75 protein-coding genes and 1 tRNA gene (1 of these 76 only partly in view) are annotated in these 96,860 nt (G+C 36.1%); 39 read left to right on the top strand and 37 right to left on the bottom strand.

Features of this window, described 5'->3' with window-relative positions:
• The first annotated feature begins 183 nt into the window (after positions 1–183).
• A complete protein-coding gene (locus tag Q0505_RS20655) occupies positions 184–1,869 on the top strand; it encodes an ABC transporter ATP-binding protein (protein WP_299217362.1) in 1,686 nt (561 codons plus the stop codon).
• Positions 1,870–2,329: 460 nt separating this feature from the next.
• On the opposite strand, the gene Q0505_RS20650 is transcribed toward Q0505_RS20655, so the two are convergent.
• The 7 genes from Q0505_RS20650 to ricT all read right to left on the bottom strand — a co-directional run bounded on the left by Q0505_RS20650 (position 2,330) and on the right by ricT (position 8,635).
• Entirely contained in the window at positions 2,330–2,470 is a 141-nt protein-coding gene (locus Q0505_RS20650) for a hypothetical protein (RefSeq protein WP_299217359.1), read from the bottom strand.
• Positions 2,471–2,654: 184 nt separating this feature from the next.
• Positions 2,655–2,822: a hypothetical protein gene (locus tag Q0505_RS20645; protein WP_299217356.1), complete on the bottom strand. Its 168-nt coding sequence runs from the start codon at positions 2,820–2,822 to the stop codon at positions 2,655–2,657.
• 166 nt (positions 2,823–2,988) lie between these two features.
• On the bottom strand, positions 2,989–3,645 hold the full coding sequence (locus Q0505_RS20640) for a CoA transferase subunit B (RefSeq protein ID WP_299217353.1): 657 nt from the start codon (positions 3,643–3,645) through the stop codon (positions 2,989–2,991).
• A 55-nt stretch (positions 3,646–3,700) separates the two neighbouring features.
• Entirely contained in the window at positions 3,701–4,402 is a 702-nt protein-coding gene (locus tag Q0505_RS20635) for a CoA transferase subunit A (protein WP_299217350.1), read from the bottom strand.
• A gap of 114 nt (positions 4,403–4,516) precedes the next feature.
• On the bottom strand, positions 4,517–6,850 hold the full coding sequence (locus Q0505_RS20630) for a transglycosylase domain-containing protein (protein WP_299217347.1): 2,334 nt from the start codon (positions 6,848–6,850) through the stop codon (positions 4,517–4,519).
• On the bottom strand, positions 6,850–7,338 hold the full coding sequence (locus Q0505_RS20625; RefSeq protein ID WP_299217343.1) for a gliding motility lipoprotein GldH: 489 nt from the start codon (positions 7,336–7,338) through the stop codon (positions 6,850–6,852). Before Q0505_RS20625 ends, Q0505_RS20630 begins: the two co-directional genes overlap by 1 nt.
• A complete protein-coding gene (ricT, locus tag Q0505_RS20620) occupies positions 7,331–8,635 on the bottom strand; it encodes a regulatory iron-sulfur-containing complex subunit RicT (RefSeq protein ID WP_299217340.1) in 1,305 nt (434 codons plus the stop codon). Before ricT ends, Q0505_RS20625 begins: the two co-directional genes overlap by 8 nt.
• Before the next feature lie 194 nt (positions 8,636–8,829).
• Here ricT and Q0505_RS20615 point away from each other — a divergent pair, with 194 nt between their 5' ends.
• Positions 8,830–10,227, top strand: a complete 1,398-nt coding sequence (locus tag Q0505_RS20615; protein ID WP_299217337.1) for a peptidoglycan DD-metalloendopeptidase family protein — start codon at positions 8,830–8,832, stop codon at positions 10,225–10,227.
• Between the two features lie 185 nt (positions 10,228–10,412).
• Here Q0505_RS20615 and Q0505_RS20610 read toward each other — a convergent pair whose 3' ends face one another.
• Positions 10,413–11,450, bottom strand: coding sequence for a rhodanese-related sulfurtransferase (locus tag Q0505_RS20610; protein WP_299217334.1), 1,038 nt, complete (start codon positions 11,448–11,450; stop codon positions 10,413–10,415).
• 449 nt (positions 11,451–11,899) lie between these two features.
• Between Q0505_RS20610 and recA the strand changes: the two genes are divergently transcribed.
• The 4 genes from recA (at position 11,900) to Q0505_RS20590 (ending at position 15,509) form a co-directional block, all read left to right on the top strand.
• Positions 11,900–12,907: a recombinase RecA gene (recA, locus tag Q0505_RS20605; RefSeq protein ID WP_299217331.1), complete on the top strand. Its 1,008-nt coding sequence runs from the start codon at positions 11,900–11,902 to the stop codon at positions 12,905–12,907.
• A gap of 98 nt (positions 12,908–13,005) precedes the next feature.
• On the top strand, positions 13,006–13,419 hold the full coding sequence (locus tag Q0505_RS20600; RefSeq protein ID WP_299217329.1) for a hypothetical protein: 414 nt from the start codon (positions 13,006–13,008) through the stop codon (positions 13,417–13,419).
• A 27-nt stretch (positions 13,420–13,446) separates the two neighbouring features.
• Positions 13,447–13,995 (top strand): RNA polymerase sigma factor, encoded by a 549-nt coding sequence (locus Q0505_RS20595; RefSeq protein ID WP_299217326.1) that lies wholly within the window; start codon positions 13,447–13,449, stop codon positions 13,993–13,995.
• On the top strand, positions 13,992–15,509 hold the full coding sequence (locus Q0505_RS20590; protein ID WP_299217323.1) for a hypothetical protein: 1,518 nt from the start codon (positions 13,992–13,994) through the stop codon (positions 15,507–15,509). The genes Q0505_RS20595 and Q0505_RS20590 overlap by 4 nt, the downstream gene beginning before the upstream one ends.
• Positions 15,510–15,622: 113 nt before the next feature.
• Here Q0505_RS20590 and Q0505_RS20585 read toward each other — a convergent pair whose 3' ends face one another.
• Positions 15,623–16,342 (bottom strand): lysophospholipid acyltransferase family protein, encoded by a 720-nt coding sequence (locus tag Q0505_RS20585; RefSeq protein ID WP_299217320.1) that lies wholly within the window; start codon positions 16,340–16,342, stop codon positions 15,623–15,625.
• A gap of 164 nt (positions 16,343–16,506) precedes the next feature.
• Between Q0505_RS20585 and trpS the strand changes: the two genes are divergently transcribed.
• The 4 genes from trpS (at position 16,507) to Q0505_RS20565 (ending at position 19,856) form a co-directional block, all read left to right on the top strand.
• Positions 16,507–17,478, top strand: coding sequence for a tryptophan--tRNA ligase (gene trpS / locus Q0505_RS20580; protein ID WP_299217317.1), 972 nt, complete (start codon positions 16,507–16,509; stop codon positions 17,476–17,478).
• 196 nt (positions 17,479–17,674) lie between these two features.
• A complete protein-coding gene (locus tag Q0505_RS20575) occupies positions 17,675–18,124 on the top strand; it encodes a 6-carboxytetrahydropterin synthase (RefSeq protein WP_299217313.1) in 450 nt (149 codons plus the stop codon).
• Between the two features lie 3 nt (positions 18,125–18,127).
• On the top strand, positions 18,128–18,895 hold the full coding sequence (locus Q0505_RS20570; protein WP_299217311.1) for a UDP-2,3-diacylglucosamine diphosphatase: 768 nt from the start codon (positions 18,128–18,130) through the stop codon (positions 18,893–18,895).
• 97 nt (positions 18,896–18,992) lie between these two features.
• A complete protein-coding gene (locus tag Q0505_RS20565; RefSeq protein ID WP_299217309.1) occupies positions 18,993–19,856 on the top strand; it encodes an alpha/beta hydrolase in 864 nt (287 codons plus the stop codon).
• Positions 19,857–20,065: 209 nt separating this feature from the next.
• Here the strand turns inward: Q0505_RS20565 and recJ are convergent, their stop codons facing one another.
• The 3 genes from recJ to Q0505_RS20550 are packed head-to-tail and all read right to left on the bottom strand — an operon-like array spanning position 20,066 to position 23,794.
• Positions 20,066–21,757 carry a single-stranded-DNA-specific exonuclease RecJ gene (gene recJ, locus Q0505_RS20560; protein ID WP_299217306.1) on the bottom strand — a complete coding sequence of 564 codons (1,692 nt, stop codon included), beginning with the start codon at positions 21,755–21,757 and terminating at the stop codon, positions 20,066–20,068.
• Between the two features lie 3 nt (positions 21,758–21,760).
• Positions 21,761–23,341 carry an SPOR domain-containing protein gene (locus Q0505_RS20555; protein ID WP_299217304.1) on the bottom strand — a complete coding sequence of 527 codons (1,581 nt, stop codon included), beginning with the start codon at positions 23,339–23,341 and terminating at the stop codon, positions 21,761–21,763.
• Between the two features lie 21 nt (positions 23,342–23,362).
• Positions 23,363–23,794 carry an OsmC family protein gene (locus Q0505_RS20550; RefSeq protein ID WP_299217301.1) on the bottom strand — a complete coding sequence of 144 codons (432 nt, stop codon included), beginning with the start codon at positions 23,792–23,794 and terminating at the stop codon, positions 23,363–23,365.
• 242 nt (positions 23,795–24,036) lie between these two features.
• On the opposite strand from Q0505_RS20550, the gene Q0505_RS20545 reads away from it, so the two are divergent.
• From Q0505_RS20545 to Q0505_RS20515, 7 genes are all read left to right on the top strand, one after another.
• Complete coding sequence (locus Q0505_RS20545; protein WP_299217299.1) at positions 24,037–24,627, top strand: carboxymuconolactone decarboxylase family protein; 591 nt, start codon at positions 24,037–24,039, stop codon at positions 24,625–24,627.
• Positions 24,628–25,004: 377 nt separating this feature from the next.
• Entirely contained in the window at positions 25,005–26,051 is a 1,047-nt protein-coding gene (locus tag Q0505_RS20540) for a hypothetical protein (protein ID WP_299217295.1), read from the top strand.
• Positions 26,052–26,248: 197 nt separating this feature from the next.
• Positions 26,249–29,695 carry an isoleucine--tRNA ligase gene (ileS, locus tag Q0505_RS20535; protein ID WP_299217292.1) on the top strand — a complete coding sequence of 1,149 codons (3,447 nt, stop codon included), beginning with the start codon at positions 26,249–26,251 and terminating at the stop codon, positions 29,693–29,695.
• Positions 29,696–29,697: 2 nt separating this feature from the next.
• Positions 29,698–30,081 (top strand): TraR/DksA C4-type zinc finger protein, encoded by a 384-nt coding sequence (locus tag Q0505_RS20530; protein ID WP_299217289.1) that lies wholly within the window; start codon positions 29,698–29,700, stop codon positions 30,079–30,081.
• A 33-nt stretch (positions 30,082–30,114) separates the two neighbouring features.
• Complete coding sequence (locus Q0505_RS20525; protein WP_299217285.1) at positions 30,115–30,744, top strand: hypothetical protein; 630 nt, start codon at positions 30,115–30,117, stop codon at positions 30,742–30,744.
• Between the two features lie 33 nt (positions 30,745–30,777).
• Positions 30,778–31,395, top strand: coding sequence for a lipoprotein signal peptidase (locus Q0505_RS20520; protein ID WP_299217281.1), 618 nt, complete (start codon positions 30,778–30,780; stop codon positions 31,393–31,395).
• 77 nt (positions 31,396–31,472) lie between these two features.
• Positions 31,473–34,205, top strand: coding sequence for a T9SS type A sorting domain-containing protein (locus Q0505_RS20515; protein ID WP_299217278.1), 2,733 nt, complete (start codon positions 31,473–31,475; stop codon positions 34,203–34,205).
• A 72-nt stretch (positions 34,206–34,277) separates the two neighbouring features.
• On the opposite strand, the gene Q0505_RS20510 is transcribed toward Q0505_RS20515, so the two are convergent.
• From Q0505_RS20510 to Q0505_RS20500, 3 genes are read right to left on the bottom strand one after another with little or no spacing between them, the layout of a single operon-like run.
• Positions 34,278–36,119 carry a M1 family metallopeptidase gene (locus tag Q0505_RS20510; RefSeq protein ID WP_299217276.1) on the bottom strand — a complete coding sequence of 614 codons (1,842 nt, stop codon included), beginning with the start codon at positions 36,117–36,119 and terminating at the stop codon, positions 34,278–34,280.
• Positions 36,119–37,786 carry a S8 family peptidase gene (locus Q0505_RS20505; protein WP_299217275.1) on the bottom strand — a complete coding sequence of 556 codons (1,668 nt, stop codon included), beginning with the start codon at positions 37,784–37,786 and terminating at the stop codon, positions 36,119–36,121. The genes Q0505_RS20510 and Q0505_RS20505 overlap by 1 nt, the downstream gene beginning before the upstream one ends.
• A gap of 17 nt (positions 37,787–37,803) precedes the next feature.
• Positions 37,804–38,661 carry an MBL fold metallo-hydrolase gene (locus tag Q0505_RS20500; protein ID WP_299217272.1) on the bottom strand — a complete coding sequence of 286 codons (858 nt, stop codon included), beginning with the start codon at positions 38,659–38,661 and terminating at the stop codon, positions 37,804–37,806.
• A 215-nt stretch (positions 38,662–38,876) separates the two neighbouring features.
• Here Q0505_RS20500 and Q0505_RS20495 point away from each other — a divergent pair, with 215 nt between their 5' ends.
• Positions 38,877–40,724: a sodium:proton antiporter gene (locus Q0505_RS20495; RefSeq protein WP_299217269.1), complete on the top strand. Its 1,848-nt coding sequence runs from the start codon at positions 38,877–38,879 to the stop codon at positions 40,722–40,724.
• Positions 40,725–40,732: 8 nt separating this feature from the next.
• On the opposite strand, the gene Q0505_RS20490 is transcribed toward Q0505_RS20495, so the two are convergent.
• A complete protein-coding gene (locus tag Q0505_RS20490; protein ID WP_299217368.1) occupies positions 40,733–42,079 on the bottom strand; it encodes an MATE family efflux transporter in 1,347 nt (448 codons plus the stop codon).
• A gap of 12 nt (positions 42,080–42,091) precedes the next feature.
• Positions 42,092–42,619 carry a GNAT family N-acetyltransferase gene (locus tag Q0505_RS20485; protein ID WP_299217266.1) on the bottom strand — a complete coding sequence of 176 codons (528 nt, stop codon included), beginning with the start codon at positions 42,617–42,619 and terminating at the stop codon, positions 42,092–42,094.
• Positions 42,620–42,668: 49 nt separating this feature from the next.
• Here Q0505_RS20485 and Q0505_RS20480 point away from each other — a divergent pair, with 49 nt between their 5' ends.
• The 3 genes from Q0505_RS20480 (at position 42,669) to Q0505_RS20470 (ending at position 44,326) form a co-directional block, all read left to right on the top strand.
• On the top strand, positions 42,669–43,463 hold the full coding sequence (locus tag Q0505_RS20480) for a universal stress protein (RefSeq protein WP_299217263.1): 795 nt from the start codon (positions 42,669–42,671) through the stop codon (positions 43,461–43,463).
• Between the two features lie 54 nt (positions 43,464–43,517).
• Positions 43,518–43,591, top strand: a tRNA-Ala gene (locus Q0505_RS20475).
• Positions 43,592–43,705: 114 nt separating this feature from the next.
• Positions 43,706–44,326, top strand: coding sequence for a JAB domain-containing protein (locus Q0505_RS20470; RefSeq protein WP_299217260.1), 621 nt, complete (start codon positions 43,706–43,708; stop codon positions 44,324–44,326).
• 117 nt (positions 44,327–44,443) lie between these two features.
• Here the strand turns inward: Q0505_RS20470 and Q0505_RS20465 are convergent, their stop codons facing one another.
• Positions 44,444–44,815, bottom strand: coding sequence for a hypothetical protein (locus Q0505_RS20465; protein WP_299217257.1), 372 nt, complete (start codon positions 44,813–44,815; stop codon positions 44,444–44,446).
• Between the two features lie 266 nt (positions 44,816–45,081).
• Between Q0505_RS20465 and Q0505_RS20460 the strand changes: the two genes are divergently transcribed.
• Complete coding sequence (locus tag Q0505_RS20460) at positions 45,082–46,620, top strand: IS1182 family transposase (RefSeq protein WP_299217254.1); 1,539 nt, start codon at positions 45,082–45,084, stop codon at positions 46,618–46,620.
• 84 nt (positions 46,621–46,704) lie between these two features.
• Here the strand turns inward: Q0505_RS20460 and Q0505_RS20455 are convergent, their stop codons facing one another.
• From Q0505_RS20455 to Q0505_RS20435, 5 genes are all read right to left on the bottom strand, one after another.
• Complete coding sequence (locus Q0505_RS20455) at positions 46,705–47,337, bottom strand: hypothetical protein (RefSeq protein WP_299217251.1); 633 nt, start codon at positions 47,335–47,337, stop codon at positions 46,705–46,707.
• A 103-nt stretch (positions 47,338–47,440) separates the two neighbouring features.
• Entirely contained in the window at positions 47,441–48,448 is a 1,008-nt protein-coding gene (locus Q0505_RS20450) for an SMEK domain-containing protein (RefSeq protein ID WP_299217249.1), read from the bottom strand.
• A gap of 211 nt (positions 48,449–48,659) precedes the next feature.
• Positions 48,660–49,007 carry a hypothetical protein gene (locus Q0505_RS20445; protein ID WP_299217246.1) on the bottom strand — a complete coding sequence of 116 codons (348 nt, stop codon included), beginning with the start codon at positions 49,005–49,007 and terminating at the stop codon, positions 48,660–48,662.
• 153 nt (positions 49,008–49,160) lie between these two features.
• Positions 49,161–49,604: an IS200/IS605 family transposase gene (gene tnpA / locus Q0505_RS20440; RefSeq protein ID WP_299217243.1), complete on the bottom strand. Its 444-nt coding sequence runs from the start codon at positions 49,602–49,604 to the stop codon at positions 49,161–49,163.
• Between the two features lie 56 nt (positions 49,605–49,660).
• Positions 49,661–50,038, bottom strand: a complete 378-nt coding sequence (locus tag Q0505_RS20435; RefSeq protein ID WP_299217240.1) for a hypothetical protein — start codon at positions 50,036–50,038, stop codon at positions 49,661–49,663.
• Between the two features lie 256 nt (positions 50,039–50,294).
• On the opposite strand from Q0505_RS20435, the gene Q0505_RS20430 reads away from it, so the two are divergent.
• Complete coding sequence (locus Q0505_RS20430) at positions 50,295–51,260, top strand: IS110 family transposase (protein WP_299217237.1); 966 nt, start codon at positions 50,295–50,297, stop codon at positions 51,258–51,260.
• Between the two features lie 415 nt (positions 51,261–51,675).
• On the opposite strand, the gene Q0505_RS20425 is transcribed toward Q0505_RS20430, so the two are convergent.
• From Q0505_RS20425 to Q0505_RS20405, 5 genes are all read right to left on the bottom strand, one after another.
• Positions 51,676–53,262 (bottom strand): hypothetical protein, encoded by a 1,587-nt coding sequence (locus Q0505_RS20425; protein ID WP_299217234.1) that lies wholly within the window; start codon positions 53,260–53,262, stop codon positions 51,676–51,678.
• A gap of 416 nt (positions 53,263–53,678) precedes the next feature.
• The gene (locus Q0505_RS20420) at positions 53,679–56,399 is read right to left on the bottom strand and encodes a PD-(D/E)XK nuclease family protein (protein WP_299217232.1); all 2,721 of its coding nucleotides are present in this window, start codon (positions 56,397–56,399) and stop codon (positions 53,679–53,681) included.
• Between the two features lie 111 nt (positions 56,400–56,510).
• A complete protein-coding gene (locus Q0505_RS20415; protein WP_299217230.1) occupies positions 56,511–57,920 on the bottom strand; it encodes an OmpA family protein in 1,410 nt (469 codons plus the stop codon).
• Between the two features lie 115 nt (positions 57,921–58,035).
• Complete coding sequence (kbl, locus tag Q0505_RS20410; RefSeq protein ID WP_299217227.1) at positions 58,036–59,232, bottom strand: glycine C-acetyltransferase; 1,197 nt, start codon at positions 59,230–59,232, stop codon at positions 58,036–58,038.
• Positions 59,233–59,261: 29 nt separating this feature from the next.
• Positions 59,262–62,423, bottom strand: a complete 3,162-nt coding sequence (locus Q0505_RS20405; protein ID WP_299217224.1) for a UvrD-helicase domain-containing protein — start codon at positions 62,421–62,423, stop codon at positions 59,262–59,264.
• Positions 62,424–62,737: 314 nt separating this feature from the next.
• On the opposite strand from Q0505_RS20405, the gene Q0505_RS20400 reads away from it, so the two are divergent.
• Entirely contained in the window at positions 62,738–63,346 is a 609-nt protein-coding gene (locus tag Q0505_RS20400; RefSeq protein ID WP_299217221.1) for a superoxide dismutase, read from the top strand.
• A 59-nt stretch (positions 63,347–63,405) separates the two neighbouring features.
• Here Q0505_RS20400 and hemB read toward each other — a convergent pair whose 3' ends face one another.
• From hemB to hemA, 8 genes are all read right to left on the bottom strand, one after another.
• Positions 63,406–64,395: a porphobilinogen synthase gene (hemB, locus tag Q0505_RS20395; RefSeq protein ID WP_299217218.1), complete on the bottom strand. Its 990-nt coding sequence runs from the start codon at positions 64,393–64,395 to the stop codon at positions 63,406–63,408.
• A 95-nt stretch (positions 64,396–64,490) separates the two neighbouring features.
• A complete protein-coding gene (gene hemF, locus Q0505_RS20390) occupies positions 64,491–65,393 on the bottom strand; it encodes an oxygen-dependent coproporphyrinogen oxidase (RefSeq protein WP_299217215.1) in 903 nt (300 codons plus the stop codon).
• Positions 65,394–65,441: 48 nt separating this feature from the next.
• The gene (locus Q0505_RS20385) at positions 65,442–66,227 is read right to left on the bottom strand and encodes an EI24 domain-containing protein (RefSeq protein ID WP_299217212.1); all 786 of its coding nucleotides are present in this window, start codon (positions 66,225–66,227) and stop codon (positions 65,442–65,444) included.
• On the bottom strand, positions 66,220–66,681 hold the full coding sequence (locus Q0505_RS20380) for a hypothetical protein (protein WP_299217210.1): 462 nt from the start codon (positions 66,679–66,681) through the stop codon (positions 66,220–66,222). The genes Q0505_RS20385 and Q0505_RS20380 overlap by 8 nt, the downstream gene beginning before the upstream one ends.
• A 27-nt stretch (positions 66,682–66,708) precedes the next feature.
• Positions 66,709–67,734 (bottom strand): uroporphyrinogen decarboxylase, encoded by a 1,026-nt coding sequence (gene hemE / locus Q0505_RS20375; RefSeq protein ID WP_299217207.1) that lies wholly within the window; start codon positions 67,732–67,734, stop codon positions 66,709–66,711.
• Positions 67,735–67,827: 93 nt separating this feature from the next.
• On the bottom strand, positions 67,828–68,901 hold the full coding sequence (locus Q0505_RS20370) for a uroporphyrinogen-III synthase (protein WP_299217204.1): 1,074 nt from the start codon (positions 68,899–68,901) through the stop codon (positions 67,828–67,830).
• A gap of 44 nt (positions 68,902–68,945) precedes the next feature.
• Positions 68,946–69,860 carry a hydroxymethylbilane synthase gene (gene hemC / locus Q0505_RS20365; RefSeq protein WP_299217201.1) on the bottom strand — a complete coding sequence of 305 codons (915 nt, stop codon included), beginning with the start codon at positions 69,858–69,860 and terminating at the stop codon, positions 68,946–68,948.
• A complete protein-coding gene (gene hemA, locus Q0505_RS20360; protein WP_299217198.1) occupies positions 69,853–71,103 on the bottom strand; it encodes a glutamyl-tRNA reductase in 1,251 nt (416 codons plus the stop codon). Before hemA ends, hemC begins: the two co-directional genes overlap by 8 nt.
• Before the next feature lie 156 nt (positions 71,104–71,259).
• Here hemA and Q0505_RS20355 point away from each other — a divergent pair, with 156 nt between their 5' ends.
• From Q0505_RS20355 to Q0505_RS20305, 11 genes are all read left to right on the top strand, one after another.
• Positions 71,260–72,180: an AraC family transcriptional regulator gene (locus Q0505_RS20355; RefSeq protein WP_299217195.1), complete on the top strand. Its 921-nt coding sequence runs from the start codon at positions 71,260–71,262 to the stop codon at positions 72,178–72,180.
• 11 nt (positions 72,181–72,191) lie between these two features.
• On the top strand, positions 72,192–72,962 hold the full coding sequence (locus tag Q0505_RS20350; RefSeq protein WP_299217192.1) for a ThuA domain-containing protein: 771 nt from the start codon (positions 72,192–72,194) through the stop codon (positions 72,960–72,962).
• A 153-nt stretch (positions 72,963–73,115) separates the two neighbouring features.
• Positions 73,116–74,150: a ferrochelatase gene (gene hemH, locus Q0505_RS20345; protein WP_299217188.1), complete on the top strand. Its 1,035-nt coding sequence runs from the start codon at positions 73,116–73,118 to the stop codon at positions 74,148–74,150.
• A 65-nt stretch (positions 74,151–74,215) separates the two neighbouring features.
• Complete coding sequence (locus Q0505_RS20340) at positions 74,216–75,601, top strand: MATE family efflux transporter (RefSeq protein ID WP_299217185.1); 1,386 nt, start codon at positions 74,216–74,218, stop codon at positions 75,599–75,601.
• 197 nt (positions 75,602–75,798) lie between these two features.
• Positions 75,799–78,852, top strand: a complete 3,054-nt coding sequence (locus Q0505_RS20335) for a glycosyl hydrolase (protein ID WP_299217365.1) — start codon at positions 75,799–75,801, stop codon at positions 78,850–78,852.
• Positions 78,853–78,988: 136 nt separating this feature from the next.
• Entirely contained in the window at positions 78,989–79,594 is a 606-nt protein-coding gene (locus Q0505_RS20330) for an outer membrane beta-barrel protein (protein ID WP_299217182.1), read from the top strand.
• A 51-nt stretch (positions 79,595–79,645) separates the two neighbouring features.
• On the top strand, positions 79,646–80,197 hold the full coding sequence (locus tag Q0505_RS20325) for a CopD family protein (protein ID WP_299217179.1): 552 nt from the start codon (positions 79,646–79,648) through the stop codon (positions 80,195–80,197).
• A 125-nt stretch (positions 80,198–80,322) separates the two neighbouring features.
• Complete coding sequence (locus Q0505_RS20320; protein WP_299217176.1) at positions 80,323–81,726, top strand: HAMP domain-containing sensor histidine kinase; 1,404 nt, start codon at positions 80,323–80,325, stop codon at positions 81,724–81,726.
• Positions 81,727–81,827: 101 nt separating this feature from the next.
• Positions 81,828–82,610, top strand: coding sequence for an enoyl-CoA hydratase-related protein (locus Q0505_RS20315; RefSeq protein WP_299217173.1), 783 nt, complete (start codon positions 81,828–81,830; stop codon positions 82,608–82,610).
• A gap of 406 nt (positions 82,611–83,016) precedes the next feature.
• Complete coding sequence (locus Q0505_RS20310) at positions 83,017–85,167, top strand: zincin-like metallopeptidase toxin domain-containing protein (protein ID WP_299217171.1); 2,151 nt, start codon at positions 83,017–83,019, stop codon at positions 85,165–85,167.
• Positions 85,168–85,174: 7 nt separating this feature from the next.
• Positions 85,175–85,471, top strand: coding sequence for a hypothetical protein (locus Q0505_RS20305; RefSeq protein WP_299217169.1), 297 nt, complete (start codon positions 85,175–85,177; stop codon positions 85,469–85,471).
• A 236-nt stretch (positions 85,472–85,707) separates the two neighbouring features.
• Here the strand turns inward: Q0505_RS20305 and Q0505_RS20300 are convergent, their stop codons facing one another.
• Positions 85,708–87,120 carry a Gfo/Idh/MocA family oxidoreductase gene (locus tag Q0505_RS20300; RefSeq protein WP_299217167.1) on the bottom strand — a complete coding sequence of 471 codons (1,413 nt, stop codon included), beginning with the start codon at positions 87,118–87,120 and terminating at the stop codon, positions 85,708–85,710.
• A 146-nt stretch (positions 87,121–87,266) separates the two neighbouring features.
• Here Q0505_RS20300 and Q0505_RS20295 point away from each other — a divergent pair, with 146 nt between their 5' ends.
• From Q0505_RS20295 to Q0505_RS20280, 4 genes are all read left to right on the top strand, one after another.
• The gene (locus tag Q0505_RS20295) at positions 87,267–88,343 is read left to right on the top strand and encodes a PA0069 family radical SAM protein (RefSeq protein ID WP_299217164.1); all 1,077 of its coding nucleotides are present in this window, start codon (positions 87,267–87,269) and stop codon (positions 88,341–88,343) included.
• 77 nt (positions 88,344–88,420) lie between these two features.
• Positions 88,421–90,868 (top strand): TonB-dependent receptor plug domain-containing protein, encoded by a 2,448-nt coding sequence (locus Q0505_RS20290; RefSeq protein WP_299217161.1) that lies wholly within the window; start codon positions 88,421–88,423, stop codon positions 90,866–90,868.
• 152 nt (positions 90,869–91,020) lie between these two features.
• Positions 91,021–94,074: a carboxypeptidase-like regulatory domain-containing protein gene (locus Q0505_RS20285; RefSeq protein ID WP_299217158.1), complete on the top strand. Its 3,054-nt coding sequence runs from the start codon at positions 91,021–91,023 to the stop codon at positions 94,072–94,074.
• A 7-nt stretch (positions 94,075–94,081) separates the two neighbouring features.
• Positions 94,082–96,860 carry the 5' portion of a carboxypeptidase-like regulatory domain-containing protein gene (locus Q0505_RS20280; protein WP_299217155.1) on the top strand. Its footprint extends 1,166 nt past the window's final position, so 2,779 of the gene's 3,945 nt are visible here — the first part of the coding sequence; it begins with the start codon at positions 94,082–94,084; its stop codon lies off the right edge, out of view.

Raw genomic sequence — 96,860 nt, 5'->3', positions numbered from 1 at the left:
TTTAAAGTTAAAGATCTTTCTTTATTTGATAATCGAGATTTAAATGCTCTGAGGCTTATCTTTAAATCAAATGGTTTGTTCCTTAGAAATGTCTCATGGGCTTGTTCTGGGGTACTTTACTTAAAAAGGATTCGTAAATTTTATTGATGAAATACCACAAATTAATGTGTAATTTTGAAAAACATGAAGCAAGACGCATTACTTTCTGTTAGAAATCTATCGATTTCATTTCCTCAAAATGAAAAGATTGAAGAAGTCATACATCACATCTCTTTTGATCTTTATAAAAATGAGATTCTTGCTATTGTTGGTGAATCTGGATCTGGAAAATCAATTACAACACTTGCTCTATTGGGATTGCTAGATAAAAAAGCAATGGTTAAAGGAGATGTTCGTTTTAGAGACAAGGAGTTACTTTCATTCTCTGAAAGAGCTTACAGAGACATACGTGGACGTGTAATCTCTATGATTTTTCAAGAGCCTATGAGTTCTTTAAATCCATCTCTTACCTGCGGGTATCAAGTTATTGAGATCTTAAAACAACACACATCTTTGACTCAGAAAGAAGCGAAAGCGAAGACGTTGTCACTATTTGAAAAAGTAAAATTACCCAATCCAAAGGAATTGTTTGACGTGTATCCTCATCAAATAAGTGGGGGACAAATGCAACGTGTTATGATAGCGATGGCTATTGCTTGCGATCCAGAGATTCTCATCGCCGATGAGCCCACTACCGCACTGGATGTTACCGTACAGAAAGAAATTATACAACTACTTAAGGATATTCAGCAAGAAACAGGGATGAGTATTATTTTTATATCTCATGATTTAGCACTTGTAAAAGAAATTGCAGACAGGGTACTTGTTATGTATAAAGGAGCTATTGTTGAGGAAGCTTCTGCAGAGATTCTTTTTAAAACCCCAGAGCATACGTATACAAAAGCGTTGTTAAATGCCAGACCTTCTCTTGAAAATAGATTGCTTAAACTTCCTACCATCAAAGATTATCTGACCAATACACTACAAACAGATATAGAAATTCCTGAAGACCGCGCTAGAAGATTGAAGGAGTTGTATGAAACAGAGCCTATTTTAGAGGTGCGTAATGTTGAGAAAACCTATATTTCAAAAGCAGGATTGTTTAGTGCTTCAAGAGTTGTTAAAGCTGTACAGGATGTTTCTTTCTCACTATATGAAGGAGAGACATTAGGGCTTGTAGGAGAATCAGGGTGTGGAAAATCAACATTAGGAAATGTTATCTTACAGCTTGACAGAGCATCCGCTGGAAGTATCCTTTATAGAGGGACTGATATTACAAAACTAAAAGGGAGAGCATTAAGAGCTTTGCGTAGAGAGATACAAATTATCTTTCAAGACCCTTATGCTTCTTTAAACCCAAGACTTACCGTAGGACAAGCGATTATAGAACCTATGGAAGTACACAAATTATTTTCTACAAAAGAGCAACGAAAAGAGAAAGCAATAGAAATCTTACACCGTGTAGGCTTGGAGAGCTCTCACTTTAATAGGTACCCCCACGAGTTTAGTGGCGGGCAACGACAGCGCATAGGAATTGCTCGTACCATTGCGGTACAACCTAAGTTAATTATATGTGATGAATCTGTAAGTGCATTAGACATCTCTGTGCAAGCACAAGTATTGAATTTATTAAACGAACTTAAACAAGATTTTAAGTTTACGTATATTTTCATTTCACATGATCTTGCGGTGGTTAAATATATGGCAGATCAGCTTGTGGTGATGAATAAAGGTAAAATAGAAGAGATAGACGAGGCAGATCGTATTTATAATAATCCTAAGAAAGAATACACTCAGAATTTAATAGAAGCGATTCCTAAAGGAGCTTAAATCATAAACAAAAACACTTTTCTAGCTAGGTATAAACAATTACCCATAAAGGTGAAAGCATCTTTCATACTTTCAAAAAATGATTTGATAGGTTGTAGAGAGGACTTTTTTTGCATGGTAGGTTTATTTAGGGATAAAAAACAAAATCCGCAGGGCTCCCCCCGCGGATTTCTAACAAATCATAACATTAAACACTCGTATGAGTTTTAAAGCTATAAGATTTAATAAAGTTTAGTTAATCATTTCAACTGATTTTCCGTACACTTTATCGGTTTCAATTATTGCATTTGGGGAGTGCTAAAGTAATATTATTTTTTACTTATGCAAACTTTAATCTTAAATTTTTTTTGAAAAAGTTAAAATTTTGTGTATTTCATCGATTTTATTGAGTTTTTAATCGTCAAAATGCAATAAAAAGGAAAAACCTCTTTTATAGATTCCTGTTTTTATGGAAGTATTATTATTTAAATATCTGAGAAATTTTTCCTTTTTTGTTTTCTACGTGTTTTCGTACATCACATACATCTGCAACTTTATAATAAGATCGACCATAATTAGAGCGCTTGTTTTCTTGAAGTTGTTTGGCAACTTGATTTGTCATTTTAATCGCAAACTCTTCTTCTTTATTAGGAAAAGAAAGATCACGCCCATGTAGTCTAGTTTTTCGCCTCTTGAAGACTGATCTCTTTTGCGTTTAAGGTAGTCATCTGTTTCATACAGCTCATTGTAGCAGTGTATTAATTCATGGGCAAGTACTGCCATAGGAGAATTATATCCTTTATTATTTATGAGCCACTTTTTTTTTGATTTTTTCTAAAGACAAAACCATGCGTATTGTAAAAACCTATAGTATTATCTATAGGATCATAAAAATTCTTACCTTCAGAATAGATAAGCTTGATATCATTTTGAGTATCTGCAATGAGCACATCTATAATGTATATAGTTTCCAAGACACCATCATCTTCATAAGTAATAGTAAGTGCATTGGTTTTATGTAAATAGTCAAGAGCCTTGGTGTTATTACGTAAGAATCGATCAGGAATTGTTTCATAATCGCGATCTTCTGTATATGTATACTGATGCGGTTTTTTTTTGAAGATCGTAAATAGTCATAAACTATAGGTTCATTTCTGGCACATGATCTGGGATTATTAGTTTTCCTTCGGTTGCGTTTTTAATGGTTTCTATAGAAACTTCAGGAGCTCTTTCTAAAAGCAAAAATCCGTCTGGTGTTACTTCTAAAACAGCAAGGTTAGTAACAATCTTTTTTACACAACCCACCCCTGTAAGTGGTAAGCTACACGTAGACAATAATTTTGATTCCCCAGCTTTATTGGTATGCATCATAGCAACAATAATGTTTTCTGCACTTGCTACTAGATCCATAGCACCCCCCATTCCTTTTACCATTTTTCCAGGTATTTTCCAGTTGGCAATATCACCATTATCGGCTACTTCCATAGCGCCTAGTATGGTAAGATCTACGTGTTTGCCACGTATCATGCTAAAGCTAGTTGCACTATCAAAAAAACTAGCACCAGGTAGGGTGGTAATGGTTTGTTTTCCTGCATTGATAATATCTGCATCTTCTTCTCCTTCATACGGAAAAGGTCCCATACCTAAGACGCCATTCTCACTTTGGAACTCTACTTCTATATCATTGCGCACATAATTTGCTACCAATGTTGGAATTCCTATACCTAAGTTTACGTAATATCCATTTTTTACTTCTTGAGCAATGCGTTGTGCGATTTGATTTTTATCTAGTGCCATGTATACAATGAGTTAACGGTATAATCAATTTATGATGTAATAAGTTTTTATGCGATTAGGGTTTCTGCCTCACAGTTCTTTGTTCGATACGCTTTTCATAGTTCTCTCCTTGAAAAATACGTTGCACAAAGATGCCAGGGATATGTATTTGATTAGGATCTAATGTTCCTACAGGTACAAGTTCTTCTACTTCTGCAACGGTTATTTTGGCAGCGCCACACATATTTGGATTAAAATTACGAGCTGTTCCTTTAAAAATAAGGTTTCCAGCAGCGTCTCCTTTCCATGCTTTTATAAACGCAAAATCGGCATCAAAGGCATATTCTAAAACGTACATTTTACCGTGAAACTCTCGAGTTTCTTTTCCCTCTGCAACTTCGGTACCGTAGCCAGCAGGCGTATAAAAGGCAGGAAATCCTCCTTGGGCCGCTCTGCAACGTTCTGCAAGTGTCCCTTGAGGAATCAGCTCTACGTCCAACTCTCCACTGAGCATTTGTCTTTCAAACTCTGCATTTTCTCCCACATAAGAAGACACCATTTTTTTTATTTGATGCTTTTGTAATAACAAACCTAGACCAAAATCGTCTACGCCTGCGTTGTTAGAGATACAGGTAAGTTCATTTACATTAAGGCGTACGAGTTCTGCGATAGCATTTTCAGGAATACCACTAAGTCCAAAACCTCCAAGCATCATTGTCATGCCACTTTTTACTCCTTGTAAGGCTTCTTGAACACCGTTAACTTTCTTTGTGATCATCGTTATTTAATTTGTACTAAAAATACAAAAATTAGAGGGGAGTACGCTTTCGCGAAAGCATAAAAAACCCCATCAAATTTGATAGGGTCAGAAATATAGTTTTAAACGAAATAATTAAAAATCTAATTCGTCAAATTCATCGTTGCTGGGATTTTGTGATTTATATTTTTCACAGTCTACTTCAATGGAAAGATCTTTTGGTTTTACAAAACTGCCATCAGAGATATCAAGGTCTTTATTACTATACACATCTTTCATGTATAACCCCCATATAGGAAGCGCCATGGTGGCGCCTTGTCCATATCGGGTTGTCCTAAAGTGTGTTGCTCTATCATCACCACCTACCCAGACACCAGTCACTAAATTAGGAACAATTCCCATAAACCAACCATCACTTTGGTTTTGAGTAGTACCTGTTTTTCCTGCAATAGGATTAGTAAACTCATAAGGATGTCCAGTGACGACTTCTTTATAATCAGCACGGTTGGATTTTCCAGAGCGTAATCTACGTCCTGATCCAGATTGCGTGACACCCTCCATAAGTTTTAAGGTAACATACGCAGCTTCTTCACTTAATACATCTTTGGGATTTGGTACATGCTGATAAAGAATAGTTCCGTTTTTATCTTGTATGGTACTTATAATTTGTGGTTTTATATACACACCTTGATTTGCAAAAGCACTGTACGCAGAGACCATCTCATAAAGACTTAAATCTGCCGTTCCTAATGCAATAGAGGGTACTGGAGGGATATTACGGACATCTACTCCCAATTTTTCTACAAGATCAATGACAGGTTGAGGCCCTACTTCATTCATTAATCTGGCAGAAATAGTGTTAACAGATCCTGCTAAAGCATCTTTCATGGTCATCATACCACCGTAGTTGCCATCAGAATTTTTAGGTTCCCAATCTTTCGTATTTCCGTGTCTTCCTGCGGCAATACTAAATAGAGTATTAGGGAGTGTATCGCAAGGCGAAATATGTAATTGGTCTACTGCAGTAGCATATAAAAAAGGCTTAAAGGTAGATCCTACTTGACGTTTTCCTGTCTGAACATGATCATATTGAAAATGAGCCATATCAATACCACCTACCCAAGCGCGAACTTCTCCTGTTTGTGGTACCATAGACATCATTCCCGTACGTAAGAATTTTTTATAATAACGTATTGAGTCCCGAGGCGTCATCGTGGTGTCTATATCGCCTTGCCAAGAGAAAACACTCATCTCTGTTTTTATATCAAAAGACTTGCGTATCTCGCTCTCACTTTTTCCAGCAGCTTTCATTTTACGCCATCTTTCAGAGCTTTTCATAGCATTATTAAAGATAACTGCTACTTCGTTTTCATCAATATCTCTAAAAGGAGCCGTCTTATTCTTTAAATTCTGTTTGTCAAACTCGGCTTGTAATCTAGGCATGTGCTTTTGCACAGCGTCTTCTGCCATACGTTGCATTCTAGAATCTATGGTGGTGGTAATAGTTAAGCCATCTCTATAGATATTATAGTATTCTGGATTTCCATCTGCGTCTATTCCTTTAGGGTTTTCTTCAATCCACTTTGCTAAGAATTTTTTAAGATTCTCTCTAAAATAGGTTGCTATCCCATCTCTATGTCCTTCAGGAGTATATCTAACAATCATAGGTAATCCCTGTAATGAATCTTTTTCGTCAGTGGTAATAAAGTTATTTATTTCCATCTGCTTAAACACTTGATTACGGCGTCTCTTAGATTTTTCTCTAGAAATTTCTCGGTGTGGATTAAACTGTCTAGGATTTTTAAGCATGGCAACAAAAACGGCAGATTCTTCTAGAGATAAGTCGCTTACATTTTTATTAAAATAAATACGAGATGCAGAGCTTATTCCAATAGCATTAAACAAGAAGTCAAACTTATTGAGGTACATTGTGATGATTTCTTCTTTAGTATATTGACGCTCTAAACGTGTGGCAATTACATATTCCTTTGCTTTTTGAATGAGACGCTCAATCGTAGATTCTGGAGGGTCAGAAAACAAAAGCTTAGACAATTGTTGTGTTACGGTACTAGCTCCTCCATTTTGCCCTAGATAGGCGATCGCTCTTGCCGTTCCTCTAAAATCGATACCTGAATGCTCATAATAACGCTCATCTTCTGTAGCGACTAAGGCATCTACAAGATGTTGAGGTAAATCTTCATATTTAATAGGGGTACGATTTTCATTATAATAGGTTCCCAATTGTTGTCCATCTGCAGAAATTATTTTGGTGGCTAGATTACTTTCAGGATTTTCTAATTCTTCAAAAGTGGGAAGTTTACCAAATACATTCCAGCTAGCGAGTAAGAACAACAATACCATGGCTAAAATTCCTCCAGCAAATAATGCCCAAAACCATTTAATGAATTTTGTAAAATTATTTTGAGTAGTCGTGGTCGCTTGCTTTTTTTTAATTTGCTTCTTTGCCATTATTCTTGATTTTGAGGGCGTTCTATACGCAATCCTACTTCTGTAATTCCTTCTAAGCGTTCGTCTCCAGTGATATTTCCGTTTTTACGAACGGCATGCTCTATGGAGAATTGGTAGGTTCCGCTTTCGCGAAAGCGTACGCCTTCTTTATACCATAATTTATTTTCTTTTATATCATTAAATCCAGTTCCTAGCCAAGCTCCTTCTGGCGTTGCCATGACATACTCAAGGGTGTCTGTAATTTGCTTGCCATTGGGAAAATTCATTCTTGTAATCAAAAATAAATTACTGTATTTATAGTCATTGGTATTACGTACTTTAATAAATACGTTGTAGGGTGTTATACTATCTACGTCAGAAATTTCAAATTGGACCGGTTCCTGTATATTCCACCCATTCTGTATCGTTTGATAACGATCATATACGCGATTGGTATCACAGGATATTGTGGTAATGATAAGCAGTAAAAGTATCGCTGCTTTACGCATTGTTATTAGGTTTATTTTTTGATCTATTACGCCTGTTATTAGGGCGTTTAGTATTTGTGTTTTGTTTCTGAGCAGGTCTTTGAGTCGATTTTTGCGCTGGGTTTTTTGAATCTGTCTTCTTTTGTGGTGGCTTTTTATCGGTTGTTGTAGCGGGTACACTTTTTTTATTTCGGGTGCGATTATTTCGGCGCTTGGTTGGCGTTTTTGGTTTGTCAAAACGGGTAAGACTATCTTGTCCTACAACGTTTCCAAAATCAATTTTAGTATCTTCTATTAATTCTGATGCAAATTCTTCTAGACTTGCAACAGGATCTTTTGCTTTGTTTAATTTTATAATTTCATTGGCTTGCGCTGCTGCTAGCTTATGCCAGTTCATCCATTCTCCTTCATACGCGTACCAAAGAAATCCTTGAAAAATATCTATTTTTTGGCATACTGCAGTTCCTTTTTCTGTAAATAACTTAACGTCTGTTTTAGGAAATTCTTTTAGAGCATCTAGATATGCATCTAGCTCATAGTTAAGGCAGCATTTAAGTTTTCCACATTGACCTGCTAATTTTTGGGGATTAAGAGATAATTGCTGATAACGAGCAGCTCCTGTGGTTACCGATCTAAAATCAGTGAGCCAAGTAGAACAACATAATTCACGACCACACGATCCAATCCCTCCTAATCGAGCCGCCTCCTGACGAAGTCCAATTTGTTTCATCTCAATACGTGTTCTAAATTCTTGAGCAAACTCTTTGATCAGTTGTCTAAAATCTACACGATCTTCTGCGGTGTAATAAAAGGTAGCTTTGGATGCGTCTCCTTGAAACTCAATATCAGATATTTTCATTTGCAGATCTAGACGTATGGCGATTTGACGTGCCTTTACCTTCATAGGTTCTTCACGATCTCTGGCTTTTGTCCAAATGTCTATATCTTTTTGAGTAGCTTTACGATATAATTTAAGCGTTTCTTCGGTGTCCTCTTTAATTTTTTTACGTTTCATTTGAACACGAACTAATTCACCAGTAAGTGTTACCATACCTATATCGTGTCCTGATGCTGCCTGTGTGGCAACAATATCTCCTATACTTAATGATAGGTTTTCAGTATTTTTATAGTAGTCTTTACGGCCGTTTTTAAAACGAACTTCAATGTAATTAAATGTTTGCTGTCCTTCTGGAATGGCCATATTTGAAAGCCAGTCAAAGACAGTAAGTTTATTACATCCATCGGTACCACAGGTGCCATTATTTTTACAACCTTTAGGTTGCCCGTCGGCTCCTGTTCCACAATTTCCACACGCCATAGTACATATATCTTAAGGAAAAACACTTAAAAATCAATATTTAATTGATATATTTATATGCTTTACTCGTTATTATTATTTAGATTTGATAGTTACGCTAAAAGTTTAAAGATACCAATTTATTAAGGTTCTTTATATATTCATTTAGCATTAGAAAAAGTTATCGAACAAATTTAAGACTTAAAGTTCACCTTATGAAACTAATTCTACATGTATCCTTTTTGTGTCTTACACTTCTCGTACTTGGAGTAAGTACAGCGCAAGTCGCTGGTGGAGAAAAAGTTTTTAATCCAGAAGGGATTCATTGTGTTTCAGCAGAAGAGTATGAAATATATCATGCTGCAGTATCAGATAATCTAGAGCAACTCACGCAACAAGGATTGCGACTATATCAAAATAATCAAAGTAATTCCTCAGAGCAACAAACTTCTTTTATTTGGCCTGTTCAGCAAGCCGATGGTTTTGATTATACGAGTACTTGGGGTATTTCTGTGTATTTTGATCATGACGAGACTACAGGGGGATTACAAGACTGGAATTGTGGTACACGAACGTATGATACATCTAGCGGATATAACCATCAAGGAGTTGATATTTTTCTTTGGCCTTTTTCTTGGAAACAAATGATTGAAGGACAAACAGAAATTATAGCGGCAGCAGCGGGTCAAATTGTTTATAAAAATGATGGGAGCTTTGATAGAAATTGTACTGCTGGTGGAAATGGTCAACAGTGGAATGCTGTTTTTGTAGAACATTCTGATGGGAGTGTCGCTTGGTACGGTCATATGAAAGCGGGGAGTCTCACATCAAAAAATGTAGGAGATACCGTAGCACAAGGAGAGTATTTAGGGATTGTTGCTAGTTCTGGGAACTCTACAGGACCTCATTTACATTTTGAAGTATATGATGAAAATAATAACCTTATAGATCCTTATGCGGGTCCTTGTAATGATTTGAACGATACAAGTTGGTGGGCAGATCAAAAAGAATACCTTAATTCTGGAGTAAACGCAGCACTTACACACACAAATCTTCCTGATTTTGGAACTTGCCCTGATATTGAAGAAACATTTGAAAGCACACAATTTGACCCTGGAGATACGATATGGTTTATAGGGTATTATAAGGATCAAGTTACTGGAACCTCTTCATTAAACCAGATATATGATCCTAGTGGCACTCTTTATTCAAGTTGGAATACAAATTTTAATGATGATTTTGTAGCTTCTTGGTGGGGACAACAAAGAACTATAAATGATCAAGTAGGGGAATGGACCTATATTGTAACTTATAATGGAGAAAGCAATACTCATACATTTAATGTAGGACAACTTTCTGTAGAGGACGAAATATTTGATGAGGTCAGATTATTTCCAAACCCAACAAATGGTATCGTAAACATAGGAGCACCCGTACCTCTAAAGCAAATTATTGTAAGAGATGCACTAGGTAGAACAGTTCTTGAATATCTTGATCTGAGCAGTATTAGTATAGAAATGAATCTTTCAAATTTAAGAACAGGTATTTACTTTGTGACTGCACAAGCATTAGATTCTGATGCACAAACGACGCTAAGAGTGCTTAAAAAGTAAAAGATATTAAAACCCAGAGTAAGCTATGGATACTAAAAATCGACCCAAGATTCTAGGTATTAGACCCAGTCTAAAATTGGGATAAGCCATAGATCCCGCTTTCAGCGGGATTAGTTCAACTCACTATTTTTATGCGTCTTTCAGACTTTATAAAACAGCATTTCACTAATAAAAAAGGGAGTGAATTATACTTTGTTTTGAAACTTCAGTTTTTCTGAACGCCCTTTTTTGAATATCTTATTGCTATTTCCTTTCCCACTTCGTAGCTTTTTTTGCTCTTCATAAGGAAGTTGTATAACCTCAACACATTCTTGAGAACAACAACTTTCCATTTGTGTCTTGCAAGAGTCGCATTGAATAAATAAAAGATGACAAGCTTCATTGGCACAATTTACATGGGTGTCACAAGGATTCCCACATTGATGACAATTTGAGATGATATCTTCAGAGATGCGTTCTCCCCTTCTGTGATCAAACACAAAGTTTTTGCCCTTAAATTTATTTTCAAGATTTTGTTGTTCAATTTGACGAGCATATTCTATAATACCTCCCTCAAGCTGAAATACATTTTTAAATCCTTTATGCTTAAAGTAGGCGCTTGCTTTTTCACAACGTATACCACCTGTACAATACATGACAAGCTTTTTGTCTTCCTTGTGATCTTTTAGATCATCCTCTATGATATCCAAAGAATCTCTAAAAGTATCTACATCTGGTGTCACAGCATTTTTAAAATGACCAATCTCACTTTCGTAATGATTACGCATATCCACCAGTACAGTGTCTTGGTCTTCTATCAAAGAGTTAAAGGTTTTTGCATCTACGTGAACACCTTTATTTGTTACATCAAAAGTAGCATCATTAAGACCGTCTGCTACAATTTTGTCACGCACTTTTACCTTGAGTTTAAGAAAGGATTTGTTATCCTGTTCTATAGCAATATTAAGACGCACATTTATTAAAAAAGAAATTCCGTCCAAGAAAGATTTGAATGCATTAAAATTTGTTGCAGGCACAGATAGTTGTGCATTAATACCTTCTTTGGCGACGTATATACGACCTAAGACATCCATATTGTCCCACGCGATAAACAAATGATTTCTAAAAAGTTCAGGATTACCTATATGTGCGTATTGATAAAAAGAGAGTGTGAAACGCTCGTCTCCAGCCTCATCAATAAGGGCTGCTCTCTCTTTTGCACTTAATTTGTTGTACAGTTGCATGCTATACTTTTTAAGGTTAAAAGAATTAATTTTTTGCAAAGATAGAGGATTTTAAAAAATTAAAGATTGACTCCACAAAAAATGCCCGGAGGTCGATCCTGCGGGCATTTTTTTGAACGGCTAATTCATTTTGTTAGACTTTATTTCTATTTGTGTTACAAGCACAGAAATAGGATTTTCACTAGCCGCCCTCCAACTTTCGGCAATGCGTCAGCATCAAATAACGCTTTGCGTTTAGTTGGATTTCATTATTTTTTATTTGTTGTAATCTCATTGTTTATATTACTTCTCATGAAGTAGACTTATAAAAAAGGAAAGGGTTGCGTATTTTTTTGAGGATTCTTTTTTTTGTTAAAAAGTATTACGCTTTCGCGAAAGCGTACCTTGCCATCTTCAAATAGAAACCCTACTTTTACTTACCAATTTTTAGAATTCAAAAAGAGAAGAAAATGAGCAGTGAAAAAGACGCAAAATTAAAGGCATTACAACTTACACTAGACAAACTTGATAAGACGTACGGTAAAGGAGCTGTTATGAAGATGGGAGATCAGGCTGTCGTTGAGGTAGAGTCCATTCCTACAGGTTCTTTAGGTTTAGATGTCGCTTTAGGTGTAGGTGGGTATCCACGCGGACGTGTTATTGAAATATATGGTCCTGAATCTTCAGGAAAAACAACATTAACGTTACACGCTATTGCCGAGGCTCAAAAAGCAGGAGGAATCGCTGCATTTATAGACGCAGAGCATGCCTTTGATCGTTTTTATGCAGAAAAACTAAATGTAGATATAGAGAATCTTATTATATCACAACCTGATAATGGAGAGCAGGCATTAGAAATTACAGATAATCTAATACGCTCTGGTGCGATAGATATTATTGTGATTGACTCTGTAGCGGCATTAACACCTAAGAGTGAGATCGAAGGAGAGATGGGAGATTCTAAAATGGGATTACACGCTCGATTGATGTCACAAGCATTACGCAAACTTACAGGGTCAATAAGTAAAACGAATTGTACCGTCATATTTATTAATCAATTACGTGAGAAAATTGGAGTTATGTTTGGTAACCCAGAGACCACTACAGGAGGAAATGCTTTGAAATTTTATGCTTCTGTCCGTCTTGACATCAGACGCTCTACCCAAATTAAAGATAGCAACTCCAATGTTATGGGTAATAAGACACGTGTCAAAGTTGTTAAAAATAAAGTAGCACCACCATTTAGAATGGCAGAGTTTGACATCATGTATGGTGAAGGAATTTCTAAGGTAGGAGAAATTATAGATATAGGTGTCAACTATGAGATTATAAAGAAGAGTGGTTCTTGGTTTAGTTATCAAGACACAAAACTGGGTCAAGGTAGAGATGCTGTAAAAGCATTATTACTAGATAATCCTGATCTGATGGAAGAACTAGAAACTAAGATTCACGAAGCCATTAAATTAGCAAACGAATAAAGAAACAAAAACCTCCTAAATTTAGGAGGTTTTTTTATGAGCAGACGCAACCTTTTAAAGATTTACGTATCTACAGTATATAATATCCCCCATTATATATGAAAAATATAAGCATAGCCTCCATAATTCTCCTACTCCTTGTAGGATGTAGTACAGATGATGCGCCTTTCTTCTTTTTTGAAGTTACGCCAGTAGATATAGTGAGTAACGTACCAGATTTTTTTGTAGTAGGTAAAACAGATACTATACAAGTAACCTACAAAAGACCTTCTACGTGTCACGGATTCAATGGATTTGATATCGTAAATGATGGCGATGTAAGAGAGATTGCCATTATTACAAAAGTAGTTCAAGGAAGAACAACTTGTTCTGACTTAGAAAATGATGTAAGAACAGCACCTTTGGTAATAACACCAGAAGAAGCAGGGCAGTTGAATCTAAGTTTTTTTACAGGTAATAATGAAATAGGGGATCCAACATTTGTAACATTTAATGTACCCATTATAGAATAGAACAAGAAACTAACCAATAAAGATATTTTGAGTTTAGACCAACTCATTGATAATTGTAAAAAGAAACATGCAAAAGCCCAAGAAGAGTTATACAAGCGCTATGCTAGTTCACTTTTTTCGGTTTGCTTAAAATATGGTTCTAGCTATGCAGATGCCGAAGACATACTGCAGGACGCTTTCATCATCATTTTTGACAAGGTATCTCAATACAAAGGTCAAGGCTCTTTTGAAGGATGGTTAAAACGGATAGCAATCAATACAGCACTCCAGCGATATCGTAAACCAGGAGTACTTAATTTGATACATGAAGAAAATGTGAGTGAAGTAGATGTAGAGGTAGAAGAAGAAAGTGTGCCTCTCGATTATTTACTTAAAATTATTCAAGAATTACCAGATAGATACAGAATGGTATTTAACCTGTATGTGTTAGATGGATATTCACATAAAGAGATTTCTAAGTTATTAGAAATTTCGGAGGGTACGTCCAAATCTAATTTGGCACGCGCCCGCAAAATATTAAAGAATAAAATTGAGGTAAGTCAAGACTATACCTTAAGTCAATCTCAAAACCAATGAAACAGAAAAAGAATATAGATAGGCTTTTTCAGGAGAAATTTAAAAACTTTGAAGCTCACCCAAGTGATCAGGTGTGGGAGAACATTGTTAAAGCAAAAAAAGAAAAAGAAGATCGTAAAATTGTCCCTATATGGTGGCGATTAGGAGGTATAGCAGCAGTCATATTATTACTTGTTACCATAGGGACTGCGTTACTTACTAACACTTCAAAAACAACCAACACAGCTCCAGAACTCGTAGAGTCAAATCAAAAGGGAAGTACCAACCAACCAACAGGTGTGTTATCTACAACAGATACAGATTCATCTACGTCTAAAGAGGATGATTCTGGACTCGTTACAGAAAACAGCACAACCGAAGAATCAACTTCTACAGATGAGAGAATAAAAGAAAATAATACACTTTCTGGAGTAAGTAATACGCAAGGAGCTGTTGTTGTTAGTCAAGATAAAACGACAGTAATTCAGGATCAGATAACTATAAATAAAGAAAGAACAGGTCAGAGATCAATAGATAATACGGAAACGTCAACAAAATCAAAGACTGAAGATATAGCTTCTTCCAAACAGCCAGATACTAATACATCACAAAAACAAACAGATCTTATAGACCCTACTGTCAAAATCAATAAAGGGATTGATGATGCTGCGGTTGCTGTTTCAGAAGAAAAAACAACAGATGCCTCCCAAAATACAGAAATAGAAGAAGAGTCAAAAAAATCACTTGTTGATGAAGCAGCACGTATTGTAGAAGCCAATGCACAAGATGATGATACACAAGTAAAAGAAGCTATCGCCAACAGATGGAATGTAGGAGCTGTAGCTGCTCCTGTATTTTATGGTGATTTTGGAGGTTCTGGCATTGACCCTCAATTTAAGGATAATGCAAAGACAAGTAATTTGAACTTGAGTTATGGTGTACAAGTCAGTTATGCAGTGACTCCAAAGTTTAAAGTACGTACAGGTGTAAGTAATGTAGATCTTAATTATAATACACAAGATATATCTTTCACACCTAGTAATAGTGCCCGCACACTGAGGGGTATTGATTTTTCTCAAAGTGCTAGTTTTTTAGATATTACAGATCGTGTGAATCCTTCATCAGCTACTCCAGGAGTTCCAGATGGATTAGGACAAGGAGGTAACACAGTTTCTAGTGGAGAGATTCAACAAAATGTAGGATATATAGAGATTCCTTTGGAAGCTATTTATGTGCTTTCTGACAAGCGATTGGGCGTTGAACTTATAGGAGGGGTAAGTACCTTAGTTCTTAATAATAATGAAATTTTTTTAGAATCAAACGGGCTACGTACAAATTTAGGAACTTCAAATGCTCTTAATGATGTAAGTTTCACTACTAATATTGGTTTAGGGCTTAATTATAAAGTAACAGAAAAAGTAAAAGTAAATATAGAGCCATCACTTAAATATCAACTCAATGCGTATAATAATAGCGTAGGAGAATTTAAGCCTTACTATGTTGGACTATATACAGGAGTGAATTATCGCTTCTAAAAAAGACACTTGCCGTTAGGTTAGTTTTTTAGTTGGTTAGGTTAGTTGTTGCAAAATAATGCAATAATTACAGGAAGGCGCCGCTGGTTACGGCGCCTTTTCTGTGATATATTTTAAGCAGTATGATCTTTTTTTAAAGCATTAAATATAATATGATGCGTTTGCTCTCTCAATTCTTTTTTATGAATTTGTGATAACCCTTTTGTGGGTATAAATGGAAAAACTTTTGCTCTCATCTTTCCAGGGCCTCCTTTGTAAAACTGATAAGGGAATAATTTTTTGTTATCGTAAAAAACGATGGGAACAATAGCTATTTGATGGTCAATAGCAAGACGGAAAGCACCATCTTTGAAACTATCCAAAATAAGAGAAGTATCACTGGGAACTCCTCCTTCTGGGAAAATACATATACTTAATCCTTGTTCAAGCCTTTTTTGTGCTTGATCAAATACACCCTTACGACTTCTAGCATTACCGCGATCTACAAGAATACAAGTACGTTTATAGAAAAAACCAAACAAAGGAATTTTTGCGAGCTCTGCTTTTCCTACAAATACAAAAGGATTTTTTGAGACATGAAGCATCAACATAATATCGAGCATAGAGGTATGGTTAGACACCAGCATATAACTTTCTCCCTTTTTAAAGGATTGTTCTCTTGTCACAATAGGATAAAAACCCATTCCTAGCATAATACCTCTTGCCCAGATACGCGCCAATCTAAAAAACAAAGGATACCAAGACTCTTTTAGGATACTTATAATAAGTATTGGAAATAATATAAGTATAATAATGAGCATAAGGAGATAAAACCATATTCTCCAAACTGCCATTCCTATTTTTCTAAAAAAATTCATCGCCTCAAAAATAGGTAAAAGGTAGTAGCCAATGCCTAGAAAAAAGTAACTTTGCTGTAAAAACTATTCATAATCTTATGAAAAGTGATTAGAATAAGTATTAATTATAATGTGATACCTACTTAATATAGGTCATTCGTATGGCAAGAATTTTAACAGGAGTACAAAGTACAGGAACCCCACACTTGGGGAATTTATTAGGAGCGATTATTCCAGCAATCGAAATGGCGAATACGCTAGGCAATGAGTCTTTTTTGTTTATTGCAGATATGCACTCGCTTACCCAAATAAAAGATGGAGCAGTGTTAAGACAAAATACCTACAGTACAGCCGCTACGTGGTTAGCTTTTGGACTCGATATAGAAAAAACGGTGTTTTATAGACAAAGCGACATTCCTCAAGTGACAGAACTTTCTTGGTACCTAAGCTGTTTTTTTCCATACCAAAGACTTATGCTTGCACATAGTTTTAAAGATAAAGCAGATCGTCTGGAAGATGTAAACGCTGGATTGTTTACATATCCTATGCTTATGGCAGCAGATATTCTCTTATATGATGCAGAGATCGTTCCTGTAGGAAAAGATCAGGCGCAACATTTAGAAATGACAAGAGATGTAGCAAGTCGTTTTCATGCGGCTACTGGTGGAGAAACCTTTGTTATGCCAAAAGTAAAACATAATGAAGGAACGATGTATGTTCCAGGAACTGATGGAGGAAAAATGAGTAAATCTAAAGGGAATATCATTGATGTTTTTCAACCTGATAAGAAGTTACGCAAGCAAATTATGGGGATTCAAACTGATAGTACGCCTTTAGAAGAGCCAAAAAATCCAGATACTTGTAATCTATTTGCGTTATATAAACTCATAGCATCTCCAGAACAAATTGCAGCAATGCGCGCAAATTATGAAGGAGGCAATTATGGATATGGTCATGCAAAACAAGCTTTCTATGAATTGCTTATAGAGAAGTATGAAACACAAAGAGAGCGTTATAATCATTACATGACACATCTTGATGAGGTAGATGCGGCATTAGCTATTGGAGCAGAAAAAGCAAAAGCAGTTGCAAATGAGGTATTAGCAAGAGTTCGAAAGAAAGCGGGATATTAATTCAATTTCAGATCAAATAAAGTAAAGACAGTAAATAACCTTATATTTAAACCCAATCTTTTTTGTATGGATATTATGAGTTTTTTGAGTGGTAGTGGTTTGTTCTTGATACTAGCACTCTTGTTAATTGTTGTATTTATATATAATAAAATTAAGAATAGAAAGCGGTAATAGTACGCTTTCGCGAAAGCATAACATGGCAAATATTCGCATTACAAAACAATTTACATTTGAAACGGGTCACGCTCTTTATGGGTATGATGGGAAATGTAAAAACGTACACGGTCATAGCTATGAACTTAGTGTAACGGTGATAGGGATTCCTATTTCAGATACAAATCATGTAAAATATGGAATGGTGATTGATTTTGGGGACTTAAAAAAAATAGTAAATAGAGAAATTGTGGATGTGTTTGATCACGCAACAGTTTTTAATAAAAATACGCCTCACGTAGAGTTAGCAAAAGAACTATCAGACAGAGGGCATAATGTATTGTTAGTAGATTATCAACCTACTAGTGAGATGATGGTCATTGATTTTGCTCAAAAAATACAACCACTACTTCCAGATCATATTAAACTCCATTCGTTACGACTTCAAGAAACCCGCACAAGTTATGCAGAGTGGTTTGCAAGCGATAACTAGCCTATGAATATTCCCGAAGGAAAGAAAGTTTATTTTTCTAGTGATAATCACTTAGGAGCTCCCACTCACAATGAGAGCAGACCTAGAGAGCAAAAGTTTTTGCGCTGGTTGGATGAGATTCGGCCAGATGCACATGCTATTTTTTTATTAGGAGATCTTTTTGATTTCTGGTTTGAGTATCGTACGGTTGTTCCTAAAGGTTTTGTGCGAACACTAGGCAAGCTTGCCGAGTTTAGGGATAGCGGCATAGAAATATATTTTTTTGTCGGGAATCATGATTTATGGATGAATGGCTATTTTGAAGATGAGTTAGGAATCCCAGTATATCACGAGCCCAAAGTATTTACTATAAATGACAAGAAATTCTTTTTAGGTCATGGCGATGGTTTAGGACCTGGTGACAAAGGGTATAAACGAATGAAAAAAGTCTTTAGAGGACGTTTTTTTCAGTGGATATTTAGGTGGGGCCATCCCGACATAGGAATGCGTATCGCACAATACTTTTCAGTTAAAAATAAATTGATCTCTGGAAATGATGATCATATCTTTTTAGGAGAAGAGAACGAATGGCTTGCTACGTACGCCAAGCGTAAACTTGAGACAGCACATTACGATTATTTTGTCTTTGGGCACCGTCATTTACCCATGGAAATTAAAGTAGGAGAACAATCTACGTATTTTAACATAGGCGATTGGATTCACCATTACACCTATGGTGTTTTTGATGGAAAAAACTTTCAACTCAAAGAGTTCGAAGTTTCTAAAGACTAACGATTTATTCATAAAAAGAAATCTCATGCGTAGTTATCTTGCCATAGTATCAGTTATTATTCTTTTTACAGCTTGTAAACCTTATCAATCCGTTACTATGAGACTAGAACAGACGACCTATGATAGTTTTAGAAGCGATCAAAAATCATTTACATCAAGAGATGGCGTTATAAAATATATAGATAAAGGGAAAGGTCCTGTGATTGTCTTACTACACGGAGTTCCTACTTCTGGGTGGTTATATCGTAAAATGATAGATCCATTGGTAAAGAGCGGTTACCGTGTGATTGTACCCGATATGTTGGGTTTTGGGAGTAGTGATTCTCCCAAGGGATATGAGGTGTATTCTGAAGAGATGCATGCACAACGACTATTAGAATTAATGGATGCGATCTCAGTAGATTCTTGGACACATGTAATGCATGATGCAGGAGGATTATGGACTTGGGAACTATTAGAAGTAGCTCCAGAAAAGGTACAGAATTTGGTCATTCTAAATAGTATTATTTATGAGGAAGGATTTGATCCCCCAATACGCTTCAAGCCTGGATTTATGGCACGCGTAGCAATGTGGGGCTATCGTAATGGAATTACTACCAATATGATGCTCAAAGGTCTTTTTGATAAAGGTCTCACAGAAAACACTCTGAATAAAACAGATGTAGAAGGATATAAACGACCTCTTAAAGAAGGTAAAACAAAAGGGATGTATTATTTTTTTACACAAACCTGTAATGCACTTCCAGAATACCAACCGATGATCCAGAAAATAGAGATGCCCGCTATGATTATTTGGGGTAAAAATGATACATTCTTGCAACTAGAACCACAACAAGAGGCGCTTCAAAAAGATTTAAGAATCGCAGATAAAGATGTACATATCATGGAAGCAAAACATTTTATTCAAGAAGAAAAACCACAGGAAATTGTCCAGATGATCTTAGCATTTATCAAACAGTAACTTCATTTATTTAGAAAATCTTTAAAACCTTGCATAGTGAAGACTTTCCAAATAGCTGTTAATGCTGCAATTATTTTTAATATGGTTGAAAACGTAATCAACTCATTCCCATAAGGCCAATGATGATTTTAAATAGCGCCCCTATAGTCATAATGATGTAAGCGATCAAAAAGAATAAGAGTATGTGTTTTACCTTCATATTAATACTACTATTTAATATCTTTAATACGCAGTTGTAAATGTACCTCCCCATTCCATGCATTTTCATCTAAAACGTATGCAGCACTAAAAGGCTTTTTATTGCTTATCAAATCATACGCGTCACCTATTCCAAAACCGATTCCTCCTATTTTTTTTCCTTTGTTATTTTGAGTAACAGTCACTTTAAGATGTGTCTCATCTGCACCCACTTTTTTACCATAGCCAGTATCTACAAGATTTTCTGTCATAAAGGTAGGAGTCATATTTCCAGGTCCAAAAGGAGCAAATTGTTTGAGGATACGATAAAATTTTGAAGTAATATCTTGAAGATCAATTTTGGCATCTATCGTAATTTCAGGAATGAGTAATCGCTCTTCACAGCTAGCGTTCACGACTTCTTCAAAACGTTGTTTAAAAGCCTCGTAGTTTTCTTCTTTTAGAGTAAGACCTGCGGCATATTTATGACCTCCAAATTGCTCAATAAATTCTTCACATTCATGTAAGGCATTATAGACATCAAATCCTTTTACAGATCTTGCAGAAGCTGCAAGTTTATCGCCACTTTTTGTAAAAACCAAAGTTGGTCGATAGTAGGTTTCTATAAGTCGGGAAGCCACAATACCAATCACTCCTTTATGCCAATCTTCCTGATAAACTACGGTAGTTTTTCTATAAGCTTCTTTGTTTTTTTCAATTTGTATCAGCGCTTCTTCTGTAATAGACTTATCGGCATCTTTGCGATCGGCGTTATATTGTTCTATTTCGGAGGCATACTGTTGAGCGGTCTCAGCATCGTTTTCTACAAGTAGTGTGACTGCATGATTTCCGTGTTTCATTCGTCCGGCAGCATTAATACGTGGTGCAATGATAAAGACAACATCGGTAATAGTAAGCGTGTCTTTTTTGAGTTGCTGAATAATAGCTTTAAAACCAGCACGTGGTGCAGTGTTTATCACTTTCAAACCATAATACGCAAGAATTCTATTTTCCCCAGTAATAGGTACAATGTCGGCACCTATCGCAGTGGCAACGAGATCAAGATATGGATGCAGTTCTGAGAAAGGTTGATTACGCTTTCGCGAAAGCGCACTTATTAATTTAAACCCTACTCCACAACCGCACAACTCATCATACGGATACTCGCAATCATCGCGTTTGGGATCTAAAACAGCCACCGCATCTGGAAGTTGAGGTCCGGGTCTATGGTGGTCACAGATAATAAAATCGATTCCTTTTTCTTTTGCATAAGCTACTTTATCTATCGCTTTAATGCCGCAGTCTAATGCAATGATGAGGGTTATATCGTTATCTGAAGCATAGTCGATTCCCATATAAGAAACACCATATCCTTCGGCATAGCGATCTGGAATATAGGTGGCAATCATCGGATGAATGGTCTTTAAATAGGAAGAGACCAAAGCAACACTTGTTGTACCGTCCACATCATAATCACCAAATACAAGAATATTTTCTCCCTGTGCAATGGCTTGCTCAATACGATGTACAGCCTTATCCATATCTTTCATCAAAAACGGATCGTGTAGATCGTCTAGAGAGGGGCGAAAAAATTGTTTTGCTTTGTCATAACTATCGATGCCTCTTTGTATTAAAAGCTGGGCAATGGTAGTGTCAATTTGCAGCGATTGAGAAAGCGTCTGTACGTTTTCGGGGTTTTGTATAGGTTTTAGATTCCACCGCATGAATTACTGTGTATTTATTTTGAAGATCCACGCATCTTTGAGATCTTGATCCTTTTTTATTTTCTTTAATTCCTCACGTAATACGATAAGATTTTCGTGAGCTCCAATAGAGACATAATAAAGATTGTTTTCAGGTCTTTTAAAAATAGTCGATTGAATGTTTTTACTCTTTAGTTTTTTAGCCCATTTTTCAGCATTTATTTCGGAAGAAAAAACATTGGAGATCAAATAATATCCACTTAATATCTCAGGACCTTTTATAGATTTTTTATCAATAATTTCTATCTGTTCTTTTGGAGTTGCTTGGACTTCTTCTTGTCTTTTTTTTATGACAACTTCTTCTTTGACAACAATAGGTACTTCTGTGAGTATCTCAGGTTCTTTAGGAGTAGGTACTATTACAACTTCTTTGACCACTTTTTTTTCTTTAATTTCTACTTCAATTTCTTCTGTTTTTACTGTTCTATTTGCAACAATCTCTTCATAAAAAGTTTCATTCAGCGTGGTTTGAAAGGCAGCAAAATACACGTGATATCGATCGGCTCGTGTTTTAAACTGTAATTTAAAACCATGGTCACTTGTTGCAATGCTTTTATTAATTTCGTTGGGAATTGTAATTTTAGCGATATCAAACCCCAATGTATTTTTACTGTTAGGAATTCGATCTGTAAAAAAGGTGTTGTTTATAGTAATACTACTATTAAAAAAATTATCAGAAGCTCTAACGGCATTATCTAGGGTCACAAATTTTTTCTCTTGAGGATAATAAATAGCGATTTGATCTTTTTTTAATGTAAGATCTCCTTCAAGAGCACTTATAGTAATGGCAGTTTGGGTTTCTGTTTTTTCAGGAGATTTAAAATTTCCAAAGTCAATAGCGACTCCTTTTTTATCAATATGATTAAAACCATTGTAGGTAGTAATATATTGAAGCGGATCTTGATCCCGTTCATAAATAACATATAACATCCATCCCGCAGCGCTTCCTCCAGAAATATAGCCTTGGGTAACGGGAATATTGGCAACACTATAAGAGCCATTTACTGTTTGGTTCTCTTTTATGAGATCTGTAATATCTTTATAGCACGTATACGGTCTGCTTGACGTTATTCCTTTTACAGTTCCTTGACCTCCGTCATATACCAAATCTCCTCTAATAGGAATATAGGCTGCGCCTGGCCGTTTTAATTGAATCTCTTGAATATCTTCGGTAGGAGTCCCATTTGCTTTATATACATAGCGATTTCCTTTTGCTACTTTAGTTCCTTTTTCTGTAGGATAGGTAGCTGCCCAATACAATGCGGCATACCGTACAATAGCGTCTTCAGGAATGATAAGGGTAGCACTACTAGAATTATAGGTAGCGGTAGTAGCATCTATATCTACATATTTCATTTTGGTCTCGTCATTAAGACCACTTTTATCGTCTGTTGCTTTATTTTTATGCTTACTTACATTATTATTTCCTATAACTTGGGTATCTCCGTGGATATAAAATTCATTGACCCTCGTAAACTCTCTACTATTTTGAGCAAGAAGCACTACAGTAAACAATAAGCAAATAGGAACAAGAAAAATACGCATGAGATTTGGGAAGTATATGAGTTAGGTATTGCTTTTATGAAAGTGTACACCAATTTCTAGTGTAGCAAATCGTCTAAACATTTCCATAACCCCACAATAGGTGCTTTCAGAGAGGTCTACTGCTTTTTGAATTTTTGTTTCGTCTAGATTATTTCCATAAAAATGATAATCTAACCAAACCTTATGATAATATTTAGGATGTTCTTCTGTGAGTTCTCCTTTTACTTCCATTTTGAATTCTGGAATAGCAATACGCATTTTATTCAATACAAAAACAATATCAAGACCTGTACAACCCGCAAGGGAGGACAGCATCAATGCTTTTGGGCTCATTCCTTCATTAGTTCCTCCATTTTCTGGAGATGTATCTATGAGCGTTTTGTAGCCTGTTGGGCTATCGGTTTCAAATTGCATTTGTTTTTTATAGGTAGTAGTAACTGTGTGTGATGCCATTATTTTATGTTTTGTTGAGTCATTGAAGGTACAAAAATGATAAGGAAATCTGTATCCTGCTTTCGCGAAAAAAATCACAACACCTTATCATATAAGATGTAAAAATACTATTTATAGTATATATAAATTCCTATAAACGGGGTATATTTAGGGACACGCTTTCGCGAAAGCGAATAATAATAAAATTGATAACTATTGTGAGGTATAAAGAAATATAACTATCACAAAATAATAAAAAAAGTATGCCATTAGTTACACCATTGAGTTCAGAACACGATGAAACAACAAAAGAACTTGCCGAATTTTTTAATGAGACCTTAGGGTTTTGTCCTAATTCTGTATTGACGATGCAACGTCGCCCTGATATTTCAAGGGCATTTATAAACCTCAATAAAGCCGTGATGGCAAATCAAGGAAAAGTGACCTCTGCATTAAAACGTATGATCGCTTGGGTATCTAGTAATGCCACAGGATGTCGATATTGTCAAGCACATGCTATACGAGCAGCAGAACGTTATGGAGCAGAACAAGAACAATTAGATAATATTTGGGAATACAGAACACATCCGGCTTTTTCTGATGCAGAGAGAGCTGCATTAGATTTTTCTCTAGCTGCTAGTCAGATTCCTAATGCGGTAGATGCCTCCATTAAGTCAGCATTATATAAGTACTGGGATGAAGGAGAGATCGTAGAAATGCTTGGGGTTATTTCACTATTTGGATATCTTAATCGGTGGAATGATTCTATGGGAACAACATTAGAAGAAGATGCTATAGAAAGTGGAAATCAATATTTAGGAAAGCACGGCTTTGAAGTTGGAAAACATACCTAATACGTCTTTGTAGAAATACTAAAAACAAGAGTGGTTTTGTGTGAGAAAGATGAATTTTTAAATTCATCTTTCTCACATTTTTTTGACATAAAACCTAAAAAAACAAAATAATCTTATAGCTAATCATTAGCTTTTAGATGTTTAAACCGTAATAAAACCTAAAAAAACCTTTAAAATAGTGTGGTAAAAACGTAATTTATTCTTATGTTTGACTCGTAATTCTTACTTTCTATAGTTTTAAAAGTCTATAAAAGGCATATTTATCGGATAAAAAGCAAGTTAATGTTAAAAAAATCACACGCTATTATTTTTAAATATGTATAAAATCTATTAATTCTATATTTACTCGAAAATTTAAAATAACCAATTTGAAAATAATGAAAAAACAATTACTAATTTTTAGTGTTTTTGCTTCTGCTCTTTTCGTTTCTTGTAGTGACGAAGAAATAATAAGTAGCAATGATACTAGTACAGACTTAGAGGTGACTATTGAGCAAATAGATTTTAATCCTGAAACAGCAGAACCAAATAGTAGGTTTAATGATACAAGTGAAGGTCTTTATCATGGGGTTTTCGTCACACTAGATACAGAGATTCACGCAAAGATTTGGATTAACATTAATAATGATGGACAGTACAATGCCACGGTTGTTTCTAATCAAGGCGATAGATTTAGATTTTTAGGAAAAGAAGTAAGTCGCGACGGAACCAAATTTTCTTTTGTTGGAGAAAGAGGATCTTTTGATTTTGATGTATCTGATATTGAAAACCCAGTAGCGACCCATGTGATTGTAGACGCTAAAGAAGCACACATTGCAACTGTAAAAGATAGAGAAGGACAACGTGCAGCGGTTATTTTGGGATCGTTTACGACAGATGATGATCCTATGGATGTTATATCAGGAACTTGGGATTTAATGACAGATGGAACTCCTAATCCAAATGCATTTAACTTTCCATTATTGACAGAAGTGGTGATCACAGTAGCAAATAACGGAAATGTATATAGTGATACAGATTTTGAAACGTTTGACTACCCTTGTTTTTTTAGTGTTAATGACGTAGCTCCTGTATTTTTACATGAAGATCCTATGACAACACCAAATGGGCGTAATGAATTTTGGGCACAAGACCAATCATTTGCTTTAGGGAACGCTACCTTAACCTATTGGTTAGGTCAAAGTAGTGGAGCCGTTGATACCAACCCTACGTTAACAAATCATGGCTTTCATAACAATGATTTTGCAGATCCTCCAGTAGCTGGGTGTACTGCTATTGATGGTAAGAAAGGAGTATGGTTCTGGAACGGTCGTTCAGGTTTTTCTAGTTTTGATGATCCATTTGATGTTCCCATGAGAGCTGTAGAAAATATAGACTATGAAGGATTTAAAGAAGCAATTTCTGAAATGACTTTTCAAAAATAGAAGGCTGCTTATTCAAATAAAAAGCATTCTATCATAATATAGAAAACCTCCATAACAAGAATTTGTTATGGAGGTTTTTATCTTTAAGAAAGAGGCTCAAAGAGCCTTTTTTAAAGATATCTTCAACAGTCATTAAACCCCCTTATTTTTCATATAAAAATTCCGTAAATTCGCACCCTTATTAAAAAGCATATACCATGAGCGCTAAGTTCACTGAATATAAAGGATTAAACCTTCCTCAAGTAGCCGATGAGGTTCTTGCCTTTTGGAAAGAAAATAAGGTGTTTGAAAAGAGTGTCACTACCCGCGAAGGTGCTACTCCTTATGTCTTTTTTGAAGGACCGCCATCTGCAAATGGATTGCCAGGAGTACACCACGTACTCGCACGTGCGATCAAAGATATCTTCCCACGTTACAAAACCATGAAGGGTTTTCAAGTAAAACGTAAAGCAGGATGGGATACCCACGGACTTCCCGTAGAGCTAGGCGTTGAGAAAGAGCTCGGAATCACCAAAGAAGATATTGGCAAAAAAATTACAGTAGAAGCATATAACGAAGCTTGCAAAAAAGCCGTGATGCGTTATACCGATATCTGGAATGACCTTACCGAAAAGATGGGGTATTGGGTAGATATGACAGACCCTTATGTGACTTATAAATCTAAGTACATGGAGACGGTTTGGTGGTTACTTAAACAGATTTACAATAAAGACCTATTATATAAAGGGTATACCATACAACCGTATTCTCCTAAAGCAGGAACAGGGCTAAGTTCGCATGAGCTTAATCAACCAGGATGTTACCGAGATGTAACCGATACGACCGTTGTCGCTCAATTTAAAATAACGGGAGAAGGGTCAAACGCATTAGCAAAAGAATTGGCAGATGGACACACGTATTTTTTAGCTTGGACCACAACGCCTTGGACATTGCCTTCAAACACTGCATTAACGGTAGGAAAGAAGATCGATTATGTGCTTGTAGAGACGTATAATCAATATACGTTCGAGCCAGTGAAGGTGATTCTAGCAAAAGCACTGGTAGGAAAGCAGTTTTCTGGTAAATTTTATGAAGTTGGAGGTGATACCGCTGGAGTTAACACTGAGCCAAGTCGAAGTGCGAAAGCGGACTTAGATACTTACACCTCTAGCGATAAAAAGATTCCATACCTAGTCACACGAGAATTTAAAGGAGTTGATCTTTTGGAATTGCGATACGAGCAACTATTTGATTTTGTACAACCGCATGACAATCCTCAAGATGCTTTCCGTGTGATTGCAGGAGATTTTGTAACAACAGAAGATGGAACAGGAATTGTACACACGGCACCTACTTTTGGAGCAGATGATGCCTTGGTTGCAAAACAGGTGTCTCCAGAAATCCCACCATTATTAATCAAAGATGAAAATGACAACTTAGTTCCACTCGTAGATTTGCAAGGGAAATTTCGCCCAGAGCTTAAAGAATTTGGAAATAAGTACATCAAAAATGAATATTATACAGACGGTGAAGCCCCAGAAAGATCGATGGATGTAGAGCTTGCGATTCGTTTGAAAGAAGAAAATAAAGCCTTTAAAGTAGAGAAATATGTACACAGTTATCCGCATTGCTGGCGTACAGATAAGCCTGTTTTATACTATCCGTTAGATTCTTGGTTTATCAAAGTAACTGATTTTAAAGATCGGATGCATGAATTGAATCTCGGAATTAACTGGAAACCTAAAGCAACCGGAGAAGGGCGTTTTGGAAACTGGCTTGCCAATGCCAATGACTGGAACCTGTCTCGTAGTCGCTTTTGGGGAATTCCTTTGCCTATTTGGCGCACCGAAGATGGTAAAGAAGAGATCATCATAGGTTCTATAAAAGAACTCAAAGAAGAAATTAAAAAGGCGATAGACGCAGGCGTTATGGAAAGTGATCCTTTTAATGGATTTGTTGCCGATGATATGCGTGAAGAAAATTATGAGCTTGTTGACCTTCATAAAAATGTGGTAGACCGTATCACGCTAGTATCTTCGTCTGGAGAAGCGATGCGTCGTGAGAGCGATCTAATTGACGTGTGGTTTGACTCTGGAGCTATGCCCTATGCACAATGGCATTATCCATTTGAAAATAAACAACTTGTTGAAGATACCTGGCGTAAAGCAGATTTTATTGCCGAAGGAGTAGACCAAACAAGAGGATGGTTTTATACGCTGCATGCTATTGCAACGATGATTTTTGACGATGTTGCGTATAAAAATGTCGTTTCTAACGGATTAGTACTTGACAAAAATGGACAGAAAATGTCCAAACGGTTAGGGAATGCGGTAGATCCATTTGAAACACTAGAAACGTATGGGCCAGATGCAACACGCTGGTACATGATAAGTAACGCAAATCCTTGGGATAATTTAAAATTTGATCTTGCTGGAATTGAGGAAGTAAAACGTAAGTTTTTCGGGACACTTTACAACACCTATAATTTCTTTGCACTCTATGCAAATCTTGATAACTTTACGTATGCCGAAGCAGATATTCCTCTAGAAGAACGCCCAGAAATAGATCGTTGGGTGCTTTCTGAATTACATACGCTTATTGCGAAAGTAGATGCTTTTTATGCTGAATATGAGCCTACAAAAGCCACAAGAGCGATTGATGCTTTTGTACAAGAAAATCTATCAAATTGGTTTGTGAGATTAAGTCGAAGAAGATTTTGGAAAGGATCGTATGGAACCGATAAAATAAGTGCCTACCAAACGCTTTATACGTGTTTGCTTGAGGTGGCAAAACTAGCAGCGCCTGTAGCGCCCTTTTTTATGGAGAAACTCTATAAAGATTTGAACGGAATCACAGAAAAAGAAAATTTTGAGAGCATACATCTGTCACAATTTCCAAAAAGTGATACTAATTACATAGACAGTACGTTAGAACACAAGATGGAAAAGGCGCAAACAGCAAGTTCATTAGTATTATCACTTCGTGCAAAAGAGAAAATCAAAGTACGCCAACCTTTACAGCGTATGATGATTCCCGTATTGTCAGAGAGTGATCGCGAAGAGATCCTTGCGGTTGCAGATCTTATAAAATCGGAGGTAAATGTTAAAGAGATTGAGCTTATAAGTGATGATTCTGGCATTTTAGTTAAACAAATTAAGCCTAATTTTAAAGTTTTAGGACCTCGATTTGGGAAAGATATGAAGCTGATAGCCAGTGCTATAAGTAGATTTGGAGCTAATGAAATTGCAAAAATTGAGCTCGACGGACAAATTGAGATTGAAATTAATGGAAAAATGACTACATTAGAATCTGGTGATGTAGAAATTTCTTCTCAAGATATAGATGGCTGGTTAGTAGCAAGTCAGAATAAAATGACCGTAGCGCTAGACATTACCATCACAGAAGAACTTCGTAAAGAAGGGATCGCGAGAGAGTTAGTAAATCGAATTCAGAATTTACGTAAAGATTCTGGCTTTGAAGTCACAGACCGTATAAACATCGTTTTACAAGAAGAACCGCTTATAAAACAAACTATAAAAGATAACGCAGATTACATAAAAGAAGAGACATTAGCAGATTCTCTGGAAGTAGCAGAAAAAGTAACAAATGGGCTTGAAATAAGCTTTGATAACATAATAACCTATTTAACCATATCAAAACATTAAGTATGGAAGATTCAAAAGGACAAAGGTATAGTGATGCAGCGTTAGAAGATTTTCGCAAGATCATACAAGACAAAATTGAAAAAGCACAACGTGATTTGGATTTGATCAAAAGTGCATATCTCAATGATGGAGATAATGGCACAGATGATACTTCTCCTCAATTTAAGTCTTTTGAAGAAGGAAGCGCAACGATGAGTAAAGAGGCAAATAGTACCCTTGCTATACGACAAGAGAAATTTATTAGAGATCTTAAAAATGCGATTACGCGTATCAATAATAAAACGTATGGGATTTGTCGTGTTACAGGAAAACTGATTAATCCTGAACGATTAAAATTAGTACCACACACAACGCTGAGTATAGAAGCTAAAAATATGCAGAGCTAAAAAAGACTATAGCGTCCTTCGGGACGCTTTTTTATGAAATATTATTTCTTATTCATACTATTTGTTGTGTCTTCAGGGAGTCTGTTTGCACAAAAAAAACTATTTAAAGAGTATGATGTAAGTGATACTCATACAGTATTTATAGAGAGTGACGAGATATTTCAAATCAAATTTACCACAGCTCAAACAGATAAAATAGCCATATACACTCAGATAGAAGGTGAGACTTTTGAAAACGCATTACTTCATACAGAGATTGTCAATGGGGTACTAAAAATCACTACAGGGTACACTCCAGACTTTGTTCCTTTTAATGATAAGTTATCTGCCCATAAAATTTTATCTATTGTTCTAGAAATTATATTGCCAGAAGGACTCGTTATTGACGTATATTCAACATTAGCAAGTGTATATGCACAAGGAAACTACAAGAAAGCACGTATAAATTTAGGAAGAGGAGGTTGTTATTTATCTAATTTCCGCTTTCGCGAAAGCGTATATATCAACACCATATCGGGTAATATAGTAGTTGAAACGACAAATACTAAGATTCTGGCACAATCTCGTAATGGAAACATTGATATTGCTAAAGCAATGATTGGGGTTAAAACAATGCACTTACAGAGTATTGATGGTGACATAACAGTTATAAATTCACAGTAAAAAGGCTTATTTTTACCATCCTAAATAAAGTATATGTCATTAAAAAAAGCAGGACTGATTGTCTTTTTAATACTCCTTGTCGATCAGTGTACCAAGATTTATATAAAAACACATTTTCATTTAAATGAATCGATTCAGGTTTTTGGGTTGGATTGGTTTCAAATTTACTTTGTAGAAAATGAAGGAGCTGCTTGGGGGACACGATTACCAGGTGAGTATGGTAAAATTGTACTTTCGGTTTTTCGTTTAGTTATAGCTCCATTAATAGGATATTGGTTGTATAAATCAGTAAAAGAAAATGCGTCTAAACTTCTTATCATTTCAGTCTCTTTGATATTTGCAGGTGCTGTTGGTAACATTATAGATTCCCTTTTATATGGTGTAATTTTTGACGCTAGTTATGATAATCAAGTAGCTACATTTTTACCAGAGGCAGGCGGGTATGCAAAACCTTTGTACGGAAAAGTAGTAGATATGCTTTATTTTCCATTTATAAAAGATGCTACATTTCCAAGTTGGCTTCCTTTTATAGGAGGGAAAACATTTACATTTTTTAATGCGATATTTAATATCGCAGATATGGCAATAAGTACAGGGGTAGGAATTCTTCTTGTTTTTAACAAGAAAGTGTTTCCTAAAACAGATACTTAATGAAATGAATTGTAGTTAGAGACGACCTACCGATACTAGCTACAATCTATATAAGAATCCTAAAAATTAAAATTAAAATGAAAAAAACTACGTATGCTTTAGCCCTCCTATCTGTGGGAGTATTTTCCTATTTACTTATAAATAGTGGCACTGATAAAACAGCAGAAAAGAGTGCAACAACCTTAATTGCGCCTACATTTGAAAAAACAGAAAAAACGCCAATTGAGCAAAAACGGCAATTTGCACAAGAGAGACTGGAATATGAATTAGCGTTTCAAAGAGACCCTCAGACGGGTGAGATTCCTAGAGATCAAAAAATATTAGAACTTCAATCATCTCTTGAATTATATCGAAATCAAGACGCAACAAGAAGCTCTGATAATGTATATGTAAATAGAGGCCCTTCTAATCTTGGAGGGCGTACCCGAGCCTTAGCTATAGATATAAGTGATCCTTCAGGAAATACGATGCTTGCAGGAGCAGTAAGTGGAGGTGTGTTTAGAAGTATTAATGGAGGACAAAGTTGGAATAAAGTTTCTCCAAATGGAGAGATACATAATGTAACTGCAATTGCTCAAGATCCTCGCGAAGGTTTCCAAAATATTTGGTATTATGCTACAGGAGAACTTCGTGGAAACTCAGCTAGCTTAGGAGGATTTTACTTTGGTCAAGGGGTTTGGAAGTCTGAGGATGGAGGACTCAATTGGGAACAAATACCTGAGACAGATTCTGTTTTTGGAGACTTTGATTCTTCTTTTGACCTTAATAATGCATTAGCGGTGAGTCCTATAACAGGAGATCTTTTTATAGCTTCTATAGGAAGAATACATAGATATGACGGTACTACGATTATTACTGAGTTACAAGAGGCAGGTGATGGAGGCTTTACTGACGTAGCAATAAATGCAGAAGGAAGAGTATTTGCTACTATTCAAGGTAATTCTTCCATAAATGGGGTGTATACTTCAGAAACAGGAAACGGTTCTTGGGTCCGGATTGCTCAAAATGGAAGCCCTGCAGGTTGGGACGCAACGGCTAATATTAGTCGTATAGTAATAAGCACCGCTCCTTCTAATAATAATTTATTATATGCATTATATACAAACGGAAATAATACTGGAATAGATGCAGACTTATGGCGTTATGATATAAGTACCGATACGTGGACAGATTTTTCTTCTACTCTGCCAGATGAGCCAGGCGGAGATTTGACTGGGAATGACCCATATACCCACCAAGTAGCGTATGATCAAGTAATCAATGTAAAACCAGATGATGAAAACTTTGTCATTATCGGAGGATCTAATGCTTATAAGATAGAAGATATTGAAAATGATCCTATGTTTACAAGAATAGGAGGATATCGTAATAATGAAAGTTTTGCGTTGTATGATTTAGGAGGGGGAGATACACACCATCCAGATATTCACGCTCTTGTTTTTGATCCTGTCAATCCTACTGTGTTTTATACAGGAACAGACGGAGGTGTGCATAGAACAGATGACGTAACTGCCACTACAGTTGCATGGGTAAATCTTAATAACAATTATCAAACCTATCAATTTTATCATGTGGCACTTGATCCAGAAGAAGGATCTGACTTTGTTTTTGGAGGTGCTCAAGACAATGGAACTACCTTTGGAGGAACTACTGTTGGACTGCCTAACATAACAGAACACGGAACTTTTTTTGGAGGAGATGGCGTTTCAGTTGGTATAGGGAGAGAAGATGGAGGTAATCCTCTTAGACTATATCTAGGTTCTCAGAATGGGCAAATTGCACGATTTAATCAGGCAAATAATACATTTATTGATATTACCCCTGCAGATGAAAATAACAGCATTTTTGTAACATACTTCTATCTTGATCCAGATAATACAAATGCTTTGTACTATGCAGACGGTGGAAGAATGTTTAGAACAACGGATGCTATAGGTGTTAGTTCAAATACGTGGGATGATATGGGCAATTTGTCTATTAGTCAAAATTTAAGACAATTTGCTGCGACAAGAGGTACGTATAATCCCGCTTCAAGCTATTTGTTAATTGGAGGACAAAATGGGGGTGTCTTTAAACTGAATGATCCTCAAAATGCTACAAATCTGTCAGAAGCCATTAATATTACCCCTCCAGGTGCTTCTACATCTCCAAATACCATTGTAACAGGATTTGCTATCCACCCTACAAATCCAGATATTGTGATGGCTGTATATGGCAACTACAACGTTACTAATATTTTTCTTACCACAAATGCAACAAGTGATACCCCAACGTGGGAAGTTATAGAACGTAACTTATCTGCATATTCTATACGTTCTGCAGCTATTACAGAAGTAGATGGTCAAATAGGATACTATGTGGGTACTGCCAGAGGTTTGTTTAGCAGTCCAGATCCAACTCAGACAGACTGGTTACTTGAAGGAGGAGGACAAATCGGAATGGCTTTAATAAGCGGACTTGTATATCGCCCTTCTGATAATAACCTTCTTATAGGAACGCATGGTAATGGAATGTATGATACGGTAGCAACGGTACTTTCTGTAGATGAGATTACAGAAAATAGTTCTGAAAATATACTTCGTGTTTTTCCTAATCCTACAAGCGATATCTTAAACTTCAGAACTTCTGGAGCTCATCTTATTTCAGCATATCAAATTATAGATTATACAGGTAGGGTGATAGATGAAGGATTTGTAGAAAGTCTTTCTCAAGGAACGATAGATGTAAGTAATTACACAAATGGAGTTTATTTTATAAAGGCAATCACTCAGAATAATGGCAGTGTACTCACTAGATTTATTAAGAGATAAAAAGAAAAAATAGTTCATAAAAAATCCCGCCTCATAGGCGGGGTTTTTGTTTTATGAAAAGAAGAAATAGAATTAATTCTTCCAATCATTGTCTTCAAGATTTACATCCGCCATTAATCTGCTAGGGTCAATGGTCATTGATTTTATTTTTGACATAGGAACATCTACAGTAAACGTATAGGTAGGATGTGTCCAAGGCCAGTCTTCTAATTGTGTATAATTGGTAGTATTCGGTTTTTCATTACGCATCATACGTAAGGGCACATAATATATAGATGCTCCATTATTGGTGGTTATTTGTAAGTCTATGGGCATAGGCATAAGTCCTTTTCGCGAAAGCGTAATTTTAGTCTTATTTCCATCTGCGACAACTTCTGTAATAGCATAGTCTATCGTATTTGTTGTTTGCGTCCAGTCAGTGAGATACCAGTCTAGTTGAATACCAGATACTTTCTCGGCAGTACGTTTAATATCATTAGGTGTTGGGTGTTTAAACGCAAAATCATCAAAATACTTTTTCAACGTTTTTGCAAGATTTTCTTCTCCGATAACATAGCCTAATTGAGAAAGGAAAATAGCGCCTTTACTATAAGCTGTAGCACCATAAGCACCGTTTCTGTCATAACGATCTGCATGTGTTGTTTGTGGTTGTTCGTTGCCACTTTCTACAAGTCTATAGTAGCTTCTGTAAGAACCCGTGTGAGGATTTTCATTATTTTCTTGCATTACTTCGTTCATTGCTTTTGCAGAGATATAGGATGTAAACCCTTCATCCATCCACTCATGTTTTGCTTCGTTAGTTGCTAATAAAAATTGAAACCAAGTGTGTGCAAATTCGTGTGCTGTTACGCCAACTAAACTTCCAAAGCTTCGTTCACCCGTAATTAATGTACACATAGCATACTCCATACCACCATCACCTCCTTGTATCACAGAGTATTGTTTGTAAGGGTACGTACCAACATGTTTATTAAGATACGAGAGAATACCAGCGGTTTTAGGTTGTAGGTTTTTCCAGTTTTCTATAATCTCAGGATTATTTTTATATAAGAAATGTAATTCTACACCATTTTCTGCGATGAGTGTATCGTGAAGATAATTTGGATCTGCAGCCCACGTAAAATCATGTACGTTTGGTGCTACAAAATGCCACGTATATTTTCCTTTTTTTGATTTTGGATTAGCAGATGCTCCCTTGTCTTGATAGCCATGACCTACTTCGTTGCCATTTTGAACATATCCAGTACCTCCAAGCGTAAAATCTGCATCGATGGTGATTTTCACATCAAAATCCCCCCAAACACCGTGAAACTCACGTGCAATGTAGGGATCGGCATGCCATCCTTCAAAATCATATTCGGCTAGTTTAGGATACCACTGTGTCATTGATAATGCAACACCTTCTTTGTTATTACGACCACTACGACGTATTTGAACTGGTACTTGCCCAGTAAATTCCATATTGAATGTTGTCTTCTGTCCAGGAAGAATAGGCGTTGCCAATGTTACTTCCAGTACTGTTCCAGCAACAGTATAGGATAGCTTTTTTCCATCTTGATTAAGACTGTTTACCTTCATAAATCCAATTTCATCAGGTAATAACTTACTTATTCTATCACCTACACGACGATCTGGATCTGCAATAGAGCGTGATCGCACATCCATTTCACTGCCCGGTTGAAAGGCATTAAAATAAAGATGATAAAAAACTTGTGTTAGTGTGTCTGGAGAGTTGTTTGTATAGGTTAACCTTTGCTTTCCATCATATTGATAGTTGTTTACATTCATGTCAATTTCCATATTGTAATCAACGTGTTGTTGCCAATACGACGTATTTTGTGCCGTAATATGTGCTGTAAAAAAAAGAGATACACTTACAAAAAGCGTATATTTTAGAATAGATTTGATCGTCATTAGTTATTTATTTCTGCCAGTTTAAAGGCATTATACATATTTGCTATCTTCCCCGATTTGGAGAGTTCATTAAATTTTGCTCGCTTAGTTTGATCACCAGCAACAATCACAGAATTTGTAATGGATAAACCGCTATTTATAATAATTTGTTTTATCCGTTTTGCTTTAAGCCTAGGGTAATAACTTCGTAACATGGCTGCTATACCAGCTACATTTGGAGCTGCCATAGAGGTACCTCCCAGAAATTCATAGGTGTTATTTGGTGTGGTAGACCATATATGCTCGCCTGGAGCAAATATATCTACATTAGATTTGCCATAATTAGAAAAAGAAGCGACCATCTCACTACCATAGGTGTCGTTTAAAGCTCCAATAGTTAAAAAAGTGTCACTCATTTCTGAGGTAGTATCTAATTGGTCATTAGGGTACACTCTGTTGGAAGGGTCATCAAGATTGAGGCCTTCATTACCAGCAGCATTTACAATAAGTACATCATTTTTAGCAGCATATTGAATCGCTTCATACACCCATTCTGGATTTTGTGCGTAATATTTTCCAAAAGAGGTATTGATCACTTTGGCACCATTGTCAACAGCATACCGTATCGCAAGGGCAATGTCTTTATCATACTCGTCTCCGTTAGGTACCGCACGCAGTACCATGAGTTTAATATTACTATTTGCGACGCCGTCCATACCAATGCCATTGTTACGTTGCGCAGCAATAATACCCCCTACATGAGTCCCATGTCTGGCAACTTCTGGTTTAGGACCTATTACATTATTATTACCATACGACGTATCAGTAATATCATACGGGTTGTCCCCTAGTATTGATCTATAATTCACTTGGAGACCATAATTTTTTAATTGACCTTCAATCTGTTCCAGAGTTTCTTCTATATTTTTTATAAATGAAGGAATAGTATCTTCAAATTGAAACATCTGCGATAGAAAAGCAATATGATTTTGCATTTCTTCAGTGGGGTTTTGTATAGCTCTTAATTCTTTAGGGGTATAGGTTTCTTTGCCTAATTTTTTTGAAACAGCAGCATGTGATATTTTCACTTGCCTAAGAATCTGAGTGTATTCTTGTTTGTAACCTAGTAACTCTTCGTACTTCTCGGTGCGTTCGGCTCTTGCCTTTTGATACATTAAAAAAGTACTTCTCTTATTGGCTGGAATTTGAGCAATGGTCTTGCCTTTAAATTCAGTATCGTAGCGATCTATAATTCTAGCAAGTTCCAATTGTTCTGTTTCTACATCACCTAAGAAGTTCCATCCATGGATATCATCTATATAACCGTTATTATCATCGTCTTTTCCGTTTCCTGGGATTTCTTTAGGATTTGTCCAAATCGCATTTTTAAGATCTTCGTGATTAATGTCTATACCGCTATCTATTACAGCAACGATAGTTTGTACACCTGATTTTTTAGGAAGGATTTCTGTATACGTTTTTTCGATACTCATCCCAGGAATGGTATCTTTTATTAAATCTTTTGCCCCCCAAGATTTTTCTTGGACTTCTGTAAGAGGAGCAATTTTTAAGGGGTTACTATCTACATTTGCTTCTACAACAGTAACAAGAGCGCTAGGAGTATCACACCCTACTATAAAAGCAGTTATACTAAGTACGAGGGAGATTTTTTTAAAAATAGAATGCATTTTAATAAGTAATAAGTTTAAATAATATCGTTTAGTGTAAAAGTGTCTTTAAGTCTCACCCCTTTTTCTGTGTGTTGTACTGTAATGATAGGATTATGAGCATCATGCTCTAACCAAAGGTAATATTCTTTATCTGCAGCAGTATTTAAAAAGAGTTCCTTTTCATCAAGAGTTAGTAAAGGGCGTGTATCATATCCCATCACAAAAGGCAATGGCAAATGTCCAGCAGTGGGAAGTAAGTCTGCCATGAATACAATCGTTTTATCTTGATAGGTAATGTGAGGAATCATTTGCTTGTCTGTATGTCCATCTGCAAAAAAGATACCAAAACCTAATTCTGAAGACTCTTGGAAAGCAGTCCCCTCTCTTTTGATAAACTGTAATTGCCCACTTTCTTCCATGGGAAGTATATTTTCTTTTAAGAAAGAAGCGACCTCTCTTCTATTAGGTTGAGTCGCCCATTTCCAATGATCTTTATTGCTCCAAAACGTAGCATTCTTAAAGGCGGGTTCATATCCTGTTCTGTCCTTATTCCATTGTACAGAACCTCCGCAGTGATCAAAATGAAGATGTGTCATAAAAACATCGGTAATATCATCTCTATGAAATCCGTATGTTGCGAGTGATGTATCTATGCTGTGATCACCCCATAAATAGTAATAGCTATAAAACTTATCAGATTGTTTATTCCCCATTCCCGTATCTATAAGAATAAGACGCTCTCCATCTTCTATGAGCATGCAGCGCGCCGCAATATCAATCATATTATTAGCGTCTGCTGGATTGGTACGTGTCCATAAACTTTTAGGAACGACGCCAAACATAGCGCCACCGTCAAGTTTAAAATGACCAGCTTCTATGGGATATATTTTCATAAGATTTACTCGTATTTTTTTGATACAAAAGATAAAAGTTGTGTTAAGAACGTATGCGCTTTCGCGAAAGCGTATAAAACCATCTTCTTCTTATACCTAGAATGTATGCAAAATAACGAAAAAGGCATTTTAACAAAGATTTCTTGATACCTTTTTAACAAAGAATTGTATATTCCTTACTTGTGGAGTAATTTTGAGTTTTTAAATAAGAATGTATGTTAGAACTAGCGGGAATCATTATTTTGGGAATCATTGCGCAGTGGGCTGCTTGGCGATTAAAACTGCCTGCAATTTTGCCATTAATTCTCATAGGTCTTTTTGTAGGTCCTATTTCTACCTTACTTTCTGAAGATGGAACTAAATGGATAGAACCTTTATGGAATGGAAAGAAAGGTTTATTTCCTGGAGAAAGCCTTTATTATTTTGTATCACTTGCCATTAGTATTATCCTGTTTGAAGGAGGTCTGACACTTAAACGCTCTGAAATAAAAACGATAGGACCTGTCATTACAAAACTGATTACTATAGGAAGTGCGGTCACCTTTTTCCTTGCTGGGGCTGCAGCGTATTTTGTTTTTGGACTCAGTCTTAAAATTTCGTTCTTATTTTCAGCTTTAATTATTGTGACGGGACCTACGGTTATTTCTCCTATCCTTAGAAATATTCCACTTAAAAAGGATGTCTCTTCTGTATTGAAGTGGGAAGGAATTTTGATTGATCCTATTGGCGCTTTGGTAGCGGTATTAGTTTTTGAATTTATAAGTGTAGGAGAAGGACAACAGTATACAAAAACAGCGCTTATTGAGTTTGGAAAGATTTTACTTTTTGGAACCACCTTTGGGTTTACGTTTGCTCACGGACTTGCCTTTGCGATTAAGAAAAAATTAATTCCTCACTATTTATTAAATGTAGTTTCTCTTTCTGTCGTGCTTCTCGTGTTTGTAGAATCTGATATTTTTGCTCACGAATCTGGTCTGCTCGCAGTCGTTGTTATGGGTATGGTGTTAGGAAATATGAATTTACCTAATATTAAGGAACTGCTTTATTTTAAGGAATCTTTGAGCGTACTATTAATCTCTATATTATTTATTTTACTCTCAGCAAATATTAATATAGAAGACTTACAATTATTATATAGATGGGAGACCATTGTTTTATTTGCGATTGTTGTCTTTATTATACGACCTATTGGGGTGTTTTTGAGCACCCAAGGATCCGATCTCAAAATGAATGAGCGTATTTTTATAAGTTGGGTAGGACCACGAGGAATCGTTGCTGCGGGTATTGCGTCACTATTTGGATCAAAACTACTATTAAAAGGAGAGCCAGGCGCCGAGTATATCACGCCTTTGGTCTTTATGATTGTATTAGGGACTGTATTATTGAATGCGACCACTGCACGAGTTTTTGCAAAGGCAATTGGCGTTTTTCTTAAAAAATCTGATGGAATCCTTATCGTAGGAGCTTCTGAAGTAGCTAGATTAATAGCCCGTTATTTACAACGTAATGATAGACATGTTGTGTTATTAGACAGTAATGGTAATAATGTAAATATGGCAAAAGAACTAGACTTAGAAGCTATTGAAGCCAATATCTACTCAGACGATATTACAGATAATATAGAACTTAATCACGTAGGGTATCTCATGGCGCTTACAGGGAGTAGTGAGATTAATAACTATGCGATGAGCAGGTTTAGAAAACAATTTGGAGAAAATGGTTCTTTCCGATTGATTTCTAAACGAGAGATGGATGACCCCAATAGTATTCCTAAAGAAGGACTTTTTTCTCCTACAGATGATTTTATAAATCTAACAGAAGTAGCCCGGAAATATCCAACCATTCAAGAAGTCCCTGTCAATTCTCAAGAGGAATATAAAGCGGTGACAGATGTGTTGTTAAAGGATAAGGATATGATTCCGCTTTTTGTAAAAGAAAAAGATGGGGTTATTGATATTATAGGTTCTTTTGCTGATGAGATAGAATTCAGATCCTTTGAAGGCAGCAAAGTTGTATATCTAGGAAAGCCCATGACAAGAGAAATAAAAACAATAGAAACCTAAAAAGTGGCTTAAGCGTTTTTAGCAAGTTTATAATAAGTGTTGTAATATTTGATGCATAGTGCGCTTGCGCGAAAAAACATCCAGACTACAAATGCGATCCAAATGCCTATAAGTCCCCAATCCATCCATTTACTAAAATAGATCATAGGCACAAACCCTAAAAATGTAGCTACTAATAGGGTGTTACGAAGATACCCCATTTCTCCCAATCCTTTAAATATAGCATCTAGCGTAAATGCTATGGAGTTGAGAGGTTGTATGAGTATCACAATATAAAAGACACTATAAAACGCCTTAAGAACGGTATCTTCATTGCTAAATAACTCTCCAGCCATATTGTACCCAAAAGTACAGACGATCATCAGTAGTCCTGCTACAATGAGGTTATAGGTGTTTACTCTTCTGGTGAGTAGCCAGAGATCTTTATAATTTTTTGCTCCTAGTAATCTTCCTCCTAATACATTTCCTGCAGCTCCATATCCGTCTATAAAAAAGGCAGTAAACAACCATATATTGGCAGCAATCGTATGAGCAGCAACACTAGCAGTCCCAAGAGCAGTGGCTTCTTTTACAGCAAGCACAAGTGCTACATTGAGTGATAACGAACGTACAAAAAGATTTAAACTCATACTAATAAGTCTATTGATTTCTGGATGCAACGGAAAACGTAATCGTAAGGAAATATTTGTTTTGACTAACAAGAAGATCAGTGCCATGATTGCCATCATCGCTTGCGATAGTAAGCTAGCCCAAGCGGCTCCTTTTACTCCCATAGGCTCTATAAGACCTTCAATTCCATAGACGAATGCAAAATCAAGCCCTATGTTAATTCCCGCGCCAGACATCGCGACAAGCATAGGCCAAAATGTATTTTGCAATCCCCTAAAAATCCCAAAAATAGCAAACGTAAAAAGTGTTAATGGGAATCCCCATACCCTGATATTGTAATAGTCAATGCTTAAGTCTAACACCATTCCTTTGGCATTAAGGAATGTAAAAATGTCTTCTACAAAGAAATAAGTCGCGCCTAGAACAATAAAACTGAGTATCATATTAAAAAAGATGGCCTGCGCAGGAAGCACTTTAATATCCTCTAGTTTTCCAGCACCTAGGTTTTGAGAAATAATAGTAGAAATGGCACTTCTTGTTTGACCTAAGATCCAGATAAGCATCGATAAAAAGGCACCAACAATACCCACAGCAGCGAGAGACTCTGTACTATAGGAAGACATATTACCCACCACAGCAGCATCCGTACTAGACAGAACAGGCTCTGCTATTCCAGCAATGATGGCTGGAATTGCCAGTTGCTGAATACGTTTAAAAGAAATATCTATAGATGCGTTTGAGTTGATAAGGCGTAGGGTTTAGTAACGTTTATTCGTATAGGTTTCTTTTAAAAGCAGTTCATAACAATAAAAAGGATGTTCGCTTTGTTTGGGAAAATAAATATTTCCAAGACGTTTATATCCTCTTTGCTCATAAAATTTCTGATTTCTTGGATTTTGGCTAAAGGTATCCAAACGTATGGACGTGGCTTTTTTTGCTTTCGCGAAAGCTTCAGCATAGTCCATTAATTGAACCGCATACCCTTGTTTTTGAAACGATGGATGTACAGCAAGCCTATGGATATAAAGATTGTTGTCATTTGGCGAAAGCCAGTTAACAGAGGTATACTCCTCATCCATAAAGGTAGAAATCACAATAGTGCCTACAATCTTATTTTCTAATGTATAGACATAGAGCTCGTTACGATCAATATCGCTCTCAAACGCTTGTTTTGAGGGGTAGTGCTCATTCCATTGATGAATGCCTTTGGAGCTCATGACCTGTGCACAGGCTTTAGTAAGAAGTAGAATTTCGGGGATTTCCGAAATTTTTGCGGGTACAATCACAGATATAGCCTATTTTTGCTTAATATATAGCTAAAATAAGTCTTATTCCATGAAAAATATACTTGTTCCTATAGGTTCATCCAATAGTGCCATTACTACATTACAATATGCAATTGATCTTGCTGAACAGGTGGATGCTAACGTATATGTGATTTCAGTTTTTCAAGAGTTTTCTAAAGTAGGAGGGATGTCAAAAGTAAACACCTTACTGAAAGAAGAATCTGAAAAGCGTATTGATGCCGTACTCAAATCTGTAAATAAGAAGAATGTATCTGTGATCGCACACCCGATTAAGGGAGAAATTCTAGAAGGGGTAAAGCGATTTAATAAACATGTCCCTGTAGATTTAATGATCATATCTCCGCGTAGTAATTCACAAAGAGAAGATGTATATCTAGGAAAGACTTCTGGTAAACTAGTGAAAGAAACAAATATTCCTGTGTTAGTCATCCCAGAAAATGAAACATTTAAGGTGCCAAAAAAGATATTAATGGCGTTTAAGGATGGGAAGTATTCCCGAAAGAAGTCGTTAGAGCCTATTTATAAATTACAAAAACTTTTTAAAATAAAGATTCATCTTTTACATGTTGAGACTCCAGATAGTACTCCAGAAATGCTAGAAGTGAGTGATAAATTGAAGAAGATTAGTGCCTCCTATACCAAAACAAAAAATGCAACTACCTATCAAGGCGTTTTAGAGCATTTCCAATCTAATGAACCTGATATGATTTGTGTGGTACGCAGAAAGCGTGGTTTTTTTAAGAAATTATGGGAAGCAAATGCCGTGTTAAAAAGAGATTTTTTCACAACAAAACCGTTACTTATTTTACGAGTAAAGGAGTAATTATATGATGATTGTGTTTTTTTCGCTTTCGCGAAAGCATATACAATCGTATTTGGGGATGTAGCTCAGCTGGCTAGAGCGTTTGACTGGCAGTCAAGAGGTCGTGGGTTCGAGTCCCATCTTCTCCACAAAATCAGGAGGTTATGTAAAATAGCCTCCTTTTTTGTTTCAACAGCTTGTTTTTAACCTGTTTACTTTTTTATTCTTATAAAATTTTTACGAAAAATAGGTATCTTTAACGTATGAACGTACGCCTTAACGAAGATCAAAAAATCCAAATCTTAAACGCTAGTGATGTGTATAAGATTATGCAACAAATTCTATTGCGACAAAATAAAATACGCCGTAGTCAGGAATATTTTTGGGTAGTTGGTTTGGATAATCAAAACAATGTCTTATTTGTTGAGTTAATTAGCATAGGCGGTGCAAACCGTGTAAATGTATCTCCACCCGATGTTTTTAGAATGGGGATCTATAAACTTGCTCTTAAAATGATTTTGATACATAATCATCCTAGTGGGGTTTTAAGACCTTCTGAGGGTGATAAAAACTTTACAGATCGACTTTTAAAAGTAGGAAAGATCATTGATATTAAAGTGATAGAACATCTCATCATTACAGAAACCGATTACTACAGTTTTGCAAATGAAGGTCTTATTAAAGAGTTTGAAAATAACGGTCTTTACGAACTTGTACGCAAGGAAAGTGAAGAGATGAAAGCTTTCAAATTAAAACTTGAAAAAAAGGAAAACGAAAAAAACAAAGCTATTGAAATTGCGAAACGTCTTAAAGGCTTAGGTCAGGATAATGATTTTATTAAGAAAGCTACGGGATTGACAAAAAGGGATATTGATAAGATATAATTGTTCTTTGCAATTTCAGTTTACAATTATTTGTTCAGATTATTCAATTATTGAAAATGTAAGCCATAAATTCTTATACTTTATTGTATGCAGGCTTTTTACCATAACAATCTTTATCTATTTTTCGAGATTTGGTAAGTCAATCATATTCAATATTCTGCTAAATAATTCTTCCAAAGATCCATCATTGTATAATGCACAATTTGAACGCCCATTAGGTTGTTGTTTTTTTGAGTTAGAGAGAACAGTCATATTTGAAAAATTTTCACCAAATACATTACAAACGGTCTTTGTATTATTGAAATAATCTATTTCACCGATACCATTATATCCATTCCAACACCAATTAAATTTAACCTTATTAATATCTGGTTTATTTGCAGTTTCAGGATATGCCCGTTGAATTTCAGTAACCCAAATGTAAAATATATCAAACTCACTCAATATACTTGCTCCAAAATTATTTATACGAAGTGTTTTTCTACTCATAAGTATCAAATTTAAATTTTAGAACGGTTTAATACTCTTTGCTTAATCTTTGCTTCAATTTTTATTGTATGTTGCGAGTGTAAGCTTGCATACAACGTCCTCGTATAAAAAACGTAGCCTTGCTATAGTTATGAGGTGTTCCGCTTAAAGATAGTGGATTTGTGGGGAATTAATTAGCCTTAACCATCGCCTTTGGCTATGTTTTTTATACGTTGTACCTGTTGCACAAGTCTTGCTAAAAATACATAAAATTAGTAACTTGTTGTATGCAAGGATTTAAGATTTATCAGGAGAAATTATTCAACAGTTTTCAATTAAGTGATCGGGTTCCCGTCACCAATTTCTATAGGCTTTTAAAAGAGGTGTTACATTTAGATTTTTTGTACTCGGATACTGATCAGTATTATGGAAGTAGTGGTCAAAAGAGTATTGATCCTGTAGTGTTTTTTAAGTTTTGTTTAGTAGGCTATTTAGAAAATATCATAAGTGATCGTAAGCTGATCGATCATTGTAGTATGCGCTTGGATATTTTATATTTTTTAGGCTATGATATTGATGAAGAATTACCTTGGCATAGTACGATCAGTCGTACGCGTCAGTTATTTCCAGAAGACGTATTTGAATCTGTTTTTACGCATATTTTACAGATGTGTATTTCTAAAGGAATGGTCAGCGGTCATACGCAGTGCATAGACTCTGCTCCTGTAAAGGCCAATGCGAGTATGGATAGTTTGGAGCTGAAGGTTCCTTCTCAAGACTTGGAGGCTCATTTATCAGAGATCCGTCATATTAGTGCTCGTGATAAAGAGGTTTTTCGCAAAGCGAAGGAAAATAAAGCGAGTAAAGAACAACAAATCATTACCGCTAGTCAAAAGGAATTAGACGGTATAAAATCGAGAAATAAGAAATGGTCAAAAGACCAAGACCAACGTCCAGGTTCTGGGAATAAAGGGAGTCGTTATACCAGTAATAAGACACACTACAGTCCCACAGATCCTGATGCTCGCATTAGTGTCAAACCTGGTAAGGCACGAAAGCTAAATTATTGCAGTCAGTTGAGTGTAGACACAGCTCATCATGTGATTACCGATATACGTGCCTATCATGCCGATGGGAAGGATAGTCAACAGCTAGAGGATATAACCAACCGTTTACAACGTCGTTTATGGAAAGAAGGCTTTGTATGGCAAAACTGTGTAGCCGATACGGGGTATAGTAGTGGTGAGAACTATGCTTTTTTAGAGGCAATGGGTTTGAAGAGTTTTATCCCCGCACACGGTACGTATAAAGGTGGTCCCGATGGTTTTGAGTATGATGAGCAAAACGATCATTATGTATGTCCACAGGGAAAGATCATCCCTTTTAAGAAAGTATTTATAGAGAAGAAGAACCAGACGAAGAAGAAGGAATACCGAGGATCAAAGCGATTATGCATCGACTGTCCGATCCGAAGTGCATGTTTAGGCAAGAGTGCACAGGAGAAGAAATTTACAGTCACGTATTATCGAGAGGAATATGAACGTAACATCGCTAGAATGAAAAGTCCCCAAGGGCGTTATATGAAAGGCAAACGACAAAGCACCGTAGAGCCTGTTTTTGGTACGTTAACTCAATTTATGGGACTCAGGAAGATCAATACGATAGGACTTCAACAGGCAAACAAGGTGATGCATCTGAGTGCTATGGCTTATAATTTGAAGAAGTATCTCAAATTCGCTCAAAAACGGGTAAAAAGTGGAGTAGGGATGGAGTTTTTGTTAGGATTTTGTAAATCATCCTCTCATCACTGTTTTGCTTCGATATAAAGGTCTCTAAAATTCCATCTCAATAGTAGGTGTCATAAAAAAAGTCTCTAGAGAGAGGCTTATAATGCACCATTTTCATCAGAATTATGGACTTGTGCAACGGTTACCGTTGTTAGCTGTAGTATTCGCACGACTTATTTGATTCTCTTTGATAGCAGTAATTAGTTTAACAATAGTTGCTATAAATGTCCATAGAGCAAGAATAGAACTCCACACAGCTAATTCTTTGAACTCACCTGCATATGTGAAATTATCGTAAATGGTGAATCCAAAAAATACAAACGGGAATATTAAACAAAAAATGATAATGGGCGCGTAAATAAGAAGAACTCCGAGACAGCCAAAGAAACCTTTTGAATTAACCTTATTCGCGAAATCTGCTACAGTTGACACAGGAGAGAGCAACTTCATCACCCTTTTTGTTACAAGGTTATTGTGACTCTCAAATTCATCCAATTCTTCTTTAATATCAGTTATTCTATCGCTAAGAATTACAATTAAGAGCAATAATATGGCATATACAATTGGAAATGTAAGTAAAATAATTTCGGTTTGATCTATTGAAATTAAAGGAGTTTTCACTTCCGAAACAAAGGAATTATCTAATAGAAAATAAATCAAAGGAAAAACAAATAAAAACAAAAAAATACGATTTAACCGTTTCTGCAAAATTTCTGATTTATTGTATAATAATTCGTAAATTTTATTCTTGTCCATTTAGTTTGAATATTACAGCTAACGTGTTTGTATATGGTTTAAGCACCTAATTTCGTAAATAGGCTAGAACTAGCAATAAATTATATACGGCTAGGCAATGTTATTACACGTTTCCTAAAACAGAAAAATCCATAGCTACAATAGTTTTTCTAACTGAAAGTCCATTTTCTTTTAAGAAAGTAATAATGTAATTCAAATATTCACTAGAAATTTGATATTTATAATTTGGTCTATCATGTCCATCTGTATCTTCAGAAAAGTAAACAACACTCTCATCCTCCAAATATGCCATTCTATTAAATAGTGTTCTTTCTTCGATTCCTAAAATTCCAGCTAATTTAGTACAAGCAATTTCATGCATATAAGTTAATCCTCTAGTTTTCAATTTTCCTCGTTCAGCTATTAAGCAAATATATTCTCTTTGACTTTTAGGTATAGAGGCTAATTTATTATAAACATTTGTGTATTCAATAAGGTCATTTGGTTCACCATAATAATCATCCATTTTTTGTAAATCTTTAGGAGGATGATTTGGTATTTGCTCAACGTAACGATAAATAGAACTTTCAAAATCCCCATCTACGTCCATAGGTTCTAATTCAATGATTAATTCCCTAAATGATCTGGAAAAGAAAGTATGAAGAGTTTCCAATTTGTCAATGTTTAATGTTGAAATATCTCTTGTTAAGTCATTTATATCCAAAATATTTTTTTCTGGATTAAGTTTTGTTTTAGTTATAAGGTTTTTTTTAATTGAATATTTACTCTGTTTTGTTCCAATAATTAGAATCTTAATGATATAGTATTTTCCAAGTTGTTCTTTAGTTACCTTTTCGAGGGTATTATTTATTTTATCGGAAGTTTTGGTCGAGGTTATTTGATAAGCCGTATTCTTACTTAAATCACCTAAGTCAATTCCTGGCTCATTAATTCTATCTCCATTTAGGTTGGTGAGATTCAAATCATAAACAATGTTTAATAATTCCTTAAAAAAATCTTCACTCACTTTTGTTAAATCAAGTAAGCCAACTTTATTGCGAAGTTCTATTTGAGATAGAAGACGAGCTAAATCGTCAATTATTTTTCCAATTATTGTTCCTCTTGTAATCATTCTTTAATGTTGCCTAACGATAAATATATGGCAAGTTGGGCAGAAAACAAGCGATTGTTTTTGGTTTAACCACAAGCCAAATCTTTTTATTTTGTTTTAATTTTTTTCTTTTAATACCAAATCAAAAGATTTGGCGACCTTGCAAATAAGCAACAACCTTTGGCTTAAACGCTAATTGCCCTATTTGCTATATATAGTGTAGGGTATTGTTTTATTCCTCATTAATATTTTTTGAAATTGCTTTCCTAACCTTGTGTTCAACATTCAAATACATATCTACTATTGAATCTTTTTGTTCCACTTTTAGAGAATCGGTGTTTTGGTTTGCTTTAATTAAATGAAAATATTTAGAAAAATCAACTAGTATACTGCTATAATCTGTACTATCAATATATGGTGCTAATTCAGAAAGAGCCCTTTGCGTTGCAATCATCTCATTTGTGATTGACATTTTACGATTAAAATCAAGCTTCTCCATAGTTTTGGAGAATGAGGAATTAAATTTTTTGTACTCTGGTATTATGATTTCTCTATTCAATTTTAGTTTTTCAATTTTCATTGATTCTAACTGAAGTGTAGAACTATTATAGATAGAAAATCCAGCAATTAGAAGAGATACTAAGGGTAAAACAATTGTTCCTATTCTTTGCCAAATTTTATTTTTATCTCTTTCTTTTTTAATGAACTACCCCGAGGCAGAGCCGTCGGGGTATCAAAATAATTTGAGCTGATTTCTGTGCAACTCAGTATATTTTGACTTCCCTTGATTCTGAAGGTACTTCTTTATCACTTCTTCATTCGCGTATTGACCTACTGTATTCACATAGTAACCACTCGCCCAAAACTTCCCTCCCCAAAGCATCTGTTTCACCTCAGGGTGAAGTCTAAAAATTTCTTTTGCAGTGATACTTTTGACCGCTCCTATTATTTTTTTTGGAGCGTTCATCGGAATGCTCTGAATCAGAAAATGAACATGATCCCCATCTAATCCTATTTCAACAAAATGAATCTCATAACGCTCTTCTATCTGCAAACAGATATCTTTGAATGTCATTGAAACTGAATCATTCAATACTTTTCTCCTATATTCTATAGGGCAAACAAAATGGTATAAAAGCAAACTTTTATTATGACTCTTGTGAATATGATCACTCATGAACACAAATATATGAATATCTTTACGCTACACCCGAGGCAGAGCCTCGGGGAATTCTATTGATTAAAATATTCGTTTATATAATTTATTCCCCATTCTATTAAGTTATAACTGAGTGGTTCTGATTCAATAGAATTTCTAAATCTATTTCGGAATATATCACAGGTATTAAGATTTTTAATATCTTCTTCTTGTGTATTGGATTTAGCAATCCATTTTGGTCTATTTGAGCCTTGATTCATTAAGACTTTCCATTGAACTAAGTGCTTAGAAGGGATTTCTTCTTGGAATAATTCAGGAAATTCTTTCACAATATTTTTAATTTCCTCTTCACTAATGTTTTCTATTCTTTCTGTTATCCCTTTGTATGTTATTTGAGGCACACTATCGTTACTACTTAAAATCCATATTGCTGTGACATTTTTAATTTTCATTTTTGTTTGTACTGTTTGTTTGTACTGTCTTGTATATCTTAAGTTTAGATTTTATTAAAAGTAGGTAATTTTAATATGAATCAGAAAGAACAAAAGAGAGGAGCAAGGTCATCTTGTATATTGAGACATTGATCTCGTTTTTCTTGAGGACCCCCTCTCTTTTACTACACTTATTTCGAACAGTTCTGTGAGACTTCCGATCTCGTTTTTAAGTTGTTGAAACTACTGTAGTGTTGTTCTTTCATAAACTAATAATATGAATAAAATTACAAATTATTTTGGGATAGACATTAGCAAAGATGTCTTTGATGTTGTAGACTCTTGCGATGTTCATTATCAGTTTACCAATTGTCAGAAAGGTTTCGATGATTTTCTTGATATTCTTGACGAGTCATCACACTGCGTAATGGAATCTACTGCCTTTTATCACGTGCAGTTGGCAAACGCATTGGTTCAGTCTGGCATCAAGGTAAGCGTTGAGAATCCACTTGCTGTTAAGCGTTACATTCAGATGCACCTCTCAAGGATTAAGACAGATAAGAGTGATGCAAAGATGATCTGTCAGTATGCCCAGCAGGCAGACTTACGTCTTTGGGAAGAACGTACAAAAGACCAGGTAGGCTGTTTACAGTTGATGAGCCTTATTAATCAATATACAAAGCAGATCGTAATGACTAAGACTAAACTCGAAGGTGAGGCTGCTCTTGGAAATCCTGTGAAGCTTGTTGTGCGATCATTAGAAAAAAACCTGAGAAGATTAAAGAAAGAGGTCGACTTTCTAGAACTGGAACTTCTGAGGATTGTCAAACGAGAACATCAGGATCTTTTAACTCGGATAGAGAGTATTGTTGGTATTGGTAGAAAAACAGCCGTAACACTCATTGTCCTTACTGAAGGTTTTGAGAAGTTTGAGAGCGCCAAGCAATTATGCTCCTATGCTGGATTAACACCAATTATTCGTCAGTCTGGATCCAGTCTACACGTAAAAGCACGGATCAGTAAGATGGGTAATAGAAGATTACGTTCAATGCTCTTCCTTTGTAGTTTTTCGGCCAAAAAACATAACAAAGCTTGTATTGCCCTATTTAATAGAATGGTTGCCAAGGGAAAACCACGTAAAGTAGCGCTGATTGCAGTATGTAACAAATTATTGAAGCAGGCTTTTGCTATTGCAAAATCTGGAGTGCCGTATGATAGAGAGTATCGCTCCGTATTACATTAAATTATAAGAATGTAGTTATGCTGTTAGGCTTGTTGGATTGGAAATAAATCGACGTAGAAGAATTATTCCACTTCAACAATGCCCCAAAAAGTATGTGCTTAAATTAATGAGGAAAAAGCTTGGAATTCTACACAGTTCTTGAAAAGTAGCGGATTTTAATGCGCTTACTGTTCCGTTATTTACTGTTGTTTGATTTATATATTTCACTTTAGGTTTAGCGATCATACCGCTATTATTTTTATACAGTGTGTCTGTTGCGCAACTAGGTTTTTTATCAAATTAATGTTATTTTGATGAATTAAAAAAAATGATTTTTATTGAAAATCAACATCTTATAAATCTTTTAAAAAGTAACAAACACATTTTTTTCAAAAAATGAACTTGTGCAATGGTTACCAGTGTTGTAAAACGTTATTTATGTCATAAATAGTAGACTTATATTAATTATTAATGCAATTATAGATAAGAACGCACCTAGTAAAGATGATTTCATAATTGAATAATAGACGAAAATTATCCAAGCTAGAATTTGTAAGTAAAAAATGAAATTAGAAAATAAAGCGATAATGTCAACACCATCATATTCTGAATAAATCATATATGAAGGAATAATATTAAAATATGATAAAATTCCAAATATGATAATTATTATCAATGCATAATAAGCTCTAATTTTTGGTATTTCCTTCATAGAGCTTTCAATATTAGCTTTCGTTAATTGAATAAACATCCAAAAAGAAAAGAAAAGAGCAGTTAGATTAACTAAGTCGCCAAAAAAAGACGTAATGTCTTCACTTTTATCATAGGTTAAGTTAGAAATGAGAAAATCATCATTAAGAACCTCAATCAAATTATATCGAAATAAGTAGCCAATAAACAAAATTATTATTGGTGTTATTAAAAATATTAACCAAACACTGTGGGTGAAAATGTGATTAAATCTATTTTTTATAGGGTCAGGATTTAGTTTTAAAAATGGACAGCCAATTATTCCAAAATTTGGGAATAGATATTCGTTTTTTGTTGAATCTTTAGCAATACTTTCTAATTCTAAACGATGATATACGAAAAATAAAGTATAGAAAAAGAAAATCACTAAACCAGAGAGTATAAAAATATAATTAAAATCAATGTTGATACCTACAATACTTGTATTTAGTCTTTTATCTTGTTCCTTAAATTTTTTTAGTTGGTCATAAGAAATTTTTAAATCCTCTCTTAAAAATTCTTTAAAGTCAATTAAATTTAAATTTCTTAAATATGCTGACAAAAAATGCCCTTTTGTATCATCTCTTATTTCAGAATTATTATTATTGATATAAAAATTCCTTGGTCTGAAACCACCTATCCCATCTGGATAGCCCAAATGATGTCCTGTGAGAATGTAGTCGATAAATCGATAATTAATTTCTTTATCATTTGGGTTTTTGACTAGTTTTAATAGGCTTTCAACCCATTCATTATCTAAAATATCAGAAATTTTCTTAAACTTAAAAATTGAATCGAGCTTCTGTTTACTAATTTCAGAAGCTGTCTTGAAATCAATATTTTCGTAATCAATTAATAGATTTAATTCACTAGCGAAAGATTCACAATTTTCAATAATTGTATTGATTGAGTCCTTGTTAGCTTTGGGAATTTCAAATTGCTTAATATTTGGATAATCTTGGAAACTAGGAGAAAAACCATCTGTGTCGTATAAATAGAGATAATGAAAGCCTAACTTGATTGTGTCCTCGAACTTCCCATTATTATTGTGCTTTAGGTAAGCAAATGTAAAAGATTTAACAAATTTGATTTTATTTTCTTCATACGTATTCAGTCTATTTAATCTTTCCTTTTTAAAGTATAAGTTGTCATATAGATATTTTTCTCTATCATTCGTTTCTTGAATATTTGAATTGAAAACGAAAATTCCTAGGATGTAAAAAATTGAGATGGTAAACAAGATATTTGCATACTTGATTTTTTGTTTAAAAATTACCTCAAAGTTTGGTTTCATAGGTTTTAATGTAATTCTATTCTAATGTTTTACAACAAAGGAACAAGTATACTGGCACACATATATCCATTATGTTTTTTACAAATCTAATGGATTTTTAATTGTTTTTATATGATTATTAGCTACTTGGGTATATATTTCTGTTGTTTTCGTGTTACTATGTCCTAAAATCATTGTCGATTTTAAAGATGGGTTGCAAGAATGCCTTAGTATATGACCTTAATTTTAATTAGAAACCACATTTATATTACTATCCAAAATAGCTTGTAAATTAGAGGGCATTTTATAATCTGTAAGTACTTCGCCTGTCATTGTATCTATCCAATCTGAGTTTTCTGGATTGTATTCCCATTTTTCAAAATCATAAATTTCTTTAATAAAAGTTGTCGAGTAAATTAGACTTGAGAAAACATGGATTAAGAAGAATACTCTTCAAAAACAACATCCTGACTTCCAATCTCACAAATTAACTGTGTCAACACCTTTTCAAATTCTAGAAGTGTCTCTTCGGTGATATTAGCATCTCTACCAAATTTGAAGGGCATAAAGCCATTTTTGAGCTTCTTAAAAGAGATAATACCCGCCTTTGCAGGAAAGGAGATGCCTCCTGTTTTATAGAGCATATAGGTATATAAAAGTACTTGAAAGGCTTTTTCATATTTCCCTTCAGGGAGTAAAAGATCATCCCATTCTTTTATACTAAGATCTGCAGGTTGTACGCTACCCGATTTATAATCGATGATACGGATCTCGTCATTACGAATTTCAACGCGATCTGCGGTTCCTTTGAGCATGGTAGGAAAAGATAACTGGTCTGCTACCAAGGGAGTCTTTAATCGTTGTTCTAGCTGTGTAATTTGGACGCGATCCCCGCGTTGGATGCATTGTTTCTCAAACGCAAGAAAATTGATGAGATACCGTTGGATGACCTCATAAATAATAAGATTCTTCCCTTTAGAAAGATTCATACTTTTAAAGATGAGATCAAATTGCGCTTTTACAACAGGCTCAATGTTGTTTTCTATCGCTTCGATATGCGCTACAGTCAGCGTTGTATTCACATAAGGCTGATATACATATTCTAATACATTGTGGATAATGGTACCCATTGTATTAGCAGCCACGATTTCTTCTACTTCATCTAATTCTTTGATACCCAACACATATTTATAATAGAACTCTAAAGGATTGCGTAAATACGTGCCTAGCGATGAAGGAGATAATCCCGAAGCAAATAATTTTTTGAGTGACTGTAATACCGCATCTGTCTTTGGAATACTTTGTATGGGTAAGGTAGTCATCCTTATTGCAGGAGTTGCCACTTCTTGATGAATAGGATGTATGCCTTCTAGTTCTAATTGAAGAATAAAACGACTCTTTTCTGTAGTTCCAATTCCCTCTGTCGCCGAGGTGTATATGAGATGAATATGCTCTGATCGATGTAATAATCTGTAAAAATGGTACGCATATACCGCATCTTTTTCCTGATACGTAGGTAATTTATGCATATACTTTAAATCATACGGGATATAGGAATTGTTGCTTTTTCCGGCAGGTAAAATCCCTTCATTAAGAGACGTAAGAATCACATATTTAAAATCGAGTAATCTGGATTCTAACATCCCCATAATTTGAAGTCCCTGGTGTGGATCTCCTTGTAAATCTATAGTCTCAGAAGAGATGGTATCTCTATAAAAACGGATAAATGTAGGAATGTCTTCTATGTATGAATGCGTTTTATTTAATGTATTTAATTTGTTAAACGTTTTATAAAATCCATATAAGTATTCTAAGTTGAGTGCATCTTGAGATGGGTCAAGCGTGTTCTTAAGGATATGTATAAGCGATAAGCAGTTATCAATCGCTTTTGTAGGGTTTTCTTCCCAAAGTTCAAATAAGATCAAAAGTGTTTCAGGAAGTACTGTGAGCACTAAAATATCTTGTAAATCTTCAATTTTTATATATATCGTATTAGATTGTTGAATCGCTTTAATAATCAATTCAGCTTGATCCAATAGCATTTTTTGTATAAGCGGTTGTTGGAGTAACGTGATTACATTTTTATAATAAAATCCTTTTTGGTTATGCTCTTTTTTAAGCGTAAAAAAATGTTCAAATAAAGAAGCTGGCGGTGTTTGCCTTAATGGAATCCCCATCGTCACATTAATGTTCTTAATGTTTTTTGGGAGTGCATTTATAATAGGCAACAAAAGCGTTTCATCTCCCAACACAAGCACAGTTTCATTCAATTGCTCTTTTGTATATGAAGTAAGATGATTTCCAATATATTTTGCAAGTTGCAAGCCTTGCGTTACTTCTGTAATGGTAATTTCCTTTTTTTCATTATAATGTGTATAAACAGTTTCAAAAGCATTTGTTTTAAAGTAAGGCCAATTTTTTTTGTGCTCTCGCATAAAAAGGGAAGCTTCATGGGAAGTATTTTCCATAAAATGAGACGCTGTATCCCAGTAAATCTTACTATTTCCTGTAGCTAATAAAGCCTGTATAAGATGTTGCTCAGAAGTGTTTAGCGCATTAAATCCTAAGAACACATGCTTTTTTGATTTATTAGTATCAATATAATGCTCAATATCTTCGGCAGCTTTTCTATAAATAAGTCCTTGGTGTGCTGTGTTTGCATCAAGTAATATAGAGGTAAAAAGAGTGTAATATTCAGGAAGAAGTTTCCAGAATTTAAGATAGTTTTTTACGAGAGAAGTGGCATCTTGTTCCTTAGACCAGTGGTTTAAATCTTGTATAGCACTCAAATAGTCAAAAAAGGAAGAATGATCAACAAGATAGCGATCTATCTCATTAAAATCACCTAATAAGGTTTGTGCCCATCCATAAAATATAGAAAAAGACTCTTTGTCTTTGGGAGGTGTTATTTTTAAATAGGCTTGATATAAGGCAAATATTTGATCTGTTTGCGAAGCTTGTTTAAGACCAGATAGATATTCTATAAACTCCTCAATGCTATATATTTCAGGCGAGAAAATAGACTTTTCCAGATGTTGTGCAATATGAGTACGAAGAAAGTTACCTGCGCGTCTACTGGGAACAATAAATGCAACCAAAGAAAGGTCATCATACTCTTCTAAGCAGGCAGCGATAACATCTTCTATAAATGATTGCATATCTCTAAAATAATTACTTCTTAGGGAAATAAAGAGGATATATTAAAATAAGTTTAAAGAAATAAAAAAGCCTCGCGATAGCGAGGCTTTTAAATATATTATAAATTTTTTCTATTGCTCAAGGATAGAAAGCTCTACACGTCTGTTTTGTTGACGTCCAGCAGCAGTATTGTTAGAAGCTACAGGTCTAGCTTCACCAAAACCTTTAGACTCTAAACGAGAAGCAGCAATCCCTTTTCCAGTTAAGTAGCTTCTTACTGAAGCAGCTCTTTGGTCAGAAAGATTTAAGTTGTATGCATCACGTCCTCTATCATCAGTATGTCCTTCAATTAAGAAACGAGTTGTTGGATACTCATTCATAATTTTAGCAACGTTATCTAAAGTTGCATTAGACTCAGCACGGATAGTAGCTTTGTTGTAATCAAAAAGAACTGATTTGAACTGTACATTAAGGTCGTTAAGAACTTCTACAGATACTTCAGGACATCCATTGTTCGCTACAGTACCTGCAACATCTGGACACTCATCATCTTTATCTAATACACCGTCACCATCTTTATCTTGGTAAGGACATCCATTGTTTGCACGTGGACCAGCCTCATTTGGACAAGCATCGTCAGAATCTTTGATACCATCACCATCAGCATCTGGACATCCGCCTAAAGCGGCAACACCAGCTACAGTAGGACAAGCATCCTTAGGATCAGGAATACCATCGCCATCAGTATCAGGACAACCTTCAAACTCAGGTAAACCAGCTACAGTAGGACAAGCATCTTTAGAATCTTGGATACCATCACCATCAGAATCAGGACATCCGTCAAATTCAGGAATACCAGCAACTTCTGGACATGCATCATCTTTATCGTAGATACCATCACCATCAGTGTCTTTTCCACCAAAAGCAAAACCTACAGAAGCAGAATGTTGGAAATGCTTAGGTCCCGTTTCGTCTTCAAATACATGCTTATATAATGATTGAACGCCAAAGTTGAAGTTTTCTGATAACCAGAAACGTACTCCAGCACCTCCGTTAGCAGTTCCAAATCCAGGAGTTCCTCCTGTAAGTTGACTATCTAACCAAGTATAACCCGCTCCTACTGATAAGTAAGGATCAAACCAATTACTTCCAATAACTTCTTTTAGACTATATGAAACAGCTCCGTCTACAGCAAAATGTTGTAATTCATTCACAGGGCTTGTATCACCTAATTTGTCAATTCTGTTTAATGTTCCAGTTACTCCTACTACGAATCCATCACCTACATATCTAGAGATGTTAATGTAAGAGACAGAAGGAAGAATGTTCCAGTGATCGTTTACATTGTAAAATTCTTCAAATACGCCTCCTCTGATCTCAAGGTTAGTTCCAGCTTGACGAGCACGGTCTCCTACAGGATAAGTGTCAATAGCATTGGCACCGACATTAATTGCCCAAGGGTTATTTTTGTCTTGTGCATTCACCGACCCGATTACCATGATCAGAAGCGAAGCAACTAAAAATCTGCTAAGATGTTTCATTGTTTATTCTTAATTTTAAGTGTTAATTAAAAGCAAAAGTAAGTTGTTAAAACTAATCAACAAAGATAAAAGTACTAAAATTTTAGAAAATGCATTCACTATAGTGTAAAGATTGTTAATTAATAACGCCTAATTCTTTTCCAACTTTAGTAAAAGCTTGAATAGCTTTGTCTAAATGTTCAACCTCATGAGCAGCGCTTAATTGTACCCGTATACGAGCCTTACCCTTTGGTACGACTGGGAAAAAGAAGCCTATAACATAGATTCCTTCCTCCAATAAAGCATCTGCCATTTGTTGTGAAAGTTTAGCATCATATAGCATAACAGGGACAATAGCAGAGTCTCCATCTATGATATCAAATCCAGCATTTTTCATCCCATTTTTAAAATAGGCGGTGTTTGAAGCTAGCTTATCACGCAAAGAAGTATCATTTTCTAGCATCTCAAAGACCTTAATAGAGGCTCCTACAATAGCAGGCGCTAGTGAATTAGAAAAAAGATAGGGTCTACTGCGTTGTCGTAATATTTCTATAACCTCTTTTTTGGCTGTTGTATATCCTCCCATAGCACCTCCCATCGCTTTTCCAAGCGTACCTGTAATGATATCAATACGTCCCATTACACCTTTTTCTTCTAACGTACCACGACCTGTTTTTCCTATAAATCCAGTTGCATGACATTCGTCTATCATTACCAAAGCATCATAAGCGTCTGCCAAATCACAGATTTCATCTAAAGGCGCCACAAGACCGTCCATAGAAAACACACCATCAGTCACAATGATTTTATGACGCGCTCCAGCTTCATTTGCCTTTTTAAGTTGTTCTTCCAAGTCTTGCATATCATTATTTTGATAGCGATAGCGTGCTGCTTTACATAAACGTACCCCGTCTATAATAGAAGCATGGTTTAAAGAATCTGAGATGATCGCATCTTCAGCGCCTAATAGCGGTTCAAAGACCCCTCCATTAGCATCAAATGCTGCAGCGTACAAAATCGTATCTTCAGTACCATAAAAATCGGCTATCTTTTTCTCAAGCTCCTTGTGTATATCTTGTGTCCCACAGATAAAACGGACAGAACTCATTCCAAAGCCATGCGTATCCATCGTGTCTTTTGCTGCTTGAATGACTTCTTTGTTAGACGAGAGGCCTAAATAATTATTAGCACAGAAGTTAATGACTTCTTCTCCTGTCGAAATTTTGATTACAGCATCTTGAGATGATGTAATAATGCGTTCCTTTTTATAAAGTCCAGCTTCCTTAATAGAAGCAAGTTCGTTTTGTAAGTACTCTTGTATTTTTCCGTACATGGGTTTATTTTTTACAAATGTATAGATTATTATACCTTAATAATAGTGACCTCTTTGTTAATATATATTAAAAATAGATGTTTGATGGCAATATCCATCTCATGTAATAATTGGGCGTATTGCTGTATTTGATACGCGTGATTTTCTGAGGGGATTCCTGTTTTATAATCCATAATAACAGCGTCTCCTTCAGGTAAGATCTCTATTCTGTCAGGAATATGTACAGTGCCATCTACCGAAAGAATTTGTCGTTCATTATATACGGTATTTACTTGAGAGAAATACGGAAGCAATTCAGGATGATTCAAAACGGTAGACAGCACAGCTTTTACAACCTCTTTTTCTTCAACAGAGATAATTCCTTCAAAGACGGCTTCAGAAACGGCGTGATCTAAATCTTGACGATCTATAATCTTAGCCATAAGTTCATGAATTAAATTTCCATAAGTGATAGCACTCTGTCGTTCTTCATTCCATAAAAAACCAGCTTTTGTAATGGTGTGAATGTTGTGGGATTCTTTTGAAGAAGATAAAAAAGGAATCGTCACCATTTTTTTGGCATCTTTGGGATCGTTTTGTTCCTTCAGAAGGGCTTCTCCAAACACATAAGCTTCTTCAGATCCATTCCATAGCTCTTTTTCTTTGAGATAGGATACAAATAGGTCGCTAAATGTTTTTGGATCACTATCGGGAGTTGTTTTGGTTCCGCTTTCGCGAAAGCGTGACAACACATACACCCTTTCTACAGCTCGGGTAAGGGCTACATATAAAATATTAATAGCATCAAACTGTTGCTGTGCCATACGCTCATCATACAAAAGCGATCCATGCGAACTATACGAAGCGACGTCTGTTTTGTGCCCTATAAGTAAATACTCAAAACCTGCAAAATCAGATGGATCTGTAGGATACCAATGATGCTCATTGCGATAAGAATACAAATCAGAATCGGCATACGGGTAAATCACAACCGTAAACTCAAGTCCTTTGGACTTATGGATACTCATAATTTGTACCGCATCTCTTTGGGTAGGCGCAACAATACTTAAGGAATCTTTCTTCTCTTCCCAATAAGCCAAAAACCCGATGAGGCCACCATTATTTTTTTGAGTATATTCAAAAATGCTATTGAGATATCCAAACAAATACGCATCGGCTTCTCTTTCTAAGTGGAAGGCGCGTACAAGATATTCTACACCTTCATATAAGCTCAATGATTCAAATAAGGAAGGTGAGTAATAAATCTGTCTTTCTTCTAGGCTCTTTATAAGCTCGGCGGTAGGTGCTTTTGCCCAACGGTCATAAAAGCCATGAACATCTTCTGTCTTAAATTTATTGGCTAGAAATGAGAGAATTTTTAGTGTGATTTGAGGGGTGTTGGGTTGCAATTGCAATTCTAAAAGTGCGTGTACAAATCGTACGGATGGCGCACTATGTATCAAAAGGCTATCAGAAGAGACTACTTTTACTTGATTTGCTGCTAGATATTGAGCAATATGGGACCCATGCTTATTGCTTCGGGTAAGAATACAAATATCACTTTTAATAAACCCTTGAGCTACTACCTTATTGATAATTTTTAAGACTTCTTCTGTATAAAGCTCATCAGCATCTTGTATGGTATCTGCTTCTACAAATTGTATAGAGACCAATCCGCCTTTCCTATGGTTTAGCCGTTGGTTATTATCCGTTTGATAAATAGATGTATACATTGGATCTTTAAAAGAGGAAGCGATATGTGTAAAAAAACCATTGTTAAAATCGATAATTTCAGAATAACTTCTGTAGTTGGTTCCAAGTTGTTGTATCTCAGCTTTACTAATTGAAAAAGGATGAATGTCGTTAGCTAGATCTATGAATTGTTCTGCTTTTCCTCCTCGCCATCTGTAAATCGCTTGCTTTGGATCTCCAACGAGAAGCAAGCTATTTTTAACAGTATCCAGCGTATCTGCAGCAATCGCATTATCTACCAACGGAATCAAATTATGCCATTGCACCACCGAAGTATCCTGAAACTCATCTATAAAATAATTGGTGTATCGCTCTCCCAAACGTTCATAAATAAAAGCAGCAGGCTGCTCTCTCAGCGATTTATAGATCAACGCATTAAAATCTGAGATTAAAAGAATATTCTCATCTTCTTTGATTTTTTGAAGTTCTTGATTTATTAGTTGTAGTACAGAAAGGGGCACTACTTTTTTTGAAAATTCTAAAATGAGTTGAAGTTTGTAATACCCATTTTTGGTTTCTTTAAAACAGGTGATAAGTGAATCGCGGATACTATCTATATCATCTTTTATGGGTTGCTTCTCTGCTTTTTTATAAAATGGATAACTATCAATCTCTTGTTTCCACTTTGCGTTATAATCTACCTCAAGCGGACTTTGCTGTAGTTTGACCAAATGGTTATAAAAATATTTTCCAGAAAAATGGGTTTCATCGAGCCCTAAACTGTGTATCAACTCTAAGTGTGTGGTAGCGCTATTTTTTATGTTCGCTTTAAGCGAAATTTCAAGCTGACTCAACACCTTTCTTAAGGCATCAAAATCATCCAGTGTTTTGGATTTTAATTGGGTTACATACGGCGCATCATTTTCGCTGGAAAGCAAACGCGCAATCTCCTGAAGATCTCTAGTAATGTCCCAACTTTTATCATCATCAGCTTTTTGAAGTGCAAATTCGACTAAAATATCAGTAATACGTTTATCCTGTCCAGCACTATCAATAAGCGCATCTACCGCTCTTGCTTGAAGCGTTTTACTGTCTAAGGATACTTCAAAATTTCCAGAGATTTCTAGATCTTTAGAAAATGTTCTGAGAATACGATGCGTGAGTGTATCTATAGTCACCACATCAAAAGCCGCATAATTATGTAAAATCGAATGTAGGATTTGAGTGGCTTTTTTTGCAATTGTTATTGGAGATTCTCCTGTTTCTTCTGCAATAGTAGATAACATATCTGGAACGGAATCCTGAGAAGTAGTGTAGTTGCTAAATGCATTCAATGTTCCCAAAATACGTTCTTTCATCTCTTGTACAGCTTTATTTGTAAAAGTAATCGCAAGAAGCTGTCTATATTTTTTTGGATTTTCACTGGTAAGTAATGTGGTGACATACGCTTTTACAAGACTATACGTCTTTCCAGATCCCGCCGAAGCATTTAATACCGTTAAACTGTGTGAAGATACCATCGGTCTAAATATAGAAAAGCTACTCGAAACCGAGTAGCTTTTCTAAACAAACCTAACCAAATAACTTAAAATGTAAGAATGTGACTAAAACCAACATTGCTACATATATAAAAGACGTAAGCATATCCAAAAGGTTGCTTTAAAAAAATAAATTTTACTGAAAAACAGAAACAATCTGCTCAGAACATTGATTTGTGCTGTATCAATACTATCTATACTGCGATATAAATTTTATACATATAAAGCGTTTTAATTGCTCTCACGATTACGTAACTTTGTGTATAATAGATTTATTCACTTAAAATTAAACAGATATGTCATTTGAGTTACCAAAATTGAACTACGCGTATGATGCCTTAGAACCGCATATAGACGCACGTACTATGGAGATTCATCATAGTAAACATCATAATGGATATACCTCTAAGCTTAATGCAGCAGTAGAAGGAACAGACTTGGCAGGAAAGACTATAGAAAATATATTGACAAATCTTGATATGTCAAACGGAGCTGTACGTAATAACGGAGGTGGGTTTTATAACCACCGCTTATTCTGGGAAGTGATGTCACCAGACGGAGGAGGAGAGCCTTCAGGACCTCTTGCCGAAGCTATCCACGCCGCTTATGGAAATTTTGAAGCATTTAAAGATGCATTCTCAAAAGCAGCAGCCACACAGTTTGGATCTGGATGGGCATGGTTATGTGTACATAAAGGCGGAAAAGTAGAAATATGCTCAACACCAAATCAAGATAACAGTCTAATGCCAGGAGTAGGATGTGGAGGAACGCCTATCTTAGGATTAGATGTTTGGGAGCACGCTTATTACTTAAACTATCAAAACAGACGTCCTGATTATATCAATGCATTTTTTAATGTGATTAATTGGGAAGCTGTAAGCGCAAAATACGCTAACAACAAGTAAGAAATTACGATTATAAAATTGACAAAGCTACTCGCGAGAGTGGCTTTTGTTGTTTTATATTACCCCAGTAATTTTACAACATCTTTTGCAGAGTAACTAGCAATCATGTGTGCTCCTGCACGTTTTATCGCTGTAATTTGTTCTAGCATGACGGCATCGTGATCTAACCAGCCTTTTGCTGCTGCTGCTTTTAACATGGCATATTCACCACTTACTTGATATACAGCCACGGGAACGTCTACCGCATCTCGGATATCACGTACAATATCCAAATAGCAAAGTCCTGGTTTGACCATCACAATATCGGCGCCTTCTTCAATATCCATTAGGGTTTCTTTGACCGCTTCATCACGATTTGCAAAATCCATTTGATACGTTTTTTTGTCTTTTGGGACATTCTGTATATCAGCAGGAGCACTGTCTAGCGCATCTCTAAAAGGGCCATAAAAGGCAGAAGCATATTTGGCACTATAACTCATAATGCCTGTATGGTAGAAACCCTCTTCTTCTAATACTGTGCGCATCTCATAAATACGACCATCCATCATATCACTTGGTGCTAAAATATCAGCACCTGCTTGCGCATGAGATAATCCCATTTTAGCAAGTGCAGCATTAGTAGCATCATTGAGAATTTCTCCGTTTCCAACAATACCATCATGTCCATAACTAGAATAAGGATCTAGTGCTACATCCGTCATGACAATCATCTCTGGACATGCGTCTTTTACCGTTTTGATAGCACGTTGCATAAGTCCGTCAGGATTTAAAGCTTCGGTTCCGTTATTATCCTTTAGATTGTCAGGAACTTTCACAAATAGTAACACAGATTTGAGACCCATGCTCCAAAGTGTTTTTATTTCGTTTTCGAGAAGGTCTAAACTCTGTCTGTAATAATTAGGCATTGACGGAATTTCTTCTCGAATCCCTTTTCCTTCTACCACAAAAAGCGGTACAATAAAGTCGTTGGGTGTAATAACAGTTTCTCTTACCAGACTTCGGATCGCCTCAGAAGTTCTTAATCTACGATTTCTTCGTAATGGATACATACAATTGTATTTTGCTATTCTTTTTCTATTACAAATTTACCAAATTAAAAACCCTCTGTTTTAAAACCAAAACAAGGGCGATTTGGTTAAGATGTCTACACCCACTCTTTGGGATTCTTTAATACTTTCAAAAGTCGTGCTTCATCACTTCCTTCTTCGGGATGATGATCATATTTCCATTGTACCACAGGCGGTAGGCTCATTAAAATACTTTCAATACGCCCATTGGTTTTGAGACCAAATAAAGTGCCTTTGTCGTGTACAAGATTGAATTCTACGTACCGACCGCGACGGATTTCTTGCCAGTCTTTTTGCGCTTTCGCGAAAGCGGTATCCTTCCTACGCTCCACAATAGGAATATAGGCTTCTAAAAAGCTATCACCTACCGTCGTGACAAAGTTGTACCAATCTTGCATAGACCGTTCTTCTGTTTTTTTGAGATAGTCAAAAAATAGTCCTCCTAAACCACGACCTTCATGACGATGTGCATTGTAGAAATATGCATCACAACGCGCTTTGTATGTTGGATAGAATGTAGGGTCATGGGCATCACAGGCTTTTTTACACACCGTATGAAAATGAATCGCATCTTCATCAAAAAGATAATAAGGCGTCAGATCTTGACCACCGCCAAACCACTGGTCTACAATTACTCCTTCTTTATTATACATTTCAAAATAACGCCAGTTGGCATGTACGGTAGGCACCATCGGACTTTTAGGATGTAGTACTAGTGAGAGTCCGCAGGCAAAGAAGTTAGCATCTTTGACCCCAAAATACTGTTGCATGGTTTCTGGTAATTTCCCGTGTACTTGAGAGATATTGACACCTCCTTTTTCAAAGATATTTCCTTTCTCAATCACACGTGTACGACCACCACCACCTTCAGGACGTTTCCATACATCTTCTTGGAAGATAGCTTTACCGTCTATCGTTTCCAGACGAGCAGTGATAGTGTCTTGTAAGGTATGGATGTAGGATACAAATAAGTCTTTCACAAGTTTTTATTTTAGAATGTATGGATCGTACTTTGTTTTTGTTAATCACTAATTTTTAAGTTGCTTTGTCTCTGTTGGATCTATAGTGAGTTTTATATCTTCTCTTGGAGGCAATAATCCAATTGTTTGTTTGGTGGCAGCTGTCACAGAGAGGGGTAGTACCAAAATAACCCCAATCACTGGAATCAATAAAAACAACATAAAAACAATACCATTTCCTATAGCTTGTCCTTTATTATTTCGTACAAATCGTACACTTTTTTCATAGGTAAAATGGCGTTCTAACGTATAATCCATATTTCCAAAACCAGCATAATACGCTTGTGTTAAAAACAAGAGAACTGTCGAAACAATACCAATAACGGGAATAAGTCCTAGCAATAATATAGGAATCGTCAAGAGTAATTCCATACCTAGATTACGTACGTTAATGCGAATCCCACGCCATAACTGAGCGCCAAAACTAGTTTGCCTGTGTGTATGATTTGCACCTAATAAATGTGCTTCAATCTTTTCTGAAACAGGACTCATAAAAGGAGCGCTTAATGCCATGACAATATGTTTATAAAGTATAAAACCAACGGCAACGATCAACAAAGCGCTTAGGATTTCGGCAAAAATAAAAAAGCCTTTTTTCCCCCATTCCCAAGGCCAAATTTGTTCTATCCAATGTCCAATATTGTCAGAAAGACTGTACGCAGAAACTATAATAATGGTCGCTGTAAGTAAACTAATCACCATGGGAATTGCAAAGTATTTCCATAAGCCTAGTTTTGTGACAAGCCCAAAAGAGTTTCCGTAGGTTTTAAGTCCGTTAAAAATACCTTTAATCATCTTCTATATGTATTAATGCATCAGGATGCTCTTGCATTTGTTTGATAGTTGTTCGCTTTCGCGAAAGCGGAATTAACACCATCACCAATTGTATGAGTTGGGACTCACTTACATCGTAATGCTTTTGTGCAAAGGTACGTCCTATGTGATTATTATGTAAATCCATAGCTCTTTCTAAAGGAGCATTTACCGAAAAATCTTCATGCCAATCGGTGATGCGTTTTGCCCAAGCGCTTGTTTTCTCAATAGAAGCCCACCGGTTACATCTATGAACAATAAGCGCGTTCCATAGCGCATGTCTAAAGGCATTGGCACGGCCATTTTTATGATGTGCTTTCCCAAACTTTTGATCACAAATCTTAACGGTTTTACGTGTTGCTTTATAGGTAGGCAAAACATATAAAGGATGTCGTAAGCAAAGCCCTGCAAGACTCCAGAGTTGCTTGATGTCCATTGATTTTATGACCTTGTTGAGGTTCACTTATTCTTTATATTCTTTGACAGCTTCTATAAAAGCACCTGCATTTTCAAGCGGGATATTAGGTAAAATCCCATGCCCTAAATTGACAATGTACTTATCTTTTCCAAAAGCACGAATCATCTCGTGTACCATTCGTTTGATTTCGCTCGGAGGCGAAAAAAGACGCGTAGGATCAAAATTACCTTGTAAGGTGATATTGCCACCTGTCAAATATCGTGCATTACGAGGACTTACCGTCCAGTCTACACCCAATGCCGAAGCACCCGATTTTGCCATGGTGTCTAGTGCAAACCAACATCCTTTTCCAAATGCGATCACTGGCGATTCGTCCTTTAAGGCGTCAATGATTTGCTGGATATACTGCCAAGAAAAGGTTTGGTAATCTTCTGGAGAAAGCATCCCTCCCCAACTATCAAAAACTTGAACGGCATTTACCCCTGCTTTTACTTTTTCTTTAAGATAGGCAATAGTGGTATCTGTAATCTTCTGTAATAAGGTATGAGCTGCGAGGGGTTGTGTAAAACAAAACTCTTTAGCTTTATCAAAGTTTTTTGAACCTTGTCCTTGTACACAATAGCAAAGAATCGTCCACGGACTTCCAGCAAAGCCTATTAAAGGGATATCATCATTCAGTTTTTCTTTGGTCATTTTGATCGCCTCCATGACATATTCTAACGTCTCATAAATGTCTGGAACAATCACTTGATCTACATCTTTTGCAGATCGAATAGGGTTAGGAAGCCAAGGACCGATATTAGGCTTCATCTCCACCTCAATATTCATTGCCTGCGGAATCACCAAAATATCCGAAAATAAAATAGCCGCATCCATTCCATAACGACGTATGGGTTGTACGGTAATTTCACTAGCGAGTTCGGGGGTTTGGCAACGGGTAAAGAAATCATATTTGGCTTTGATTTCCATAAACTCTGGAAGATATCTTCCTGCCTGACGCATCATCCATACGGGTGGGCGATCTACGTTTTCTCCTTTTAATGCTCTTAAAAATAAATCGTTTTTTATCATTTTCAATGCCCGCGTAGACGGGTAATTAGTTATTTAATTCTTTTTATCCTCACCCCCCCAGCCCCCTCTCCTTTAAAAGAGAGGGGAGAAGGATTATTTTTTTAATGTATTGACTGCTTTTGCAATCGTACTCTCTATGGTAGTTGCGTTAGACACAACGACTTGATTTGTGTATTTTCTTGCTGCTGCTGCGGTGGTTTCTCCTATGCAGAAACACCTCTCCTTTTTCCTTTCTTCAAGGAGTGATGTATTTTTCAAGTTTGCTTTCGCGAAAGCGGTTACACCACTAGGACTAAAAAACAGTACCCCGTCAAATATCTGGTTGAATATTTGCTCGTTTATATGAGTTTCATAAACCACCACTTCGTTGCAGGTAACCCCAGCTTCTTTTAATATGTTGGGTAATTCTTCTCTGCGTTGTTTTCCGCAGAAATAGGTAAAAGAATCTTTTTTATGGTTTTCTGCTATATCATGACCTAATGTCGCCCCGTTTTGAGATGTTTTGATCACGTTGTAGCCATTTTTCTTTAAAAGGGCTGTGGTTTTTTCTCCGACACAAAAACACCTCACCTCTAGTTCCTCTCCTGAAAGAGAGGCGAGTTCTTGGGTCTTTTCTATAAAGAACTTCGCTCCATTTTGACTTGTAATGATCACATTTTTTAGTGATTCAGGAAGGTCAAAATCAATAGGCTTCATAGAGATCGCATCATACTCCACAAAACTTAGACCTGCGTTGAGAATGAGTTCTCGCTGGTTAGGTTGTAGTTTTTTTGTGGAGAGTATCCTCATCCCAGCCTTCTCCTTTAAAGGAGAAGGAGTTTGTTCCTTATTACGAATTGATATATCGTTTAATATGATGGTGTGATTTTTTAAAGCAATGTTATTTTTATAGCGTAAAACACGATACCCTAATTGTCTTAAATGAATATCTCTTAGTTCGTCTTTTTCTTTTTGATCTATGGTATTGTGATATCCTCCATCAAGTTCCACAATAAGCATAATCTCTAAACAGCAAAAATCAACAATATAATTCTTGATAGGGTGTTGTCTCCTAAATTTAAGATCTTCAAACTGACGGTTTCTAAGGACTTCCCATAAAAACTCTTCTGCAGGAGTTTGTTCCTGTCTTAAATGTCTAGCGATATCTTTTTTAGAAATCCTTTTCATAATTTTCCCTTCTCAGCGGGAGAAGGGTTAGGGATGAGGGCAATTTATTTTTTAATAGCTTCTTTAATTTCTTTCATTAATTTGCGACCACCATTATCTAAGATGTCTAAAGCGCAATCTGTGCCAAATCCTTGGCTATGAGAGACGGATAACCGTTCGTTGACTTCTATTTTTGTTTTTCCGTCTAGAGAGAACAGAACACCTTTAAAATCAATAACCTCATCTTGGATCGTAGCAAGGGCTCCGATGGGAGCGGTGCATCCTCCTTCTAGTGTGCGTAAAAATTCTCTTTCAATATGGGTACACAATGCGGTATCGGTATGGTTTAATTTCGCGCAAGCGGAGGTGCAAAAATCATCTTCTTCCATAGCGACAATAAGCATGGCGCCTTGTGCAGGTGCTGGTGTCATCCAATCAAGGACTTCGTAATTTTCTGGAAGGACGTTGATGCGTTCTAATCCCGCTTTCGCGAAAATAGCCCCAGTCCAATGACTATCGGCTAGTTTTTGTAAACGGGTATTTACGTTTCCGCGGATGTCTGTTGTATGATGATGCGGATATTTATGAAGCCATTGCGCTTGCCGCCGAAGGCTTCCCGTTGCAATCGTACACGGCTTAGTGTAGTCTGGAGCTCCTTTATGCACCAAAATATCTTGTGTTGCAGCACGTTCTAACACCGCAGCTTGAACAATACCTATAGGAAGAGCTGTTGGAACATCTTTCATACTATGTACCGCAATATCTACAGTGCCGTTAAGCATCGCAATATCGAGTGTTTTTGTAAAAATACCCGTAATACCTAATTCGTATAATGGTTTGTCTAATACAAGATCCCCAGTCGATTTTACAGGAACGAGTATTGTTTTGTAACCGTGATCTTCGAGTTGTTGTTGTACCGTTTTTGCTTGCCATAATGCGAGCTCACTATCACGAGTCCCGATGCGTATGACTCTATTCACTGTCTATTTTTTCTAGTTGGAAAATAGCTTCTATAAGTTCAATGCTTTGTTGCGTGCTGCCATTTGCCGTACGTAAGTGGTTTGCAAATCGATTGGTAATTTTCTGTATCAAACGATCTGCAATTACTTGAGCTTGCTCTTCATGAAAGCTATCTATTTTTTTGCGATGATTGTTTAATTCTAAAGAACTGATGTCATTCAGTTTCGTCTTTAGTGCTTGGATGGTAGGAGCAAATGCACGTGTAGAAAGCCATGCCTTAAACTCTTTTGTAGTTTGCGTGATAATTGCTTCTGCTTTTGGAACATATTTCTGACGACGTTTTAAGGTGTCATCTGTCATTTTAGAAAGTTGATCCAGATGAATCAGTGTCACATTTTCCAACTCCGTCACATTGTTTGATACATTTTTAGGTATCGATAAGTCCAGAATAAGCAATGGTTTTTTTGTATAAATAAGCTCTTTTGTAATGGTAGGCTTTTGAGCACCAGTCGCAACAACGAGAACATCTGTTTGTGAAATTTCACTTTGAATATCTGCGTAGTCTTTTACCAATAAATTAAACTTTCCTGCTATTTTTTGAGCTTTCTCTTTGGTGCGATTTATAAGTGTAATATGCTCATTTTTGGTATGCTTAATGAGGTTTTCACAGGTATTACGTCCTATTTTTCCTGTTCCAAAAAGTAAGATGTTCTTTTCAGAAACGTAGGGCACACGCGCCATAATATATTGCACAGCAGCAAAACTTACTGAAGTGGCGCCAGATGAGATTTCTGTTTCCGTTTTAATACGCTTACTTGCCTGAATCACACTACTAATCAATCTATCCATAAAAGGATTGACTAAGTTATGTGCTTTTGCTTTTTTAAATCCAACTTTAAGCTGACCAATAATTTCAAAATCACCTAGAATCTGACTGTCTAGCCCCGTTCCTACTTTAAATAAATGTTGGATAGCATCATCACTTTCGTAAACGTAAGATACCTTTTCAAACTCAGCGACACTTCCCTGGGTATGCTCACATAAAAGATGTACGAGTTGTGAAGGACTTTGTGAAAAACCATATAATTCGGTGCGGTTACAAGTAGAGATGACCGTGAGTGCTTCTACACCAGTTGCTTTTGCGTTTGAAAGAATAAGCTCTTGAGCTTCTTCAGAGATGCTAAAATGTCCACGAACTTCGGCATCTGCTTTTTTGTAGCTGAGTCCGATGACGTAAAATTCTGAAGAATTCAAGTTTTTCATGGTCACGCAAAAATATCTTGCTTCTACGTAAAAAAGTAACGCTAGACGTTCCAAAATTGTCGAAATGATTAAATTCAGGTATTTCTACGTACAGAATTCCTTAAAACACCTTATTTTAGTAGTGTTGTAAGCATTATTAGTCCAACATTAATTAGAATGATTCTAAATAAAACAAATGAGATGGAGCTTCAAGCCGATCAAAAAAGTATCGCTCAAGGTTTAGAGACAGAGACTGTGCTAGAATCTGGCTTTTCTATACTGACATTTTCTAATGCGTTAGCTATCAATAGGCAAATTGTACGTGATGTAGATAGCAGTGTGATCCAGTTTCATTTTTGTTTAAAAGGGCAATCCGTTTTTACATTTAATAATGGTGCCTATCGATTGCCGATGCCAGAAGACCAATCGTTATTGCTTTATAATCCGCAACGAGATTTACCTATGAATCTTCAGTTACAACCCGATACTTGGGTAGTTTCTATTTTGGTTTCTATTAAGAAGTTTCATAGTCTTTTTTCGCGCGAAGCGAATTATATAACCTTTTTAAGCGAAGAAAATAAAGATCGTAAATATTATAAAGACGGGGCTGTTACTCCCAGTATGGCAATTGTGTTGAATCAATTAATGAACTATAATTTACATCCTAGTATTAAGGATTTGTACTTTAAAGGGAAAGCCTACGAATTGTTAAGTCTGTATTTCAATCGTCCTGCCGATGCAGATGTTGCTCAATGCCCTTTTCTAGCTGATGAAGATAATGTCACCAAAATCAAAAAAGCTAAGGAAATCATTATTGGTCGTATGGCAGAGCCACCTACCTTGTCAGAGCTTTCTTTAGAAATAGGACTTTCCTTAAAGAAGCTAAAAGAAGGATTTAAACAAATCTATGGAGATTCTGTGTATAGCTTTTTATTTGATTACAAAATGGAAGTCGCTCGGCAATTACTCGCATCGGGTCAGTATAACGTCAATGAAGTTGGATTGAAAGTAGGCTATAGTACGTCCAGTCATTTTATAGCAGGATTTAAAAAGAAATTTGGGACCACTCCCAAGAAATACCTGATGTCATTAGGATAAAATATAAACGTATGAGCACTAAATTTTTATTGTTACCTCTCTTCGTGTTATTTCTTTTTTCCGCTTGCGCGAAAAAACATACAACATCAAAAGAAACAGAACTTGCCACGGAGAAGCAAACCCATACGAAGAAGGTATTGGTGTTTACTAAAACACTAGGATGGCGACATAAATCTATTGAAACAGGCGTGGCTACTATCAAAGATTTTGGAAATACACATAATTTTGTCGTAGAACATACCGAAGATAGCACGCATTTTTCTACCGCTTTTTTACCACAATATGATGCCATTATTTTTTTAAGCACTACAGGAAATGTATTAGATGATGATGCTCAAAAGAAATTCGAAAAATACATCCAAGGAGGAGGAAGCTATCTAGGAATCCACGCTGCTGCCGACACAGAATATGACTGGCCTTGGTACGGAAAATTAGTAGGCGGATATTTTGAAAGTCACCCTAATGATCCCAATATTAGAAACGCAAGACTCACAAAAACGACAAATAAACACCGAAGTACATCGCATCTCGAAAAAAGCTTTTCAAGAGAAGATGAGTGGTATAATTATAAAGAGATCAATCTCGATATTACGCCTGTATTACAATTGGATGAAACCAGCTACGAAGGAGGTACTAACGGTGCAAATCACCCTATCGCGTGGTATCATCTATATGACGGAGGAAAAGCATTTTACACGGGAGGTGGTCATACCAAAGAATCGTATACAGAAGTCGGTTTTAGAAAGCACTTGGAAGAAGCTATCTTGTGGTGTTTAGAATAGTACTATCAAAAACTCTTATACTTTTCGTAATGCGTATTGTGAGATACTCCGTATTTTTGCGCACAAAGTTTTGTTTAATTAAATTTAACGAAGATTAGACAATTCAAAAAAGAGCTAGTTTAGTATAGCGATACATAGATAAAAGAAAAAAGAATGAGCAAAGGTGTTTTACTCGTTAATTTAGGATCTCCAAAAAGCACAGACCCTAAAGATGTAAAAAAATATTTAGGAGAATTTTTGATGGATGAGCGGGTGATTGATGTCCCGTATGCAGCACGAGCACTCCTTGTAAAAGGAATTATCTTAAACACACGGCCTAAGCAAAGTGCCAAAGCCTACAGTAAAATATGGTGGGAAGAAGGCTCACCGCTTATTGTTCTTACAGAGCGTTTACAAAAGAAAGTACAAACACACACAAAACTACCTGTAGAGATTGCAATGCGTTATGGGACACCTTCTATACATCAAGGTCTGCAAAAATTACATGACCAGGGTGTAGATGAAGTGATGTTACTTCCTTTGTACCCTCAACATGCCATGGCAACAACAGAAACTATTGTTGTCCTTGCAGAAGAACTTCGTGCCAAGCATTTTCCTAAGATGAAGATCACAGATGTTCCTGCTTTTTATCATAGAGAAGATTATATAAAAGTACTTTCAGAAAGTATAGGAGAACATCTTAAAGAACTGGATTATGAGCATTTGTTATTCAGTTATCATGGAGTTCCAGAAAGACATATCCGTAAGAGTGATATAACCAAAATACATTGTAAGATCGATGGTAGTTGCTGTAGCGCGGCTTCAAAAGCACATGAGTTTTGTTACCGTCACCAATGTTATGAGACTACTCGTAACGTAGGCAAATACCTAAACCTAAAGCCTGGTACCTTCTCCACATCGTTTCAGTCACGTTTAGGATTTGACCCTTGGCTACAACCCTACACCGATCGTACGATAGAACGTATGGGGAAAGAAGGATTTAAGAAAATGGCGATTGTCACACCCGCCTTTGTTTCTGATTGTTTGGAAACTCTAGAAGAGATCGCTATGGAAGGAGAAGAAATTTTCCACGAAGCTGGAGGAAAGGAATTTACAACTATACCATGCCTCAATGATCGGGATGATTGGGCTGCAGTGATTGCAGGATGGATTAAAGATTGGGAAACCGCAGAAATGGTGACCGTCTAATTTCACGTTACATTAACACTGTTATTAAAAAAGGGGTTGCATCTTGCATAATATAAAACACTAGTTTGTCCAAAAAAAATTCTACAGCTTTAGGCACAGAGCCTATCTCAAAACTGCTTATTAAACAAGCGGTTCCTGCCTCTATAGGTATTTTGGTCATGTCGCTTAATATGATTGTAGATACCATCTTTGTAGGAAGATGGATTGGTCCACTAGCAATTAGTGCAATAACTGTTGTCATTCCTATTACCTTTTTTATTGCAGCAATAGGTCTTGCGGTAGGAATTGGCGGAAGCTCCGTATTATCTCGCGCCTTAGGCTCCGGAGATGATGATAAAGCCCTTCGCGTTTTTGGAAATCAGATCACACTTACATTTCTCATTTCTGGATTACTAGCCGCATCAGGACTCATTTTTCAAGATACGCTTATTGAGTTTTTTGGAGCAGACGATTCATTTAAGGATATGGCGCTCACGTATTATCGTATTGTATTATACGGAATCGTAATGCTAGCTATGTGTATGATGGGTAATAACGTCATCCGTGCAGAAGGAAAACCAAAGTTTGCTATGTATGCTATGATCCTTCCAGCCATCGGTAACATTGGGATGGATTACTTACTTATAAACGTATTAGACTACGGAATGGAAGGTGCCGCTTGGGCAACCTTTATCAGTTATGCCATTTGCTTTGCCTTTATCGTATGGTTTTTTATTTTCAAAAGTGAACTTAGAGTCGTTGCAGAATGCTTAAAGTTAAAAAGAAAAATTGTTTCAGAAATTTCAGGATTAAGTGCGGTCACACTCGCTCGTCAAGGCGTTATTTCCATACTCACTATATTATTGAATAATGTGCTTATAAGCTATGGGGATGCTTTAGACGTGGCAACCTATGGTATTATTAGTAGGATGTTAATGTTTGCACTCTTTCCAGTCATAGGAGTTACTCAAGGTTTTATGCCTATAGCGAGTTATAACTATGGCGCAGATAAGTATGACCGCGTACGCGAAACTATAAATATCTCCATTTTATATGCAGGCGGACTTGCACTTGCCATTTTTATTATTATCATGGCAGTTCCAGATTTCTTTGTCTCATGGTTTATAAGCAATAGCAATGCAGACGCACAAGGGCTTGCAGACAATAAGGTTTTAATAGAGCGTACACCCAATGCGTTACGATGGGTATTTGCGGCAACTCCTGTTATAGTTATACAATTAATTGGTGCGGCTTATTTTCAAGCGATTGGAAAAGCGGTGCCAGCCTTGCTTTTAAGTTTAACAAAACAAGGGTTTTTCTTAATTCCGTTGATTCTTATATTACCTCGGTTTTTAGGAGTTTGGGGCGTGTGGATTTCGTTTCCAATAGCCGATGTTCTTTCGACAGTTGTCACAGGATATTATCTCAACAGAGAAGTCAAAACGAACCTTGCCGTTCAAGAAGAAGGGTGATGTTTCTTTTTCCGCTTTCGCGAAAGCGTACTTAACCCAAACCCTGTTTGTAAAAGGGTTTTTTGTTTATCAAATACGTTAAAAAACTCCTAAATCAGGAATCCTTCTTAAGAATTCCTTAAATTTCTATCGTAATACCAAACCAAAATTCAATGAAAACGAACATCCTCTTCCTTTTCCTGAGTATTCTCTCAGGAATGGCACTAGAAACTAATGCACAAACACCAGACCCATCTTCGTATGAAGCACTAGAATATCGATTAATAGGACCTTTTAGAGGTGGGCGAAGCGCCGCAGTAACAGGCGTGCCTGGACAACCTGATTTATTTTATATGGGAAGTACTGGTGGCGGTGTATGGCGTACTATTAATGGCGGAAAAGAATGGGAAAATATTTCTGATGGCTTTTTTGGCGGGAGTATCGGTGCTGTTGCCGTTTCTAAAAGTGATCCTAATGTGATCTATGTAGGCGGAGGAGAAAAAACCCTTCGCGGAAACGTATCTTCAGGATATGGCATCTGGAAAACCGTAGATGCAGGTCAAACGTGGAAACAAATGGGACTTAAAAACAGTCGTCATATACCTCGTATCCGCGTACATCCTACCAATTCAGATATTGTATATGCAGGCGTATTAGGAAATATCTATAAACCCATACAAGAACGAGGTGTATATAAAAGTATTGACGGAGGAAAAACGTGGAGACAGACGTTGTTTAGCAATGCAGACGCCGGCGTTGTCGATTTAATTATAGATCCTACCAATCACAGAATCTTGTATGCCACTACTTGGAATGCAAGACGTACACCGTACAGTTTGAGTTCTGGAGGTGATGGGTCTGCACTGTGGAAAAGTACTGATGAAGGTGATACGTGGACAGAAATCTCAACCAACGAAGGTTTTGCAGAAGGCACTTTAGGGATTATGGGAATTACCGTATCTCCTGTAAATAGCAACCGCCTCTACGCAATGGTGGAAAATGAAAAAGAAGGAGGTCTATACACGTCCAAAGATGGAGGGATAAAATGGACGAAAATCAATGATGAACGTAAATTACGTCAGCGAGCGTGGTATTATACACGTTTATATGCAGATACCAAAGATGAAAATACCGTATATGTTCTCAATGTAAATTATCATAAATCCACTGATGGCGGAAAATCGTTTAGTACCTACAATGCACCTCATGGCGATCACCATGATTTATGGATTGCCCCAGAAGATCCAAATCGTATGATTATAGGAGACGATGGTGGTGCTCAGGTAACGTATGATGGAGGTCGTAGTTGGAGTACCTATATGAACCAGCCGACAGCGCAGTTTTATCGTGTCACCACAGATAATGCATTTCCTTATCGAATTTATGTCGCACAACAAGATAATAGTACCATTCGTATTCCGCATCGCACGGAAGGACGAAGTATTTCTGAAGACGATTGGGAAAGTACAGCCGGAGGCGAGAGCGCTCATATTGCGGTAGATCCAGAAAATAATGAAATTGTCTATGGAGGAAGCTATGATGGTTTCTTAACAAGAGTCAATCACGAGAAAAATACGGTACGCTCTGTTTCTGTATGGCCAGATAATCCTATGGGACATGGTGTAGAAGATATGAAATACCGTTTTCAATGGAACTTCCCTATTATTTTTAGTAAGCACAATCCTGACCGTTTATATACCTTCTCACAAAATGTACACGTAAGTGAAAACGAAGGACAAAGCTGGAAAGTGATCAGCCCAGATTTAACACGTAATGATCCAGAAAAAATGAAATCTTCTGGAGGTCCGATCACACAAGACAATACATCTGTTGAGTATTACTGCACCATTTTTGCTGCTGCCGAGTCTCCTCTTAAAGAAGGATTATTGTGGGTAGGAAGTGATGATGGATTGGTACATGTAAGTCAAAATGGAGGCAACACTTGGGAAAATGTAACCCCAAAAGGAATGCCAGAGTGGATGATGATTAATAGTGTTGAGCCAAGTGCCTTTGACGAAGGAACAGCCTATATCGCAGGAACGCGATACAAGTCAGGCGATTTTGCTCCGTATCTATACAAAACTACCGACTATGGAAAGTCTTGGAAAAAAATAACTAACGGAATTCCTTCAGAGCATTTTACCCGTGTCGTACGTGAAGATCCAAAACAAAAAGGATTATTATATGCTGGAACAGAAACAGGAATGTACATCAGTTTTGATGATGGAAATAACTGGAAATCTTTTCAGTTAAATCTTCCTATTGTACCGATTACAGATCTTACCATTAAAGACAATAATCTTATTGTAGCCACACAAGGACGTAGTTTATGGATTATAGATGACTTGGGGATGTTGCATCAGTCCGCTTTCGCGAAAGCGGGATCAAACCATCTTTTTAAGCCAAAAGACACCTACCGTATGGGAGGTGGTGGCCGTGGAGAAAGCCTCACAACAGGAACCAACCATCCTAGCGGCGTGATGACCTATTTTAATATAAAAGATTTTGATAATAAGAAAGATACTATATCACTTACCTATATGACCGTGGCGGGAGATACCTTACAATCTTTTAGTACGGGTGCAAAAGAAAAGAAAGATCAATTAGAAGCAAAAAAAGGAAGTAATCTATTTGCTTGGAACACCCGTACAGATGGCGCAGAGCAACTCGAAGGAATGATTCTTTGGTGGGCAAGCCTTGATGGTCCAAAAGCCGTTCCAGGAAATTATAAAGTAGTGTTGAATGTAAATGGTGAAGAACAAACACAATCATTTATGATCAAGCCAAATCCTAATGCTGAAGCAACAGTAGCCGATATGCAACGACAGCATGACTTTATATCTGATGTTAATAAGACGGTAGATCGTGCACATCAAAGCATTAAGAAAATACGAAAAATAAACGCCCTATTAAAAGCGTTTGAAGCACAGTATAAAGACGATACGCGTACCGCAGATCTCCGCGAAAAAGCAAAGAAGATGCAGGAAGAGTTTGGAGAAATAGAAAAGGAATTATACCAAACGAAGAATCGTTCGGGTCAAGATCCTTTAAACTTCCCGATTAAATTAACCAATAAGCTAGGGCATTTAAATAGCCTTGTGGGGATGGGAGATTTTGGACCGACAGATCAAGATGTTGCTGTAAAAAATGAGCTAGCGGCTGCTATTGCAAAACAATTAGAAGCGTTTGACGCTATGTTAGATGCAGAGGTGGCTCAGTTTAATACAGAGTTTAATAGCTTGAAGCTGAATTATCTGTTTGTGGAGGATTAAAAAAGGAAATAGTACACATAAAGGGACCTAACAAAGCAATTTGTTAGGTTTTTTTGATTTAATATTTAACCTTTACCTAATATGATCTTATATAGAAATGGATAGTTTCACAGACTCATTTTAAAATATTCTTGGCATGAAATTTTTACTCTTTTTTTTAATTTTAACTATTGGTATGACTTCTAGTTTCGGTCAGTCTGATGAGTATCAAAATTCTCCCACAAGTAAAGGCACATTTCTATTAGGCGCAGGATCTAATTTTGGATTCCTTAGTCAAAATGTGACAATAAATGATCCTTTTTTTGGAGAAAGAGATATTCAAAAAGAAACCTCATTTTCTGTCAGTCCTAGAGCGGGTTATTTTATCATTGATAATTTGGTAACTGGACTACAAGTACGATATAGAAGTAACAAATTAGATTTTGAAAATGGAGGAGAAACCAAAACCTCTTCTATCCTCGCACAATCTTTTGCAAGATATTATTTTTTAGAAGACAACATTAGGCCTATTGTGTATGCTAGTATAGGAGTTGGAAGTAGTTCAACCGAAACAGATTCAAAAAATCGTGAAAACCTTTTTGGATATGAAGCGGGAGTAGGTCTTGTTTTTCTATTCAGCAAACATTTTTCTGTAGATTTTACTATTGGATATAATAATTTGAAGACTAGCCCAAAAGATAGTGACTTTGAGGTTGAGACTTCAGGAGTCGTAAGTGCTATCGGATTTAGTATATACTTATAGGATCTAAAGCTGACCTTATCTTAATCAAGATGACCTTCGTATCTTTGCCACATGGCAGAATATTACTTTTATATAAAAGCACTTCATATCATTTTTATGGTCACGTGGTTTGCAGGCTTATTTTATATGCCACGGCTCTTTGTATATCAAATAGAGGCACATGAAAAACCCTCTCCAGATCGTGAGATTTTAGGCAAGCAATTAGGGCTGATGGCAAAGCGCCTTTGGAAGATCATTACAGGCCCTTCTTTAGTGCTTTGTTCACTTTTTGCTTTCTTACTATTACATATCTCTCCAGGATTATTGGAACAACCCTGGATGCAAATAAAACTAGGATTTGTCATATTGCTATATATCTATCATGCAAAGACGTGGAGCATTCACAAGCAATTACAAAAGGGACAGTTTGCATATACCTCCAAGTTTATGCGTATCTGGAATGAGGGCGCTACCCTTATTTTATTTGCAGTTGTTTTTCTAGCAGTTACAAAAAGCGCTACCCACTGGATATATGGGGTTATAGGGATTATAGGTTTAGGCGTATTGTTAATGCTTGGTATCCGATTATATCGAAAAATCCAAGAAAAAAATCCAGATGCTTAATATTGATTATTGGCGTGATAATTGCGCAATACAATCACAATCTTAGTACCTTAGTCATTCAATATATACAATAGTCTGTGCTCAATTTTGATAGGAAATCTTTAAGCTTTCGCATTTTTACTTCAATGCTCGTATTAGTATTGATTGCCTTTGCCTTAATCTCAGGAATCACGTTTTATCAATACCGAGAGCAAGTAAAAGATTATAATATTGATCGTTTGGAGCGTAAGGAAAATGCGATAAAAAAGGAAATTGACAGAACCCTTGAAACGACCACTTATCAAATGCGTACAGACAAGGTGCCATTTATTTTTAAGGATGAAATTTACGATATAGCACGTATTCATGGAGAAAACATAACCCTTTATGACCTTGAAGGACAACCTTTATTATCTACTACCGAAAAATTATTTGAGAGTCCAGCAAAGGAAGCTATTCCTAAACGTATTTTAGATACACTTGCTGGTGCTTTAGAAAAAAGATATGTAGAGCGCATCAACACCAAGACACCTCAACAAATTTCGTATTCGTATATAAATGATCCAAAATTTAAACGTTTAGCTATTCTTCAAATACAATATGAAGATAGTGACTCTTTTATCAATAAGGAGATGCGAGAAATCTTGATACGTATTGGAGTTGTCGCACTTATTGTTTTTTTTACAGCGATCTTTCTTGCCTATATTTTAGCGCGGTATATTACACTTCGCCTTAAAAATATAGAAGAAAAAATTAAGGAAACACAATTAGACAAACGCAATAAAAAAGTAGACACCCATAGCCTTCCTACAGAGCTATTAACATTAGTTTCGGCGTATAATGGAATGATTGACGAATTGGAAGAAAGCGCCGCGCAGCTTGCTCAAAATGAACGTGAGGCAGCTTGGCGCGAGATGGCAAAACAAGTGGCTCACGAGATCAAAAATCCGTTGACGCCAATGCGATTAACCGTGCAAAGTTTTGAGCGTCGTTTTGACCCTGAAGATCCCGAAATTAATGTGAAGCTTAAAGAATATAGCAACACCCTGATTCAGCAGATAGATACGATGAGTAGTATTGCCTCTGCTTTTTCAAATTTTGCAGATATGCCCGCACAGCAAAGCGAGACGTTAAATGTCCCTAAGGTGATAAAACTAGCGTTAGATATTTTTAGGGAACGCAATATCGCTTTCGCGAAAGCTGACCAAGAAATTCTTGCAAAATTTGATAGAACTCAACTCATCCGAGTGGTGACCAATCTGGTTAAAAATGCGATTCAAGCGACAAAAAACACAACAGACCCTAAAATCTTTGTAGATGTACAATCGGTTCATAATACGGTTCAAATCACCGTAAGTGACAACGGAATAGGAATTACAGAAGAGAATACCTCTAAAATTTTTGAACCAAAATTCACCACTAAAAACAGTGGGATGGGATTAGGACTTGCAATGGTAAAAAATATTATGGAAACCTATAACGGAACCATTACTTTTACATCCGAAGAAGGAAAAGGAACGGTATTTACAGTAACTTTTCCTAAAGACTAAAAATAAAATACAATCATTGTCTGGTCGAGCGCAGTCGAGACCTTCACAAGGTTGACTTTGATGAGAAAATCCTGCCTGCGACCAAGGAAAAATAAAGAGATATGAGCTACAACAACATTCTTACAGATCAAACTAATGGGATTACGACCATTACTATAAACAGACCTTCAAAGTTAAATGCCTTAAATACGGAGACGATTGGGGAGTTGCATGACGCTTTCGCGAAAGCGGACGCCGATACTTCTACCAAAGTAATTATCATCACAGGAACAGGAGAGAAAGCTTTTGTTGCTGGTGCTGATATTTCTGAATTCGCTCATTTTTCTATTGAAGAAGGTGCTGAGTTAGCTAGAAAAGGACAAGAAGACTTGTTTGATTTTGTAGAAAATTTAGGCACTCCAGTCATTGCCGCAGTCAATGGATTTGCATTAGGAGGTGGTCTTGAGCTTGCGATGGCGGCACATTTTAGAGTGGCAAGTGATAACGCACGTATGGGATTGCCAGAAGTATCCTTAGGTGTCATTCCTGGTTATGGAGGGACGCAACGTTTACCACAATTGGTAGGAAAAGGCCGTGCGATGGAGATGATTATGACCGCAGGAATGATTGATGCTAATACGGCATTAGATTACGGATTGGTGAATCATATTGTGGCACAAGAAGAACTATTACCACTAGCCCAAAAAATAGGGAGTAAAATTATGAATAACTCATCGGTGGCGATTGCTGCAGGAATTAAAGCCATTAATGCTGGATTTACAGACGGGATGAATGGTTTTGACTCAGAAATAGAAGCCTTTGGCAGCTGTTTTGGCACCGAAGATTTTAAAGAAGGTACCACGGCGTTTTTAGAAAAACGCAAAGCCGAATTTTCTGGGAAATAAGAATAGTAGTTTTTTAAAAAGAGATAGGAAAACAGAGAGTCATACAAAAGGAGTGCTTAGATTTTAAGCACTCCTTTTTGTATTTTATTCTGAATGGAATAAAATTGAAAAAAACATACAAATGTTTGATTTAGTGATTTATTAAAAGAGCATTTTCATATTTAATAAAATATATTACAAAATAATTGAATCATTATTTGTATAATGTGATATTTTGTTTTATACTTGTATGCTATTATGTGAAGCGTTAGTGGTCTTTCTTTTTGCATAATAGCCACACCACACACTTATTTACCGTTATACCTACCTCAAACAATTGTTTGATATGTCTGATGTATTAACATCATTGGATGTGATAAGTATGCGCTTACTTAAAAATGTTTTATGAAGATTAAAAAGAAGAAGTATGGCTAATACAATAGATGGATTCTCCAAAAATCAATTTTTTGGACAATACCAATCTCCTTTTGGAGAAGAGAGTTTGTTCCATTCTTATCTAGATATAGAGGAAGGGTTGACGCAGTCAATAGATGCAAATGATGGCTATACCTATAAATTAATCCCTTTAGTCTCTGGAGTAGCTGTTTTTGAAAAATATAATTCTCAAGCTCCTGAAGATTTGCCTTCTTCGAAACAACTGTTTATCTATTATGAAAAAGGAGATGATACATCCTTAGATTTTTTCGGAACTGCTTGTAGAGTCAAGTTCGGTACCGAACGAAAGGTGTTAATGGAAAAAATTTCTGCAAGAAAAACAGTGATACGCCTTGGCGATAGAGAAGTACGTACACTTTCTGAATGGTCATCTGTGGTGGCAAATCGTCTCAGAATTGAAACAGATGTTTTATTAACTGCTATAAATCTTGAATTGTCGGGTTTGTTAAATGACAAAACGATGTTTAAATATCTATTAGGATTAAATAATGATCTTGCAAATTGGATCTATGCTGGATCTAATAAAATGGAAGAGTGGAAATTTACCGCTAAGAATTATGAATATGGTAAATGGCGAGCTAGCACACAAAAAGAATATGAGCCTATCATTCCTGTATTTTTTGAAACACGCACTAAAGATTTTTTAACCACCAACAATAAGAACACAAATAGTGTAAAAGACAAAGGCTTTGATCATTTAGTAAATTTTGTCAATAACTTCGATAGCATCTTATTTAATCCACAAGCTATTACTCAAGTAATTCCAGGTGTGGCAGATGATGCTGTTGTATTATTTGCAAGAGCTATATATCAGGACAAATTACCTGATCAGGTGCGTCAACTACTTACAAAAATAAAAGCGATTGTCAATCAAGCAAAAGTCTTTATAAATACTATAAAAGAGAAGATTAACACTAATACTGCTTTATTTAATGCATTGTTATGCGGAATTATTAATGGTCTGATCTCCTTATTACAACTTGTGGTATTAATAATTGGATATATTATAGATAATTTTGCTATTCTAGAATTAGAAAAACCTTTTTCCAGAGAAGAATTTGATAAAAGCGGGCAAAGCTTAGAGTTTGTTGAAGATCTTATAGAGACGTTGAGTGAGCGCTCAGAAAAGATATTTAATGGGTTGTTATTAAACTTCATTACTGCCAGCACTCAATTTGTTGCTTTGGTAGATAGCATATATAAAAAACTAAAAAATGTCTCTCGTTATTTTATAGCGTTCATTTTAGGGGCTATTATTTTTGAGGTAGTTTTTGATGCCATTATTGCCTTTTTTACAGGAGGCGCTTCGCTTGCTGTTAGTTTAGCAAATAAGATTTCTAGAGCATCTACAAAAGCTACACAAGCAGGAATAAAACTAGCAAAGCAAGCAGGTAAAAAAGTAGTAGCCTCTACAACAGATATTTTACGTTTTTTACGCGCTGAGTTTGATGAGTTGATACAAGCGATTATTAATGGGAAGTTTTTAGATTATGTAAGAAAGAGGTTGGAATCTATATTAGGGATAAAAGTAAAACCTTCTCAGTCTGATTTATTGGAAAGTTGGGATAATGTTCTTTCTGTCAGTGGTAGGGGTAGACGGGGTGGACAAAGACTAACAAGATCTAATTTGAAGTTATTGAAATCTTGGTTAGCTAGAATGGGAGTTAAATTAGAACTTCATGCTTTAGAGGGATCTCAAATTATAGATGGTTTCTTTATACGCAAAGGCGTTCCAGCTAAAATGCCAGAAGGCGCAGCTGCACTTTTTATAACAGATGGTAAAAAAATGACTATTGTATTAAGAAAAGGGTCTACTGTTTATGAATTTTTCCATGAATTTATGCATTTTAGGCATGCAAAATCATTGGGACTTAAAAAATACTTAGCTTTAGGTGGTAGAAATACACCAGGAGAATTAATTAAAGAACGTTCAGTTTTTGATAAAATAAGTCAATATAGAAAGTATTTTACTAAAGAAGAGTTGAAACATGCATTAAGATATTTAAATGAAAAAGTTTATAAGAAGAATAGTATTGAACCTATAGATTTTAATTTTGATATTGAAAAAATACCTGAAATTCGTAGAGAAATAAAAATGAGTGAAATAATTAATAAAAAATAAATCTACTATGATTACAAAAGAGCATGCATACAAAGTAGCAAAAAGTTATTTGAAAGAACGAAAGAGAGAATATTTAGAGATTGAGGAGATTGAAAAAATTACTTTTAACGAAAACCAAGAGGTTCTTTATGGTAAGAAAAAGGGTGAGTTTTTAAATCAATTTGTTGTTGAATATGTTGTTCAGTGGGGACTTGAAGAAAAAGGGATGCTAATATATATTGATGCAGAAACAGGCGAAGTTTTGTATTCTATATCACCAACTTCATGGATAGAAGAATTAGAGGAAATGCAGGGGAAAGGGTAGTGTTTTAGACAATAAAAAGAGTGTTAAGAAATGTGTAGATTTCTTCACGATTTCTGATGAATATGAAACGTCTGTAGATACAGCCACTTTTACTCATAAACACTAGAATGATTTACAAAATAAGGGCTATGTGATTCGATATCGCATAGCCCTTATTAAAGCTATAAAATTGATGTATTTTGCTTTCAATAAATTGATTTACAATTAATTAAATAATTTCGACTACCGACTAAAAACTACAACTTCCATCCTTTACGATACGCACGTTTTACCCATGCGTTGGCTTCTTCATAATTGGTCACACGCATATTGGCACCATCCCATTTAATCGTACGACGTCCAGGATAGTTATAAGGATCCCAATCCCCTACTTTTTTGCCGCTTTTTAGAGTTTTGTATTGGAAGGCTTTAATCGCAAGGTTCCCCATTAATACGGCTTCTGTGAGCGGACCTCCATAAGAAAAGGGAGAAGAAGTGAGTTTATTGTTAAGACAGGCATCTACCCATTCTCCTGCATGCGAAGTTTTTACTCTGGCAATACTTTCGGCAGGGCGTTTAAAATCCTTCATACGTTCGCTAGGCAATAAACGAGGATTCCCAGAATAGGTGTCTGTAATCATAATGCCATCGGAACCATAAAAGATACTTCCACCTCCATTATTTCCAGGTGATTCGTTGTCTTTTAACTCTGACGGAAGATCTGGCATAATCCCACCATCATACCAGTTTAAAGAAACATCGCCTTGGGTAGGAGAGTCAAACTTCAAACGTACAATAGAACTTGGCGGACACGCCTCCGAATAGTCGGCTTCTACAAAATCCCCAGACCAAATCGTGGTACAACTTGCCTCCGCTTCGTACGGGAATCCTAAGTTTAATGTCTTAAAAGGTGTTTCCATAATATGACATCCCATATCTCCCATCGCTCCTGTTCCAAAATCCCAGAAACCACGCCATTTAAAAGGTAAGTAGTTTTCGTTGTAAGGACGTTTGGCAGCAGGGCCGAGCCATAAATCCCAATCTAAGTGATCGGGTACAGGTTGTCCTTGGGTGATATGCTTAAATCCTTGTGGCCATACGGGACGATTGGTCCAACAATCCACACGGTGCACTTTTCCTATCACTCCTGCATTGATCCACTCTTGCGCAAGCCGAATTCCATCACTTGAAGCGCCTTGATTTCCCATTTGGGTAATAATCCCTTGCTTTGCGGCTGTTTCTGCCATGAGGCGGGCTTCATAAATATTATGTGTAAGGGGTTTTTCTACATACGCATGTTTTTTTTCGCGCATAAAAGGAAGTGCAATTGTAGCGTGTGTATGATCTGGTGTACCCACCATAATCGCATCAATATCATTGAGGTGATTGTCGTATATTTTTCTAAAGTCGCGATATTGTTTTGCTTTTGGATGCAACGCATAACTACCTGCTCCCATTTTATCGTCCACATCACAAAGCGCAACAAATTTTACCTTCCCATGTTGCGTTAATTCTCGTACAACACCACCCCCTCGACCACCTACGCCAACAGCAGCAATATACAAGGTGTCACTAGGTGGAATATGATTTCCTCCTAATACAAAACTAGGAACGATGGTAAAGGCTGCACTAGCAGCAGCAGATTTTTTGAGAAAGGAACGACGTTTCATGTGAGTGAGTTTATTTTTTAAAGTTAAATAAATCTATTCATATATAAAATTAGGAAATATTCCATAAATTTGCGGTAATTCCAAATTTTTTAAAATAAATAGTGAGCGGAATATGCTGTTGTTTCCGCTTTCGCGAAAGCATATTCATGAAGAAATCTATCAATGGACGTGGTGCCCAAATAAATGTGTCAAATCGCTTTTCTGAGCATAGTGAAGAGATACGTGATGATTTTTTAGAATTTTGCTTTCGCGAAAGCGAACAACCCACTAACCCCCAAACCGTATATATAGATACATTTCCTAAAACCATCGTAAATAAGGTAACAAGTCCAGACGTAGGGATGGGGTATTCTTTAAATCCGTATCAAGGCTGTGAGCATGGGTGTATTTATTGTTATGCTCGCAATAGCCATGAATATTGGGGATATGGTGCTGGATTGGATTTTGAGCAAAAAATTCTGGTAAAGAAAAATGCACCTGAATTATTAGAGAAAAAGCTACAAAGTGCTTCTTGGGAAGCATCTACTATTGTAATGTCAGGAAATACTGATTGCTATCAGCCTATTGAAAAGAAATTAGAAATCACCAGACAGTTGTTGCGCGTATTTTTAAAATATAAGCATCCCGTTGGGATTATCACCAAAAATGTATTAGTAGAACGAGATCTTGATATCTTACAAGAATTGGCTAAAGATGATTTATGCCGTGTGATATTTTCGGTCACTACCTTATCTGAAGCGACTCGCCGACTCATGGAGCCGCGTACAGCAACAATCAAAAAAAGACTTAAAGCGATAGAACGATTAAGCAACGCAGGAATTCCTGTCATGGTTATGGCTGGTCCTATGATTCCTGGAATCAATACACACGAGATTTTACCGTTATTAAAGGAAGTGGCAGACCGAGGAGCGCTGAGTGTTGGCTATACGATTGTACGATTAAATGGAGCTATAGGGAAAATTTTTGAAAATTGGATTCGTAAAACTTTGCCTGATAGAGCCGATAAGGTACTCCATCAAATAGCCGATTGTCATGGAGGACAATTAAACGATTCTAGGTTTGGAAAACGAATGAAGGGAGAAGGGAAGTATGCCGCCCAAATTCATAGACAATTTGAAATAGGAAGAAAGCTATATTTTAAGGATCGCGTGCTTCCTCCATTAAATACTGACCTGTTTATAAAGACAGAGAAGGGACAATTAGGTCTTTTTAACAATCTTTAAGATGCTTTTAGTAGGCGTTTTGCCATATTTGCAGTGTTCATGTACTTTTAACATGTGTAATGAAGATTTTTAAATCAATGAAAAAGAAATATACTGTCTTAGTTGTCGGGCTTATCGTTATGTTTTTTCTACAAACACTAACGGCACAAACAGTCTTTAGAGGTAAGATTTTAGATGAGACGACTCAGTCTCCTATTACAGAAGCAAAAATAGGAATCTCTGATCAGGGTGTGGGTGTTGTAACAAACGAAAATGGTCTGTTTAATTATCGCAAATATCATCAAACGATTGGAAACGCGTCTCGGCTTAGAATTAGTGCTCCTGGATACAAAATGATAGAACTAAGAGGTGATAATATAAGAGGTCTCTTTAATAAATCGAGTAAAATATATCTTACAAAATCGGATGATATTCCCACGACTCCCTCATTTATAGAACAAAAAAATGTAACTATTTTTTGGGATGCATCCCTCTCATCTGAACGCAGAGATTTTAAAAAAGAATGGGGTTTTATAGAAGCCTATTTTGAAGAATTAGGGGAGGTAAATGTGACGTTTGTTGTATTTAATGAAACGATCCTATCGACAAAAAGATATACGATTACTAAAGATATTTCTTTACTAAAAAAAGAAGTTGAGGGATTAGAATACCAGGGGACAACCTCTTATGATATTCTTACGACGGGTAATACAGATGCAGTGCTTTTATTTTCTGAAGGAGAAGCTGTTTTAGGACAATGGCAAGGTGATAGAGATATTCCGTTTTATGCCGTGAGTAGCTTGTCTAGAGCAAATCACGAGTATTTACGATCGCTAGCAATGTTTACCTCTGGAAGCTATATAAATCTATCTGAAGCATCTATTGCAGAGAGTATCAATCAAATTAAAAAAGGTATTCCTTTTAAGGATAAGACGATAGCCATATCATCGGCGTATAATGGTATTGTAAAAACATCTATAGGTCCTATTCAAGGCGCAAGTATTACAATAAAAGGAGATTTAGAAGAATTCTTGTCAAAGTCAGATGGAAGTTTTACAGTTCCAGCTGAAATAGGTGATGTATTACAAATACGCTATTTAGGAATGCATCCTAAAGAAATGCTGGTAGAAGATCTACCGTCACTAGTGGTAGAGATGAAACCTATAGATGAATTACTAAAGGAGGTCATCATTGAAGGGAAAAAAGCAAAAAGTAAAGAAACCTCTGATGCAGGATTCGGAGAGAAAAGTAAAGATCAAATAGGAGTTTCTGTAAACACGATTACAAGTAAAGATATACGTCCTAATGCACAGTATTTAGCAGATATTGTACGGGGTCGTTTTGCAGGAGTTCAAGTATCAGGATTTGGTACTGAGGCAGTATTTACCATTAGAGGAGGTAATAGTTCACAACCTGCTATTTGGGTGGTAGACGGCTCCATTTATGAGCAACCGCCAAGTTTTATAGATCCTCAAAATGTAGCGAGTATTTCTATCTTAAAATCGATACAAGCGTCGGCTCGTTATGGATCTATTGCATCGGGTGGTGCTTTTATTGTAAAAACAAATGCATTTATACGTCTTGGATCTGATGGTGAGATAGTAGATACAGCATTGATTACAGGAAATGAATATACAGAGCAAGTCGCTCAACTTAATCTAGAGGCTTTAAAACCTAATTATGTAAAACAGATCCAAGCCATAGATGGTGTTGAAGCTCAGTTTGCTATGTATCAAAATTTAGCGAAAGCAAATACAACAAATGCTGAATTTTTTATAGACATGGCATTGTATTTTCAGCCTTTAGATAAAGAAAAAGCAAAAACAATAAGATCAAGACTTGTAGAAGTTGCTCAAAAAAATTCAAAAGTACTTCGTGTAGCGGCATACTTATATGAAAGTGCGGGTGAATATGACAATGCTTTAAAGTTGTATGAGCGTATTACAAGTATTGCTCCTAGCGAAGCGCAGTCTTACAGAGATCTTGCTAAAGCTTATGAAGAAGCAGGATTTTATGACAAGTCCTTAGAGTTATATATCAATATGCTTGGAGAGCAAATACTAGGAGTAGATTTTTCTGGATTAGACAAACCCTTAGGGCATGAGTTACTGCATTTGGTTTCTTTACATAAAAACAAAATAAACACAGAAAGACTTCCAGAAGATTGGATACTTCCTAATTATCGTTTGGATTTACGTATGGTATTAGAATGGTCTGATCGTGAAGCTCCTTTTGAATTTCAATTTGTAAATCCTGAAGATAAATTTTTTAAATGGAATCATACATTGTTTGACAACAAAGAACGTCTAGAAGCCGAAGTAAAATCTGGTTTTCAGACAGAAGAGTTTGTCATTGATGAAGCCCCACATGGACTGTGGAGAGTCAATATTGAGTATCTAGGGGAAGAAACTTTCACCACCATTCCGCCCTATCTTAAGTATACTATTTATAGAGACTATGGTACGCCAAGTGAACGTAAAGATGTAAAAGTCATCAAACTCACTTCAGAAATTGGGAAGGCACAGCTTGACGAATTTTTATTATAACGAGATCATTTTATAGGTGTTTAAAGTTCGTACGTACAAGAATATATTCTAAGTAAGTATTTATCGGTATATACTAGATTTAATATTTTATGATTTATCTTAGTAAGTGATCAGCAATATAGTCATCTGATATATAGCAATAACCGTCGCTTATGAAAAAAAATACAATCTTTTTATTATGCTTTTTTGTAGCCCTTTTTTATATAGCAGATGTACAAGCACAATATTTATCTAAAGGTTCTTACACCACCTTAAAGGCAACGATTCTTGATCAAAATACCCAAACACCCATTCCTTTTGTAAATGTAGGTTTTATAGGAAAAGGCATAGGATCTGTTACCGATGCACAAGGATATTTTGAACTCACATATCTTACAGATAAAATGGAAGGATCTGATGTTATTCAATTTTCAATGATTGGTTTCAAGACAAAACAAATACCTATAAGATTCATCTCTTCGCTACTTTCTAAAAAAAATACGATTACCCTTATCCCAGAGCGTTATAGTTTGGAAGAAGTCGTATTAGGAAATACAAAGCTTCAAAATACAACCATAGGAAATCTAAAGATAGATTCAGAGAAATTTGGCTATTGGAAAAATGAATTAGGTCTTGGAGGGGAAATAGCCACTAAAATTAAAGTCAAAAAAGAAGGAACACAACTTAAAAGTTTACATTTTACAGTACTAGAAAATTTGTCTGATAGCATACGCGTACGTGTCAATGTATATGATATCGATCCTATTTCTAGATTGCCTCAACATAATATTCTAAACACAGCTATTTACCATACCATCTCCAGAAGAAATGGAGTAGAACGTATCCCGTTATCCAAGTATAAAATCTTTACAGATACCGATGTTATTGTCAGCATCGAGTTAATAGAAATTTATGGAAAACGTTTAGGATTTGCCATTGCAGGAAGTAGCAATAAAAACATGTCTTTTACACGCTCTATTAGTCAGGATTCTTGGGAGGTTCATAAGAAAGAAGCAATGGGTTTTACGATGGATGTATCCTATCCTTTAAAAAAGGGAACAAAAGAAACAATAAACAGACCATTGCCCGAAGCGATCACTATTTTTTGGGACGCTTCCGCGAAAGCGAACGATCGAAATTTAGATACAGAATTAGAACTATTAGAACGATACATTACATCTTTAAAAAATGTAGACGTTACGATTCATAAATTTGCTTTTGGATATAAAGAAACCAAAGATTTTACTGTAAAAAGAGGAACCTCTGAAGCCATTATCAATTTTTTACAAAATACAAGCTATGAAGGGACATCAGATTATAGGGCATTGACAGAAGTAAATTCCGAAAAGCGACAGTATACTCTTATTTTTACTGATGGAAATACGCTGTTTTCTGATTTACAACCTACATTTAATAACACCACATTTACCGTAAGCACCTCTAAAAAAGCAAACAAGGAAGTTCTTGAAGAAGCCGTATTATATACAGACGGTTTATACATAGATTTGAATAGACATACACCTAAAGAAGCTTTAGAGTATCTACTTAAAGATCTTTCTATAGATCATAGAAGCACCCCTATAAATAGTTTTAAAATAATAGGGAATATTACCTCTGAGATTGGATCTCTTGATGGAGCTAGAATAGCAGTTCATGGAACTTTTAGCGAAGTAGTTTCAGATGCTTCGGGTACTTTTGAAATAGAAGTACAAAAAGGAGATCAATTGGAAATTAGATTTCCAGGGATGAAAACCCAAAAAGTAGTAGTGAAAGGGACTGAAAAAATGAACATTGTGTTAGAAACAGATGGAGAATGGCTAAACGAAGTAGTATTAGAAGGAAAAAAGAAAGAAGAAGAAAAACGTATAGCAACTGCTTTAGTGAAAAAAAATAAAGATGCTGTAGGCTTTAAAACAAATATCATTGGAGAAGAAGATATAAGTCCTGCATTTTTGACACTCGGAGACGTTTTAAAAAGGTTTTCAAGCATTAGAGTAGAGCAAGATCCATTAACAAGAGAAGAAGTTTATGTAAACCCAAGAGCGATTAGTATCTCGCAACAAGTGTTACCAATTGTTGTTTTAAACGGAATTGTTTACCAACAATCAGGCGGCGCTGTGCCTCCCATAAACCCTCAAGATATTCTTTCTGTTCAAGTAATCACATCACTTCATGCCAATGCATTATATGGAACATTAGGTAGAGGAGGCGCTATTCTTGTGGAGACAAAATCTGGAAATCCAGACTATTACGCACAAAAAAATAAAAGAGAGGAAATCCCATCTGCTTTGGTAGAAGGAAATGACTATGTAGCAGAAGGCGTAGTTGTTTTAAATAATACCTTAAACAAACCTGCCTATTTGATTCAATTAGAAAGTGCAATTACCCTTGAAGAAGCTAGAAAGATATATGAAAACTATAAAAGTACACGCCTAGAAGACCCTGCTGTATTTTATATAGATGTTGCTACCTATTTTCAAAAATGGGATAAAAAAATAGCATTACGGATTCTTTCTAATCTCCCAGAGGTACTATCAGGAAATATAGAAGCCTTAAAGTTGATGGCATACTATCTAGAATCTTTTAATGAAGACCAACTTGCTAATACTTTATACAACAAAATATTAGAGCTCGCTCCAGATCGGATACAGTCGTATAGAGATCTTGCCATTTCTCATCAACAAGTAGGGAAGTATCAAGAAGCCTTTGAGTTATATAAACAAATACTAGCCAATGAAACCGTAGCGCTTGATTTTTTACCTCTCAAAAAAACGGCAGAATATGAGATGATGCGACTCCTAACCTTCCATAAATCAAAAGTAAGTTTTAAAGATGTTTCTAATGAATTACTAACTGTAGGATTTAAAAAAGATCGCCGTCTTGTTTTTGAATGGACCAATGCTCAAGCAGATTTTGAGATTCAATTTGTAAACCCAACTGGAAAATATTTTACCTGGGAGCACTCTGTTTTTGTAAATCAAGAACGTTTAAAAGAGGAAGTCTCAAAAGGCTATAGCATCGAAGAGTTTGCACTTGATGATGCTCCTCCCGGAGAATGGATTATCAATGTACGATATCTAGGAGATGGTAAGATACAACCCCCGTCATATCTCAAATACACCTTATACCTTAACTATGCTACACCTCAAGAAACCAAAGAGGTAAAACTCATTAAGCTTTTCCAGCAAAAAGACAAAACAACCATAGGGACATTAACACTCAGATAGCTATACTATGAAGAAACAGTACACCATATATACGATACTTTTCACTTTGTTACTAAGTCTAACAACCCAAGCACAAACCGTGTTTAGAGGAACGGTAATAGACGCTGTGACCAAGCAACCTATTGCACAAGCACGCGTAGGAATCAACAATCAAGGCGTAGGTGAAATCACCAATGCCAAAGGCTTTTTTAATTACAGAAAATACAACGAGATTTTAAATTCGGAAAGCGAACTTGTGGTAGGAGCGACTGGCTATGAAACGGTACGATTAGATGCCAAAAAAGTACGTACGCTTTTTAATCGGTCTAGTAAAATTGAGCTAGAGCCTTCTTCCAAAAACCAAGAAAGCAAGGATGTAAAAAATTTGACTGTTTTCTGGGATGTTTCAGAAGATATGCAAGGTAGAGATGTAGAAGCAGCTATTGCGTATGTACAAGATTACGTCTCTATGTATAAAGGTCTTATGGTGCGCCTCGTTATTTTTGACTATCAGATTCGTAGTGAAGAACGTATAGCGATACGGGATGGAGATATGTCACGCTTTCGCGAAAGCGTAAAAGGACTTATTTACAATGGTCCGTCTAATTATGATGTTTTAGATCTCACAGGCGCAGATGCTGTGATCCTAAGTTCTAACGGAAATCCTAATTATGGAACGTTTGATGTTTCTCAAGAGATTCCGGTATATGCTATTGCAAGTGAAGATGTAGCAGTTAACAAAGAGTATATGCAATCACTTGCTCAGTATACACAAGGAGCCTACACACCATTACAAACTTATAAAGGTATTTCTAATGAAATTCCTTCTCAAGGAACAGCCACGGTTGAAAAAACAAAAAGGAATCAAGAAGCTACGGTACAAGGCACTATCACAAGTCTTGGGAAGCCTTTACAAGAAGTGTCTATCATAAAAAAGGGAGATCTGACAGAATATCTTACCAAAGCAGATGGAAGTTTTGAATTGCCTGCAACAGAAGGCGATATTTTACAGCTTCGTTATTTAGGGATGTTTCCTAAAGATGTGCTAGTGTCTAACGAAAAAAGCATTGATATTGAATTATTACCAGAGAACAATGTATTGGATGAAGTCGTTATTGAGAAGAAAATTGAGAGAATCATTGTAGGAGATAAGGAAATAAGAGGAAGAAGACTATCACCAGATATTCCTGGTGGCGTTACGGGAGCCCTTGATCGGTATATAACGGCAGATGATATTACACCCAATGCTAAAACATTAGAATATGTTATTAGAGATAATTTTAAAAGAGTACGTATTTCATATACTTCTCAAGGAGTGCAATTATTTATAAAAGATGTATCTCCAGCTTTTTATATTAATGGTAGAAAAGTTTTTAATATTGACGAAGCGTTGGCTATTGTAGATACAGACATAGAGTCTATTGTTATAAAAGATTCTCCGACGACGACAAGTCGTTATGGTCCTATTATTCCTGGATTGGCAGTTATTGTAACGACAAAATCTGTTGATTTATCTAAGAAAAAAAGAGTTAATTCTGCTCTGGTAAAGGGCAATGAGTACACAGAAGAAGTAGAGTCAATATCAGATGGTATTGTCTCTAACACTCGTCAAATATCAGGCAACATCACAAGCCTTGGAAAACCTATTCAAGGAGCTACGGTTACAAAGCAGGGCACTTTTGAAGAAGCTACTTCAAAAGCAGATGGATCCTTTGTATTTGCTGCCAAAGAGGGAGATGAATTGGTCGTTTATTATTTGGGTATGTACCCTAAAGGGTTTATTGTAGATGACAAAACAGCCTATACGATTGATTTGATTCCTAAAAATGATGTATTAGACGAGGTAGTTCTTAAGGGTGAAACCAAAGAAGAAGAAAAAATACAAACGGCTTGGGGTAAAGAAAATAAAGATAAAATAGGCTATGATATAAAAGTCTTACGAAGAGAAGATATCTCTTTAGGAGCTCCAGATTTAGTAACAGTATTAAATGGAAAATTTGCTGGAATCAAAGCTTTTGAAAATCCTTTAGAAGGATTAGTAGTCATTAATGGTAGAGCAGAATCACAGCCAGATAGAGGAAATATGTTAATTGTTATAGATGGTCAAGCATATGAGCCAAACATTATAAAACCTTTTATCAGTCCAGATCGCGTAGAGAGTATTTCTATCATTAAAGGTTTAGCAGGATCTGTACGTTATGGGACTTTAGGAAAAAATGGCGTTGTCGAAATTACAACTAGTAATTCTGCAACAGGAAGGGCTCAAGACATCCCTTCTCCCTTAGTAGAGGGCAATGATTATGAAGAGGAAGTTAAGTCCTTGTCAGAGCCTGCGCTCAATAGTTCTTCTAAGATCTCTATCACGGGTAGTGTAAAAGATGCGAATGGTGCTTTAGCCGATGCAACCATCACGCGCAAGGGGAGTTTTGACGAGGTGTATACAGATGCCCAAGGGCGTTTTGAAATCCGTGCTTCTCTCGGGGATGTTGTCGTGGTGAGCAAAGTAGGGATGTTTGCCAAAGAAGTTTTGATTGAGTCTCAGGAGATGGGCACGATAACACTCATCCCAAAAAACGATCAACTAGATGAAGTGGTATTGTCTGGAGATAAGCGTGTAGATAATACGATAGAGAGCAGTGACGGACGTCGCGTAAATAAAGATCAACTAGGCTATGCAGTTAATGAACTTACAGAAAACGATTTTAGTGCAGGGGCGACCAACCTTCAACAACTAATCACAGGAAAAGTATCAGGTGTCTCTGTAGAAGGAGGATTATATAGCGGGAGTCAAGTGGTGTATAAGATTC

Source organism: uncultured Dokdonia sp. (assembly GCF_937910895.1).
In the GTDB taxonomy this organism is placed as follows: domain Bacteria; phylum Bacteroidota; class Bacteroidia; order Flavobacteriales; family Flavobacteriaceae; genus Dokdonia.
Note: the sequence above shows the minus strand (reverse complement) of the source record. Positions and strands in the feature narration are given on the sequence as shown.

Coding starts and splice junctions, on each gene's coding strand:
- Q0505_RS20305 (WP_299217169.1), top strand. CDS start 85,175: ATGATTACAAAAGAGCATGCATACAAAGTAGCAAAAAGTTATTTGAAA.
- hemB (WP_299217218.1), bottom strand. CDS start 64,395: ATGTATCCATTACGAAGAAATCGTAGATTAAGAACTTCTGAGGCGATC.
- Q0505_RS20565 (WP_299217309.1), top strand. CDS start 18,993: ATGAGACTAGAACAGACGACCTATGATAGTTTTAGAAGCGATCAAAAA.
- Q0505_RS20520 (WP_299217281.1), top strand. CDS start 30,778: ATGTCATTAAAAAAAGCAGGACTGATTGTCTTTTTAATACTCCTTGTC.
- Q0505_RS20530 (WP_299217289.1), top strand. CDS start 29,698: ATGGAAGATTCAAAAGGACAAAGGTATAGTGATGCAGCGTTAGAAGAT.
- Q0505_RS20590 (WP_299217323.1), top strand. CDS start 13,992: ATGAAACAGAAAAAGAATATAGATAGGCTTTTTCAGGAGAAATTTAAA.
- Q0505_RS20450 (WP_299217249.1), bottom strand. CDS start 48,448: ATGATTACAAGAGGAACAATAATTGGAAAAATAATTGACGATTTAGCT.
- Q0505_RS20285 (WP_299217158.1), top strand. CDS start 91,021: ATGAAAAAAAATACAATCTTTTTATTATGCTTTTTTGTAGCCCTTTTT.
- Q0505_RS20495 (WP_299217269.1), top strand. CDS start 38,877: ATGTTAGAACTAGCGGGAATCATTATTTTGGGAATCATTGCGCAGTGG.
- Q0505_RS20510 (WP_299217276.1), bottom strand. CDS start 36,119: ATGACGATCAAATCTATTCTAAAATATACGCTTTTTGTAAGTGTATCT.
- Q0505_RS20610 (WP_299217334.1), bottom strand. CDS start 11,450: ATGCAACTGTACAACAAATTAAGTGCAAAAGAGAGAGCAGCCCTTATT.
- Q0505_RS20335 (WP_299217365.1), top strand. CDS start 75,799: ATGGCACTAGAAACTAATGCACAAACACCAGACCCATCTTCGTATGAA.
- hemH (WP_299217188.1), top strand. CDS start 73,116: ATGAGCAAAGGTGTTTTACTCGTTAATTTAGGATCTCCAAAAAGCACA.
- Q0505_RS20325 (WP_299217179.1), top strand. CDS start 79,646: ATGGCAGAATATTACTTTTATATAAAAGCACTTCATATCATTTTTATG.
- Q0505_RS20515 (WP_299217278.1), top strand. CDS start 31,473: ATGAAAAAAACTACGTATGCTTTAGCCCTCCTATCTGTGGGAGTATTT.
- Q0505_RS20350 (WP_299217192.1), top strand. CDS start 72,192: ATGAGCACTAAATTTTTATTGTTACCTCTCTTCGTGTTATTTCTTTTT.
- Q0505_RS20405 (WP_299217224.1), bottom strand. CDS start 62,423: ATGGTATCTTCACACAGTTTAACGGTATTAAATGCTTCGGCGGGATCT.
- Q0505_RS20455 (WP_299217251.1), bottom strand. CDS start 47,337: ATGGACAAGAATAAAATTTACGAATTATTATACAATAAATCAGAAATT.
- Q0505_RS20525 (WP_299217285.1), top strand. CDS start 30,115: ATGAAATATTATTTCTTATTCATACTATTTGTTGTGTCTTCAGGGAGT.
- Q0505_RS20575 (WP_299217313.1), top strand. CDS start 17,675: ATGGCAAATATTCGCATTACAAAACAATTTACATTTGAAACGGGTCAC.
- Q0505_RS20445 (WP_299217246.1), bottom strand. CDS start 49,007: ATGAAAATTGAAAAACTAAAATTGAATAGAGAAATCATAATACCAGAG.
- Q0505_RS20315 (WP_299217173.1), top strand. CDS start 81,828: ATGAGCTACAACAACATTCTTACAGATCAAACTAATGGGATTACGACC.
- Q0505_RS20655 (WP_299217362.1), top strand. CDS start 184: ATGAAGCAAGACGCATTACTTTCTGTTAGAAATCTATCGATTTCATTT.
- Q0505_RS20640 (WP_299217353.1), bottom strand. CDS start 3,645: ATGGCACTAGATAAAAATCAAATCGCACAACGCATTGCTCAAGAAGTA.
- Q0505_RS20290 (WP_299217161.1), top strand. CDS start 88,421: ATGAAAAAGAAATATACTGTCTTAGTTGTCGGGCTTATCGTTATGTTT.
- Q0505_RS20545 (WP_299217299.1), top strand. CDS start 24,037: ATGCCATTAGTTACACCATTGAGTTCAGAACACGATGAAACAACAAAA.
- hemE (WP_299217207.1), bottom strand. CDS start 67,734: ATGATAAAAAACGATTTATTTTTAAGAGCATTAAAAGGAGAAAACGTA.
- Q0505_RS20625 (WP_299217343.1), bottom strand. CDS start 7,338: ATGCGTAAAGCAGCGATACTTTTACTGCTTATCATTACCACAATATCC.
- Q0505_RS20585 (WP_299217320.1), bottom strand. CDS start 16,342: ATGGCAGTTTGGAGAATATGGTTTTATCTCCTTATGCTCATTATTATA.
- Q0505_RS20470 (WP_299217260.1), top strand. CDS start 43,706: ATGAACGTACGCCTTAACGAAGATCAAAAAATCCAAATCTTAAACGCT.
- Q0505_RS20385 (WP_299217212.1), bottom strand. CDS start 66,227: ATGATTAAAGGTATTTTTAACGGACTTAAAACCTACGGAAACTCTTTT.
- recJ (WP_299217306.1), bottom strand. CDS start 21,757: ATGCGGTGGAATCTAAAACCTATACAAAACCCCGAAAACGTACAGACG.
- Q0505_RS20615 (WP_299217337.1), top strand. CDS start 8,830: ATGAAACTAATTCTACATGTATCCTTTTTGTGTCTTACACTTCTCGTA.
- Q0505_RS20355 (WP_299217195.1), top strand. CDS start 71,260: ATGATTCTAAATAAAACAAATGAGATGGAGCTTCAAGCCGATCAAAAA.
- ileS (WP_299217292.1), top strand. CDS start 26,249: ATGAGCGCTAAGTTCACTGAATATAAAGGATTAAACCTTCCTCAAGTA.
- recA (WP_299217331.1), top strand. CDS start 11,900: ATGAGCAGTGAAAAAGACGCAAAATTAAAGGCATTACAACTTACACTA.
- Q0505_RS20570 (WP_299217311.1), top strand. CDS start 18,128: ATGAATATTCCCGAAGGAAAGAAAGTTTATTTTTCTAGTGATAATCAC.
- Q0505_RS20635 (WP_299217350.1), bottom strand. CDS start 4,402: ATGATCACAAAGAAAGTTAACGGTGTTCAAGAAGCCTTACAAGGAGTA.
- Q0505_RS20555 (WP_299217304.1), bottom strand. CDS start 23,341: ATGCGTATTTTTCTTGTTCCTATTTGCTTATTGTTTACTGTAGTGCTT.
- Q0505_RS20425 (WP_299217234.1), bottom strand. CDS start 53,262: ATGAAACCAAACTTTGAGGTAATTTTTAAACAAAAAATCAAGTATGCA.
- Q0505_RS20460 (WP_299217254.1), top strand. CDS start 45,082: ATGCAAGGATTTAAGATTTATCAGGAGAAATTATTCAACAGTTTTCAA.
- Q0505_RS20380 (WP_299217210.1), bottom strand. CDS start 66,681: ATGGACATCAAGCAACTCTGGAGTCTTGCAGGGCTTTGCTTACGACAT.
- Q0505_RS20300 (WP_299217167.1), bottom strand. CDS start 87,120: ATGAAACGTCGTTCCTTTCTCAAAAAATCTGCTGCTGCTAGTGCAGCC.
- Q0505_RS20505 (WP_299217275.1), bottom strand. CDS start 37,786: ATGCATTCTATTTTTAAAAAAATCTCCCTCGTACTTAGTATAACTGCT.
- Q0505_RS20310 (WP_299217171.1), top strand. CDS start 83,017: ATGGCTAATACAATAGATGGATTCTCCAAAAATCAATTTTTTGGACAA.
- kbl (WP_299217227.1), bottom strand. CDS start 59,232: ATGTACGGAAAAATACAAGAGTACTTACAAAACGAACTTGCTTCTATT.
- trpS (WP_299217317.1), top strand. CDS start 16,507: ATGGCAAGAATTTTAACAGGAGTACAAAGTACAGGAACCCCACACTTG.
- Q0505_RS20415 (WP_299217230.1), bottom strand. CDS start 57,920: ATGAAACATCTTAGCAGATTTTTAGTTGCTTCGCTTCTGATCATGGTA.
- Q0505_RS20370 (WP_299217204.1), bottom strand. CDS start 68,901: ATGAAAAGGATTTCTAAAAAAGATATCGCTAGACATTTAAGACAGGAA.
- Q0505_RS20400 (WP_299217221.1), top strand. CDS start 62,738: ATGTCATTTGAGTTACCAAAATTGAACTACGCGTATGATGCCTTAGAA.
- Q0505_RS20295 (WP_299217164.1), top strand. CDS start 87,267: ATGAAGAAATCTATCAATGGACGTGGTGCCCAAATAAATGTGTCAAAT.
- Q0505_RS20500 (WP_299217272.1), bottom strand. CDS start 38,661: ATGAAAATATATCCCATAGAAGCTGGTCATTTTAAACTTGACGGTGGC.
- Q0505_RS20600 (WP_299217329.1), top strand. CDS start 13,006: ATGAAAAATATAAGCATAGCCTCCATAATTCTCCTACTCCTTGTAGGA.
- Q0505_RS20480 (WP_299217263.1), top strand. CDS start 42,669: ATGAAAAATATACTTGTTCCTATAGGTTCATCCAATAGTGCCATTACT.
- Q0505_RS20420 (WP_299217232.1), bottom strand. CDS start 56,399: ATGCAATCATTTATAGAAGATGTTATCGCTGCCTGCTTAGAAGAGTAT.
- Q0505_RS20650 (WP_299217359.1), bottom strand. CDS start 2,470: ATGACAAATCAAGTTGCCAAACAACTTCAAGAAAACAAGCGCTCTAAT.
- Q0505_RS20630 (WP_299217347.1), bottom strand. CDS start 6,850: ATGGCAAAGAAGCAAATTAAAAAAAAGCAAGCGACCACGACTACTCAA.
- Q0505_RS20435 (WP_299217240.1), bottom strand. CDS start 50,038: ATGAAAATTAAAAATGTCACAGCAATATGGATTTTAAGTAGTAACGAT.
- Q0505_RS20465 (WP_299217257.1), bottom strand. CDS start 44,815: ATGAGTAGAAAAACACTTCGTATAAATAATTTTGGAGCAAGTATATTG.
- Q0505_RS20550 (WP_299217301.1), bottom strand. CDS start 23,794: ATGGCATCACACACAGTTACTACTACCTATAAAAAACAAATGCAATTT.
- Q0505_RS20320 (WP_299217176.1), top strand. CDS start 80,323: ATGCTCGTATTAGTATTGATTGCCTTTGCCTTAATCTCAGGAATCACG.
- Q0505_RS20540 (WP_299217295.1), top strand. CDS start 25,005: ATGAAAAAACAATTACTAATTTTTAGTGTTTTTGCTTCTGCTCTTTTC.
- tnpA (WP_299217243.1), bottom strand. CDS start 49,604: ATGAGTGATCATATTCACAAGAGTCATAATAAAAGTTTGCTTTTATAC.
- Q0505_RS20330 (WP_299217182.1), top strand. CDS start 78,989: ATGAAATTTTTACTCTTTTTTTTAATTTTAACTATTGGTATGACTTCT.
- hemA (WP_299217198.1), bottom strand. CDS start 71,103: ATGAAAAACTTGAATTCTTCAGAATTTTACGTCATCGGACTCAGCTAC.
- Q0505_RS20430 (WP_299217237.1), top strand. CDS start 50,295: ATGAATAAAATTACAAATTATTTTGGGATAGACATTAGCAAAGATGTC.
- ricT (WP_299217340.1), bottom strand. CDS start 8,635: ATGGCGTGTGGAAATTGTGGAACAGGAGCCGACGGGCAACCTAAAGGT.